We start from the raw sequence: 115,343 nt of genomic DNA on the forward strand, positions 1-115,343 counted from the left end.
ACTTCGGCGGTCCTTCAGTCCCAGGATAGCAGCCCACACGGCCAATACGGGAACGGTGATCGCAAGCGGGATATGAGTCAGCAGCACCAACAGATAAACGATGAACGCCCCTTGGGACGCAACCGCAGGGTCCCGAGGAAACTTTTTGTTCGGCGATCCGGTCGTTTCCAACAAGGCAAATTTGTGCAGTAGGTACAGCCCCAGAAAAAGGACACTGACGCTAAGGGCGGTCAGCATCAAGTTACGATGGGCCTTGATATTGCCACGCTTGACTTGCCACAGGGCAAGCAACAGCAGAATGGTTGCCAACGCGTTTAGCGAAGCCGTTGCATGCGGTAGGTTTTCGGCTAACCAGTCCATCAGGCAGCATCCTTCGCTGTTTTATTGGCCGCGATCATTTCCTGCAAATCTTTTTCCAGTCGTTTCAACGAACGCGGGTCACTCCAGCGATATAACGCTTCCATATCCCCTTCAGGATTCATCAGAATAAACCGCTCGGTATGCTGCAAGTTTGCCGAAACTTGAAACATCTCGGCCCCCACACGCTGGATGTAGATGGGGTCATCGGTCGTCAGAAACAACCATTGATCCGGATCGGCACCGAAGCGGGCGGCGTACTCACGCAGCGCCTCTGGCGTATCGTTTTCCGCGTCGACGGAAATGGACAGGAACTTGACATCTTGGCCAGCGAATTTGTCGGCCAGTTCCTTCAGCGCTTGATTTTGCTGAATGCAAATACTGGGACACTGAGTGAAAAAGAAACTGACAACGTAGGGCTGTCCTTTCAGCGATTCACTCGTGACTTCTCGGCCACTCCGTTCGGTCAACGTGAACTCTCGCACCCAATTTGCATCTTCCGGGAGATCTGGTTTCGGAGGAGCTTCGACTCGGGTTGGCTGTTCTTCATCGATGACGACTTCGATGTCACCGTCAGGACCTTTGATTGTGACCGTATGCTGCCGCTGAGATTGATTTCGCATTTGGCGGAGCGCCAGCCCAATCACCAAACCGATCACCACGATCAAAAAAATATGGACTGCCGTTCGCATTAGGCCACCAAATCTGCTTTCTTACTTCCCCGCATCAGGTACCATGCAATCGACAGCATCGCGACCATGAACAGGACGGAAACGATCCAGTTGGTTACTGAATCCGGAGCGAACCCACCTTCGGCAAAATCGACGGCGGGATACAACAAATGCCGCATTTCAGCCAATCCATAGGTCAACGGATTGGCTAACATCACCCAGCGAAGCACGGTCTGCCCCATCGCAAGCGATTCTTCGCCGGCGGCTGGTACCGGGAAAAAGGCCCCGCTCATCAACCACATCGGCATCAGACCCAACATCATGATGGCATGAAACCCTTGAGTGCTATCCATCGGCCAGGCAACAATCATTCCCAACCCGCACATCGACAGTGCCAGCACCGCTAACAGCAGCATCAACGGGAAAATTGAAAAACTGAGAGGAGCGGTTCCGAAGGCGTAAACCAAGGTAAGAAAGAAGACCGCCTGAACCCACGCGATCGCTCCGCCGCCAATCACTTTGCCTGCCAACACGGGCCACCGCCCTACCGGCGCGACAAGCACAGCCTGCATAAAACCTTCGCGGCGATCCTCGATCACCGAAATGGTCGCAAAGATCGCAGTAAAAAGGACGATCAAGGCAACGGTTCCTGGCAAGAAGAACTGGATAAAATCCTGTCCCCCTGCCCCTTCAAACGAGCCCCGCAAACCGGTTCCAAACAGGAGCCAAAAAAGCAGGGGCTGAACGACAGCTGCGGTGACGCGGTTGCGTTGTCTAAAAAAGCGAACCCATTCGCGGCGGGCAAGCATCCACGCAGCCCCCCAACCACTCGGAGAATGAACGGTTGTAGGCATCGCGGCCGTAGGATCCGTAGCGGACACGGAAGCGGTACTTGAGGGTGCAGAAGTCGTTATCGACATAGTGTTTCTTTGTTATTCCTGTGCTTCCGACGTCGACCAAAAACGGTGCCCGGTCTTGGCAATAAAGACATCTTCCAATCCAGGGCGTCCGACCGTAATCGATCGAGCCGATTCGCCTAGCAACTCCGCCAACTTGGGAACCAAGTCCGCCGGTCGGTCACTATGGATTCGGATCTGTTGTTGAACTCGTTGAACCTTCAATCCTAGTTTCTCCTGAACCAATTTCTCGGTCGCTTCAGGATCTTCGCTATGAATCGTGACCAGGCCATCCCCCATCTCGGCTTGCAGCTGATCGGGTGTTCCGTTGGCGATGATTTTGCCCTCCGCCAAAATCGCCAGCTGATCGGCTTTTTCGGCCTCTTCCAGCAGATGGGTTGTCAGAAGGATCGTCATTCCTTCAGCAGCCATCGAACGCAAGGCTTCCCAAAGGTCCAAGCGGGCCCCTGGGTCCAGGCCGGTGCTCGGTTCATCCAGCAATAGGACTCGCGGCCGATGCAACATTCCCTTTGCCAATTCGACGCGTCGTTTTAGCCCGCCCGACAGTTTTTCGCAGATCTCTTTACGACGATCGGTCAAACCCAAGGCCTGCAGGACTTCATCGCGTCGCTTCCGGAAAGCGGCTCCGGACAATCCATACAACGCCGCTTGGCAGGCAATATTTTCATCGACGGACAATTTCTTGTCCAAGCTGGGCGACTGAAAGACGATTCCAATGCGTTTGCGGACTTCGATAACGTCGCGCACCTCGGCCCCCGCGACGGTGATCTGTCCTTTTTGCAGCGGCATCAAAGTGGAAATCAAGCGAAACAGAGTGGTCTTGCCACTGCCGTTTGGCCCCAGCAATGCAAAAATCGAGCCTTGCTGAACCGTCAGATCGACTCCCTGCAGTGCGGCTCGATCACCGTAACGATGTTCCACGCCGGCAACTTGGATGACCGCGGGCGATATTTCCGATGACGGCGACGCGGGAGCATGTGTCGCCGATGATGTTGGTGAAGTCAAACCGTTCACGGGGATCGTAGGAGGGAGAGCAGACAGAAAGGAAAACGGCGGGAGGGTTTCCCACCTACACCAATGCGGCGATGACCAGGACAATCATCGCGGAGGGCAACTGAAGCAGCGAAGCAAACATCATCCGTCGAGCGGAAGCGTCCGTTTTCAGGTAGGCAAAACGTATTGAATCTCGAACCAGACCGAAAGAAACGGCAACCATCAGCAGGCTTAATCCAACCGCACTCCAGCCACTTGCTGTCATCCAGACCAAAGCGACCAGAACCGCCAATAACGCGAAAGCGCCGACAACCGACTGAGCCGCAGCGCTGCGACCGGTCGGTTCAACAACCGGCGTCATCAGAAAACCGGCTTCGCCATATTCGCGGCGATACATCCAGGCAATTGCCATGAAATGCGGATACTGCCAAGCGACCAATACCGCCACCAACAGCCAGCCACGTATCCCCAACACATCACCACCTGCGGCCGTGTAGCCGATCATCATCGGCAAGGCTCCGGAAACGGCCCCGACGGTCGTATTCCAAGAGGTCCGTGTTTTCATGGGGGTGTATATCAATACATACGTCAACCAAGTGGCGATCCCAAAGAAGGCCGGGGCGGGCCCCGAAAACCAGCTTAAGTAGGCCGTTCCCGTGATCCCCAGAACGCCGCAGTAAACGACGGCCCAAAAGAGCGTGATCCGGCCTGCAGGAAGCGGCCGCGAGCGGGTTCGCTTCATCCCGCAGTCGAGGCGACGTTCCCAAATCTGGTTCATGGTCCCCGCACTTGCCCCGACGGCAGCCGTCCCCAGGAGGGCATGCAGAAGGACCAGCGGAGAAAGCTGCCAACCGGCAGCGACAACCGCTGCGACCCCGGTGGTGACCAAAACCATGATCACAATCCGCGGCTTGGTCAGCACGATCAAATCGCGCAACAGACCTGGGTGGGCTTTTGCCACCGCTTCCTCATCGCGTGTGGCAGAGGATTCCCGCTGCAGCACAGAATCGACCCCCACAACCGAAGTGTCGGCGTTGGCGTGCAGTCGAATAGGTGGGGATGGCGCGGCCAAACTCATCGTTCCAGCGGGCTCGTCGAAATAAGTGAGCGTAATCGTGAATTGCTTAAAATCGCTAGCTACTTGTCCTGCGCAGATGCTTGATTCGAAACGTTCGCGTCGTCAACAGGACAGCCGTCGCCAAGATCAATGATCCCGTGGCAACATGGCCGCAGATGACAAACGAACCCCAAAACGATTTGGCTTGGACAAGGTATCGAGCAGGAAATCCATAGTCCTGAAACATTGGAAAACCATAATGGACCACCCAGGTTGTTAAACCCAAGGCGATCTGCACTGCCACCAATCCTACCAGAGCACCCCCGGGTCGCGACAGCGTCTTTTCGCCGCACCCCCGTAATCGGAGCCACAAAATCGCGGTTAATCCCCAAATCACGAAGGCTAGCAGGACGTGCATCGCGACCGTATGCGTGAATCCGCCCGGTGTCGCTTCCATACTGACATGCCGTAGCATCGCCCCCAGGACCAGCTGAAAATAGCAGGCGATTACCACCACTGACGCCAGCCATCCCCCACGAACCACCTTTAGGGACGATCTAGCACCATCGCTTCCAGATGCCGATCCCTCCGTTTTGGTTGGCGAATCGACTTCTGAGGGTCCGCTGCGAATCTGCGACCACCACCGACTGGTCACCACCGCCAGAACGGTAAAAAGGGCAAAAACAATCGGAGCCGTACAGCCATGGGTCATCGCCAACAGGCGATCCCCCAGCACAACCCGCATCCCGCCCAAAATTCCCTGCACAATAATCAACACCAAGCCAAGAACGGCCAGGCCTTGGACCCAGCGACGACGCTCCGTCCAGAATGCGACCGCGACCACGATGATCGCAACAAAACCGACCAGCGCCCCCAGCAATCGGTGCCCATGTTCGATAAACAGATCAAAGGGCCCTGACAACCACGTTTCCAGTGGATAGAGAAACAGGTTATCTCCGTAAGTATTTGGCCAATCGGGGACCGACATGCCAGCATCTTGAGTCGTCACCAACGATCCGACCCAGACCAGTGGCCAGACCAGTCCCAGCACCAGCAGCGTCCACCGATAGAGCCAAGGTCGATAGGAATCTTCTTGCGTCTGTATCGCCGAATCGCTCATCGCCGCGTCCTCCTGAAGACTCGCTCTGCCGCCATCGCCCCCAGCACAGCGCCTCCAGCTCCGAAAACGGCTCCGGGAATCATCCCGCCGAATCCCAACACTCGCATCGCAACCATCCCCAGCACCAAACCGCTGATCGCGCCAATCGTTCGGTAATTCTGTTCACTCATCGACTGGACTCCGGCAAGACCAGCGATTCGGAAGCAAGCGGTGCCACATCCGCCGGTGACAACGACAGCACATAATTAATCAAATCCCAAACCTGCCGTTGCGTTAAACCAACGGGCTGCGGGTGTTCCACCAATTCCATCGCGGGCATCGGCGTCCCATCGATACCGTTAACGATTCGTGTATACAGCAAGCCCGGATCGCTTCCGCCATGAAAGGCGCCCAACTGAAGATTTCGCGGCTTCGCGGGTCGCGGACGAAGCGCACCAGCGGCTCGAAAAGGAGCAATCGCATCGGTATCGGTCGGAGTGATATTGATCCGAGTGGTCCAGTCCTTCGTCCAGTCATCAAAATCTAAAGTCGCCACATCGGCTTTGCCGGCTGGTCCATGGCAACCAACACAATTCGCGGTCTGACCATGAAACAAAGCCTTTCCGCGGGCGACCGATGCATCGTGAATTTCAACCAATTCCGAATCTTCCTCCTCTGCGGTACCAACATTGCGACCAACATCTGCTGGGACTTCGGGAATCTCCAAGGCAAGCTGAGGCGCGTTGAGCCAAGCCTGAGTGATCTCCAGCAGCAATTCATCGATAGCCGCCACTTGCTGCACAAAGGCAGGATCGTCCGTCCCTTCATTTCCAGCCGCGTACAAGCGTTCCTCTGGGGGAAGCGGCTGAGAATCATAATCGAATTCTTCCGCGGCGATCTGCCATAACTGACGTTCCAGCATTCCGCGAACCGACAGATAGATCACGTAATCCACCAACGCTTCTCGATCGCTTTCGGGAAGCGAATGAAAGGTCGGCATCGCGGTCCCGGGAGCCCCACGGTGCAGCGTGGCGAGCAAGTCTTCCCGGGTTGGCGGAGTTCCACGCGGCGTCGACTTGAACTTATAGACACCCATGCGGAAATCGCGGGGATAGGGGTTCTGCAGGCCCGACGCAGGTCCACGGCCATTGCCATTCAGACCATGACAGACAGCACAGTGTTCGCGGTAGAGACCCTGGTGCTCGCCATCTTCAGTGCTGGAAACAGGCCCCGCGGATCGTTCGATTCGGTCGACCTGGACCAAGTCTTGCAGAGCGACCGGGACGATCGGTTGATCAGGCGTTCCAAACCAAGCCTGCATGATCGCCTGAATATCCGATTCCGCCTGCCCTAAATCGGCGCCGCTAACGTGTTCTTGCTTCACTTTTTCCAGGGCATTGCCGGAAAACGAGATCGGCTGCGAATCACAGCCTGGAGCAACAAACAAACAGATTGCGACAGCCATTCCAACCCAGCCGACAGCGACCAGTGAACGACAAACATTAGAAAGGGAGCCCGACATGATCACACAGATTCAAACGGAGGAAGCGACCGTTCAATTATAAGAACATGCCAAGCACAACAGAGGAACCCAGAATCGCTCAATTCACAAGGGGCGCATCGTCGCACAACGGATGAGGATTCTGGCCAATTATGGGCACCGAACGTGCAAGAACCATAGGCCCCCTCGGATCAGGGAACGGAACACGTAGCTCCGCCGACCCTCGTAGCTCCGCCAACCCGCGTAGCTCCGCCTCTCCGAGGCGGAGAGCCAGCAGGCACGAGTCTCGGAGAGACTCTGCTACGTGCCATGACGCCGCGGCAGATGGCGATACCCGGGCAGCCACTCTCGTAGCTCCGCCTCTCCGAGGCGGAGAGCCCAGCAGGCACGAGTCTCGGAGAGACTCTGCTACGTGCCATGACGCCGGGCCGGATGGCGATACCTGGGCAGCCGACCCTCGTAGCTCCGCCTCTCCGAGGCGGATGTATTCATCTCGGAGAGCCAAACCTACAGCTAAAAACTCCGTTTTTTCAGGCTAAGCGTTTTTGAAAATGCAAGAACTCGCCGAGCCTTAGACTTGCCTTCTTTGGATTGTCGACGATGTATTGGCGGTAGTAATCAAACCATTTTTCACCACGAAGCAGGTGATCGAATTGATCCACTTGCCAAAAAGAACCTTGAATTCCGAGATATCGATTTACCGCCCGACCGCTGAATCGCTTCCACTCCGTGCACTGCTTCAGGAATCTTGTCTGGCTGGCGAATCCGACCAAAAAATGAGCGTGATTGGGCATTACGACGACATCCGTCATGAAGTACCGCTCCCCGTCAAACTTTAAAAGGCTTTCCAGAACAATCTCCGCGCATTCACGATTCGCTAGATGACACGCTCCATAGCCAGAATCAAGGAAGCGGTCCCGAAGCTGAAAAAGCTTGTGATAAACGTCCGACCTGAATTTACAGGGGTGCTGGGACAATTGGACCCGCAAATCGCTATCTGGATCCAACCCTGCGCCCCGCAGGAGATCACCAATAGCCACATCCAATTGGACGAGGATTTCGGCCGGAAGTGCGTCGCCAAGCCGCCAAGTGACAAAGCACATACACCCCGGCTGCCCCCAATGCGGCAGATGCCGCTCAACGACATCCCAATCAGCAGCCGGATCGAAGAACGAAAGATCCGATTGATCCATGCCCTACCCCATAGCTCTGCGATAAATAGTTCAGCAAACGCTACGTGCCATTATACCCACCCTAATGGCGACGCATGGGCAGCGGTTTAGTCCGCAGCTCCGCCGACTCTCGTAGCTACGCCTCTCCGAGGCGGAGAGCCCAGCAAGCACGAGTCTCGGAGAGACTCTGCTACGTGCTATGACGCCGCGGCAGATGGCGATACCTGTGCAGCCACTCTCGTAGCTCCGCCTCTCCGAGGCGGAGAACCAAGCAGGCACGAGTCTCGGAGAGACTCTGCTACGTGCCATGACGCCGAAACGGATGGCGATACATGGGCAGCCACCCTCGTAGCTCCGCCTCTCCGAGGCGGAGAGCCCAGCAGGCACGAGTCTCGGAGAGACTCTGCTACGTGCCATAACGCCGCGCCGGATGGCAATACCTGAGCAGCCATCCTCGTAGCTACGCCTCTCCGAGGCGGAGAATCCAGCAGGCACGAGTCTCGGAGAGACTCTGCTACGTTGAGAACATGTGTTCAATCAACAGGCGATTAGTCGCCGTATTTGATTTGATTTGCTTTGATTTTGACGACACCCATGTCGTTCATTCCATCTTTGATATCGACATCGAAACGATTTCGTTTCCATTTGACGGTTTTGCCGTTCAAATCGACTTCGTCCAAAGCTCCATCAGCCGCTTCGACGTAGACTCGGAAATTCAGTTCTTCGTTCGGAAGATCCTTGATAACCAAGACGCCATCTTCATCGCTGACGGCGGCGAATGGGTGATCCAAAACAACCAAGCGAGACTGCATCCAAGGATGGATACTGCAGGTCACTGGAATCGGAGCTGGTTCGCTCTCCTTCAATTCAACCTCGACCTCTTGCCCCGAAGGGATCATTGGGTTCTGCGGGGTATTTTTCAGGAAGTTCATGCTGGCGTTATGGCCAACGGGATCAGGATTCGTGACTTTCAGGGTGTCTCCAACCTGAGCGATGACAATGTGTGGCTCAAAGCGGCAATTTTTGTTCGCTAGGACATGCGTCGCATTCTTGGGCGTCTGGTCTGGCAATTTACTGCCGCCACGGCCGGTGTAGACATAAACGACAACATTCTTAATCCCTTTGCTGGTTGGGTTCACAACCAAGCGTTCGTCGACCAAGCCATGTTTGCCACAAAAGGCTTCATCGCGATTAACGTTAATTGCAGTGGGGGGCGGAACCACCCCATCAAACAAAAACTGAATCTTCAAATCGCCCGCATTCAATTGACTTGCAAAACAAAGCAAAGCGGCAGACAGCAAAAATCGGCGCATCGAAAACGCTCCTAATTGAAATTACGGAGTGATGTTGGGTAGTTAGCTAGGCTCAAGTTTATTTGCCTTTGCGAAAAGACAAAACCATTCGGCACCAAACCGAATAAAAAAGCGATGGCTGAGCAGTTGGACCCCAGCCATCACCTTCAATCAAATTAGCCTAAGTAGACCGGCATGCCATCCCTGAGGTGGGTTTTAAAAGGGAAAGGCAGAATTGAAGACCGATCTGGTGGGGGGGCAAATTTATTATAGCTCATACAAAGCGAGAAACCAGCCATTATTATAGGCTTTACGGCAACTCGTGGGTCCTCCGAGCGGACAACTACCGCAGCGAGGCTCATTGGCTTACCATGCAGGTCGAAAATAATCCATTCTTACCCGCTCTGCCCCCTCTACGCCGATGCCTGCTGAATCTGCTGATAATTCCTCGATCCCCGCCACCAAGAAAGTACTGATTGTTGGGAATGGAGGACGAGAGCACGCTTTGGCATGGAAGCTAGCGCAAAGTCCACAAGTCGCCCAAGTCTTTGTTGCCCCTGGAAATGCAGGGACCGCCATCGACGCCACCAACGTTTCGATCGAAGCGAGCGATAAACCGGGCATCATTAAATTCGCCATCGAAAACGAAATCGCTTTCGTTGTCGTCGGCCCGGAAGCCCCACTTGTCGACGGTTTGGTGGACGACTTGCAAGCCGCCGGGATTCGCGCCTTCGGCCCCTCCGCCGCCGCGGCCGAACTGGAAGGGAGCAAGGTTTTCTGCAAAAACTTGCTACGAGCCTCCAACATCCCGACCGCCGAGTACCAAACCTTTCGGACCGCATCGGATGCCTCGCGTTTCATCAAAGACCGCTACCCCGATTCCGAGCAAGACGTTCCTGTTGTGGTCAAAGCGGACGGATTGGCCGCCGGCAAAGGCGTGATCGTCTGCAGCACTCGGTCCCAGGCACTCGACGCGATCAACCGGATTGCGGGCGTCCGTGAATTTGGTGAAGCAGGCGATGTCCTGATCATCGAAGAACGCTTGATGGGACAAGAAGCAAGTGTCCTGGCGATCACCGATGGCAGCACCATCATTACCCTGCCAGCGGCTCAGGATCACAAACCAGCCTACGATGGCGACCTCGGCCCCAACACCGGCGGAATGGGCGCGTTCTGCCCGACCCCACTGATCGATGCCGAAATGATGGCCCGCATCGAGCGAGACATTTTGGTTCCCGTTGTCCATGCAATGAAACGCTCACGCCGACCATTCCGTGGCATCCTGTATGCCGGTTTAATGTTGACCGCAGCAGGCCCGAAAGTCCTGGAATTCAACGTCCGCTTCGGAGACCCTGAATGCCAGCCGCTACTGATGCGAATGAAGGGCGACCTTTGCGAGATCATCGAAGCGGTTATCGACGGACGGCTTGCGGATGTGGATCCACCGGAATGGGACGAACGTCCCAGCATCTGTGTCGTCATGGCCAGCGAAGGTTACCCAAGTGCGTACGAAAAAGGCCGCGTGATTAAGGGACTGGATAAAGCCGCCGAGATGAGCGACGTCAAAGTCTTTCACGCCGGTACGCAAAACATCGGGACCACGGTCATCAACAATGGCGGCCGTGTCCTTGGAGTCACCGCGATCGGAAATTCCATCAGCGACGCAAAACTGAAAGCCTACAAAGCGGTCAAAGAAATCCGCTGGCCAGGAGCTTGGTGCCGAAAAGACATCAGCGACAAAGCGCTGTAAAGCAGCCGTTGCGATCAGTGCGGGTCGTTTCCTTCAACCGGAATCGCCCCCATGCCAGCTCTTACGTGTCGCCTTTCACGGGGGACGTGAAATTTTTGACTGACGGTTGCTGCCGTGCGGCGAAGGATCATAAGTTCCTAATTCGCTGCCGCAACGAGTTAAGATTTCGGCAGCTGTTTGTTTCCGCCGGGGCAAGCCCGGAAACGGAACTTTTTCGGAAGGCTGGGAGCGTCGCCGGAACTAATTCTAAACCAAGCGAGACGGAAGCAATCCGAGCCGATTCAGCGTCCCAATCCTCACCTAATCGTCAAAATCCGTACAACGGATAAAGAGACCGACGATCAGATCATCTTTCCCGGCTGATTTCACTCAGGGGTGAGCAATCGCAAGCAACGTTTTTGCGTCGTTCGTTGCAATATCACATTGTGATGAGTGTTTGCAAAACCGTCGCTTCACGTCCCCCTTTTGTCACCATGGCCTCTGTCGCTTCTGTCCGTCCTCGTCACGACGCTTCTGCGCGGACGCTAGGCGAGACATTGAGTGCGAAGATACACCCGTGGATGCCAAAGGATATCGCCTGGCAGCTATCGCCGCTGCAACCAGCCGATTCAGCCTATCCGAATCGGCTTACAAAACGCCAGCGTGAATTCGCCGCGGGACGATCCGTTGCCTCGGAGTTACTAAAAACCTTCGGTGTTAGCGAACGTGTTGGTGTGAATGCCGACCGCTCACCCGCGTGGCCCAAAGGTTTCGCCGGTTCGATCACCCATAGCGATCACTGGGTTTGGTGCACAGTAGCACATCGTTCTGGGTATCTGTCTGTTGGAATCGATACCGAACCGATCGTCGACGAATCGACCGCACAGCAACTTCACGAACAAATCGCGACCGAAACGGAATGGCAAATCGCCACAATTCCTTCTCTCGATCAATGCCAACGATTCACGCTCGTCTTCTCTGCCAAAGAAGCTTTTTACAAATGCTGGTATCCCATGATGGGAACCGTGCTCCATCCCAAACAAATCGAAGTTTGTCAGCTGGACGAGAACCGAATCACCATGAAACGAAACTCTGATCCGTTTCAACTGGCGATCAGGTATCTCATTTACGGCGACAACGTTTTCACCGCAACTTGGTGGCGTGAAAATTGAATAGTGCAAAAGGATCTTTAATGAATATTCAAGAACGATACTCGCTGCTTAACAACACCAAGGCTGCCACTCCTCAGTTGCATCTACATCAGTGGATTGAACAACAGTCCCAAGCAAACGCCGAAAAGACCGCTGTTGTTTGTGAACAGGACTCACAAAGCTATGCGTCATTAAGTGCATGGAGCAATCAGATTGCAGGCTGGCTTCAAACAAAGGGAGTCGGTATCGGCGACCGAGTAGGAATCTGCTGCAGGCGAGACGTCGATTTGCCCGCCACGCTGGTTGGGATCCTAAAGTCGGGCGCAAGCTACGTCCCTCTAGACCCAGAATACCCGGTGGACCGGCTGAAATTCATGGTCAAAGATGCAGACGTCAAGCATGTGCTGGGACACCAATCGCATGGTGACTTGATTGACCAATTCGATGTCGACGCAACGATGATCGATCAGCAGCGCGATGCGATTGAATCGGCTGACGTCTATACGGAAGTGCATACCGATCCACGCACCGATGTTGCCTATGTGATCTACACATCCGGTTCCACCGGAAACCCTAAAGGCGTTTTGGTGCCTCATCTGGCTGTGGTCAATATGCTGCATAGCATGATCTCCACACCTGGATTTACCGCCGACGATCGGATCCTGGCAACGACCACGTTATCGTTTGACATCTCGGTCGCAGAGATGTTTTTGCCATTGGTCACCGGTGGCAGTGTCGCAGTCGTCGATCGACAAACGGCTCGTGACTCCGAACGATTGGTTCAAGCGATTCAGAAGCATCACGTCACCTTCATGCAGGCGACGCCGGCGATGTGGCGGATGATGGTCGAAGCCGAATTCAGCGGCACCTCACAGATGAAGTTCGTGACGGCTGGCGAACCGTTACCTCGTGATCTGATCGATCCGTTACTCGAACGCTGCGGCGAATTGTGGAACCTTTACGGCCCCACCGAAACGACCGTCTATTCAACGGCTTCACGCATTCTCAATTCCACCGATCGGATTTTGATCGGTAAACCAATCGATAACACGCACAGCTATATCGTTGATGATTCGGACCAGCTTTGCGACGTCGAAACACCGGGCGAATTACTGATCGGCGGTCTTGGCGTGACGATGGGCTACCTAAACCGTGACGCGTTAAATGCGGAGAAGTTCGTCACCTGGAATGGCGAATCGGTTTTTCGAACGGGCGACCTTGCTCAGATTACCGACGATGGACAAATCGACCACCTCGGGAGAATCGATTCACAAATCAAACTAAATGGTCACCGTATCGAACTTGGCGAAATCGATGCTGCGATGGCAACCGATGCCTCGGTACGAATTGCGGCGACCGTTTTGCGCGAGGATACGCCGGGCGATGTTCGGTTAGTCGGATACGTCTTACCGGCGGACAACCAAACGCCTGATGTTGTCGCCCTGCGTGAAGAACTATCGAAGTCGCTTCCCGATTACATGGTTCCTTCATCCATTACGGTTGTTGACTCGTTTCCCTATACGCCAAGCGGAAAACTAGACCGAGGTGCCTTTCCGATGCCGGCGACAAAGCGTCCGGACATCGAAACGCCGTACATCGCCCCTAAATCCGAACAAGAAAAACAACTAGCGACGATCTGGTCGAACGTCTTGCAAATCGATCGCATTGGAACCCACGATTCGTTTTTTGATCTCGGTGGCAACTCCATTCGAGCCACCAAAGTGGTCAGCGCCGCTCGCAACCAGATGGGCATCAACGTCTCGATTGCCGAGTTCTTCGATCGTCCTACGATCGATGCGTTTCTCGCATCATCGGCAAAGTCCGAAGAACAAAAAACATTGCCAACTCCGGCAGCGTCTCGCTCACGCACAAACGCCTCAGGCCGGTTTGCGATCGTTGGGATGGCGGCTCGGATGCCAGGAGCCGAAGACGTTAACACGTTTTGGCAGAACCTAATCAACGAACGCGAATCGATCACCTTCTTCGATACGGACGAACTGGATCCTTCACTCGATCCCCGTGACACGCACTCGGAGCACTACGTTCCAGCACGCGGGATCCTTAAAGATTCCGATCATTTTGACGCTCGCTTTTTTGGCATGCCACCCCGGACGGCCGAATGGACCGACCCGCAACAACGGGTCTTGCTTGAACTGGCGTGGACCGCCCTCGAAGACGCGGGGATGGGCAACCATTCAGCAACCGCAACCGACGATGTGATCGGCATTTGGGCGGGAACGTATGCGACCAGCTACTTCATCAAAAACGTGCTTAGCAACCCCGAACGCGTTCGCGAAATCGGTGAATTCAACGCGGGGCTTAACAACGAAAAAGACTATCTTGCCACGCGAATTGCGCACAGTCTAAATCTGACGGGGCCCGCCGTCAGCGTCAGTACCGCGTGCTCCACTTCGCTGGTTGCGTTGATCGAAGCATGCAAAGCGATTGAAGGCGGACTGTGTGACGCCGCGATTGCCGGAGGAGTCTCTATTTCGCATCCACAAAACAGTGGACACCTGCACCAAACCGGCAGCATTTTTACTCCGGACGGTCATTGCCGACCGTTTGATGCTTTCGGGGCGGGAACGCTATTCAGCGATGGTGCCGGGTTGGTTGTCGTCAAACGATTGGAAGACGCCATCGAAAACAACGACCGAATATATGCCGTCATCCGTGGCTTTGGCATCAACAACGACGGGAGCGAAAAATCCAGTTTTGGTGCTCCCAGCATCCATGGACAATCCCGAGCGATCGCAATGGCACACGCCTCCGCCGACGTCCAAGCTGAAAGCATCGGCTATATCGAAGCCCATGGCACGGCGACTCCCATCGGTGACCCTATCGAAGTGACCGCGCTGCGTGAAGTGTTCGAAGCCCAAACCGAACAGAAACAATTCTGTGCCATCGGATCGGTCAAAAGCAACATCGGGCACACCGTCGCAGCCGCTGGAGTCGCGGGGTTAATCAAAACCGCTCTGTCGCTGCACCACGAATGCATTCCGGCCACCCTGCACTTTGAAAACCCGAATCCGCAAATCGATTTTGAAGACAGTCCATTTTTTGTTTGCGATCGAACGATCCAGTGGCCTCGCTCCAGCGAACCCCGCCGAGCCGGCGTCAGTGCATTTGGTGTCGGTGGCACCAACGCACATGTCATCCTTGAAGAAGCTCCAGCGGTGCACGCAGGCGAAACGCAGGAGAGAAGTGGAACGCTTCCCGTTCACCTCTTGCCGGTTTCGGCGAAAACAGAAACGGCTCTCAGCAAGTCGGCGAAACGACTTGCAACGTATCTAGAATCCGACCGCGGATCGAGCATCGAACTTGCCGATGTTGCCCACACGCTGGCTAACGGCCGAGCCCGGATGAACTGGCGAGCGTTTGTTGTTGCAGGTGATCCGCAAGATGCTTCAAAAGCCTTTTCATTGCAGAAAGCCCCCCGTTACCAACAGCAAAAATGGGACGGAGTCGAACGGGACGTCGTGTTTATGTTTCCCGGCCAAGGCGCTCAGTACCTGCGGATGGGACACGATCTTTATCAACACTGTGACGTGTTCCGAGCTTCCCTCGACCGATGCTGCGACCTGCTAACGCCATCGATCGACCGTGATCTACGGGATATCCTTTTTCCGGCTTCCGATCAACATGAATCGGCGACGGCCCTCCTTCGCGAAACGCAGTTCACCCAACCGGCCCTTTTTGCAGTTGGCTATTCATTAGCCCAAACTTGGATGAACTGGGGCATCCGTCCGACCGCGATGATGGGACACAGCATTGGCGAATTTGCGGCCGCCTGTGTCGCCGGTGTCTTTTCACTAGAGGACGCAGTGCGGCTGATCGCAAAGCGTGGCGAAATGATGCAACGTTTGCCTGGCGGCAGCATGCTGAGCGTACGTTTGCCCGGGCATACTGTCGAACCGATGTTATCGGGCGATTTGGCAATTGCCTCTTACAACGGCCCGTCACTCTGTGTCGTCGCAGGCCCGGACGATCAAGTTCAAACGCTCCAGAAAGAGCTTGAATCTAACGAAGTTGTTTGCCGTTCCTTGCAGACGTCCCACGCCTTCCATTCGCCAATGATGCAGGAGATCGTTCGTCCGTACGCCGAATTTGTCCGCACGGTGACGCTAGCCCCTCCTTCCATCCCGATTCTATCCACCGTATCAGCCGACTGGATGACGGATGAACAAGCAACCGATCCGAATTACTGGGCCGCGCACTTGCGTGAACCGGTGCAATTCTCAGGTGCAGTCACCCAGATGTGGAAAGAGGATTCCTCACGCATTTTGCTGGAACTAGGACCACGTCGAACGCTCGCCACGCTTGCCAAGCAACACGCTGACGACCCCAAAAAACAAATCGCATTGCCCAGTTTGTCGGACAACGCCGACGACCACACGGAATCGAAAGCCATGTTGTCCGCATTGGGACGAATGTGGCTAGAAGGGGTTTCGATCGACTGGAAAAACGTTCAAACCAAGGGACGAACCGTATCGTTGCCGACCTATCCGTTCGAGCGAAAACGCTACTTCATGGAACCGAATCAAGCGAAATATCGCTCGCTTCATCCAATACCGCCCTCCCCTGTCCCGGCCGATGTGTTAGCGAATTTGCCAAGCACCGAAACCGCCCCAAGCATTCCGACCAGCTTGTCCAGCCCTTCTCCCTGTTCAGCGCCGAACCTACCCATGAATCGCAAACCTGCAATCATCACCGCGATTAAAGACGTCTTCGAAAACTCCTCCGGCTTTGATCTAAACGATTTCGAGAACGACACCACGTTCTTTGAAATGGGGCTCGATTCGCTTGGATTGACTCAAACCGCAACGGCACTGCACAAAGCGTTTGGCATCGAAGTTACCTTTCGGCAATTGCTAGAAGAAACGCCTCATGTCGACGGCTTGAGCAATTTCCTAGACGAACACTTACCCCGCGATCAATTTCGCGAACAAGCCGAACCGCAACAGGATCACGCGGCCAACGTCGCAAGCTTCACCACAAACCCAATCGCCGCAGATCAGTCGGACTTAACCGGACAGATCACACTCGACAATAACACCGCTAGCGTCACGCAATCGCCCGTCAACGTCCAGACGGATCAACTTGGCCAAGTCGCAACAGGAGACATGACCTACTCGATTGTGCAGCAACAACTGCAAATCATGGCTGCCCAAATGCAATGGTTAGCTGGCACGCCCGTCTCTGTTCCGGCAACGACCACGCCGTTGGCCTCATCGACATCTCCTCAGCCGCAATCGCGGTCACCAAAAGAACCATCCAAAGATCTGACGCCTCCGCCATTCACAAATGACGCCCCTCCAAAGGCTTTTGGTGCGGCGGCTCGTGTTGCTAAAACCGATTCTGCACTGGACGCATCCCAGCAGACGGCACTTGATGAAATCATCCGGCTGCACAACCAGATGACTCCCAAGAGCAAAGCTCAGGCACAGCAGCATCGTGCTTACTTAGCCGACCCACGAACGGTTTCAGGATTCCGTCCGAACTTAAAAGAGATGACCTATCCGTTGGTCGTTGACCGCTCCAAAGGAGTTTACCTGTGGGATATCGACGGTAACGAGTACGTCGACTTTACGTGCGGATTCGGTTCCAACTTGCTGGGACATTCGCATGAGATCACGGTCAATGCGATTAACGAACAAGTCCAAAAGGATTTTTCGATCGGGCCTCAATCCCCGTTGGCTGGTGAAGTCGCGGCTCTCTTCTGTGAATTGACCGGGAATCAACGAATGGCGTTTGCCAACACCGGCAGCGAAGCGGTACTGGCCTGCACTCGGCTGGCCCGATCCGCAACCGGCCGTGATCGAATCGTGATGTTCAATGAGGATTATCACGGGATCTTGGATGAAGTGCTGGTCCGCGGCAGCAAGTCACATAAAAGCTTCCCAGCCGCACCGGGAATTCCAAAAGAACACGTCTCCAACACCCTCGTCCTCGATTACGGCACCGACGAATCGCTTCGGATCATCCAAGAGAATATCGACACGATCGCCGCCATCCTTGTAGAGCCCGTCCAAAGCCGACACCCTGAACTTCAACCTCGCGAATTCCTACACAAATTGCGAGCCCTTACCGAACACGCACCGACCGCACTTATTTTCGACGAAGTGATCTCGGGATTACGAATCGGGAAAGGGGGAGCCCAGGAGTACTTTGGCATCCGCGCGGACCTAGCGTCGTACGGCAAGGTGGTCGGTGGGGGGATGCCGATCGGCGTCGTCGCTGGCAAGGCCGAATATATGGATGGACTGGATGGCGGTTTTTGGCAATACGGGGACGACAGTCGGCCCGAGGCGGGAATGACTTATTTCGCGGGAACGTTCGTGCGACACCCACTCACGCTTGCTGCATCCAAAGCGATCCTTCAGCACATCAAAAGCGAAGGGCAACCGATGTACGACCGGCTGAATCAGTTAGGTGACTATCTAACCACAGAACTAAATAAAGTAGCGACCGAATTGAATGCTCCTTTGTTTGCCGCCAACTTTGGTTCCTTATTCAAATTGCAATTCCACGATGAACCTCTTTATAGCGAACTGCTGTTTGCAGCGATGCGACGTCGAGGCATGCACATCTGGGATCACCGACCATGTTTGTTAACGCTGGCACATACGAAATCACACGTTGACCAATTGGTTCAAGCGTTGCACGAATCGATTATCGAATGCCAACGACATGGTTTCCTGACAGGTGACGGATATCGAAAATCATCGGTATCCAGTGCCGCAGACCAACCGCCAGTCTCGGGTGCAAAACTTGGAAAAGACAAAAACAACCATCCCGGTTGGTTCATCCCCGACGCCGCCAACCCAGGTCAATTCCTGCAAGTCTAAAGTTCAGCAGGCTGGCAGCCTGTAGTAGTCTCCTCCGAACAGGCTGGCAGCCTGTGCTACCTTTTTCTCCACGACGTACGAAACGATGACTCCTGTGCTTTCTAATTTGAATTCCGTCGCCGCTACCGTTGCGTTCGTTCCGGGCACTCAACCCGAAAACCGTTACGCCACCTCGCAGGCTCAGCTGGAAGTCTGGCTGTCGGCTAAGCAAAGCGAACAAGCCAATTGCGCATACAATGAAATTAGCACGCTCGAACTTCGCGGTCCTCTAGACGTTGATCGATTGAAGCAAGCGATTGTCAAAGTCTGCGAGCGTCATGGATCGTTGCGGTCAACCGTTGGCATCGATGGCCAACACATCCTGGTCCACCCGCGTCCCCAACATGCCTTTTCGTTTGTCGATTGGTCGATAGATCCATCAAAAGATATCGCTGCGGCTCGTCGCATGGTGGTGCAAAACGAAGCGACCACACCGTTTGACCTTGTCGATGGGCCGTTGTTAAGAGCCGTTTTGCAGAAAGCGACCGATACACAGCACTGGTTAACCCTCACCGCACACCACTTGGTGATGGATGGTTGGTCGCTGGCGTTATTCTATCGCGACCTCGGATATTTTTACGACACGCTGTCGGGTATCCAGCGTGACGCTTTGGCACCGGCAAGCCAGTACGACGAATATGCGTTGCAGATGGACCAATACATGGCGTCCGATGCAGGGCAAGCCGACGAAGCCTTTTGGACAAAATGCTACCAAGGGGACATCCCCGTTCTCGAATTACCGATTGAAAAACCTCGTCCTTCCTTGCGCACCTTTACCGCGGAACGGATGGAAACCACCCTTCCCGCCACGTTGGTCGCAGCGGTTCAAAAAGTCGGCGCGAAGTCGGGATGCAGCCGATACAACACCCTACTGGCAGCGTTCACCGCGTATGTCGCCCAGATCAGTGGCTGCGACGATTTTGGGATCGGGATTCCGACCGCAGGTCAAGCCGCACTGGATCATCCCGAACTGATCGGACACTGCGTCAATACGATGCCTCTGCGAACTCAGGTCGATTCGGACACCTCCTTTCTCTCGCATATGAAACAGACTCGCAGCAGACTGCTGGATGCGTTTGAACATCAACGTTATTCCTACGGAACCCTGCTGCGGAAACTTGCCCCGGCACGCGATCCGTCGCGTCCACCGATGCTGAACGTTTCCTTCAACATCGATCCTGTCATGGATACTGCTCAGCTTGGATTCACAGGATTCGATCTGGACATCACGATCGAACCACGTCGATTTGAAAATTTTGAATGGTTCATCAACGGAGTCATTCGAAAAGACCAATCGATCGAACTGCAAGTTCAATACAACTCGGACCTGTATACCGAACGAGCGATGGAATGTTACTTCGACGGATTCCGGACATTCCTCGAAGGAGTTGCAGCCAGCCCCGACACCCGAATCAACGACCTGCCGAAAGTCAGTCTTAGGATGCGGCAGCAAGCGATCGTCGACTGGAATGCAACCGCACTCGATTACCCAATCGAAGCGACTCTACACAGTGAATTCTCACGGCAAGCAACAGCCACTCCCGACGCCGTTTGTGTGCGATTTGGCGACCAAACTTTGACGTATGCAGACGTCGATTCGCAATCCAATCGAATCGCCCGTTACCTGAAGTCGGAAGGCGTTCAAGAGGGCGATCTTGTTGGCATCTGCGTCAACCGCAGCGAGCAGATGTTGGTCAACCTAATCGCGATTTTGAAAGCGGGATGTGGCTACGTCCCACTTGACCCAGCCTACCCGTCGGACCGATTGCAATACATGTGCGATCATTCCCAACTGACGACGATCGTAACTGAACGCAGCTTGGTACCGCGAATCACTTCGTTCAACAAACCCCACCTTGCTATCGATGATGCAAGGGAAGCGATTGCAAACCTGGACGATTCGGATGTACAAACATCGGCAAATCCCAATGACACCTGCTATGTGATCTACACATCCGGTTCGACGGGCAAACCAAAAGGGGTCCAAGTCCAACACGGTGCGGTAGTGAATTTCTTGTATGCGATGCGCGAAGCCCCCGGTTTTACGCAGGACGATTCGATCCTTGCTGTGACCACCCTATCGTTTGATATTGCGGTGCTGGAACTGTACCTGCCGATCGTCTTTGGTGGATCGGTAGTGATTGCCGACACGGACACATCCAGCAATGGATCCAAACTGGCCGACGCCCTTGAAAAACATGACATCACATGGCTTCAAGCGACCCCTGCGACGTGGCGTTTGTTGATTCAAAGCGGATGGCAGGGCAAAACCAAACGGAATGGGCAGGCATTCAAGGTGCAGGCATTCAAGGTACTGTGCGGCGGTGAACCAATGCCGAATGACTTGGTCGATCCGCTGCTGAAACGGTGCGACCAGCTTTGGAACATGTATGGTCCGACCGAGACGACCGTCTGGTCGGCCGTCTACAGAATCACCGATGCTTCGTCGCCCATCTTGATCGGAAAACCGATCGGAAACACTCAAATCTATTTACTGGACCAACAGGGCCACGAAGTCTCTCCCGGATGTGAAGGCGAAGTCTACATCGGTGGTGCAGGCGTCACCCAGGGGTATCTCCACCGTCCCGATTTAACCGAAGAACGTTTTGTCGACAATCGATATCGCAATCCCTTCGTCGCCTACAACAACAATAAACTCTACCGGACCGGTGACCTGGCTCGGTACACGTTTGATGGCAACTTGCAATTCCTACGTCGCAACGACAAACAGGTGAAGGTCCGCGGATATCGGATTGAACTGGGTGAAATTGAATCCCATTTGAAATCGCATCCAGCAGTCGCCCAGTGCGTCGTGATCGTTCGCGAAGATTCACCCGGCGACGCGAAACTGGTTGCCTATGTGATTCCCAAACCGGAACAATCGGCATCTGCAATCGAACTTCGCGAACATCTTCGGATGTCGGTCCCCAACTATATGGTGCCGCAAAACTTCGTCACGCTTGATAGCATGCCGCAAACCAACAATGGGAAAATCGACTACGCGTCTCTGCCCAGCCCGAAACAGAACACGGCGTCTGACGATCTGCTCAACGCGACCGCCGAAAAACCTGAAACCGAAGCCGAAAAGCGACTTGCCGCGATTTGGCAGGAGGTTTTGGAAACCGATCAAATCGGTCGAGACGACAACTTCTTCGACATTGGAGGTCACTCGCTGTTGGTGATGAAAGTCATCGCCATCGTTGCGGAAACCACATCGATCTCCTTAAGCCCACAAGACTTCCTGACCGGAACGTTGCGGCACATGGCTTACCAATTGGAGGATGTGACCGGTGCGGCGGACACGACTGCGGACGCTTCCGTAAAGGTCGGAATGGAAACGGTCGATCCTGCCAAGCCCTCAAGTTCCGCGGAACCCAAACATCGATTGCTGCGATCCCTTAAAGGATTTTGGAACGAATAATGGAACCACGATTTATCGGCGACCCTCACTCTCAACTCCTCAGCATCCATCATCGGGCGCAAGGAGTCCACGGGAACTCAAAGCGTGCGGTGGTGATTTGCCCACCGATAGGCCAGGAATACGTTCAGACCCACTGGTCGTTACGGTTGTTTGCCAACCAACTTGCACGCAAAGGAGTCCATGTTTTACGACTGGATTACTACGGCATCGGCGATTCCGCCGGCGAGATCGAAGACGTCACATCGACCGCAGTTTGGCTTCAAAACATTGCCACGGCGATTCAGCATTTGCAAGACAACACGGGTGTCGAAACGGTCACGCTGGTCGGATTGCGACTGGGAGCGACCTTGGCGGCGCAGGTTGCCGATGACAATCCGAATGTGAACGCCGTCGTTCTTTGGGAACCGGTCGCCGATGGCCGCGAATACCTTGATGCATTACGCAGCAACCACCACGAGATGCTTGATTTGTGGGTGCGACCGATCCAGACGCCCAACGATGAATCGCGGGAAGAAATCCTCGGTACTCGTTATTCACGTGAACTCGTTCGCGAAATCGAACAGACAACCCTCGATCCTTCGTCCATCGTCCAGCCTCAATTGATCGTGCAACTGGAAAGTGATACTCGATCATTTTCACATCCGACCGATGGGATCCAGCGAGTGTTCCGAGTGGCAGATAGCGACGACTGGTCCGATTTACGTCGCCTGGAAGTCGCGTGGTTGCGGCCAACCACGATTCGCATGATCGTCGATAGTGTCGACGACATGTTTGACCGCCTGGACCGCTTCGAAGCCCTATCGCTTCCCGATTCAGGGATGCAACTTCAGGAACTGACCGCAGGAGTTCAACAATGAAAGAAACGATCTGCCGGTTTGGCCCGAATGATTCACTGCTGGGCATCTTAACCCGCCCCGACGAAGACGAATTGATTAAGGACGCCCCCGTTGCGTTGATCCTAAACGCCGGGATTGTTCATCGTGTTGGTCAGTTTCGATTGCATGTCAGCATGGCTAGGCAATTGGCCAAGCAGGGATATTCAACACTACGGATCGATCTATCGGGACTGGGGGATAGCGCCCCGCGAACCGATCGTTCCGATTCCGACAACCGTGCCGAACGGGATGTCCGCGACGCAATGGATCATCTAGAGCAAACGATCGGAGCGGAATCGTTTGTGTTGATCGGGTTATGCAGCGGCGCCTACAACGCACACAAAGTATCGATCAAAGAAGATCGCGTTACCGGAGCGGTCTTTCTGGACGGACTGGTCTTCCAAACATCGGGTTATGTTCGACGTCACAAAATCGGACGTCTTTTCCGATACCGGTTTTGGAGGAATGCCATCAAACGCCGCCTGTCTGGAAAGATGCCGGACCATAGCGAATCGGACGCAAACCAGCTTGCCGCCAGCGAGTTTTTTGATACCGGGATGAGCCGCGAAAGCGTCCGCAACGATCTGCAAACATTGCTAGACCGGAACGTGCAGATGCTGTTCATTTATACCGAGGGATACGACGACATTTGTGGTCGGGCTCAGTTCTACGAGATGTACGGTTTTCGTCCCAGCGATCAACAGCAAGTCGAATATTACGCCAACGCCGAACACACCTACCCGATCGTCGAGAACCGCGAAATCGCTTGCGTCCGCATTGCCACTTGGTTCGCGGACCGTTTCCCACGTGTCGCCGAAAATCGCCGCATCCTGCAAAACTCTAGCCTCTAAAGACAACACGATGAGTTCACTGTTATCGATTGAAACCGCCAGCGAAGCGAGCCTAAAAAAGCGAACCGCCGAATGCATTGGCCGGATTGTTTCAACGCTTTCGCCAGGACGGACCAAGATGCTGTACGAAACGCCACAAAGTACCCCCAGTGGATTCGTCGACAAAGCGATCATGGCGTTCCTTAAACGAAACGCCATCCAGAATCACCAGGAGGGCTTCTTCGAACGATTGCACAAAGACTTTTGGCAAGGGAAAGGGGGCGAGGTCTTTTCCAGTAACTGCGACAATCGTTTTAACGATCTGTTTCTCACCCGGCAGAAAGACGACATCACCGCGTTGAAAAAGACATGCCTGGAAACAAAACCGAAACACCTGGTCGAATTCGGCTGCAGTGGCGGCGCCGTCCTAAACTATCTGACTCAATCGATTGAGGGTATCGATTCGGCAACCGGCATCGAGATCAACCAAGAACAAGTGCGGCGCAATCAAACGTCTGATGAATTTGATTCACGAATCGACTTTGTTTGTGATGACGGCGGCGATTGGTTGCTCGCCAACGGGCAACCCCAAAGTCTGTTTGTATCTAATGGAGGCGTCCTGGAATATTTCCGACGCGAGCGACTGGATCAAATGTTGACTCATATTTCGCAGCAACTTGGGCCAGCCACTTTTTTTGCAATCGAACCGGTGGCGTGCGACCACGATTTCGATCAAACGAACGCATCGATTCCATTTGGCAACGAGCTTTCCTTTTCACACAACTACCCCAATCTATTTCAATCCAACGGGTTTGATGTAGTCCATCGGTCCGTCGTCGAATTTGAATCATGGAAGATGTTGGCCATCATCGCGGTTACTCGGTAACGCAATTGCTAAGCGGCCAAGCAACCTTCAATCTCGTTTCGAGAAATGAGGCAAACGCGCCGCGAGTGAGCGTGGCGGTGAAAAACCTGGCTATCCGAGCGAAAGACCTACGCCGCTTTCTGGGCACTTAGGATTCGTTTGTGCCCGGCGAGGTCTCGGATCAGATGCACGGTATCTGCCGCAAAAGCTTCGTTTGCTTTCAGAATATCGGCACAGGCGTCGGCGATCATGGGGCTTAATTCGATGATCAGAAAGCCACCTGGCTTGAGACATCTCGCTGCCTGCGGAATCAGGGCTTCGATGGTCTCGGTTCCCTTCGGCCCGCACAGCAATGCCATCTCCGGTTCTTGCTCTCGCACCCCGGGATCCAGTGCGTCGTATTCCGCCTGACTGATGTATGGTGGATTACTGCAAACCATATCCAACGAGGCATCCATCTTGATCGTCTGCAGAAGGTCTCCGTGCTGCAAAACAATTCGATCTTGCAGTTCGTATCTTTCGACATTCTCGCGTGCCACCTGCAACGCCTGCTCACTTTTATCGATAGCCGCGACGCGGGCTCTTGGCAGATTCTTTGCGATGGCGATCGCGATCGCGCCACTTCCGGTCCCCACATCGGCGATATGCAGTTTTCCTTCACCGGCGATACTCTTCGCTCGGTCGAGGGCTTCAATCACCAAGTGTTCGGTTTCGGGACGCGGGATCAGAACGCTTGGATTGACTTGGAATTTCAACGAATAGAATTCCTTGTACCCGACCAGATAGGCGACAGGAGTCCCTTCACCGCGGCGGCGCACAAGTTCACGAAAGGCGACCAAAGGCTCTTGCTCAAGTTCCGTATTGAACGCCGTGTACAGCTCGATCCGGCTGCATCCTCGGGCATCGGCAAGCAAGACTTCCGCATCAAGCCGAGCCGTATCGGAGCCCTTCTTTTTGAAAAAATCGGTTGTCCAAGTTAACAGACGCAACACGGTCCATGGCTCGGTCTTTTCCGTCTGTTCCGTTGACATCTATTACTCTTCCATTTCGCTGCGCAGTTGATCTCGGTCGTATTCGATCAATGCTTCGGTAACCGGGTAAACATCCCCAGCAATGATTTGATCCAGCTTGTACAAGGTCAAGTTAATCCGATGATCGGTCAAACGATTTTGAGGATAGTTGTAAGTTCGGATGCGCTGACTGCGGTCTCCGGACCCCACCAATCCACGTCGCTCTTCGGCTCGTTTGTTGCTTTCCTCTTCGCGTTTTTTCTCATAGACACGTGCCTTCAAAACGCGGAGGGCTTTGGCGAGATTTTTGTGCTGGCTTTTTTCGTCTTGGCACTGAACGACGATGCCCGTTTCGTGATGGGTCACGCGGATCGCTGATTCGGTTTTATTGACGTGCTGACCTCCGGGGCCGGACGCTCCGAATTTATCGACGCGGTAGTCATCCGGTTTCAGGTTGACTTCGACGTCCTCGGGCTCTGGCATGACCGCAACGGTTGCCGCCGAGGTATGGATGCGGCCTTGCGTTTCGGTTTCGGGGACTCGCTGGACTCGGTGCCCACCACTTTCGTACTGGAGATCGCGATAGACTCCGTCCCCTTCAAAGGTGACGGTGATATCCTTGAAACCGCCCATGTCGTTGATACTGGCGTCCATGATCTCGGTTCGCCAGTGTTTGTGTTCGGCGTACTTGATGTACATTTCGTACAGATCGCGAGCGAACAGCGCTGCCTCGTCTCCTCCGGTACCGGCTCGAATTTCCATCACACAGCGGGTCCGGTGACTATCCTCACCGCCGACGGTCATCGCCAGCAGTTCTTCCCACAGCTTTTCACGTTGCTTGCGAAGTTCGGCCATTTCGGTTTCGGCCATTTCCCGCTCGTCAAAGTCCTCTGCGGCTTCGGCCATTTCCTGGCAACCGAGGATTTCATCGGTCAATCGTTTGAATTCGATGTAATTGGTCACCATGCGCGTCAGGCCACCATGCTCTCGGGCAACCGCGCTCATTTTGGCCCCATCCCCTTGGACGGCAGGATCGGCCATTGCGGCTTCCAATTCTCTGTAGCGAGCGAGCTTTTCTTCCAGGGTATCGCGAATCGATTTGGACATAGTGGGCGGCCGGCCAGCGGCTATCAGTTGAGCGAAGAGAAAGGGCGGGAAGTGCAGAAGCACAGAAAAAGCCGCGACGTATTGGGATCAACCCAAAAACGTGGCGGCTTTTCGAAATCCTAGAACGGAACCAGCTATTTCTTCTTGCCTTTTTGTTGCAAGCTACCGTAGGTGCCTGCAGCAAATTTCTTCTGGAACTTATCGATTCGACCTGCCGTGTCGACGAATTTCAATTTTCCGGTGTAAAACGGATGGCACTCGCTGCAAATGTCGACCTTCAATTCGGGGCGAACGCTACGAGTTTGAAACGTATTTCCACAACCGCAGGTAACGGTCGTTTCTTGATATTTTGGGTGGATGCCAGCTTTCATGGGTCTACTTTCGGGACTAGGAGAGGGCTGGAAAATACAGCCGTCCGAGTCGGGCAATTTAGAGGGAAACGGTTCAGCATGAACAAAAATGTAGCCAGCACAATACCGGCGATGGTAGATGTTATGATAATCCCCATCAAATTAGCAAGGGCACAGCCTCTATTGATCCTCTGATTATCGACATTTCAAGGCGATTTCCGCATGTCAAACGTCCCTCCAGCGAACGATTCTCCAGAGACTCCCTATTCGCCGCCCGCTCCTGCCACCCCCACCATCCCTCCACAAGCCCCTGCCAGTGAATCGGATGCGACGGGGGGCCTGATTCCCTACAAAAATCCCAAAGGGCTGGCCGCTTATTACCTCGGAATCTGCGGCCTTTTCCCGTTGTTAGGATTCCCCTTTGGCGTCGCGGCCCTTGTGTTGGGAATTATGGGGCTGAAGGCAAGGAAGGCAAACCCGGTCATTCGCGGCCACATTCACGCCTGGATCGGCATTCTGTGCGGCCTATTTTCCATCGGACTGACGCTGTTAATCGTCGCCGGTATCGTGATCGCAGCCATTGCTGGTTAGACAGGACGGCGTTTGGAGAGAAAGGCCGGACGGCTCGCGCCGTTCCGCTAAGAATCGGGGGTGGCGGGCGCAAAATCCTAGCGGCAGGGCGCGAGCCCTCCGGCCTGCAGAATCCAGTGAAAAACGGCCGGACGGCTTGCGCCGTTCCGCTAAGAATAGGGGGTGGCTCGCGCTAAATCCTAGCGGCAGGACGCGAGCCCTCCGGCCTGCAGAATCCAACGAAAAAGGGCCGGACGGCTTGCGCCGTTCCGCTAAGAATCGAGGGTGGCTCGCGTAAAATCCTTAGCGGCAGGACGCGAGCCCTCCGGCCTGCAGAATCCAACGAAAAAGGGCCGGACGGCTTGCGCCGTTCCGCTAAGAATCGGGGATGGCTCGCGCAAAACCTTAGCGGCAGGGCGCGAGCCCTCCGGCCTGCAGAATCCAGCGAAAAAGGCCGGACGGCTCGCGCCGTACCGCTAAGAATAGAGAGTGGCTCGCGCTAAATCCTAGCGGCAGGGCGCGAGCCCTCCGGCCTGCAGAATCCAGTGAAAAAGGGCCGGACGGCTTGCGCCGTTCCGCTAAGAATAGAGAGTGGCTCGCGTAAAATCCTTACGAAAAACGTGCTACTTTGCATGGACACTGCTGGAAAACCGAGCCTTTTCGGGCTACGCGCCAAGCCTGTTTTTCGAGTACAAGCTAGAGACGTGAAAAAAGGTCACTGGCCGCAGAGGAAACGATGCACGAACGGACGCAAAAAGCAATTTGCCGACTGGCTTTTGTTGCCTGCTGCGCCATGCCTACGTTTCTTGTTTTGCTAGCGATCATCACGACCTGGACACCTTGGTATCACTCGCGTCAGCTGAGGCTGCTTGAAAGTGCATTGACGGACCAGTTAGGGCTTCGCGTCGAACTAGAAGATTTTGCTCGGCCAGCGCCCTCGGTGCTGCGTCTGTCAGGGATTGTGATCAAAGAGAATGAAACGGGTGCGGAAGTCGGCCGGATTCGGATGGCGACGTATGCGATTCTGAATGAGAAGCGAGTCCTACGCATTCATCAACCTGAACTGCAGTCGGCTCAGCTGAAACATACCTGGCAAATTGTCCACGATCGCTTCCTTTGCCAACCTGAATTGACTCGACAACCTCTAATTGTCGCCGCCGATGACCTGTCGCTGCACAGCAGTTCGGGCGGAGTCACCCTGCGGGAAGTCATCGCCCGCGTGACACCGGAAGACCAGCAGATCAAAACCGAAATTGAATTCATCCCTGCGGGCCGCGAAAGCGACATCAAAGCCCAGGTATCGATCGTCCGGAACCGCGAACTAGCGATCCCCGAAACGCGTTGGCAACTTCACACCGGCGGGGTCCCTCTCCCCTGCTCTGCTCTGGCGGACTATTTGCCAATCCTGCGAACGCTTGGCGAGGAAGCCGAATTCAACGGAGCCCTTGGCTGGAACGTTTCTTCCGAAGGCTGGAAGATCGACCTAGCGGGAGCCAATTTTGAGGGGGTCGACCTGAGCGTTTTGTTCGACGGTTTACCCCACAAACTAACCGGCCGCGCAACCCTAAAATTAGCTCACTGCAAAATCACTCCTGGAGAAATGGTCGATGTCTCCGGTTCGATCGTCGCGACGCGAGGCTACGTCGATGACAGCTTGCTACAAGCGGCTGAAACGCATTTGGGAATCCAATCATCGGTAAGCGACAATCAGGGAAGCGAATGGTATGACTTGCTGGCCTTCCGTTTTGACCTCTTCGGTTCAAAGCTTTCGATGCATGGCAGTTGCCATCATCAACGGGGATATGAATCGATGCCCGCGGGGACCATTTTGGCTCGTGGAACCAAGCCGCTAGCGGGCCGCCAGAATACGGAAGCGATCTCATCGACCAATTTGGTCGCTGCCCTTGCTCCCCATCACGCCAAGCTAGTCCCTTTTTCTTCGCAGACCGCAGCGATTGGGCATTTATTGATACCCTCCGCAGAGCCGCTACCGGACGACGTTCCCCCGCCATCACCACGGATCACGCTGCGGCCAAACTAGGCTCGCCCGCCGGGAGAGTCGAGCGATTTATAAGTTGACGGCTTGGCAGCAGCTGGCACCTGCCCAGACATCTGAGCGCCACGTCCCCTCGTCGGTTTACCCGACAGGAACGCAAGATTTGAAATTAGAGGTGGTTGCCCCCACGGTTTTCGCATCCAGTTCGGATTGCCGCTTTCAGCGGCAATCCGAACTGGATGCGTTTTCCTGGAGCCATGCGAACTAATTTCAAATCTTGGCTTCATGCCAGGCAAGCTGGCATGGGGCCTTCTCTCCCTGCCACACTCGCTACTTATTTATCGCACGACCCAAAAGGAGGGTGAAGCAAGCGTCGCACTCCGTCACTTTGACTTACAATGGGCCGTTCCCACCTGTTTAACTTTCTTGCCAGAATTTGGAAGCTTTGCAATGCGCCGTCGTGATTTGCTCTCCTTGATTTCGCTTTCCCTGCCGCCACTCCTTTTCGATTCGCCTTTTCGCAGCTTGCTGCATGCCGCCCCTGCGGCTGGTGGCGAACAAGACGCAGACGTGGTCATCATCGGCGGCGGGTTGGGCGGATGTGCAGCAGCACTCGCGGCGGCTCGCACCGGTTGCCGCGTTGTCCTGACCGAAGAGACCGATTGGCTTGGCGGGCAGGTGAGTTCCCAAGCGGTGCCGCCAGACGAGCACTATCAAATTGAAACGTCTGGCTGCACTGCCAGTTACCGCGAACTTCGCAGCGCGATCCGAGAGTACTACCGGCAGCACATGCCCCTGACCGCGGTCGCTCATGGGACGAAGAATTTAAACCCTGGCGGGGGTAGCGTCTCGCGCATTTGTCATGAACCGCGTGTCGCGGTTGCGGCCCTCTACAAACTACTTGGACCACACATTGCCAGTGGCAACCTGACCATCCTGCTAAATCATCGACCGATCGCGGCGCAAACCGACGGCGATAAAGTCCTGAACGTAACCTGCCAGAACCACTGGACCGGCGAAAAGATTGAACTGAGCGGGACCTCGTTCATCGACGCGACCGAGACCGGCGAACTGCTCCCCTTAACCGGAACGGAATACGTCACCGGTTTCGAAGCTCAGTCTGAAACCAACGAACCTCACGCACCGGCGAAGGCCCAGCCAAACAACCACCAAGCGGCCACCTGGTGCTTTCCGATTCAGTACATCGAAGGAGGTGATTTCACGATCCCCAAACCAGAACAATACGATTTCTGGCAAGCGTATGTTCCCCCGCTAAAACCGGCGTGGCCCGGAAAAATTTTCAGCTGGACCTATTCTAATCCTTCCACTTTGCAGCCACGCACCCTAGCCTTTGATCCTCAAAAAGAGGCAGCGGGTTGGTGGTTGTACCGACGGATCGCGGCGGCGAAGAACTTTCTTCCGGGCGCCTACCCGGGCAGCATCAGTTTGGTCAATTGGCCTCAGAACGATTACCTGGAAGGAAACTTCTATGACGTTCCTGGAGAGGAACAACAGAAGCATTTTCACGGCGCGAAACAGCTTAGCCTGTCGCTGATGTACTGGATGCAAACGGAAGCTCCTCGTCCCGATGGTGGAACCGGATGGAAAGGATTGCGGTTATGCCCCGAGGTGTCTGGAACGGAGGACGGGCTTGCGAAATACCCGTACATCCGCGAATCGCGGCGGATCCGAGCTCGCTTTACGGTCTTCGAGCAGCACATCAGCAAAGATGCTCGCATGCAAGAAACAGGGCTGGACGCAGACGAAGTAAAAGCGGCCGCGTTCCATGATACGGTTGGTGTGGGAAGCTATCGATTGGATTTGCATCCCAGCACCGAAGGCGACAACTATATCGACCTAGCTTCTCTGCCGTTTGAAATCCCACTGGGCGCTTTGATCCCGCAGCGAATGAAAAATCTGTATGCAGGCTGCAAGAACCTGGGGGTGACTCACCTTTCCAACGGTTGTTATCGACTTCATCCCGTGGAGTGGAACATCGGCGAATCGGCAGGAATGCTGGCGGCCCACTGCCATGAACAGAAATGCAATGGAGAAGCCATTCACTCCAGCCCAGAAAAACTGGCAGCGTTCCAGAAACGACTGGAACAAAGCGGCGTTCAGTTGCACTGGTAGGATAAACCGAAGGCGTTGCCCTGGGCTAGATTTCCGAGCCCAAGGCAAAACCCTCGATTTAAATACAGAGGCTTCCTGTTTGGCCGAAGCATGCCGGGGCTTACCTGTAGGCCGGATCGAGGAGCCATAGCGACGAAGCTACGGCAATCGACGCGTCTAGAGTTCGCCGGAGCGGTATCGCTGTCGCTCTTTGATCCGGCCTACTTAATTCCGTTGAATCTCCTTGAGACTCGGAAAGATGGCTCCAAGGATGATCACTTACCTGTAGGCCGGATCGAGGAGCCATAGCGACGAAGCTCCGGCAATCGACGCGTCTAGCGTTCGCCGGAGCGGTATCGCTGTCGCTCTTTGATCCGGCCTACTTAATTCCGTTGAATCTCCTTGAGACCTGGGAAGATGGCTCCAAGGATGATCACTTACCTGTAGGCCGGATCGAGGAGCCATAGCGACGAAGCTCCGGCAATCGACGCGTCTAGCGTTCGCCGGAGCGGTATCGCTGTCGCTCTTTGATCCGGCCTACTTAATTGCGTTAAATCTCCTTGGGACTTGGGAAGATGACTCCCAGGATGATCACTTACCTGTAGGCCGGATCGAGGAGCCATAGCGACGAAGCTCCGGCAATCGACGCGTCTAGCGTTCGCCGGAGCGGTATCGCTGTCGCTCTTTGATCCGGCCTACTTAATTCCGTTGAATCTCTTTGGGACCTGGGAAGATGGCTCCCAGGATGATCATTACAAATTGGCTTCCGCAGAAGATCCCCAACCACATCAGGGTGCCGCTGGTGAATCCGTAACTGTGCAGACCAAATCCCAGTTGGTTGGTTCCGAACCAGCTCCAGGCGGTCACGACGTTGCCGCCGATGGCCAACATTGCAAAGCCTCGTGGGCCTACCATTTTGTCCCAGCGAGCGTGCAACATCAGGGCGTTCCAAATCACGATCAACAGAGCTCCGTTCTCTTTCGGATCCCATCCCCAGAAACGTCCCCAACTGTCGTCGGCCCAAAGGCCTCCGAGCACGGTTCCGATGAAACTGAAGAGGATCCCAAAGCAGGTGACTCCGTACATCATCCGGTAAACTTCTTTACGGGAATTCGGGTCCGCTCCAAACCAGCTTTGGAAGAGATACAGGATCCCAAACAAACCAGAGACAAAGGTCGCCGAATATCCCAAGGCGACGGTGGTGACGTGGGTTCCTAGCCAGAACTGTGTATCGAGAACGGCCTGCAGAACCGGCATCGTGTCGTCGTCGCTTAATCCCTTAACTGCGATCATTAAGGTGATCGCTCCAGCGGTAGCGGCAATCAGATTACCGATCCCACGCCGACCTAAGAACTCGATCACGATCCCGTACAACACAGCCGCCCAGCCGATGAAGACGGCGGAGGAGTACAGGTTGATCACGGGCGGTCGTTCGGTGACGACAATCCGAGCAACAATCGCCAGCGTATGGATGCAAACGATGCCAATCAACATCGCCCACGCAGCCGAACGCAGCGGTTTGACATTGGCGACCAAATCGATCAACGCCAACAACAGAACAATCAGGTAGAGGATCAACGCGACTCCAGAAGGCCACGCCGCTTCCATCCAGCGTTCGACGCCCAGCTTCCAGCCTTTCTCATCCTCGGCCATTCGCGGGAAGATCAATTCCATGTGCTGATCGATCGCTGCATTAAAATCAGCTGGATCCATTTCCTGATAAGCGTTCACCATGGTCACAAATCCCTTCGTTGGATCTGCGGCTTCGGGATCACGAATTCGATCTTTGATCGATTCGAATAGGGTGTGTGAAATCGGCAGCCAACGTTTCCGATCCGGACGCGGCAAATCAACCTGTCCTTCCTGAGGAATCATCCCAGGGGAATCGACTTCGGCGATCAGTTGCATTCTCCGGCGAAGGTCTTCGAACGCCATCATCTGCAACTCCATCCGCGATTTTTCACGCGCTTCGACGGTATCGCCTTTGATCATCGATTCTGGAACTTGCATCGGTCGCGGCATCTGCATGGCAACGGCAACGACATCGTAAAGATGCAAGCGCGACGCCAATTCGACCAACTTCTTTTCCTTGAAGGACATATCGGCCGCATCTTTTTTATTAGCAGCCGTGGCCAGTTCGCGGACTCGGCTGCTGCTAGGCAACAATTCCTCTAGCGTATAAAGCTTGGATTTGCGTCGCCGTTCGATTCCGACTTCGGCCAACACTTCGGCCGCATCGATCCGAATCATCGGCAATTCGTAGATTTCATTCGAATCGGCCGCCACTTCCATCAGCCATTTCAGGGCAGGAAGTTTCTTTTCGGACATAAAGGGTTCGCGGTACTTCGTCATTTCCGACGGCGAAATTTCCTCCATCGCCGCACGCTCGATCAACTCCTGCGGCGCTTCGGTAAGCGGTACCGATTCTTTACTGCTGAGCGTTTTTAGTGCAATCCGAGCATAGGAATCGAGCGGCATCAAACGGCCACCGAACTGAACAGGGATCTCACCGGCGCGATACATATCCCGTTGTTCCTGTGCGCGTTCGGGGTTCATCGCCATCGCGACAGCCGACCAAGGGACCAATTTCATCGTCACAATCAGAACGACAAATGCGATCGCAACGCCTGCGGCCACCGGGAAGAATCCAGCCGCCCGCGATTCGCGGTCACGACGGGAGATGTAACGTCCCAAAGTCCCCGCGAAATGGAACAGCAAACCGACGCCAACAATCGAACATGCAAGGTAAGGAATCAACCAACCGGAATTCCGAACCACCTGCAATCCGGTTCGCTCTTTGCCACCGGGCATGGGAGTGTAATCTTGCTGATAAAACGTTTCGCCACGGTAACGAAGCGGGTTATTCATCCAGATCCGTTCTTTGCGATCTTCACCCGTTTCGGTATCGATCATCCGGATCACCGAGGAAAACGACTGAGCGGTGGAAGAGCCCGCGTAATCGTTCCGCCGGACATCGATTAATTTCACCCAGTAGGGTTTTGCGATACGGCGAAAACGAAGCCCCATTTCATAGGTAATACCGTCGGCGGTGACGTCTTCAAATTCGTCCGGACGATCGGTCGCAAAGAGAGATTTGCCATCGTTAATAAATTGAGTGACCAAAAAGGTTCCCAGCGAATCGCCCGAATCTTTTGCTAACAATTCGACGTAAGCCGAAGCAACATTTGGTGTGCTGGAAACGCCTCCCTCCATACGCGCTTCGACAACGGCAAGTTCTAAACCGATACCGGCGGTTGCCAGGTTCGTTTCGACTTCTGCAGGATCGACCAAGGTCGAATTGACGTAGAAGGCGGGGACCTTGATATCAAATGGGATCGCGGGATCCGAAATGACCGATCCATCTTCGAATGCGACTTGCAACTGCGATGAGGGGACCGCCACGACCTTGGTGTTTTTGGGGTCGGAGTTGTCCATGAAGGAGAGGTCGACCTTCGAAATATTGATCACCGTGTTGCTGGCTTCACCCTCGCCCAAGTTCAGTTTCTGTTCCAGTTGACGGTCTCCGTAGGCGAATTGCCCGACCATCAGGAGGGCGACGCCAAAGTGCAGGAGGACATTTCCACCTTGCTTGCCAAAGATCAGATGGCAGCCCAGCATCATCACCGCCGCGACGCCCGTCCCTTTCAGCAACTGCCATAAAATTCGCAGCCCTGGGTCTCCCAGCGTCAGGTAGCCGCTTAACATCCCGACCAGCAGGCCGCCGACGACGACCACCCCGACGATCGACGCATTGCGAATCCGGACCGAAGTCGAAGTTGCTGCGGAGGCTAACAAACCAGCCCACAGGGTCGCGACCATTGCACAGAACAGGTACCACAGCGACTGGTAAGAAAAGGGAGGTTCGCCTTGAACGCCTTCGTTACTGTTCCCGGTAAGGATGACAAGTCCCATCAGCACCAAACCGATCCCCAAAGCGATCAATCCGGCAACCAAACGAGGGCCACGAGCTCGAGCATGAAATCGCGTCACTTTGGCGGCCAAGAGATTCAGCAGCAGCAACGTCCCGATGATTTTCCCACCGGGAAAGGGAATCCAAGCGGACAGCGGAGAGTGAGGAAAAAAGACCTGGGGGATTAGATCTTCAAAGTACAGCCGAGCAATCCAGGCGGTGAAGTAACGTTGTTTTACCTGTTCCAGGTTCAACGTTTCCTGAGCCAGCGTCCCCGCCATGATCAGGACCAGTGACAGCGCAAACAAAGTTATCGTCAACTTCAAAGAACCAAGCAGTCGCAAACCGGACAGCCATGGTGCCGAATTTGACGATACAGGTGCGTGCGTATTGATCGTAGCCATGGAGAGTGCTCCTCAAGAGCATCCAAATAAATAGGAGGGTAGTCGTCAAACCCAAAAACGGATGACAACATTCATCAAGCGGAAACCGCATCAACATAAATCTCACTTCACTCCTTCTGCTTCTTCCTTCACTCCTTCACTTCTGCTTCCTCGTTCACTTCCGCCGTAACTTCTTCTTTCACTTCTTCTTTCACTTCCTCTTTCACTTCCTCTTTCACTTCCTCTTTCACTTCCTCTTTCACTTCCTCTTTCACTTCCTCTTTCACTTCCTCTTTCACTTCCTCTTTCACTTCCTCTTTCACTTCCTCTTTCACTTCCTCTTTCACTTCTTCTTTCACTTCTTCTTTCGCTTCTTCTTTCGCTTCTTCTTTCGCTTCCGCCTTCATCTGCTCCTTGTCTCCTTCACTCCTTGTCTCCCCCTCTGAGTCCTCTGCGTCTTCTAGCCGGATCGAATCCAAAACGGCTGTCATCACGTCTTTATTCTCGGTGACCAACTTCGCTGGTCCTTTCATTTTCACGAACAGCGGCAACCCTGTTTCGGATTCGACGATTGCGATATCGATCGCTTCCCCGTCCTCATCAGGGCTGGCCATGAAGAGTCGCGTAGCGGGCTGGCCGGCGACTTTTCGTTCCTCGATTGTCTCCATCGCGGCGTCGACCATTGCTTCATCGGCGGCGGCGCCGGCGACTTGTCCGACCCACATTCCGACATTGCTACGAAGTTCACCGCCGGCGCGGATCATGGTGATTTCCAGCCCTTCGTCCCCCTCACCTAATTCGAGGGTTGCCAGTCGCATCCCACCTTTGCGACCATCCTTCCAACCTTCGGGCACATCGTATTTCAGCGGGCTATCGGGTGCTGGCATCGCGACGTCTGCAGGAGGTGCCCCGGCGTGTGGATTTTCAGGTGCCTGAGCGACTGGCGGATCCGATGCGGGAGCCATCGGTGGCATTCCTCCGGCGTTGCCCATCATGGGCGGCACCATCCCTCCACTGCTCGCCCCTTCTTCGCCAACCAGATCGACCCAAAGAGGTTGTGGGTCATCACCTTCATTTTTGGGATCTAGTTTTTCAGCGCCAGCCCAGCGTTCTTCCGAAGGGGGCATTCCCATTTGGCCGCGCCAACGATTGACATTGGCAAGCATATCAGCGTCCCAATCCGCCTGACGTCCCAGACGAGTCACGGTGAAATCGAGCTGATTATCGTCGGCGAGAATTAGGATTTTGGCGTAAGGAGCAAAGGGGCCGCTACCGACAGAGACTCGTTGCCAGGAATCTGGCAGTTCAAGAATCGGTTCACCGTTCTCAAACTGAAGATCCGAAACGAACTGTCGAATTTCAGCCGCCACCGTATCGACCGCCGCTTCGGGGCCTCGGATTTTGAAAAACCAATTTGCGTTCGGTTCAGGAACGATCGCTCCCAACATGCGAACGTTTGATTCCAGCTCCGCCGGAATCTCGTTATTAATGGTGTAGACCTGAACCGATTCATGTTCACGGCACCCTGTCACCAGAGTTATCGCAGACAAACTAAAAACCAGCCAAGCAATCGATGGTAATTGATTCATGATGACGCCATTTAAATATTTGGCGTTCGTTCCGTAGAGAGCTGAATGAGGAGCAAACCGAGGCGGGCCGGGCAATATCGACGAAGACATCTGCCGGAAAGGTCGCTTGAAAACATTTATCCTCTGATTATAGACGCTTATGCACCCCAAAGCGTACCCGAGATTCGAGAAACTGCGTCTCCACGCCGCAGGTGGTCGATTGGGCAGAGAGAAAAGGCCCCATGCCAGCTTGCCTGGCATGAAGCCAAGATTTGAAATTAGTCTGCTAAAAGAGTTCCGTTTCCGGGCTTGCCCCGGCGGGCTCACAGCTGGCAGCTACTCTCTTGTGCGATCGAAACGCGGTTCTCCGCCAGGTCCGAATCGCCTAGGCGATTCGGACCTGGCGGAGAAGGATCGAGTGGGGGGAGGCATTGAGTAGAAAAACGCATCCAGTTCGGATTGCCGCTTTCAGCGGCAATCCGAACTGGATGCGGAAACCGGGGGGCAACCACCTCTAATTTCAAATCTTGCGTTCCTGTCGGGTAAACCGACGAGGGGACGTGGCGTTCGGAGAACCTCGTAAATCGCACGTGCTAGCGGAAAGGTACCGAACGCCACGGATCTGGCGGGGGGACGATGGACCGCTGCTCCGCTACGGCTGGGGTTTCCGCTGATTGATTCGTCGCCGCCCGTGTCGTTGGCAATGTGGAAGACGCTGGCGATGGAGAAGACGACGGCAAGCCGGCTGGATAACGGGGAACCAGATCTGCGGGCTGTGCAGCGATTTGCGGAGGGCTGTATCGCGCGGGAGCCTGCTGAGACGTGGCCAAACGCTGCTCTAGAACCGCAACTCGATCGGTCATGGCTCGATTCTGGACGGCCAAGCGATCGGCTCGATCTCGCTCGGTGCGATAATCGGTCAACAAACGCTCGGATTCCGCTTGGCACTCTTTGTACTTGCGATTTCCTAACAGTCCGCAACCCGTCGAACCAATACATAGCCCTGCCACCACAAGGATAGCGAGCTTACGGGTCGATTTTTGACGGGTCATTTCGGTTTGCCTCCATGCAAACGGCTCGGACTTCAATAGGTCACAAGTAGCTTTTAGGGACCTAGGCCGAACATGTCAATCAAAGCATCGGTCAGGGAGCTAACCGGCGAAGACATTTCTTGGTAACTCCACAGATTCCGCATCAAATCGGTGATCAACATCCCTCCTACGCTCATCAGAAGCAAAATCCCCAGCAAGGAGACAACGCTTAGCGTGGAGTACGGAACTTCGTAGGTTGGTCGAACCGCCACGGAGGAAGTCTGCGGTTCGGCATTGGGATCGACGCCAATTTCGTCAGCATCATCCTCAACGGCCATCGCATCGTCTTCGTAACCTTCGTCGGCGACAACTTCGTCGGCAAAAGGGTCTCCGCCATCGTCAATCGCAGCAAAACCTTCCCCAGAGAGATTCACTCCACTGCCAAAGGTCGCCGAATCTTCGACTTCGATCACTTGGGATCCGCTATCGTCATCCCCTTCGATATCGACGCCGGATGGGGAGAGCTGAAAGCCTTCGTCTTCTTGGAAATCGACCAACGATCCACTTCCCGATCCACTGCCACTGCCGCTACCGCTGCCACTTCCCGAACCTTCCAGTTCGGATCCTAGATCCAGTGCAGAGATACTGGATCCTGCCAGATCAAGAGGCTCACTTTCCAGCGACAATCCACTATCGGAAGGACTCATTAGATTGATTCCGCTGTCACCGGCGATCGAAATATCGCTGCCAGCACCGCCAAGAACCAAATCGTCATCGTCATCCGCGGAGATCACTAGGTCATCATCGTCATCGAGGGCATCATCAAAATCGAGCCCCGAACCACCCAGTCCGGAACCGCCACCGATATCGGAGCCTGCGGATCCAAGGACCGAAGGATCGCTATCCCCTTTGATCAGGCTGTCCGATGCGTCGCTTCCGCCGGTTCCCAGCAGATTCAATTCGGACAACGCGTCTTCATCATCCAGTTCAAAGGCATCGGAACCGCCGGCTGCCGAAGCAGCGGGTTCTTCAGCGAGCCCAAGTTCTAGGTCTTCGCCCAGCATATCCATGCTGCTGTCATGTTCTTCCATCGGATCGGCTTCCAGCGAGTAGTCGCTTTCCAGCTTTTTCCGGGTTTGTTTTTCTTTTGCTTCGGCCAAGTCCTGTCCGAGGCTGGGGTTGGTCGACCCTTCTTTGATGTCTTCAGCCAGGTCAATCATTCCGATCCCGCTGTCATCATCCGACTGCAGGGTCAATTCACCTGAGTCCGCGATTCGCAGTGCATCGGAGTCATCTTCATCCCCTGCGACGACTTTGACATCGCTTCCGCTGGAGACCAGATTGACGTCGCTTCCGCCGCTGCCGGGACTGGGTCGGCCTTCATCGCCAACGCCAACGCCGACGTCGCTTCCCGAGCCTTCGCCGGGGTTTTCATCGCCGCCGATAATGCTGCTTTTCCCGGACCGAATAGCCGATCCGACCTCCGATTCCGAGATCAGATCCGAAAGTCCCGCATCCAAATCACCCGATTCGATGTCCGCTGCGACGCGTTCAATTTCGGCTTCTGGGAATTTCCAGCTCGCTCCATCGCGAAAGCCTCGGATTTCTCCCTGGGAGCGGAGCTCGACCAGTTTTTCATGGGAGATTCCCAAACGCTTTGCGGCTTCATCGAGGGGCAGATAGTTCGTAGCCATGCCGGTGGCGACTCCAATTCGGAATAGACGAGTGCTGAGTCGTCGGGACGCCCTCTCTCATTTGGTCTCGCTCGCCGTTCAAATCATCCCCCTGCAATTCGCCTGAGTTCTTCAGGGAGTGGTGCAACGGTGTTGTACTGGACGGCAAAATCTTGGTTGAGAGGTCGTGACCCGGTTAAATGTATTTGTCCCGATCCATCCACATGATACACAGCCATCCATTGCTGCGTCGTATTTATCAAAGTAATTATCTGCCCACCATCCGCTGCCGGTCGTGTGAAGCCGATGCAATCACCGGCCGCAGCACTCCCTACCAACTTCGCTTCTTGCCCCATCATCGGCTGATTTCCATTGACAGGAGAACCGGCTGCCGGAGCCTGCTGACCAGGATTCGGCCCTGCATTCCCCGCATCAAAGGAGGACGTTCCTCCAAACGACTGAGGTGGTACCGCCGTTGCCGGCCCCTGCCCCGTTCCGGCTGACTGCCAACCTGGACTGAGCGAAAAGAGGACTCCCGCGACCAACAACCCCAGCCAACCTCGAGCTGATGATGACTTGTAAGCTTTGCTCATTCTAAAACCTAATCTGCGTGGTTCAACTAAAATACCTGAACTGCGCAGACAGTTTACCGGTTGTAGCTAGAAGAACCGTCGTAAACGGCCCCAAAAAGACTGCCTGCAGCGCGATCCTAGAGAATTTGGAACAAAATAAACAACCCCGAAACAGTGCAGGATTGCGGCTCTTCGCCAGCGCGTGGAATTTATAGGTGACGGTTTTGCAGCCGTTGGCGAGCCTACATGGGGCCGAGTGAACAGGTAGCCCGGAGGGCGGCAGATACTTGCCGGCGGCGCGAGCCGCCGGAGTGTGTATCGCGAAAAGGAAAGCCCAGCGGGCGACAGAACCACCCTTGTCTGGCGCCCGCTGAGGCTTTAAATCGCACGCACGGGAAGCGTGCGATCCGCCAGGGTTTCGTATCCGGGTTGAACCGATAAGGGGTTCTTTAACGATTAGGTAAAGTTTCCCGCAGGGCGGTGTCGATGAAGAAGATGAGCCAATTCATGGGCTCTATTTTCAGCCGCTTTCAACCCGCAGGTGACAGCCATCTCCTCTGCACAAACGTCCAGCCAAACGGGCCAACCCCATCCGTTGATGACGCTTGCCACCCGTTTATCGGGGGTCATCGCAGCCTGTCTGTTTTACGCGCTCGTTTACGCGGTCCCGTTTGCTCCGGCAGAACGGTACTTTTTAGGCCATCCGGTCGCGATTGCAGCCACTTTTCTATTCTGGATGGCTGCGGCTGTCCTGTTGGCGAAATGGTTTTCAATCCGCCGTGAGAATCGCTTGTCGGAACAGATTTCCGATGATGTGCTGGCGCCGTCATTGCCAAATAGCGATCTATCAAGTCATGCGCCCCTGAAATCTTCACAACGTGGCGATGTCCGCGCGATTTGTTCGGATTGGCTGAGTTCGCTGGAACAACTCCCTAGCAATGCACGCAACAGCCGCTTGGTTGTGCGTCTGCAAGAAATACTTCGTCGTCAAGTTCGTCGCGGCAACGCACGCCAACTGGCGGACGATCTTCGCGAAGTTTCCGGCCGCGATTCCGATGACGCTCACGATTCCCTTCAATTGGTCCGGATCATCGTCTGGGCAATTCCCATGCTTGGGTTTCTCGGGACCGTGATCGGGATCACTCAGACTTTGGGCGGGCTTGATTTCAGCGACGGAACCGCAGCAGTCGATCGCCTTAAGCTGGGGCTGTACGTCGCGTTTGATACGACGGCACTTGGCTTGGTCCTGTCGGTGGTCGCTATCTTCTTACAGTTCCCGGTTGAACAGGCTGAACAGCGGTTGATGTCGACCATCGATCGTCGCTCGGGCGAACTGCTGGCGATTCACCTTCCCGACCCATCGGCCGACGGAACCTCCGAGCAGATCACGGCCCTTTGCGAAGGGGTGCTGCAAGCCGTCCAACAATCGGTCGGCACCCAGGCAGAGGTCTGGCGGTCCACGATCGACGGAGCCCATCAGCACTGGCAAAGCGTGGTTGCTTCGACGGGCACCGAATTAAGCAATTCGATCGGGCAAGCGGTCGCCAACGGACTTGGTCCGGTTTTGGAAAACCATCTCACGGGACTGGATCGTCATGCGGAGAATCTAGAAAAGGTTCAGCAGCAGGGTGTGGAAGCGGTCGACAACCGCTGGCACCAATGGCAGTTGGCACTCAGCGACAACGCTCGAATCTTGTTATCCCATCAACAAACGCTGGTCCGCCAAGCAGAACTGCTTGCGGACAGTCAATCACGAGCCGCCGAACTGGTCGCTTTGCAGCAGTCGCTTGATCAGAACCTGCATTCGCTGGAAGAGGTCAATCAGCAAATTGATCAGTCGATGCAAGCGTCGGAGATGACCGACAAAATGGCGGATGCGGTTCGAATCCTCGCCAGGGCCGTTGATACCCTGACGATTCAAATGCCGACCCCAAGTTCGAACAGCGATCAATCGAACAAAGAACAAAGGCGGGCAGCATGAGCGGCCGTCGGCGCGCGACCCTCTCACCGACTTTATTCCCCTTCCTAGCCGTGCTAGTCTGCACGCTGGGGACGTTGATTCTGTTCTTGGCGTTGGTAGCCCAAAAGGCAGACGACACGGCACAGGAATCCGCGGACAAGTCTGAAGTGAATGAAGCCTTGGTGACCAAGATCCAAGATGCTCACTGGTCGCGAGATCGGTACGTCGCGATGCGGGAATCCCAAACGGAAGAGCTGCAAGAACAAACCAGTCAGCTGACCCACATCGAAGATCATCTCCGCCGCCTTCGCCAGCAACTGCACCAGTTGGAAAAAGAGAGCATGGCGGCGATCGATAACAATTTTGACATTTCCGCTGAAAACAAAAAGATCGAAGAACTAAAAACGGAAATCGCGGCGGAAAAAGAGCGCGTCAGCAAGCTTGCCGACGAAATTGGGAAACGACCGCCACGTGTGGTGATCGTTCCTCACCAAGGTCCCAACGGAACCGAGCAACGACCGATCTATGTGGAATGCACGGCGGAGGGATTGCGTCTCCAGCCGGAAGGATCTTTTATATCGCTGATGCAGCTAGAAGAAGCCCAGCGAATGGGCAATCCTTTGGATGCTGCGCTGCGAACGATTCGCTACCACTGGCAACAAATCGACCCTGAAGGGCCGACCCCTTATCCATTGTTGGTAGTCCGTCCTGACGGGATCGCCAGTTACTCAGCCGCTCGAATCGCGATGAGCAGCTGGGACGACCAATTTGGTTATGAATTGATTCCGGCAGAAATGGAATTGGCTTTTCCTCGCGGAGACGCCAGCTTGAAACAACGCGTCGACGTAGCGATTCGCGAGGCGGTCGCACGCCAACATGCAAACATGGCAAGCGCCTCGTACACACGAGCTCGCCTTTCGCAATCGGGGCGTCCGCCGCGTGTTCTTTCCGCTGCCGATTTGGCTCGCGGCGGGACTGGATCCGGTTCGGGTGCACGTTATTTCGCACGTCCCTCGACCGCTCCATCAGGCGGGCCTCCGGGAACAGGCATCGACAACAATGACATTCGCAATTTCGATTCCGCTTTGGCAGCCACCGCGGCAACGGCACCGGAAACCGGCCCCTTTGGAAACAACACGGGAAACAATGGCGCGGCCGCAGGCATAAACGGTTCGGCGATGGGCGCAGGCTCCAACCTGCCGGGCGGTTACTCCACAGGGTCGCCATCGCTCGGCGGGTCGTCGAATCCTGCAACGCTGGCGGGCGGCCCCCAAGGGGCAAATCCGGGGTCCCAGAACAGAGGATCTATCACCGAGAACCAATCATTGGGCTGGAGCGGACAACCAGGCGACCCTGGGGATGGGCAATCAGGTGATGCTCCCGACCGAAGGGCTACAGGGACCGGAGCGGTCGACGCAGACGGAGAATGGGATGGACAAAGTCTGGGGGCGTCGACCCCCGGGCAGAATGCTGTCGGTGGCACCGGCGGTTCCCAAAGAGGCTCCTCAGCATCGGGTTCCACGACCGCGCCGCCCCCCGGTGCGACCGCGGGCCAGGGATCGGCGACGGCAAAGAGCTCGACAGCGCAGGGTCCCCCGAGCAAACCGGGATCCAAAACGCAGCTGCAACGCGGAGGCAAGGACTGGGCATTACCCTCATCGGCAAGACAACCGGGAACCGAAATCGTTCGGGGATTAAGCGTGATCTGCAGCTCGGATGCATTTCTGCTGGTCTCGGATCAGAAGAACGGAACTCCGCAGCGATTTGGTTTTGAAGACGGATTTGTCGACCGAGCGGCGATGCAACTGGCGACCGCGGTCCATGATCGAGTGGACGGATGGGGTGTGGCGATTGCAGGCGGACGTTGGCAGCCGTTGCTGCGTGTCCAAGTTGAACCGAATGCTGAAACCCGTTTCCGGCAACTTCAAGTGCTACTGCAACGAAGTGGCTTGGAAATCGAAAAAAGGTAACCGCTGTGGCTGGAACTCGAAAACGTTCGAATATTGAATTAGGGCACGATGCGTTCCTTGATATCGTCGCTAACCTGGTCGGGATCCTGATCATTCTGGTGGTGATCTTGGGGACGCGGTCTCAGCAGGTAACGGAACAGTTGCAAGCGGAGTCCGAGGTCACCGAGTCGGACTTGGCTCAACTGGCGACCGCAACTTCGCGCGCCGAGGCAGCACGTTCGGCTTACTTTGCCCTGGAATCCGAACTGAAGCAAACGTCACTGGAGCTAAAAAGCCGCCAACTGGAACGGGACAACCTAAACGACCTGCTCTTAATCGCCAGCGAAAAATGGAAATCAGAGCAGGAGAAACTGGACCAAGAAAGCCGCAAAGCTTCCCAGTTGATCGCTGCACAAAGCCAACTTGAAACGGAACTGGAAAGCGTGCGAGGAACTCGCACGCAACTAGAAGCAAGCGAATCCCCCGTGGTTTCCCTGGAACACCTACCAACCCCGATGGCCAAAACGGTCTTTGGAGACGAAATCCATTTTCGCTTGAAAGACAATCGGTTGTCCGTCGTGCCACTTGACTCGCTGGTCGAAGCGATCAAACGCGACTTCACTCGCAGCATCAACGGCCAAGACGGGATCACCAATTCTCGAGTCGGTCCGATCCAAGGGTACATCGCTTCGTACGAAATGGAACGAGCCCGCAAGACGGTCTCGCAAGGGGGACGCGTGGGGATGGCAACTCAAATCCAGTTGGTCGGATTGACCGTCGAACCGATCGACGAACCGTATGGCCAGCCAATGGATAAAATCCTCGCCGGGCAATCGGTCCTGGATATCGAACTGGCCGGCCGCGTCGCATCACAGACCACGATCACCGTGTGGGTCTATCCCGACAGTTTTGCCTCGATGCGAAAGCTGAAAGAACTGCTCTACGAGCGAGGCTTCCCAACGGCCGCACGTCCACTGCCAATGGGACAGCCCATCTCGGGAAGCCCCAACGGAACAAGGTCCAGCGCCCAGTAGATCGCCGCTGACAAGAGTACCAGCCAATTCATGAAACGCAGAGAAACAGGGCGGCAACGTCCAACAAACACAATGCCGAAACGCATAGCACGTCTCCACGTCTCCACGTCTCCACGTCTCCACGTCTCCGTGTCTCCGTGTCTCCGTGTCTCCGTGTCAAACCACTCAATCGCTAATTAGCGGTCTCTTCATAAATCGGCAGATGCCGGTAGAAAACTTCTAGCGACAGCAGATTCATTGCGGTCAGATAAAGACGCCCGGCGTGGGGGCTCCAGCGATCGGGGACGTCTCCAAAGGGTTCCCAACTGCCCACCCGATCGCCTGCCTTGACCTGCGAATCGACCAAAGTTGGACTGAGTGCTTGATTCCATTTCTGCCAATGCTCGCCACCCATGTGGAACATAACCTGCGTTGCGTAGTACCAATAATAGGTATCGCGGCGAGGCACCTCGGGAGTGCCAATCGCGGGTGGCGACTGCGCCAAATAGTTGGCTCCGGAAACCATCGAGGGATGGTCACGCCGCCAGCCGCCGTACATCCGCATCAACATTCCAACCGCCGTCATCGTCCGCGTTGGCGTACGACCATGCCGCTGGGATGCATTCAAACCGGCATACGGGTTGTAGCGATAGCGGTCGGCTTGCCCCACACCTTGTTGAGCGGCCTGCAACCATTTTTCGATCCCTTCGTAGGTCTGGTCGGGAACTTGAAGCCCGGACAATTCGCCACTCTTAAGGGCCATCATCATCCATCCGCTGACACTGGTATCGCTGCTGTTGCGAGGCTGATAACGCCAACCGCCACGCGTCGGATGCTGGCTGTCGACAATGAAGTTAAGCGACTTCTGCGCGGGCAACATCAACTGGGGATCTTGAGTCATCCCGTAGGCCTCACAAAGTGCAAGCGACGCGATGGCGTGGCTGTACATCCAGACATTGCGGTTGCTTACGGAATCCTCGGGCCGAAAGAGATCCCCATCATCACGTTGGCTTTCCCTCAAGAAATTCAGTCCTTTAGCAACCGTCCCCGCATACTGATGTTTGCGATGCGTATACCCCGCTCCTTGAAACGCCAACAGGCATAACCCGGTCGCTGCGGTATCGCTGTGCAGCAAAATCTTTTCGCCTGGTTGCTGCAGCGACCAACTGCCATCTTTGTTCTGTAGTTTGGCAAGGTATTCCAACCCCAGTTCAATCGCCTCTTCCGTTTCGGGTCCGACCATTCCCGCAGGCGCTGGCGCTGCGGCACCACTGGTTCGCATCACACGGCGTTGGAACGATTCCACCGATGCGACTTGGCTACCGGCAGGTTTAATCGGGCCACCGACCTCGCGTCGCCGCATCGGTTCACGCCCCAGATCGATCGCGGCGGAATCAGGCAGGTCAGGATTCGCCCCCAAACCAACGCGTTCCGCCAAGCGGTCGCCCAGACCGGCGGGCCCCATGGGGGCTCGGATATCAAGTGGGTTCGGAGCTCCCGAGGCAGCAGCCGCCAATGCACTGGACGGCGAATCAAGTTCACGACGTGCCATTCCATTGCCAACGGCCATCTGCGGAGCGTCATCGGCCTGCCCTTGCTGAGCCGCATCTGCAGCCGCCGCGGCGATCGCACTCATGTTGGGCGGTCCAACGGGCAAGTTGGGCGAATTCGATCGACTGATCCGTGAGCGTCCAGCCGTTTGCGAAGCGACTCCACTGGAAACCTGCGGCATTCCAGACTGCGGCACCGGCTGGCCGATCGCTCCGGTAGCCGCTGCGGAGCGAGAATCGCTTTTCGACAACGCGGGTCCGGTCGCTCCGATCTCGGCAAGCGAGGGCATATTGGCAGCCGCCGACCGAGAAGTCGCGGAAGATTCAGGACTTAACTGACGGGTCGCTTCAGGCGAAAGCCGAGCAACTGAAACCGTGGGGACCGATGGAGCGGCACCGGCGGGAGGCGTCACCTTAGGCGTCCTAGCCTCACGCGGCCGCGGCTGCTCAGTGGCAGCCATCGCCAACTGAGGCATCGCGTCGGAATCTTTTCTTTGAACCTCCCGTTTGGGTGCCGTTGGCCGAGCCAAAGGTTCCGGTGTCGGCATTGTCAACGACGCCGCGGACGCCTGCGAACGGTTCACTCGCACATCCTGTCGCTGCTGAACGTTTTCAGAAACCTGCTTAGCGGGTGCCACTTCAGGCGCGTCAACGGTGATCTTCGGATCGGGAACCCGTTCGGCTTCGCGTCGCGCCAGTTTTCCTGGGTCACTCCGTGGCGACGGCATGCGTTCAGCCGCCTCCTGCCGTTCGATCATCTGCTTACGAAGTTCGTGTTCGGTCTTCGGTTGCTCGGTTGGCATCTCCAATTTGACCGAAGTTTTTTCCATCGGCGGAATCTCACGCGATTCCTCTGGCACGACGCGAGAGGCCGTTTGCACATCGACCGGCTTGGCCCAGTCGGGTTGTTTGGTGTTTTCGCTCTGCCGTTGGAAAAGATGTTCGGGGACCGTCTTTCGGACCGGGGATCGTTCTGGCTGGGTTCCAGTGAACGTATCGGGCCAGTACTGACTAAAGATCACGACGTTGACCGCCACGATCAGCAACAGCAGGTGCAGAAAGATGGCGACTAAGAAACCGATCTCGACCGACCGCTGGAACAGGCGACCGGTAATCTGCCGGAGCAAAAAAGCGGAGATAAAGAATAGGCAAGTAACAATCGCCACGTAGGTCCAGGCGTTGTACAACCACCGCGAATCGTCAAACCCTAAACGGGTCGCCGCGACGTAGATGACCAATCCCCCCAGCGCCATCAGGGCAACATCGATCGGCCACATCGCCTCCATTCGAGCGCGTGAATCCTGGGATGGATGATCCATTTAAGGCGTCCCCTCCGGTCCATCTTGAGTGGTCACCGAGTAATCGCTAACGCCGGTACGATTGCACAGGTCCATCACACTAACAACCGGCTGAAAGGGGACCTCTTTGTCGGCTCGAATCACCACCGATTGATTGGTCGGATTGTCGGCAACCGCACGCGTCAACAGCTCTTCCAACTCGGGCATTGCCATCCGTTTTCCGCCCACGTGCGTCTCCCCTTTGGCGTTGATATCGATGACAAACTCTTTCGTCTGCGTGGTCATCGGGCTAGCGCTGGTCGCACTGGGGAGGACGATGTCCAGCTTCCGTTCTTCTTCTTCGAATTCGCTGGTGACCAAAAAGAAAATCAACAACAGAAACACGACATCGATCAGCGGCGTGAGGCTGAGAGTCGATGCGGCACGCGATTTTTTTAACTCTAAAGCCATCGCGACTACCCCTGCTGTGCGGTGGTAGAGTCTTTCGCCGTACGTTTTCCATCGGCGGATCGATTACTTTTTTGTGTTCCGCCAGCGACGGGTGGAGGCGATACGTCACGGCGGATCGGGCTGATACCGGTCCGGGGATCGAACCGCATGCGTCCCGCAAACCGTTCGAAACCAGGAGCGACCGTAAACGTCAATTCTTCAATCCGATGGAACAGCCGAATCAGGCGGTTTTCCAAATACTGAGCCATAATCGCGGCGGGAATGGCGACGATCAAACCTGCCAAGGTCGTTACCAAGGCGGTATAGATTCCTTCCGACAATTGTTCGCTACGGCTGCGATCGACCGTCAACGTGGTCGATTCATGGAAGGCGACGATCATTCCCCAAACCGTTCCCAACAACCCCATCAACGGGGTCGCCGCGGCGGCCAGGTTCAGCCACCGAATCGGCCCCCCGAAATCGTCGGCTTTGCGCTGGGTTGCTTCGGTTGCAATCCGCTCGATCTCGCTAACCGGTTGCCCGGTCCGCTGGAGCATGGCGATCACAACATCAGCAGCGACGGATCGATTTTCTTGGCATGCTTTATAAGCCGCTTTCGGATCAAATTCGGTAACCGGATCGGCCAGTTGCTGCAAGCGTTTCACCAATCGACGCGGCACAACCCTTCCGCGACGCAGACTGATAAAGCGTTCCACCGAAAGGGTAACCACCAACATCGACATCACAGCGATCGGGATCATGAATTTCCCGCCGCTACCGATCAACGTCATCAAATCGATGCCGCTTGGTTTAGCATCCTGCTCCGCGCCGCCGGGAGGGACGTTATCAGCGGGATCGGGCAGAAGTAAATCTTCGATCGCCGATTCAGAAACAGGGACGTCTTGGCCCCATGCTTCCAATCCAACGCCGAACGGGCTTACCGCAAGCAGGGTCACCACGACGATAGCCGCCCAGGCAGATCCACGCCAAAGCGATGACGACGCGGATCCAGCACCTTGATCCGAGGGTTGAAAATTCAACGTCAAGAGAGGGCTCACTATTTAATGAAATGATCTAAACGGGAACGGAAGGGGGTTCCCCTTACAGACGCTGCAAGACTTCCATCCGTTCCTTGGCCTTGGCTGCCAATTCATGATCGGGATGTTTTTCGATCACAAACCCGAAGAACTCGCGAGCGTATTTGATCGCGGCGTCGCGGCGTGCCCCTTGCGTTGACTGAATCAACAATTCCGCACAACGCCCCGCTTCAAAACCACTCTTAGCTTGCCAGTTCTTGATCGCCGCTGGAGCCTTATCAGCTCCAAAACCGTACATCACACGCTGAAATTCCGGGATCGCTTTTGCCATGTCACGACGTCCAAAATAGACTTCGCCCATCATGAATCGAGAACGAGCCGCGGTTTCATCACGGTATTTACTGGCAACCTGGTTGTATAGTTTTAAAGCTTGTTCCTCATCCCCCAATTGTTGGGATGCGTAGGCCGTTTGGAAAAAGGCTTGAGGGAGGTAATTGGTATTTGGGAACCTCGATCGCAATGTATCGAACCATTCGACCGACTCCTTCCATTTCTCCAGCTGCCCCAAACTTTGGCCTCCGTGAAGGTAAACCAATTCACGAATCTGGCGTTGTTCGGGTGAATCGATAGTTTTGCTGCTTTCGTCATTCGCTTCGATTCGTTCTCGAGCCTTCTGATAGGCCTGCGAGGCCAATTCAAATTGCTCCAATTTGAACCTCGACTCTCCCGTCATCAGCAAACCATCCAAGATAAGTTTCCCTTCTGGGAAACGGGTTACCTGGTCTGCAAATACTTTTTCCGCCGCCGCAAAATCGGGTTGCCGGAACAGCGACCAACCTTGGTTATACAAACCTTTCTCGGCCAGCTCGGGATCCTTGGATAATTCGGCAGCCCGTCCAAACGCGGCGGCCGATTCTTTCCATTTCCTGGCAGCGTACTGTTGCTCGCCAATGAAGTACGAGGCCTCCGCCGCCAGCGGATTGTCAGGATCCTTTTGAATCAAATTCTCAAAAGCCTTTGCCGCTTCCGCCTCTTCCCCCGCTTCTTTCAAAGACCATGCAAGGTCATACAGAACTCGTCCTGTCGTCGGATATTGTGGGACTTCGTCCACAATCCTCTGCAGCCGCACAACGGCCTCGGCGTGACGTTCCTTTTCGATATCAATCTGAGCCAGTTCATAAAGAGCATGTCCCAGCGAAATACCTTGCGGATTTGTATCGAGAATCGCCGTCAATTGCTTTTCGGCTTCAGGCAGTTCGCTGGCTTTGCGTAACGTGATTCCATATGCCAACTGTGTCTGATTCCGGAGCGGATGCGATTCATACTCATCCAGCATCCGTTTCAACAGTGGCTTTGCCTCCGCCAGTTTGTCTTGCTGTAAGAAACACCAACCCTGATTGAAGAGTGCATACGGAATAAGTCCGGGGTCACTATCACGCTTAAGAATCTGTGCATAAGCAGCGATGGCTGCAGGAAAATCTTGCTTTCCAGCCGCCTGCTGACCGAGGCGGAAATAAGCCTGATCGGCCATCCGGTTTTTTGGATAGGTCGCGACCAATTTCTGCCAAGTCTTGACGGCCGCCTCCGCATCTTCGGCTTGAAGCTGAGCTTGCCCGAGCAGCAACATCGCTTCGCTAGCCTTTGCCCACTCCGCATCCAGCTTAAGCGATTCCTGCAAACCGCTGATCGCGTCTTGGGGGCGTTGAGCAAAAAGGTGGCTGGCTCCGACAAGGAACTGAGCTTCTGCTTTCTCAGCAGGCGCCTGCAGCGCCACCATTTGAGCCTTCGCTAGTTCGATCGCCGAATCGTACTGACCCGCCAAGTAGTGAGCCGTGATGGCTCGCAAAATCCAAACCGAGCGTTGTGGATTTTCGTCCGTTTCCTTTAACAGTGCTTCGTACGCTTTGGCCGCCTCCGCATGACTGCCGGCCAACAATTTCGCTTCCGCATCGATGTAGCGAACGTCGCTGCGGAGCGGGTCTTTTTCGTATCGCTTTAGGAATTGTCCCGAGAGATCGACCGCTTGCTGCAGACTGCCCGACTGCAAAGCCGCAAAGGCCGCGCTGTAGAGCGCCCGCGGGGCCAACGAACTGTTTGGGTCTTCGCGGTAAACCGCAGCAAACAAGTCCAATGATTCTTTGGCTTTCCCGGGCAACAAAGATACCGCTTCGGCCTGATCCAGTTTCAACGCCAACGCGTACTGACCGGCAACTCCTTTCTTGATCTGTTCGGCCGCCACTTTCTCGGCCTCTTCCGCACTCCCTTTGCGAAGTGCAATCTGAGCCAACCAGTGAGCCGCTTCGGTCGCTTCCGCTTGATTGGGTTGATTCAGAACTTCGCGAAAACGTTTGCTGGCAGCTTCGATATCGCCAGCAACGTAAGAACTTTGGGCGGAAGCCAGCACGGCTGCCGAACTGTATTTGGAATCGGGAAATTCCTTGATCAGCTGTTCATAGGTTTTCGCAGCCCCGGCCGAATCACCCGACTGAGCCAACGCAAAGGCTTGACGGAACCTTGCATAGGGAGCGTTGCTGCCACCCTGCTTGGCAGCCTCGGCAAACACGGTGACCGCCGCAGCGTTATCTTTTTGCAGTAGCAGCACGTCGCCCATCCGGACGCGGACTTCCTCAGCCAATTCAGCGTCCGATTCGGCACAACTTTCCAGCAATCCTTTATAGGCCTGCACAGCACCTGCGTAATCTTTCAATTCCTCCTGAGCCACGCCGCGAGCGTACAAAGTATCACAGCGCAGCGGACTCTCGGCCGCTTTGGGCCACTTGAGCAACTGGTCGTAAAACCGGATCGCTTGCTTCGAATCCCCGAGCGCGTAGGCAGCTTCACCACTAAAAAAGTAAGCCTGATCCAAAAAGTCACTTTTGGGATATTCTTTGCTCAGTTGCTGAAAAGTCTGAATCGTCTCTTTCAACAATTTGGGATCGCGGGCTTCCCCCGGTTCGACCCCTTGGCCGGAAGCCGCATAGAGGCACCAACCACGGTTCGCGAAGCTTTCCTCGCGCAGATCGTACTTTTTATCTGCCAACGCTTTGGCAAATGCGGCGGCGGCTGCCTTATAATCAGGCATCTCGCGTTGCATGTAGCAGACCCCCAGATAATGGGCCGCTTTGGGGGCTAAAGGATCATTAGCGTACTGGGATAAAAACTCTTCCCAAGCAGTAATTGCTAGGTCCATTGCCGCATTGGTCTGGAAATTGGCGGCATCGGCGTATTTTGCTATCGCCTCATCGCTCGATTTCTCAGCGTCCTGGGCATAGCCAAGCTGGACCGTTGCTACCAACAAGATGCCAATCAACCAGGCAAATGTACGATTGGCGGAATGCTTCCGTTTCATCACTTCCAGTTCCCCACATGTAGCGGCTTGGATAGGCCATATTGCAAAAGCTATTTGCAGTCTACCGGGCAGACCTCAAATCGAAAAGGTTTCACTTCACTCCCCCCATTCACCCAGGTCAACGCATTTAGCCCGAAGTGCCAAACAAAAGGCCGAAGAACGACCTGAATCTCAACCTGCGAATGACTCTCTGAGAGCGCAAGTACATCACTTCATCGTTCTTTTGGGAGCGCTTCTTGAAGGCGCACCGGTCGCGAGGGATCAGAGATCGATCAATGGCGGGCAGAGGCAGGGCATAGAGTGACATTACCGCTTGAAATACGAGGCGTTAGCCGAGCATTCACGGCAAAATCGCCTCGCCAAAATTCTTCCTCTCCGCCAAGCAGTTCAAGCAGGTTGCGTCACATGCCATCTACTTTCTTAGCGGAACGGCGCGGACCGTCCGGCAATCGCAGAGAAAACACAAGGAATTTGCCGGTCGATTTGCGCCGACACGCAAGAAAATCCGTCCGCAGATGCCAAAGTAAATGGCATTGAAGTAGCGTCCGCAGACGCTACTTTTAAGAAACGAAAGGCGACAATATCCGTTTCCGGATGTCTACTGATACCTTTTGTCTTCCGGATTGCCGGCGCTCATCAGGTACTGCATCAGATCATTCACCTCGGCAGGCGATAGCGCATCTAGCAATTCCTTTGGCATCTGCGAAATCGGCGAAGGATTGATCTCTTCAACCGTCTCCGCATCGACGGTTACCGGTTTTGCGTCCGGATCACTTGGATAGACAACCAATTGGCCAGTCCCTTCGGATGCGTCCTGATTGGCGACCACCAACCCGGTGACAATCTGCCCGCTGTCCAGGAGGACGACCGACGAACCATATTGATCGGAAATATCCTTGCTCGGATCAACGATCGCTTCGATGACATAACGAGTATCAAATTTATTGGGGATACTTGTCAGGTCAGGGCCGACGGTCCCCCCCAGTCCGCCCATACGATGACAGGAGGCACACTTGGCGGCAAAAAACAATGATCGACCTCGTTCGAAATTCGGTTTTCCGCGGACCGCTTGAGCCGCTTGCTGAACGTCCCAAACTTTTCCCGGCCCTTTCACCGGAGCGATCTCGAAGTCAGGTTCGGGGTCAAAGCTCTCGCCGGTAATGTCCTGCAGTGCCGTCCGTTCGGCGTTACTGCAATTGCCAAGTGCCTCGTCGCGAATTCGGGTTAGGTACCCCGGATAGCTAGCGCCACCGGAAGCCTTGGCGGCTTCATTCAAAAAGGTGAAATAGGCGCGCCGTTGCTCGAGCGTCCAACCGCTGCGAAGGGAACGCAGCATGAAGGCATACTGAATTTCTCGGGCAGGAGGCGGGTTTTTCATTAATTCTTGAATGCGTGCTCCGTAGCCTCGATTTCGAGAGGCGAGATCCGACCAGTCAGGAAAGACGGTTGGCTCTCGATCAACGATCATCGGGATCACTTTCGACACGATTCCTGGAGCACGAAGCTTGACCAGGACGCGAATCAGTTCCGTATTCACATCGTCACTGCGATGAGGCAACATCGGATCTAACTTCGCAATCACTGCGGCCTGCTCTTCTGCGGTTGGGCTTCCCAAGCGGATGAATGCCAACGCGTAGGCTCGCAGTGCCCCCAACAACTGCGAATCACTAAGCGTCTCCAAATCCAATGCGTTCAGACTTGCAAGCAACCCGGCTCGGTCGGTCTCTTCGCCCATCCGTGCCAATGCGACGGCTCCGGTAATTCGTGTTTGTGCATCGTCGCTTGTGAGGACTTGATCGCGCCAAGAATCAACAGGTTGGCTTTCGATCGCAACTCGAGCGGCATGCCGCAAGAAACGGTCTGGGGATGCCAGGAATGGCAAAGCGGCGGCAACCGCAGCAGGATCTTGCTTGCCATGAAACGCTTCCAATTGTCGGCGGCTTTCCCGAGCCGCAACCGCTTTGGGATCGGTCGCGGTCGGTGCTTCCTTGGAGGCATCGCCAACATATCGCACACGAAACAGACCGGACTTCGCCCCCCGTCCCCCGACGGTGAAGTAGAGCGAGCCATCTTTGCCAACAATCGCGTCGGTTACCGGCAACGGAGCTCCATAGACAAAAGGCTCTGCGACTCCCGTGTATCCCGCCCCCGAAGCCTCCAGATGGATCGCGTAGATCGTGCCAAAGGTCCAATCGAGCGCGTAGAGCGCGTCCTGGTACTTGGTTGGGAAATCCGTCCCTTCGCCGCTCACCACCCCGGTCGGTGATCCAGGACCAATATCCACAACCGGCGGCAAACTATCCTCGTAGTAGGCAGGCCATTTTCCGGATCCACTGCGCCAACCGTAATCGGCTCCGCTAACGACGTGACAGATTCGCGTGGGGCGGTACCAGGGAAGCCCCAAATCCCATTCCATATCGGCATCGTAGGTGAACAGATCCCCGTTGCGGTTCAAATCGATATCGTACTGATTGCGGAAACCGATCGTATGAAGCGTCTGCTGCAGCGTTTTCGGATCCAGCCGAGTCACCCAACCACCTGGCGCCAATTTGCCTCTGGCATGCCCATTGGCATCCCACATCCGAGGCAACAACAGATCTTCGTCCCAGGTGGGGACACGACTGCCGGCCAATTCGCCAAGCGGTGCGTGGTTCCCGCCATCCATATAGATCGCGTTCCCATCTTCGGTAACGACCAAACCATGATTGCCATGCTCACCACCGCCCGTTCCACCCGCGATCTGTTCAGCGGTATCTAACCGATCATCACCGTTGGCATCTGTCAGACGATAAAGATGCCCACCGTTGCGATGGAACCAAAGGGCATCAAAAGCCCAAAGCAAACCTTGAGCGGCTTTCAGAGGTTCACCGTTAAAGGAGACATCCACTTTTTCGACTTTGGGGTCGCCCTGCCCTTCGTCTGCCATGGTGATGCGGTAGAGCCCTTTGTCCTGTTGATCACACGCGTAGAGCCGCCCTTGCGGATCGACCGTCAGTGCGACCCAGCTTCCCTGTTCTTTTGGAACGGCATAGATGCGTTCGACCACAAACCCTGGCGGCGACATAATATTTTTAGCCGCCAGCGGATCGGCGGCCTGTCCGGAATCGGAGCCCGATTTGCTGTAATTCGGAATCCCCCAAGGGCCGGCTCCCAATTGTTTTTTGCTGACGCTGACCGCTTGCCAAGCGGAATCATCAAATTCAGCGGCCAGCCAGTTCGTCGGTTTCTCGCCAGTCAGTTTCCATTGACCATCGGTCACCAGTTGGAACTTCGAACCATCTTGGTTGGTAACCACCAGTTTCAAAACCAAACCGGCGACTCCCCCTTCGTTCTGTCCTTCGACAGCCAACTGATTTTTACCGACGACCAACGCCTTGGTGACGTCCAGTTCGATCGGTTTTGCCCAGTTGTCGCTTACCCCCATTTCTTTTCCGTTCAGCCATAATTTGATTTGGTTGTCGCAGGTTGCGTACAGCCGAGCGGTGCGTGCTTTTCCAGCGAGCTCAAATCCTCGACGAAACCAAACCTTTTGATTGTTTTTATGTTCAGCAGCCCAAACCCAGTGGGCGGCCGGGGCATCGGTCAGCCAAGACGAATCACTGGCAGGCGGGACCTCAAGTGCCCCTTCGTCGCTTGCTTTAGCGGGGGCCGGCTGCCCATCTTTGATCGCTTGGGCCAGCACTTGCTTGCGATCCGCATCAGTCAATTGCCGCAGCAACAGACCACGAAATTCAGCTTTCATCGCTGGCCCTGCGTGCAACTGCAAACCAATTCGGCCTTTCTGTTTTGCATCGGCAAACCGATCCGTGACATCAACCGTCGTGATTCCGTTGACCTGATGAATGACTCGGTTACCAACCGCAACGATCCGCAAATCGTTCCACTCTTGGTCGACCAAAGCCGAATCGTCGCCGACCTTGCCGACAACTTTTTTCTTCCCGTCGGGAGCGATCTGCACCTTTTGGCCTCGAGTGGCCACGATCCCGCGTCCAGTTTTTTCGCTGTACAACATTCCGAAATACTCGGCCTTTGGATGCAGGTCAGCTTGATTGCCAGCCATCACAAAGCCTGCGGCGTCGGTAACATCACTGCGGTACATGACGCCTGTGTTGTTTCCCTCGAATCGAACCTTGCAGCGAAAATCAAAATCACCGATCTCCTCTCCATTCCAAATCAGAAAAGTGTTTCCAGGCAGAGGCTTAGCGGGATCGGTTTGCCCCAAAATCGCCCCATCGACGACACTCCAAAGTTCGGGATTGCCTTCCCAACCGGCCAGACTTTTGCCGTCAAACAGGACTTCGAAAACCCCGTCTTCGGCGTTGGACGTTGAACCAAAAGCAATCGCAAAAAGAGTTAGAAACAACACCCCCATGGCTAGGGAGCGAGAAGCCTTCAAAGTCAGTGAATTCATAGGGTCTATCGAGTAGGAATGCAAAGGTGAGAACAGAATCCGTGGCACAAGCCAGCCACCGGTGCCTATTTTAACTGAACAAACGACGTGGGGTCAGTTCTCTACCGCAATCCTTTTTTAACAGCGATTGCTGTGTAAAAAACGTCATTGAGAAACGGGGGATCCCGAGCATGACGATGGCAAAACCGTCACGCTTTCAGCTTGACCACTCCCGCAGCGTCCGTGAACCAAACCGCAGGCAGAACCGTAGCAACAGAACCGACAGTAAAAATTCTCTACTTCCATTTTCCTTCGACGCGTCCAAGCGTCCTGTTCAGCAAGGATCTCTGCGTGACGACGTCATTGGTAACCGGAGGCTCAGGCTTCATTGGCTCGCATCTTGTGGAATCCCTTCTTGAGCGTGGGGATCACGTCATCGTTGTCGATGACCTGTCTACCGGAAACCTGGCCAACATCACCGGCTTTCGCGATCACCCCAAGCTGGAGTGGATCGAAGGGACTATTGAGAACAAAGAATTGGTGACTCAGGTAGTCGACCGAGCCGACGAGGTCTACCACCTGGCGGCGGCGGTCGGGGTTGCTCTGATTGCGAAACAACCGATTCAGACTATTGAGCGGAATATTTACCCGACTCAGTTGATCTTGAATCGACTTGGCGAACGGGTCAAAGAGGGTGACAAAGTACGCTGCTTCATCGCCAGCACAAGCGAAGTCTACGGCAAGAACCCCAAACCGACGTGGTCTGAAGAAGACGATTTGGTGTTCGGTTCGACCACCAAGCCTCGCTGGAGCTACGGAGCCTCGAAAGCGATCGACGAATTCCTGGCGCTGGCATTTCATCGCCAGCACAACCTGAATGTTGTCGTCGGCAGGTTCTTTAATGTTGTCGGTCCACGGCAGACGGGCGCCTACGGAATGGTCCTGCCCAGGTTTGTCGAAGCGGCCGTCGCGGGTCGTCCGATCACGGTCCACGACGATGGAAAACAGACCCGCTGCTTTGCCCACGTGCACGACGTTCGCCGCGCAATCCTGGACCTGGTCGCAACCGATGCATGTATGGGTCGAGTCTTTAACATCGGTAGCGACCAACCGATCTCGATCCTCGAACTGGCCCAACGTGTCCAAGAACGGGTCAATCCCGACTGCGGGATCACCTTCCAATCGTATGCAGACGCCTACGACAACAGCTTCGAAGACATCCGCCGCCGAGTCCCCGACCTCACCCGAATCCAAGAGGCCATCGGCTACAAACGGGACTACGATCTAAACGCCATCATCGACGCAGTCGCCGCCTACAAGCGAGCCGAAGCGTAACCTGCCCTACGTAGCCGCGTCTCTCCGAGACGTGCGATAAATAAGTTGCAAGTGTGGCAGGGAGAAAAGACTCCACGCCAGCTTGTCTGGCATGACGCCAAGATTTGAAATTAGTTTGCATCTCTAGTTTCAAATCTAGCGTCCCTGTCGGACAAGCCGACGAAGGGACGTGGGGGGGGGGCCGACGGTGCTCGCTTCCGCTGCATTCCGCTAGGAAACCTTAACTTATAAATCGCGTGCTCCCCGCGAAAGTAGCGTGGCGGTAGCGTCCCTTTGCGGAGCGACAGGCGACGCGAACGGAACTCTCGGTGTCTTAGGCGAAAAAGGAGTTTCTAACGTCTTTTGGTCCTGCAGGATTTACTGCGCACTCCCTCTAGATTCCTTCCCAAACTCGCTGCAAGGCATGGCATTTACTTGCCAACACGGTGCATCGCACCTAAAATCTACGGAAGCGTAGATTTAAGCATGACATCGTAAACAGCACTTTTTCTGTAAAGGCATGACCATGTCGACTCAAATTTCAGCGAACATTTCACCAGAGACTCGCGAGCTGCTGGAACGTTATGTGGCGACTTACGGCGTGAAAAAATCTCACTTGATCGAAACGGCTGTTTTGCATCATTTGAAAGCGTTGGACGAGATACCTGCTGACTTATTGATTCCTCCGGAAATTGAGATTTCACTGGCAAGTGGTGAGAGGCTGGTCAAGTCGATCGAGACCCCAAAACGTCCGACCAAGGCGATGCGTGAGCTATACCGTGATTAAAGTCCGTCCTCTACGGCCTGATGACCGGCGCGACGAGTTCACTAGCGGAGACATCGATTTAGATCGTTTCTTTCAAAAGTTCGCAGGACAGAACCAGTTTCGCCTGCATATTGGCACGACCTATGTCGCAGTCAATGCCGAATGCATCGTCGGGTTTGTGACCGTTTCGGCGACCTCGATCGTGATCACGGACTTACCCAAGGGGCTGCGCAACCGCTTGCCAAAGTATCCGCTGCCCGCTCTTCGGTTGGCGCGACTGGCAGTCGCCAGGAATGAGCAAGGACGAGGTATTGGCAAACTCCTTTTACGAGCAACATTCGACCTTGCCCGTGAAATGGCCAAGCGAACCGGCTGCATTGGCGTCGTGGTCGATGCGAAACCGGACGCGATTCAGTTTTACAAACGATACGGCTTCGAGTCACTCGAAGTGATTAGCGGAAAGCTGGGCGACCGACCGGCTCCACAACCGATGTTCTTGCCGCTCGGTTCGATTCCCAAACGTTAGTGGGTGGTCTTGCCGCGCACTTGCATAAATTCAATGCCTTCAAAGGTCAGATATCTTTCGGGCATGGTCACGCGAGGGTTCAATTCCTTGGTGGCTCTGTTTCGCGTTTGTCCATTACGGCCTCATCAGCACCCCTTTCTTTGGCGGCTGAATGGGGTTGGTTCATCATCGCGTTCAGAGAGTCGGCGGTTAGCTCGACGGACTCTTTATCTCCCTTTAGAACAACGATTCTGTTCTTGCCATCGACGCTGATCGTTGCTGAAGTTGAAGCGTTGGTTGGGGCGGGAGTATCCACCGCGTTGGACTCCTCGTCCGATCCCGTTCGCTTGAGGAACACCACCTTCACGAAAACGTCCAGATCTGCATCTTTAATGCTAGCCGGTCGTCCGTGTGGTTTGATTTGATCTTCACGAGCGAAACAGAGTGCAATCGAAGAGCGGCTTGCTTCGACGATTCCGTGCCACCGAGAAGGTCCGCCATCAGCAGCGCCAGCGGTTGCGTATAGGTCAATCCAGAATGGCGCCTCCTCCGGTTGAGGGAAGTTCGGTTGAATGTCGTAAGTGAATTGCAACGGTACGGTTTCATCACCCGAAGCAGCGATCATCCCACCGTTGCCAGCGAACGCCGCGATTCCCGAACGCTTCGGTTTCCCAGGGCTTGATATCTCAATCTCCCATGTCCCAGTAAGCAGATTGCCTGTCGTCGAACCACTATCGATGCCAAAATCGTGCGGCGACGACGCAAAGGGCTCCGGTGACGGTGCTGTGGCCTGTTTCTCCGCAGCTGGACCTACGGCGTTGGACTCCTTTTTGGTTTCCTGAATTACAGCAACATCCTGCGTAAGTCTCGGAATACCCAAAGCGTCCATTTTTTCAGCAAATTGCTTGGTTGGAGTTGGACGTTGGCGATCGAGCAATAGTTCGTGCAATCTGTAATCGATAATAATAAACTCTTCGGAATTCTTGTCTTGGCCTGGTGCAAACGCAAGCCAACGTTTCGCAATCTCCAGTTCTTCTAGTCCACGCTTTCCATCAATGACGAACTCTTTGGCCTCTGCAATGGTTTGGAACGACGTCACTTTTCGTTCGGTCAAACGGTCTACACGATTTAGCATCTTTTCGAATTCCTTCTCTTCCAGAGGCGAATGGGCCAGAAAAAATGCCTTTGAGCGTTCCTCTCTTTCGGGCTTCTCAATACCACCTTTCATTGGGAAATAGGTATTGATGATTGTTGGAATACCCTTCCTTGGAGCCGAGTGCGAGAACTGCTGAGCGTTGTAACCGGAAAGAATCACACCACGCACATCCGCATCTGGATCCACATTCCAATTCCAATTTGCGACGCTATAACAATTTAGGACGATCACCATTGGCTTGCCTGTTGATTTCACGAACACCTCAATCGGTTGATGATTGACAGGCCCATAGCACCCAACAACATGAACTTGTGTGTCGATGGGCAAGTCTTCGAGAGAATCGAAGTTGATCGAGTTTTCATTGGCCGCTGGTTTCACCGGGGTTGCCGCCAATTCGACGCTCGACAGGCTCAACTTGACACGTTCTTCCCCACGGCGTTTTAGCGAAACGAGACCTTTGTCAACGACGACACCATCAAACTCTCCGTCGATCTCCACAAAGTAGTTTCCAGCAGCAATCTGAACGGATTCGGTGCCTTTGTTTACGGTTAGTACCTCCACGACATCGTCACCCTGCATAATCCGAATTGGCACGTCGTCCGCATCGGACTCGATCGTCAGCGTCCCCTTGTTCATTTCCAGGACGACCAGAAATCCCGCAAACAACAACGAGAATGCAGCGAATCCAATGTAGAACCAATGTCTCCAAACTTTTCTGCCAGAACCGCCGCTTAGGGCCAATGGAAGCCGTTGAGTCAACGGCTCTACACGTTTTGGTAGCGGTGTCGCCGTGGGATGCTGCACATGAGCAAGGCAATCCTCCAGCAACTCGGCGACTTGTTCGGCCGAGCCAAAGCGACCTTCTCGCGATTTGGAAAGCAGTTTCATCACGATGCTTTCTAGCCAATCGGGGATATCGGGATTGAGTTGGCGTATCGGACGCGCCGTGTCGTCGGTGATGCGACGGAGGACGGCGTAGCTGGTTTCGGCGCGGAATGGTGGATGACCGGTACACAGGGCATACAACACACAGCCGAGACCGAACAAATCGCTCCGTCCGTCGATTGCATCGCCCCGTACTTGCTCGGGCGACATGTAGTGCGGGGTGCCAGGATGAAAACCGCTGCGTGTCAAACAGGCATCGTCTTCGGCACGGGCCAAACCGAAATCGGTTAGCAAGGCTCGTTCGACACCTTCATCGAGCAGGATGTTCGATGGTTTGACATCGCGATGAATCAACCCTTGAGCGTGTGCGGCGGCGAGCCCTTTGGCGGTCTGCATCCCGATACGGAGAATCTCGCCGACTTCCAAGGGGCCGTTTCGGTCGAGCGTTTCTTGAAGCGATCCGCCAGCAACGTATTGCATCACTAGAAAGGGCGGATCGTTTTCCGATTCGACGTTGTAAATTGGGACAACATGGTCGTCGACCACGCCCGCTGCCGAACGAGCCTCGCGAGCAAACCGGTTCCTGGCCGATCCGCTCTCCGCCAAATAGGGAGCCAGCAATTTCACCGCCACCGGACGATTCAGTTCCGTATCGTACGCTTTGAAGACGACCCCCATGCCGCCACTTCCGATCAGTCGTTCCACGTCATAGCGACCGATCCGGCCGAGCAATTCGGGATGCGATGGTGGCGCGAGCAGCGCCTTGGCCACCGACTCGCTCCAAGCAACCGGGCGGCGATTCAAGGGGAATGCCAACTCATCGGCTTTGGCACTGCCCGTAGCGGGCTCATGACTGCTCGTCAGTACCTCCTGGGCTTCTTGCCACAGGCCCGATTCGGCTGCCATCTGTTCCAAACGGACTTGGCACGCCGTGCAAGAATCAACGTGCTGAAGTGCCGATTGGTAACCGTGACTCGATTCGTCCTCTCTCAGCAGGCTGTATAGCCCAGCGTCGTTGCACGCATTTTCACTGACAATCATTTTGTTACCTCGTATTGTTTGACAACTTCCTGCAGTCGATTCATGACTCGTGATCGGCTGACGTACACGGTGCCCACGGTGACTCTGAGTCGCTTCGCCACATCGGCAACGGTTTCGCCTTCGACGTGGGTCATCCAGAATGCGGACCAGGTTGCTTCAGCCACTTGGTCTCGCACCTGAGCCGCCGCCCAACGAAAGACCTCGCGGCGATATTCCAAATCAAACTGGCCAGAAATATCCGCTGCCGGTGACTCAACATCGGCCAACATGCCTGCCGCGTCGTCGCCGCCAGCCGCCAGCGACCGGGTGCCACGGCGGGTGAGAAGGTTCAAGGCTGCATTCCGAGCAATCGCTAGTAACCAAGTACGAAACCCACCACGATCGGGACGTTCAAGCCAATCAGAGACCGAGCGGGCGATCGCCGAGAAAACTTCCTGGACCAAATCATCCGCATCGGCGGGCTGCATCCCCTGGGCAACCGCCAAGCGGCGAATCAACGGAGCATAGATCGCGACCGCTTCGTCCCAAGCCACCACATCCGCCGCGTCGGGCAGACGCAGAATCAAGCTAGCTCGAGTTTCAAGTGGACTAGGAAGCATGCAAACGTGCCTGAGGAATGAAAAACGACGACCATTTAACAGGAAGACACAGCCGTTTGCCGTTTATTGCACGCTCGGTTAAAAAAACTTTCGTTTTCACGAATCGCTTCGCAGTTCCCAACGACTTTTCAAAATCGGCCAGCAAACCGTTCGACGTCGCTGAAAGTGGGCGGCCACATCGTTCGACCTTCCTACTTTTCGAGCGGCGAAGCCGCTTATTGTTGAACAATTGCCTCTATTGATTATTACATGGGCAGGACTGCTGCTGAAACCACCGCCTAGCGACGGTAACTACATGCGTCAGAACGTAGGCCTAGTGATAGTGGAATCGCATTTGCGTTTGGACTTCTAGTAGATGATGCGGGGCAGGACGTTTTAATGCATTGTTCAACGCTTGCAGCATCGCCGCTGCGGCGGGCAACGAATCTCCTACCGCTTCGATTGCTTCGATAGCTTCATCATAAAAATGCTGGTCATCGAAACAACAATAAGCTGCCGTTCCTACACAGGCGGTTAACAACTGCATCGTTACGCCTCGATGGCGCGCCGCCAAGGTTACTAACGCGAGGTCAAACCATTTCGATGCGGCTTGCGTTTCCTTGACGTTCCACAAAATGCAAGCTCGATAGAAAGCGATCTCCGGCCACGGTTCGCCCTCCCCCATCGTCCAGTCTTCGCGAGATGCGACATACCGATCCGTCGCATCACGCAGCAACGGATCCGAGCCATAGGCTGTCATGGCGCGAAGGATTAAACGATGACGATAACGGTCCTGCCTGCGGTCGTGATCTTCAATCAGACTGGTCACCAAATCATCTGGATTGCCTACCGCTTCTTGCAGTTTCTCATACCAATCATCCGCCTGTTGATCGAGCGCATTATGAGCTCGATAGCCGGCCGGAATTTCTCGCCATGAGCCCAAACTGGGGAGCGCTTTTGCGGCCGCATCCATCAGCGTTATCGCTTGTGCCAACCGGCCTTCCGCTTCTTCGTGAAATCCGCCTGCCGCCAAGAATCGTCCCAACGTCGTCAGGACTTTGGCACGTAAGAACCGAGGCAAAAAAGGGAAGCGTTCATCGTGAGCCCAATCTTCGGCGATCAAAATGGCTTGGTCAAATTCCAGCCGATCGGCCGCAACCCCGGCCAGATGAAGGTCACACTCCACCGCCAGATCCGGGACATCCTCCAGCGCCTCATCACGAATCGATTCATACTGTGCAATCAATTCAGTGACGCGGTATGGATCGCCATCGTAGTTCGCACTCTGAAATTGCACGGCTGTGGAAAGCAGGCGAGCCCGGACGCCCTGTTGCTCGGGGGTGATCGACACAATCCGCTGAACGACATCGACCGCTTTTTCCAGCTTGCGCAAATCGCGGCTCCGGTGCTGATAACGGCGATCGAGCGTTTCCAATAAGCGGAGCTGCAAATCCCTGCGATCGCTCAACCGACGACGGACATCTTCGACCAACAGGTCGCCCATCCGAGTCTTTTGCAACTGAACCGCCAGATCCAAGAAACTTTCGACATCCCCGTTTTCTTCAAGATGCTCAAGCCTTTTCAGCCGCTCTACCAGGTCCATTGTAAGGGGCACGTAACCGGGCAGTTCCTTGAAGTTCGCAACCTCACCAAGAGCACGATTGTTCTTGGTGCTTTCCCGAGCTAAGTAAGCCAACTGATCGGCATACGCGATGTAGCTATCGATTCGATCCAAGTCGTACCAGGAAACTTCTTGAATGTCATACCTAGCGAAGCGTTGATTCCCGCGCAGCAACCCTTGAAAGAAATCGGTCTGGTCATAGCCATGCGGATGTCGCGAATCGTGGTCCATCCAAATTTTTAGGCTTGCCGGTTTCCCATCGACCGGCAACAACCAGCCAAGCACAATCTGAATGCTTGCCTGCAGCAGATCATCGTAGTGTTGGCTCGCCTGGCCCGACCGATCATCCAAGCGAATCGGCATGATAAAAGGCAATGCCTGCGGGCAGCGAAACAACTGCTCCAAAATCCCATACGCGGCGAGCGAGGCGTAGCGGTGATCCTTGGCACGTGGCAAACGGTCAAAGTCAGGTTCGCTGCCTTGCCAGACGACCCCGGCGATCACTCCTTCGCTGCCATGTTTGCCTTTTTGAGGCCAAGTTTCATCAATGCAGATCAAGAACGAATCGGAATCCCGCCCCCAATCGGTCGCACTAGGCATTTCCAAGCGAGCCCGTTCCAAACGTTGCTGGGCAATTCGAACCTGCTTGATCCCCTTTGTTGTTTTCTGACGGGCAGGCGAGGAACCGGACGAACCGACAGAACCGGCGCCCCCGCTGGACGTTTTTGCGATGCCCGCATACGGCGCCGGTCGACGATGCAAATAGTTCGCTTCAAAGATCGGGATCAAGATCTTGGGAACTTGCTGGCTGCTCAGTAGCGAGCGAACACGCTGCAACGATTTCTCATGAGCCTTGAAATACGGGTTTAGCAGTTTGCCCATTTCGCCTTGAGCAACCTGCAAGGCATTCGCTTGACTGCCGGTCGGTATCCAGGATTGCAATGGTCCGCAAGCCAAACCTTGGCGTTCCAGGTCGTCCAAAACGACCTTCAGATGCGGATCCAACTTGCTGGAGCGACCGCTCTTGATGAACCGGGGCGCCAGTCGCTGCCAAGCTTTCCACCAACGCGGCGATTGTTTACTCATCTTCGACACCTCTATGACATTTCCTCCTCAACGGCAAGCAAGGAAACGTCTTGACCGCAGAACCGAACCACCCCGTACAACGCGGCTGCCCCGATAACCATTCCAATCCAAGGAGACATCCCCATGGCGGCGGGCAACGTCCCGGCCCCCACAGCGACTCCTCCCGCTAGCAGAGAATAAGGCATTTGAGTCCTCACATGTTGTACGTGGTCACATCCACAGGCTCGACTCGAAAGGACCGTGGTATCGGAGATCGGTGAACAATGATCCCCCATAATCGAACCGGCGAGAACCGCTCCGGTTGCAGCCAGTACCGAGGCATTCACTTCGGCCCCACCGGAGACTTGAAATCCTAATTGGACAGCCAGCGGAGTCAGCAGCGCCATCGTCCCCCAGCTGGTCCCCGTCGAAAAAGCGACCAGCGCGGCGACCAAAAAAACGACCGTCGGCAGCGCCCACTCAGCCAATCGATCACTGATCTGGTTTTTCAAATAACCGCCCGCATCCAGATGCCCTTCGTCCGCCATCGCCGAGAGCGCCCAGGCCAACCACAACACAAACATTGCCGGCATGATCTGCCATGCCCCACGGAGGATTCCGATCCCCAACGTACGCAATCCGGCAAAAGTGAAATCAGCCATCCAGCCCAACAGGACGGCCGCCAACAACCCCGTCGCCCCACCAATAACCAATGCGTTGTAGGAATCGGCGTTCCCGATAATCAGCCCCCAACCTTCGACGCCCGGCGGAATCCGATCCCCCGATTCAAGCAGAGTTGCAGTCCCGGTTTGATACAACGACCATCCCACAGCAAACACGCAGAGGACTACCGGCAAAACTGCGGATATCCATTGCCATCCCCGCGCAGGCGGCAGAATGGCATCCGAATCGGGCTGGTCATTCGACGCATTTTCACCCGCCGGAATGCCTCGAACCGCTTCCCGTTCTGCGGCCAGCATCGGCCCAAAATCACGCCCTGTCCGAGCGATCACCAAAACAAGAATCAACGCAAAAACAGGATAAAAGCGATAAGCAATCGACTGCAAGAAAAGCGAAAAGGCCGTCACGTCGACCCCTTCGGGAATCCCTTCGCCGATCAAACTGATCTCGGTTGCAACCCATGTACTGACAACAGCCAAACCGGCCACCGGAGCGGCTGTCGAATCGACCAGATAGGCCAGCTTCGCCCGCGAGATTCGCAATTTGTCACTCACACGTCGCATCGTCCCGCCCAGCAGCAACGTGTTGGCATAGTCATCGAAAAAGATCGCCAATCCCATTCCAGCGATCAAAGACTGCCCACCTTTCCGACCACGGATCCGAGCCGCCAAAGTCTGCATGACCGCGCGCATCGATTGGCTGGCTTCCAAGACTCCGGTCATTCCACCTAGCAAGAGGCTAAAGACCAGCACTCGAATGTGATCAAAATCGAACACCGAAAAATAGAGGTGGCTTCCCAGGTACCCTAGCGAACGCAGCGGAAACGAACCGCGGAACGCTTCGGGCAGCATGCTTCCTTCGCCAAACGGTTCCGGTGAAACCGGCAATCGCCACGCCAGCAACAGGGCCCCAACCACCACCGCAATCCCTAGCGAGGCCAACACTCGTCGCGTGATGATCGCCAAGAGAATGGCGATGGCCGATGGCAGCAGACTAAGAATTCCAAACGTCACGAGAGGCCATTCAATCGAATTAGTGCAGAGGAATCAGCGATTCAGAAACCAAAAGCGAGCCACACAGCCCGCGATCGCGCTATTCAGCGTCGCATCGCCGCCATGCAATTTGGCAACCCGATAGACCCTGCACAACCCCAGCCCTAAGCCTCGACCGGCTTCGCGGCCGCTGTAATAAGGATCAAACGCATGACGCCGCGATTCTTCGGACAGACCGGGACCACTATCGGACACGCGGACCCAGACCTTGCCATCACGTTCGCCCCAGTCGACGAGGATCTGCCCGCCGGTGCCAATCGCTTCGACCGAATTTCGCAAGAGAGCCGCCACCGCATCATGGATCATCGCACGATCTGCCTGACACTGAATGCCTGGCGCCGGTTCGACCGACAAACGAATCGAAAGGGATGCACACGTATCTTGATACGACTGCACGACCTCCGAGACGACGCTTCCCAAATCGATCTTTTCGACACTGGGCTGCGGCGGATGTGCATAGAACATGACATCGGAAATCATCTCGTGAGCACGCATCGCCTGGTCGACGACTCGCTGCAAAGAGGCTTTGCGTTTGTCATCCGGTTCCGTCGACTTCAACTGTTCGCTTCGCGTCACAATGTTCGCAAGCGGATTGTTGATCTCGTGAGTCAGTCCATACGCAAACTGTTTCAACGAAGCCAATTTCTCATCGTGCAGAACCGTTCCGAAATGACTCCGCGTTCGCTCCTCACGCAACACCAACCCAGCAAGTCGATCCAGGGCAAGAGGCTGCGGTTCGTATCGGGGAAGCGGGCAAGAGGCATCCGCTTGCTTAAGATCCTCTGCATCCCCATCCTGGTGTGAATTGCCTGCGGTCGATTGCAATTGCGGCCAATAGGCTTGCCAACCGACCGGCGCGGGCGGCCCGGTTTGCTGCAACCACCGAGGTGCCGTCAGCAACCACTGGGAAACCGGTCTCTGCCGGCACTCCGCTGCTAGTTCTTGCCACTCCCGACGCATCGAAGCGGAGACTTCGGGGGCTGCTAAGAATCGATCGGGCTGTTGAAACCAGACCGGCAATCGAGCGGTCATCCAAGTCGCCAGACGATCCAGACCTAAACGGTCCGGGGGACGTTTACTGGCTCCGTCACAGCTCCGCAGCAATCCATAGATCAGGAAAGCCGGATCGCGCTGCAATAAATCGCGTATCGACGCCACGTGCTGCACGCGCGAAGCATGATCTGCAAGCTGACTTGCATCCATTAAAACGGCCGCCAACGTATTGGCAGTCGCCCCATCTAGCGGCAACCACCAGCGATGTTGTCCCCACCGCAAACACGGTAGTAACTCCATCACCGGGTCTCCTTGCTGTTTATTAAACGTAGCTTAACTTGGGATCGTGCGTTCGAGGTCAACCAATTCACATGCACGAATGATCAAATCATCAATCGCGAACGGTTTTTGCATAAAATCGTCGGCTCCAGCTTCTTTGAGCGATGCGACTTTATCCTGCTCAACCATCCCTGAAATACAAAGAATCTTAACTTGATCAAGGGCGGTGTCACTACGGACACGCTGGCACACTTCCTTACCGTTGATGTCGGGAAGCATGACGTCCAAGACGACTAGGTCGGGGCGAAATTCACGGACGCCCATCCCTGCATCAAAACCGTTGTTGGCGGTCCGGATATCGAATCGTTTGTCCCGCTCGAAGCCGTCCGAAATCAAATCGACCAAATCTTGATCGTCGTCCACGATCAGGACTTTTTTCTTCCCACTCTGCAGTGCATCGGTCGGAATTCCGTTCTCTTTCATAAAGCTGAACAGATGATCGCGTGGAATCCGCCGGAATTTGCTTCCAGGAACGCGAAATCCTCGAAGTGAACCGTTATCGAAACAGCGAATGATTGTTTGCTGGCTAACCTTGCAAATTTTCGCAGCTTCGCCCGTCGTAAAGACCGTCTTAGTGGTCATGGCAGAATTTATCCTCCCTGTGAGCGGCTTGCTTGTCCATTAACGTAACTCCCTTTAGCAAATTTCCGTTTCCCCGCACTACCACAATTCCGTGATAAACTGCGCTGAAACCGTAGGCGACAAGAACCCCCGCTCCTGCCTCAACCACCAAAATTGCCAAGCTGGCGGAATTATACCTAAACCACACCTTGGGTCAATATTGAAATTTACGCCACAACTCGTTGACACCAAAGCACTTAAGGACACACACGGTGTTTCTGACGGCAAAATAGGCAATTTTTACCGACCCCCAATTCGAGCGGAAGAGAGAACGCCAAGTTGATGGCGATACTAAAATGGCACTTCCCATCGGCTTGGTTAGATGAGCTGCGAAGCAAACTTTCGTAGCGGAATCGGCCCCATGCCAGCTTGCCTGGCATGAAGCAAAGATTTGAAGTTAGATCACATGCCTTAAATAGCTCACTCTCCGGTTCGGCTTGCCGCTGAAAGCGGCAAGCCGAACCGGTGGGAAGACGTGAGGATGACCTCTGCTAATTTCAAATCTTTCGTTCCTGTCGGATAAACCGACAAGGGGACGCTGTGCCAGGGCGTTTCGTTAATCAATGTTGGTTGCGTCTTCCGGGGCGAGCGCATGGGAAGCAAACAATCCGTCACGAATGCGACCGACCTCCCCCGAGGTGGAGAATTCAGCAAGCACGAGTCTCGGAGAGACTCTACTACGTGCCGTTTACATACGACCGATTTGCAGCTTCCCAAGCGGAATCAGCCCCATGCCAGCTTGCCTGGCATGGAGCAAAGATTTGAAGTTAGATCACATGTCTTAAATAGCTCACCCTCCGGTTCGGCTTGCCGCTGCTAATTTCAAATCTTCCGTTCCTGTCGGATAAACCGACAAGGGGACGCTGTGCCAGGGCGTTTCATTAATCAATGTTGGTTGCGTCTTCCGGGGCGAGCGCATGGGAAGCAAACAATCCGTCACGAATGCAACCGACGTCCCCCGCTAAGAAATGGGGATCGCGATATCGCAATCCGCTTCGCGATTAAACATCCCCTACTGGCTTTGATTTTGGTTTTCGATTTTCCAAATGAGCCATCAACAGCGCGATATCGGCCGGAGTGATTCCGCTGATCCGCCGAGCCTGAGCCAACGTGACCGGCTGGACCTTTGCCAGTTTTTGTTTGGCTTCATTTCGCAAAGGTTTAATCGATTCGAAATCAAACGCGGGGGGAATTTTGCGTTCGGCCAAGCGATGCTGCTTCGCCACATCTTCTTGCTGGCGGACAATATACCCTGCGTACTTAACGTCGTATTCAACCTGCTGAGCCGCTTCGGCGGGGATCGTGGCCAGTTCCGGTACATGCGACACGATCTGCTCCCACGTGACTTCAGGTCGTTTCAGATACCTGTCCGCGGGAGCTTTTTCAATGCGGCCCGCCTGCAACAGCTCCATACCGCGGGCAATATCGGACAACTTTTGATTCAAGCGATCCATTCGCGGCTGATCGGTCAGGCCGATCGAATGTGCCATCGGAGTTAGGCGTCTATCCGCGTTGTCTTGGCGAAGCAACAACCGATATTCCGCTCGACTGGTAAACATCCGATAGGGTTCATCGGTGCCGGACGTTACCAGGTCATCGATCAGAACGCCGATATAGGCTTCATCGCGTTGCGGCAGGAATAGAGGTTTTCCAGCAACCTGTAAGGCAGCGTTTGCTCCAGCAACCAACCCCTGTCCGGCCGCCTCTTCATAACCGGTCGTTCCATTGATTTGGCCCGCAAGAAAGAGCCCGGCAACTTTCTTCGATTCCAAGTGGGGCCAGAGTTGCGTGGGGGGCGAAAAATCGTATTCCACGGCATACCCATACCGCATGATTTGGGCATTTTCCAAACCGGGAATCTGCTTCATGATCTGATCTTGAACGTCCCGCGGCAGGCTGGTTGAAATCCCGTTCACGTAAATTTCGTGCGTCCGTCGTCCCTCGGGCTCGAGAAATAACTGGTGCTTATCTTTATCCGCAAAGCGAACGACCTTGTCTTCGATCGAAGGGCAGTACCGCGGTCCCTGAGAATCGATTTGCCCGCTGTACATAGGCGCTCGATGCAGGTTTGCGCGGATCAGATCATGGACCTTTTCATTTGTATAGGTGACGAAACAATCCATCTGCGGCGTCGGCAGCTGATCGGTCAGGAACGAAAACGGCTGCGGTTGATCATCACCGGGCTGGCGTTCGGTTTGGCTCCAGTCGATCGTCCTACCGTTCAAGCGTGGCGGGGTTCCTGTTTTGAAACGTTCCAGTTCCAATCCCAGATCACGAAGGGCTCCGCTAATTCCGCTGGTGGTCCCCTCCCCTGCGCGGCCTCCTGCGACCTGTTCTTCCCCGGTATGCATGATCGCTTTGAGGAAGGTGCCGGTCGTCAGCACAACCGTCGGCGCCTGGTATGTAACGCCCCCACGCACGTGCACGCCTCGGATCCGCGTTCCTTCGCTGGTCTGTTCGGTCCACAGCCCTTCGACGGTCTCTTGCAGCAGATCCAAATTCGGTTGGGATTCCACCAACCATTTGATTTCGTTTTGGTAGGCCTTTTTATCGGCCTGGGCGCGAGGGCTGTGCATCGCCGGCCCTTTGCGACAATTCAGCAGACGAAACTGAATTCCGGTCGCATCGATCGCTTTGCCCATCAACCCGCCAAGCGCGTCGACTTCACGGACAATCTGGCCCTTAGCCACTCCTCCGATCGCTGGGTTGCAACTCATCTGACCGACAGTGTCGATATTGGTGGTCAAAAGTGCGGTCCGGGCGCCCAAACGGGCGGACGCTGCCGCCGCCTCGGTACCAGCATGCCCTGCCCCGATCACGATCACGTCATAGTGCAGAACCGAAGAAGTCTTCAAAAAAACACCTATCAATCAAACGAAAAACGAAGGCTAAGCAACCACAAAAGGGGATGCACGCAACCCCCATAAAAAACCCCAACTATCAAACAATAAGTCTCAAGCCGGATAACCGTTCCTGCCGATGAAGACCGATGGATGGCCGCGACTCCATTTGGGACGATTCCTGCTGGAGTCGCAGGAGTGATTGTAGCCGGCAACACGCCTACAAAAAATCCTCCCGTCACTCTTCCTCAAGAGAACCAGCGCCGCGGAGGCGTTCGCCCCAATCATGCGAAAACACCTACGAGCCCTACTGATCGCGACCATCTGCTCGGTTCCCGTCGCAGCTCAGGCCCAGTATGGACAATCGCAGTACGGGCAATCGCAACCGGGACAAGTACCCTACACGCCCGAAGCAAACGCGGCCGCTCAAAACACCAATTTCGCTGCGCACGTGCCCCGGCCCAGTGGCCAGCCAACGCGCCCCCAAACTTCCGGTACCCAGCAAACGGAAGCACGAGGCATTTTCCTAAACGTTCCTCAGTTCGATATCCCATTCTCCGTCGCTTCGGTCGGAACGCAACCGCAAGAAGTCCAATTATATTTGTCGCGGGACGCTGGGGCGCGATGGGAATTGTTCGCACGGCAACCAGCCAACAGCCGGAATTTTCCCTTCACCGCCCCAGAAGATGGGGATTACTGGTTTGCCACGCGGACCATTGACGTCAGTGGTGCAGCGCACCCAGCGGGCCCCGTCCAGCCTCAACTGCGGGTGACGGTCGATACCGAAAATCCGAACTTGGAAGCACGTGCCGACGCCGACGGGAACGGCCAGGTCATCGTGGACTACCGGATCACCGACGTCGCTCCGGAAGCGAAAAGCCTTCGCGTTGAATACATGACCGATTCCGTCCGTCAATGGATGGCCGTCGATTCGGCTTCGCAGCCCGTGAACGAAGAGAAGCAAGGCGTTTCGGAAGGGCGATTGGTTTGGGTCCCCGAATCGGACTGGCGACATGTTTATATTCGCCTGATCGTTCGCGACCGGGCGGGCAATCAAACGGTCTTGACCCGTCAAGTCGAAAAACCGCGAATGGCTCGCCAAGAAATTCCTGCCAAACTGGCTAGTTCGCCACTCTTGCCGCCGCCACCGTTGCCCGATAACCAGCCACCGGTATACGCCAACCCGGCCGCCATCGAAGCGATAGCGGCAAGCCAGCGAAGCAACGGACCGCTGACCGGACATCCGCAGCGGTCAAACATGGCGCAGCAACCCTTCAATCCGGTCTACAACCCGCCGGCGCCGCGGCAACCAGTAGCCCAACAGGTTCAGCAGGCACCTGCCGCAGCGGCTCCAGCGACGCCAAATTGGCCCACTCCGTCAGCCTTTTCGCAGGCCGCCCCCGGCGCTGCCAACTTGCCAGCGACCGCAGCAAATGGGCAGGGAAACCCAACCCCGCCAGCTAGAGAAAATCGCTGGTCACCACCGGCAACGCAGTACGTTGCGCAAACCCCTTCCTCCCATACCATTCGTGGCATGGAAGGACCGTTGGCCAACAGTAATCCACAAACGACCAACGCCTATCCAACTTCCCACGACGCTCAAATTCCCACGGCAAACAATCCTTCGATGGAACGCAGCAGCGCTCCACCGGAATTTGGGCTGAATCCCCCGCTGTCGACTCGAACCAATCCAGAATCGACGCCAGCGGACGCCGGAACGCCAGCGAACTCAGAACCGCCAGCTCCGCGGACGCCCCAAGACGCACTGCGTCCCCTGGCGGTTGAAACGAGTGAGAATTCACGAACGCAACTCACAGCCTCGGGGCAGCGGACTTCGGCGTCGAACACTGAAATGGTTCCCACCCCGCCCGCCACCGCCGACACCTACACATCGGCCCCATCCCGCAGCACCCCAGCCACTTCCGCAAACGCGGACAACGAACCGACCGATACGGTCCAAAGCCAACGACCAGCATTGCAGTTTACGCAGTCGATCTCCGTCGATGACATGTTGGCGTCCGGTGCGGCGATCCGGCAGAGCGATACGCGTACGTTCAGCTTGGACTACGAAGTCGAATCGATTGGCCGCCAAGGTGTCGAGACCGTTGAACTGTGGGCAACCAAAGATGTTGGCAGATCCTGGACGCGATGGGACGCCGATCCGGACGGGCAAAGTCCATTTGACATTATCACCGGTGGAGACGGGGTTTACGGATTCCGAATCGTAGTCATCGGGCGAAACGGGCTGGCCAGCCCACGCCCACAGGCAGGAGAAGACGCGGACATCTTTGTCCTTGTCGACACCACCAAGCCTACGGTCCGAATCACCGGGGCTCGCTATGGCGAACAAGATGACACGGGAAAACTGCTGATCACCTACCAGTGCGAAGATTCCCAAAACAACCTGGCCCGACGCCCGGTAACCCTGAAATTTTCCGAAACCCCTCAGGGTCCGTGGACCACGATCGCAACCGGGCTGGAAAACGATGGCTTTTACGCTTGGCCCGCAGACCCAGAACTTCCCAGCAAGATCTACCTACGCGTCGAAGCGACCGACCGAGCCGAAAACGTCGGTCACGATACGCTCGACCAGCCGATCGCTGTGGAAGGGCTTGCCCCGCGAGCAAGAATTCGCGGATTCCAACCGGTGCACGAAGAGTCAGCGGAAGTTCCAGCGGCACGCTTCCGCTAAAGCGGTTTCTTCACGGGGTTTCCAAAACCCCGCGGCAGCCAAAATTCTGCCCCACCGCGTCACGGACTGCGGTATCGATCGGAAGCGAAGGGCGACAATCCCTAAATCAACAAGCCGGTCAGCGAGGGATCGCGTCCAGTCCTTACGGTTGCTCGCTTGCGAGTTTTGAAGTTGCGATATTTGGATGCATTCCCCTCTGCCTTTGTGTCGACCCTGCCTTTGTGTCGACCCTTCGGGCCTTACGTTAGCACGTTTTCCCATTCCGGGGGCTTCACCCCCGGCAGAGATTGTGTCGACCCTCCGGGCCTGGAAAGTACGGGAGCTGTTCGCTCTCCTGGAATAAGCCCCGTCAATGTCATCGCAGCATGGAGGGAAACATCTTGGGTTGATAATTCGTTACCAATAGATCCCGCGTCCCCAGGGGCTCGCGTTTGAACGAGGTGACGGAGAATCACTAGTCCTTCGACGTCATCGTGATGTCGTGTTCCAAGGCGTCCGCAGCCACTGTGATCCGCAGCACCGAAGCTCGGTTGTATTTGCCCGGGATGGTTTCCTTTCGATCAATATCTAAGCCACGCTCTACCTCTTCGGCGGTTGGATTTTCTTTCCGCACTTCTTGAGGGGACGTCACCTGGACGGCCAACTCGCCTGGCGAAACCTCTGCGGTGTACTCACCGTCGATGATTTCGCCGCCACTGGTCGTCCCTTGGCCGCTGACCGGCATGAAACTGATCGTGCCAGAGTTGACCGGTTCTCCATCCATCGTGACCTTCCCCGAAATGTCAAGCATTCCATTATCAGGCGTGCATCCGGAAAGCACAAAAACGCAGATCGACAGCAAAAGCAAGGAAATACGAGGCAGCAACATCACAACATCCATTCAGGTAAATACCAAAACAAGGGGACCGCTCATCGCACAAAGGAGGTGGCGAAAACCCGATGGTTCTCGGCGGCAGAAAGCGCGTGCTATTCCGCCGTACCACATCTTCTTTGATGAACCGTCCCCGAAGAAAATCAAGCAACCGATAATTAGAGCGAACTGACTTCGCCACCCTGTGCGGTCGAAGCATCACGCCAAGTCTGCAGGTTGATCGTTTCGGAAACGAAACGGACCGAACCATCAGCCAAAGCCGACTGCACACCACCAGGATGGAGACTCATCGAAGCAAAGGTCGCCGAGCGCCAGTTGTCTCCACCGTTGTGGCAAGGGATTCGCCGCGGGCTGAAATCAGCCGGATCCCAACATCGCCGTCCCCCGTCAACCGAGGCCGACGTATTGGGCGACAGGTAGGTCGTAAACCCAGCACCAGAAGTGTAAATCGTCGCGGCATACATCCCTTGCCAACCGGTTGCATTCTGGTTGATAGGGACCTCGCTGAGCAGCAAAGTATTGCTCAAACCATCCGTAATGATCGAAAAGTTATGGGCTGCGTTTACCTTAAATGGAGCTCCACCAAAGTTGTAGGTCCAGACTCCATCCCAGTTATTGGGGTTTTCTTGACCGTAATTGGTATTCCCCATATTCACCGCGTAACTACCACGCTGATGATTCCAAGTCGGCGAGGCATTCGATTCCCCCAATACCATATTCTCCGAGGGGCACGACATCATATCCAGCTGCGTCGAACGATAGAGAGGCGAATTCCCGCCATTAACGCGCACATTGAAGTCGATCGTATCGTATAGCGCCTGCTGCTCGACAAACGGCAAAACCCGAGCTACCCAGGAGTGAGTGTCCAGGTTCACACCGTAATAATCGAAACCAACCGAAGGAAGGGCTAGGTTGGTGTCGTGGTAATTGTGCATCGCCAAAGCAATCTGCTTCAGATTGTTGCCACAGGACATCCGCCGAGCCGCTTCACGAGCCGCTTGTACGGCGGGCAAAAGCAGCCCGACCAGAACCCCGATGATCGCAATCACAACGAGTAATTCGACCAGCGTGAACGCCGCTCGATCCCGATTCAAATGAGAACGCATATTCAATTAAACTCCCAAAAAATAACAAAGACAAAAATTCTCAGCCTGATACTCTCCCTCAACAAAGGTGAGAGCCTAAGCCACCAAAAGAAGCGAACAGGACCAATCGGCACCCACCCGCTAAAACAGCGCAGAACGCACCATTAGAGCCCTCACACCGTGACGCTCAGGCCCATTCATTGTAATTGTCATTCCATAACCAGCCATGAGATCCAGCGTTTTTTTATTGAGATATATTGTCATCATCCGCAACATCCTCAAAAACGTGATATCCGCGACAGAGGGCTTTACGCGGGTGGGGATTGATTCAACCCCCATTCAGATCGGCGACGGGACACCGCGATGATGAAGATCGCGACCGGCCCACCCGCTAAAGATGCGGCTTCCCTTCGTGTCTGGCGGGGACCGAACGGGGAAAGAACCATGGCTTCTTTGGAGCCTTCATCGAATTCCCGATGACTGGGCAGCCGCGACAAGAATGGCCATACTCTATAGAGATTCATCCTCTTTAAACTGACGTGTCCACAATGGCGACCCTTCACGCTTTTGATCTCCTTGCGAAAGTCAACGCGGACACCGGAACGCTTCCTGACGAAGTGACGGAAACGTTGCCGGAAGTGATCCTTCTTGTTGGAAGCGATTCGACTCTCCGCACTTGGTGCCGCCCGCTGCTTACCGGCGATGCAGACATCACCGAGGCCGAAGGTGAATCGGCGATGTGGCCCGATTTGCGAGACGATCTTTCGACCGCGTCACTCTTCGCATTCGGCGAACGTCGCTCCGTCGTGATTCGTGGCGGAGACGCTTTTGTGAAACGCTACCGAGCGGAACTGGAGACCTATGCCGCCGAACCAAGCTCGGCCGGCCGCTTGGTAATGGAACTGGATACGCTCGCTTCCAATACTCGGCTGTACAAAGCGGCCTCAAAGAAGGGATGGATCATCGAGTGCAAACCTCCCGTCATCAAAGCGGGGCGTTCGACGCGGCCGGACGTACAACGCTTGCGCACGTTCTTGATGGAATTCGTGGCACCTCGACATCGCTGTCAAATCAACCAAAGCGCGACCGACCGCTTGATCGAACTGATCGGGGATGATGTCGGCCTGCTTGATACCGAAATTGCCAAACTGGCCGTCCACCTACCGGTCAACGGTAAAATTAACGAAGCCCTGGTCATCGACATTGTCGCAGGCTGGAAGGGCAAAACGATGTGGGACATCATCGAAGCCGCCGCATCCGGAAACACCGCAGAAGCGCTCCAGCATGTCGATCGTTTACTGACCAGCGGACAACGACCGATCGCCTTGCTTCCACAACTTGCCTGGTCGCTGCGACGTCTGGGAATGGCGACCGCCGCCGTCGATGCGGCCGAACAGCAGGGCCGAAAAATCAGCCTGACCGAGGCCTTTAAAACATCCGGCTTCCGAGGCTCGCCGCAAGACATGCAACAGGCCGAACGACAATTAAAGCAAATAGGACGGCATCGAGGGCGACAAATCCTTCCCTGGCTGCTGGAAGCCGACCTCCGGCTGAAGGGAAGCCACAGCGTCGAAGGACGAGACCGCTGGGTCCTGGAAGAACTGTTCTTAAAATTTGCTCGCGAAGCAAACTAATACATGGCCTGACGACGGCAATCGCGGGAAGGATACCAACCCGTGCGAACCGCCGTCTGGCGACCACAGATACGTTCGCCAAACGCGTGGCACCATGCGGCGACGGCTTGGTTTCGTTTTCGTTATACTTGGAGCCTCCATCCTGCATCTGCCCAACCTAGGTCCTCACCAATGCCGACTCATGCAATTGGCTACCTACTAAGCCTGCTGACCTGCCTGCTACTTCCTGCCAAACTTTTTGCGGATTCTCCACAGGCGGCAACAACCCAAATTGGCGACATTCAGTTCACGGTCGCTCCGGGTTTAAAAATCGAAAAGGTTTCGACGGACGATCTAACCACCTGGCCAATCGTGATCGACTGGGACCGCGAGGGAAACCTTGTCATCGCCGAATCAGGAGGAGTCAGTAAACCGATCGCGGAGCATAACGCACTTGGCTTGCACAAGATCATCCGCTTAAAAGACGTGGACGGCGACGGCCAATTCGATACTCGTCAAATCGTCGCGGACAACATGCCGTTTCCCGAAGGTGTGTTATGCCTGGGCGACGACATCCTGGTCGCGGCCCCACCGCAAATCTGGCGACTATCGGACAAAGATGGCGATGGCGTTTGCGAAGAACGCAGCATCTGGTTTGACGGCAAAACACTCACCGGATGCGCAAACGATTTGCATGGCCCATTCCTTGGTCCCGATGGCTGGGTTTATTGGTGCAAGGCCGCGTTTGCTGAACAAGAACATGAACTACTCGATGGGCGGACCTTCACGTCATCGGCTTCCCATATCTATCGCAGAAAGCTGTCGGGTGGACCTGTCGAAGCGATTTTCACCGGCGGTATGGACAATGTGGTCGAAGTCGCTTTTCTACCCAACGGGGACTCGTTCTTCACAAGTACCTTCCTCGAATATCCTCATGACGGACTGCGGGACGGAATCGCCCACGCGGTCTTTGGTGGTTTGTACGGGAAACAAAATGCGGTCCTCGCTGGACATGCACGAACCGGAGGGCTGATGCCGATCCTGTCGCAGCTTGGACCTGCTGCCCCCAGCGGACTCGCAACCTTAACAACCAACCAGCTGTTTCCTAACGACACTTCTGCAACTCCACAGCCAACCCTTGTAGCGGCATTATTCAACCTCCAAAAAGTAACCGCTCATCAGCTCTCGCCTTTGGGTGCCAGTTACCGTTCCAAAGATATCGACCTGGTGGTTGCCGACCGAGTCGACTTCCATCCGACGGATGTCCTAGAGGACAGCGATGGCAGTTTGCTGATCGTCGACACCGGCGGCTGGTATGGGCTCTGCTGCCCCACATCACGAATCGACCAAACGACAGCAACCGGAGGCATTTACCGTCTCTCACCAGCGGGTGATGCTCCCGCACAGTCTGCGAAACAAATAGCCGATCGCTCGCCGATCGACTGGGCCAAGCAATCCGCCGGCGATCTAGTGCAGCTTAGCTTTGACGGTCAACCTTGGGTTCGACGTGAAGCGAATCGCAACCTATCGCAAAACCCCTCCAGCGAAGCGATCGATGCTTTTGCCACCATCCTCAATGATTCGAACAGTCCGCTAACCCAACGTCAGTCGGCCGCTTGGTCTCTCTGCCAACTAGGCACTCCGCAAGCCCTTGACGTCCTAAGCAAACAGATCGCTGCCGACGATCCTTCGCTACAACAGATCGCATGCCATGCGGTCGGCCTGCATCGATACCAACCGGCAACGACCGCTTTGCTTCAACAACTGAAAACAGAAAGCGAAATCGATCCAATCGAAGACCAAGCGTCCGTCATTCGCTCCCTTGCCGAAGCCCTCGGGCACGTTGGCGATTCAGCCGCACAGTCTCAACTTCTTGTCACGCTAGACAAATCCGCAAACGACCGATTTCTTGAACACGCATTGATCCATGCGATGCTGGAAATTGAACGGCGAAGCGAAGCCGGCAACCTGCTTCAACAGGCCACAAGCGATGCCCAGTATCGTGCGGCTCTTTTTGTGGTGGCTCAAACGGCCGCTGCAAATGCATTGCACCCCGACACTTTCTTTACCGCTTTTACTCGCAACGACAAACGCCTGCATTCGACGGCCGCCTCATTCCTGGCCGAGCATCCCGAATGGGCAAGCCAATCAACCGACTCGCTAGACAAACTATTTGCCAGCCTAGCGACAACGGATGCAGAACCCACACGCAACCAATTGGCCGAAACCCTTCAAGAAATCTTGGGAGCCTGGAAATATGAAGCCAGCCTTCAAGCGTGGGTACAAGAAAAACTGTTGTCATCAGAGAGCCTTTCTCCCTTCCAAGCGACCTTCTTGGCGACCTCGATCGCCTCGTTCTCTCCTCCCACTCTGCCCGACGGATGGGTTCCCGCACTTTCCCAATGGCTGACCGCAGCCTCCCCTGAAATCCGGCAAGCGTTGATCGCCAACCTGACCAAAATCAAAGTTTCTAGCGGCCCCTCCGCAACCCTTGCCAAGACCATTGAATCATTGGCAAATGACACCGACCAAGAAGCGGACAGACTTACCCTCCTTTCGGCGATGCCGCCCAACAGCCTGCTCCAGTCCCAAGATCTGGAATCGCAGGTCGTGAGTGCATTCTTAAGCGACGATGAACGTCAGAACCTTCTGGCAGCGGCGGTGATCGCACGTCTCCGATTGTCGCCGTCCAACACCGAAAGGCTGACCGACCACCTGCACTCGATCCCTTCCAGCCAATTGAGCGCTGTGATTGAAACCATTCACCGCAGTGGCAACGACGCGGCCAAGCAGAAGACTCTGGAAACCATCGCCAGCGTGCCAGCGGCTCGAGGCCTTCCCGATACTTTCCTGGTTAACCTATATCGTTCCGCCTCCCCCGAACTGCGTGAACAAGCCAGCAAGACCGCCAACGAACTGAAGCGACCACCTGCCGACATCGAAACCGCGGTCCGCGACCAAATGAAAAAACTAAAACCGGGCGATGCCATCAAAGGCTTGCAAGTCTTTCGGAGCAGCAAAGCCGGTTGCAGCAGCTGCCACCGAATCGGCTATGTTGGCAAAGAACTAGGCCCCGATCTATCGCGAATCGGCGGCAGCCGAACCGCCGAAGCGATCCTGACGGCAATCTTGTTCCCCAGCGCTCGGCTTGAGCAAAGCTACCACACAACCCAAGTCCTAACCGTCGACGGCCAGCTTCACAGCGGATTGGTGCAACATTCGACGGCTCAGGAAATCAAGCTGCAGATCGACGCCCAGAAAACCGTGACCATTCCTCGGGATGAAATCGAAGAAACCCAACCGGGAAAAGTCTCGATCATGCCTGCAGGAATTGGCGAGCAATTGACGATTGAGGAATTATCGGATCTGATGACGTTCCTGAAATCGACCCAATAGGACCACAACCCTACTCATTGCGACGCTTCCTTGATGCCAACTTTGATCCACGCGTACAGCACCCTGCGTCAGTTACCAACCGCTAGTTTCGACTGCCTTTCCTCTGAATACCAAGACCACACGGACCCTTTGCTGAGGCAAGAACTTCACCGTCTGCAGCAGGAATTGACTGAAGACGATCCGCAGGCGATGACGGCGACGCGGTACGCGATCCTTCGCCATCTAGAGCGAACGGAACATCACGCATGCTTTTCCGTCGACTCGGCCGAAGATGCCGCGTTGACGGAATGGGCCTGGGAAAGCAACGCGATCTTGCGATACCCCGACAATTCGTATCGAGACCCTGCCGGCAAGCGATTGCTGGATTCGGCGACCGGAAACCCCGACCCCACCGCTCAGCTCCCCTTCCCTGCCGATGCCCGACAACGCAAGTCACAGACCGAACTGCTGCTCCGCAATCGGCTGATCGACGTTCCTGCAGAGCTTCCACCGATCGCGAGCGAACGCGAAGTTCAATTTAGAGATCCCACCCAGGTGGCGCGTCGAGCTTTAGCGATCTTCATCGTCGCGGTCCGAGCGGAATCGCTTGCCACCGGTCAACCGATTTCAGTCGAAAATCTCCGCAGCAAAGCTCCCGAGGCCTTTGTCGCACTCAGCCCCCAAGAGTCCGCGTTCTTAGCAGAATCAACGCCCAGCCAACAAAGCGTGGTCAATGCAGCGTGGCGTTACGAATCGCTCTTTGCATTGCAATGGGCGCTTGGCATGCATGCGGAACTTCCCTTTGCCGACACGATTTGCGACGTACCAACCGTCGCTCAGATCATGTTACAGATCCCGCACGGCGACTGGATCGAAACGGCTCGGTTACGTCCAACCACCGAAATTCTCGACGCGATCGACTTCAACCAAAGACTACTGTGGGCGGCTCGAGAAGCCAACAACAACAGCCAACCGGCTCCAGCAGCGATCGATGGCGGGGTGATCAGCGAACGACAACACGCCTTCAACTGGTTGATTCAATTCGAAGAAGCCGACTGGGACGACGTCGACATCCCGTCGTTTTAGTGCCGCCTTTCAGTGACGCATACCGGCCTGCCCACGCTCTGGCGAGCGTAGCGACGGCACTACCGTCGCTACCTTGAAGCCAGGCAAACTGGCACGAAGCCGATTAGTAAGCCTTGGCAAAGATCCCTTGTTTCGCTGCCGGTTTGCCGGTCAAGAAACATTTTCCTGGCTGATCATTATTGACCTGCGGGATGCAGCGGATCGTTACCTTCAACTCTTTCAGCAGCGGTTCCAGATCCTTTTCCTCCGCGAAGTAGCAATACGCGAATCCACCGTGAGGTTCCGGTGAATCTTCATTCTTCGGCGTGAAATAGGCTCGGAAATCGGCTTCGTTATCGATCTTGCATGAATTGTCTTCACGATGCTTTAAAGCGCGATCGAACAGTTCCTGCTGGATATCGGCAAGCAAATCCCCGATCGATTCCACCAATTCTTCGCGGCCAAGGGGAACCGATTTCCCTGTGTCACGACGCGAAACGAAGGCAGCTTGTTTAGCGATATCTTTGGGTCCGACTTCGACGCGAATCGGGACGCCTCGCTTGACGTGGTACCATTTCTTTTCGCCACCACGCATATCGCGATCGTCGATATCGACGCGAATCGGAGCGCCCGCCATCGTCTGAGACTGCAGTTCCTTCTTCAGGTCATGGACATATTCTAGAACGTAGTCGCGTTGTTGCTCGTCACGGTAGATCGGCAACAAGACAACTTGCGTCGGTGCCAATCGCGGCGGCAGGACCAAGCCATCGTCGTCGCTGTGGGTCATGATCAGGGCACCGATCAAGCGAGTCGAAACGCCCCAGCTGGTTGTCCAGGCGTACTGCAGATCGCCGTCGTGATCTTGAAACTGAATCTGCTGAGCCTTCGAGAAGTTCTGTCCCAAAAAGTGACTCGTACCAGCCTGCAAAGCTTTGCGATCCTGCATCATCGCTTCGATCGAAAGCGTGTCGACGGCTCCAGGAAATCGCTCCGCCGCGGTTTTTGATCCACGGATCACCGGCATCGCCATCCAGCCCTCAGCGAACTCCGCATAGACATCTACCATCATCTGAGTCTCTTCGATCGCTTCTTCAGCCGTGGCATGGACGGTATGCCCTTCCTGCCAGAGAAACTCTGCGGTCCGCAGGAACAAGCGAGTCCGCATTTCCCAGCGGAGGACGTTGGCCCATTGGTTGATTTTGATCGGCAGGTCACGCCAGCTTTGAACCCACTTTGCGTAGCTGGCTCCAATAATCGTTTCGCTGGTAGGGCGAATGATCAAAGGCTCTTCCAGCGGTCCTGCCGGACGCAAGCCTCCGTTTGGATCGGGTTCCAGTCGATGGTGAGTCACCACGGCACATTCCTTGGCGAACCCTTCGACGTGCTCGGCTTCTTTTTCCAAAAAGCTCATCGGAATGAGAAGCGGGAAATAGGCGTTCTGATGGCCGGTTTCCTTGAACTTGTCATCGAGTGCACGCTGCATATTTTCCCAGAGCATGTACCCCCAGGGTTTGATCACCATACAGCCGCGCACCGGCGAGGCTTCTGCCATGTCCGCCGCCTTAATGACCTGCTGATACCATTCGGGGTAATCTTCAGACCGAGTCGGGGAGATCGCGTTTTGAGGTGCCTTAGCCATGCCGTTATCGTAGCGCAAGGGGGAAGAAATGGGGGGGAATACAACAGCCAAAAAATGCCCACAGCGTCGCAGGGGGCCGAATTGTACCGGCCGATCCGCCCTCTGGGGCGAGGATTTGCCTTTTCAGTTCATCCTGCGAGAATAGAGGGAATTACAATCGATGCAAGGACTGTTCGGCGAAGAACCGTGCGACAACCAGAAACCTCAACGATTTCCTTGCTTTTTCGCTACTGTAAACCTCCCATCTCCAAGCGTTTCAAGGCCTCACAATGCCCCGTTTTGCACCGACTTTGCTTATTCCGGCCCTGATCGCGGCGGCGTTCAGCTGCCAATCGACCGCCTCGGCCCAAATCGTGCAGATTGGGCCCGCCGGTGGAGTCGGCATTCGAGCTCCATTTGTCAGCGTCGACGTAGGCCGCTTTGGTGGTACGCGCGTGCGAGCTCCGTTCACAGCGGTCGACACCGCAGGTTACCCGTACGGTCCACGCCGCCTTCGCCGATCCGCTGTCGTGGCGCCAGGAGTCACCGTGGTTCGCCCGCCAATCATTAGCGTCCGGGGGCAAACAATCGTCGATATCGCACCTTCGCCGCGGCAACCGCCAGAGGATTACCGGCCGCAGCCACAAGCAGACGGTGAAGAGACCTACTCGCTCACAGAGGACCAGCTCTTTTTAGAACTGGAAATCGCAACTTCGGCTTTGCAAAATGCACTCCAAGCAGAGCCGGAAGGTGAAGGCTGGATCCAGTACCTTCAACCGGCTCAGATAGCCGATCTAGCGATCGCCGGGAAAACAGCCAGCCTTGAAGCGTTGCTGCGGAACTATTTGGGCACCGAACGCAATCGCGACTTTGCCTGGGTCGCAAACGCCCCCGGATTTTCGGCGACTCGCGACCTGATCGAAGAAATCATCCTTCGCCAAACGCAAGCGGGCAACGTTACCGTCGCTCGACCTCGTTCCGCACCTCCCGCCCAAACCGCCCCCACTCCGGTACAACCAACGCGAGAAGCGATCGAAAAAAGCAAGGACATGAAACCCGAACTGGAAAGCCTCCCCGCACCCCAGCCCAACGCCAGCCAACCGCAATACGACGCATAAAATCCCGCAGCCAAGAAAAAAGTAGGCCGGATCAAGGAGCGAAGCGACGCAGCTCCGGCGCCAGAAAAGTAGGCCGGACCAAGGAGCGAAGCGACGCAGCTCCGGCAATCCCAAACCACCAAAAAGCGATTCGACAAATCCCACTCACGGACCTAATCCGACTCGCCGTTACATCTATTCCCCCCAATCATCCTCGACGCCGCCAGGAGCTGTTCCGCCCCAATCGATATCGTATTGCCCCAACCTTACGAACCGATGGAACGACGACCACTGCCAATCACGAACTCGATCGACCAGTTTGTGCTTTCGAGGGTTCCAGTGAACGTAATCCGCACACCTTTCGAGATCTGCTTCATCACGAACGGTGTGTTCCCAGTATCGTGGCTGCCAAATCCCTCGTTCGCCACGCTTTCTTTGTGATTCGGTCACCACCGGCTCGGGCAACTCAGCTTCAAGCCATTGATCCGTAAACTTCGCCTTAATTTGTTTCATTCGCAGCGAGTAGCGATCATCGCCGGATGGCAATTGCATAATGAGATGCCAATGATCGGGCAACAATACGTTCGCCACAAGCAAAAAGGGGTGCCGCTTCCTTACCGACGTGAGGGAATTACGAAGGAACTCACGACCATCATCGGTAGTCAGAATCGGCCGGCGACCATACGTAACCACGGTGAAGAAAAACGTCCCCCCGGGCACAAAGTACCGCCGATAATCAGACATCGCCCCTCCAGCTTCTTTGCACGAACCGCGTAGTTGCCCAGCCGGAGCTGCGTCGCTTCGCTCCTTGATCCGGCCTACTTTTCTTGTGACACCGATTAGTAGGCCGGATCAAGGAGCGAAGCGACGCAGCTCCGGCAATCCCAAACCACCAAAAAGCGATTCGACAAATCCCACTCACAGACCTATACCCGACTCGCCGTTACATCTATTCCCCCCAATCATCCTCGACGCCGCCAGGAGCTGTTCCGCCCCAATCGATATCGTATTGCCCCAACCTTACGAACCGATGGAACGACGACCACTGCCAATCACGAACTCGATCGACCAGTTTGTGCTTTCGAGGGTTCCAGTGAACGTAATCCGCACACCTTTCGAGATCTGCTTCATCACGAACAGTGTGTTCCCAATATCGTGGCTGCCAAATTCCTCGTTCGCCACGCTTTCCTTGTGATTCGGTCACCACCGGCTCGGGCAACCCAGCTTCAAGCCATTGATCCGTAAACTTCGCCTTAATTTGTTTCATTCGCAGTGAGTAGCGATCATCGCCGGATGGCAATTGCATAATGAGATGCCAATGATCGGGCAACAATACGTTCGCCACAAGCAAAAAGGGGTGCCGCTTCCTTACCGACGTGAGGGAATTACGAAGGAACTCACGACCATCATCGGTAGTCAGAATCGGCCGGCGACCATACGTAACCACGGTGAAGAAAAACGTCCCCCCGGGCACAAAGTATCGCCGATAATCAGACATCGCCCCTCCAGCTTCTTTGCACGAACCGCGTAGTTGCCCAGCCGGAGCTGCGTCGCTTCGCTCCTTGATCCGGCCTACTTATTCTGTGCCGGCGTATATCGCTGCTGCCCAGCCGGAGCTGCGTCGCTTCGCTCCTTGATCCGGCCTACTATTCTACTATTCGGCGCGGGGATTAGGCGTGTGGGGAACTTGGTGGCGGTGAAGATAACATCTGATGGATAACGTGTCCCTCGACATTGGTTAAACGCCGCTGCACTCCGTTGTGCTCGAACGTTAAGCGTTCATGATCCAGCCCCAACAGATGCAGGATCGTTGCGTTTAGATCGTACAACGGATGAATGTCCTCGACCGCTTTACGCCCCAGTTCATCCGTCACGCCGTGACTGACACCTCTCTGGACTCCGGCTCCCGTCATCCAACAGGTAAATCCATCCGGATTGTGGTCGCGTCCCTGGGCACCCTTTTGGAACATTGGCATTCGTCCGAATTCGGTACACCAGACGATCAACGTATCCTCCAGCATCCCACGAGATTTCATGTCGCGAATCATTGCGGCGACCGGTTGGTCGAGAATGGCTGAGTGCCTGTCGTACTGCTCTTTCAGTTTGCTATGCCCATCCCAGTTCAATTCGCCGCCGCTTGCATAAGCACCATTAAACAGCTGCACAAAACGCACCCCTTGCTCGATCAGCCGCCGGGCAAGAATACAATTTTTCGCAAAGGCAGCCTTGGTCGGATTGGACGTGTCGTCCGCTCCGTATGCCCGTAAAGTCGCCGCGGTTTCGGTACTTAGATCACTGATCTCCGGGACACTTAATTGCATCCGGGCGGCCAGTTCATAACTTGCGATCCTTGCCGCCAGCATCCCTTCGGTTGGATTCTGTTCTAGGTGGCGTTGATTCAGTTGTTTAAGCAATTGCCGCGAAGCGAGATTGCTCTCCCGCGAGATCCCAGCGGGTGTCGACAAGTGCCGAATCGGATTCTTGGAACTAAATGGCGTCCCTTGGAACTCGGCGGGCAGAAATCCTGAACCCCAATTATTGACACTCGCCTGAGGGACTCCACGGGGATCGGGAATCGCGACAAATGCGGGCAGATTTTGATTCTCGCTCCCCAAGGCGTAGGTGATCCAGCTGCCATTGCTAGGAAAGCCATCTTCGACAAAACCGGTCGAAAGGAAATTCTCCGCCGGCCCATGCGTATTCGATTTGCTTGTCAGCGAATGCACAAACGCAAACTCATCTGTCAATTCAGCCAGATGCGGCAGCATGTCGGAAACCATTTTCCCGGTTTCCCCACGAGGCCGAAAAGCGTACTGCGGCCTCGCCAGTTCCCCCGCGGGTCCCTGGAACGTGACCGCGGGCCCCCCCTTCAAAGGCTTGCCATCCTGCTTGATTAATTCGGGTTTGTAATCCCACGTTTCCAGTTGGCTGACCGCACCTGCACAAAACACCACAATGACATTTTTGGCCGCCGCCGGGTAATGCGACGGTCGCGGCGCATAGGGCTGGGACGGATCAATGATTGGTTGATCGCCCGCTCGCCCCTGTTTTTGCAACAAGCTGGCTAATGCGATCGATCCGATCCCTGTAGTGGAATCGTTTAGAAAGCGGCGACGATTATAAGAAAATGGATTCATTACGGGATAAACAAAAACTCGTTCGTGTTGAACAAGGTCCGGCAAAGAGTTGACAAGGAATGGGATTCGACGACGGGCAATGCAATTGCGATTTCTTCTTCACTCGGATTTCTACCCAAAGCTAATTCAAAGGCTCGTGCGATCTGCGTTTCCGGATCGTCACCAACTTCCGTTTCAATCCGACTGGCGAACGCGTTCGCTTCGTCCATCGTGAACCGACTGTTAAACAGATTGAGGGCTTGAATGGGCGTCGTAGACTGAGGCCGTTTGGCGGCACTTTGCCCTGCGTCGGGGCAATCGAAGGCTCCAAACACAGCCTCCCGCTCCATCCGAATTTTGTGGGCATAAATCATTCGCCGGAGCCCGTCTCCTTGGAACGATTCGATCGGAGGAAACCCACTCAGGCCTCCACGCGATTTGAACAGATCAAAACCGGGACCTCCCGTTTCCAAATTCAAGCGGCCACTGATCGCCAACATTGAATCACGAATCGCTTCGGCTTCCATACGACGGGTGGGAAAACGCCACCACCAACGCGTCTCGGCATCGATACGCTGCGAATCGATCGAAATTTGGCTGGACTGACGATAGGTTTGCGAAAGGACCATCAATCGGTGCATGTGCTTAACCGACCATCCCGACCGAATAAATTCCCCCGCCAACCAGTCGAGCAGTTCTGGATGCGTGGGGGCGGCACCACTGCGACCGAAATCACTTGGCGTCGAAACCAATCCATTGCCGAAGTGCCACTGCCAAATTCGGTTCCCCATGACTCGGGCGGTCAGTGGATTGTCGGGACTAGCGATCCAGTCGGCCAATTTCTGACGACGAAGTTGATCCGGAGCGTCCATTGGCAACGACACATCTCCCAAGGCAGCCAGCACCGCAGGAGGGACTTCCTCGGCGGGCTGCTCAGGATCGCCCCGTGAAAGCCGATAGGTTGGCTCGGGAGTTCCAAAGATTCCGGCGAAGACTTTGGGGACCTTGTTCAGATTTGCGATTTTCGCTTCCAAGACTTGCTGATCTTCACGCAGCGCCTTCGATTTCTGGATCTGTGCTTCCGTCCAACCGGCCACCACTTCCATCGAATCGCTCTCGCCGCCAACCTCCAGCGTGTAAACCGTCGGCAACCGGTCCTTCAACTTTCCCTCGCGGTCGCGGCTCCAGACAACACGTTCAACACTCATCGCTTTAGGCAGTTCAATCTGAACCCAACCGCGACCTTTGGTATCGGACATCCAACTGTGGCTGTTCCCATACACTCCGTCATTCAAATGAACCAATTTGTGCGATCCGGATTCACGACTTCCCGAAGCCGTCGCAATCGCTCCGTTCGACGACAGGGCGACATTCTTCTCGGAATCCTCACTGCCGTAAATTTCGAACTCATCGAGACACGGTTCGATCAGCCCAAGCGAAGGATGTAGGTTTGCGTCGTGGATCGTGAAGCGGACAAACCGGACCGGATCGGATTCAACAACCAATTCATTGCGAACGGGATCGGTTTCCGGTAGTCCACTCTGTTCATGAAAGGCTTTCAACGCCTGCTTGGCCTTGGCCAACTGCGGCACCAAAGCTTCTCTTTCTTTTTGAATCTGAAGATTCTGATCGGTCTGAATCGGCCTGCTTCCGTATTTGACGCCGCTAAAGAAAGCCTGCATCGTGTAATAATCGCGCTGCGAGATCGCGTCAAATTTATGATCATGACAGCGAGCACAGCCGACGCTCAAACCGAGAAACGCTTCCCCTGTGTTGATGATGATTTCGGCAAGTTCGTCCTGCCTAGCCAACCGTTTTGAAATATCGTCTTTACCAATTTGCCCTGGCAGCAATGCGGCTGCGGTTACCAGAAAACCGGTGGCGGCATCGTTCTGTGATTGGTCCCCGGTTAATTGCTGGCGAACAAACTGATCGTACGGAAGGTCTTCATTAAATGCTTGGATGACATAATCGCGGTAGGGCCAAGCATCAGGACGAGGTGTATTGACTTCAAATCCATGCGTATCGGCATAGCGGACCACGTCCAACCAATGCTGTGCCCAGTGTTCGCCATATCGAGGCGAAGCAAGCAAACGCTCGACAACTCGCTCGAAAGCTTCCGTCGAATCATCCGCTTCAAACGCAGCCAATTGCTCAGGCGTCGGAGGCAAGCCCGTGAGATCCAAACTGACTCGGCGAAGCCAATTTGCACGACTTGCAGGAGCCGAAGCCTGCAAGCCATGCTGCTCTAATTGAATGCGAATGAACTGGTCAATCGATCCGTTGGGATCATAGGACAACGGCTTAAAAGACCAATGGTCGGTGCGATCTTCCAGCGTCGCGGAATCGACTCCGTCCGGCCAATCAGCCCCTTGTTCGATCCATGACCGGATCAGGTCGATTTCGGCTTTCTTCAACCCCGGCCCCGAAGGTGGCATCCGGGTGTCTTCGTCTTCACTCGCGATCAGTTCGAGCAGCGGGCTATCGTCGCTCTCACCGGGGACAAGGCTGGGGCCGTAACCGTCGCCCCCGCCAAACGCTTCCGATTTAATGTCTAACCGCAAACCGCTTTTTTGCTTCTCCGCTCCATGACAGCGATAGCAGTGCTGTTCCAGCAGCGGCTGGATGTCGCGAACAAAATCAACCTTCTCGGCCGAAACGCAATTTCCGGCTAAGAAAACCGTACTGGCAATCAGTATCCAACAAAATCGCATCAATGTTCCCTAAATCTCATACGGTCGGTTTACGATGGACTGCGGATCAGTCGACGAATGGTTTCCCTATCCGCTGAAGCCTTATCGAACGAATGGATGCAATCCGCGCGGCTTTGCGGCGTCCTAGAACCTGAGGGAGGCTCCGCTAAATGCTGGTGAGGTATCTGGATGGCGTGAAATCTTATTGTACTACAAACCCGATACGTCCGTGCGGGGCAAATCACTCCCGACCGGTACCGGCAATCCGGAAACGGGCATCGCTCCGGCGTGCAAAATCGCCTGTTTGCCGCGAACCGTTAAATCACTGATAAAGCGAAACTGATCGCGCATATCGAAGGGATAAGCCTTGATTTTGTAGTGCGTTCCCCATGGCTCCTCTTCAAGCATGACCGCAACCGGTTTGTCGAATTCCAGATAGCAACTGGTCATGGCAACCATCCGCAGGCCCTGCCGGACTTGAACCGCATCGTGATCCGGCCGCACATAGAAATCCGCAACGCACATTAAAGTTTGTGCACCATCGTTGGAATTTTTAATATTACTGGTCCAGAAATTATCGTTGGGGATGGTGACAATGTCATCCGATGGCGTTCGAATCCTCAGTGCCCGCATCCCTACCGTAACGATTTCGCCGTAGTCGCCTTCAATTTCAACCCAGTCACCAGGTCGATAGGGTCGTTCAAAAACCGCGACGACCCCCGCGATCAAACTGCTGGCGTAATCTTTAAATGCGAAACCGATGGCAACACTGGTTGCCCCGGCGACGACAAAAAAGTTCTGCACACTAACGTCAAAGACTAGCGGGACAATCGCAATCGTCGCACTGACCAACAGGATCAATCGAGTGATTGGCACCGCCCCCAACAGGTACATCCGCAGCTGACTAGGGCCTCGTTCCGCGACAAACGGGACAGCCCGCTGAATAAACACAATCGCTGCCCAGGTTCCGACAACGATCAGTACGATTTCGACGAAGGGGATATCTTGGATGTCGTTAAAAAAGCGAGAGAACTTTGCTTGCCCTTCACGCAGTGCGTCTCCTGCAGACTTGCCCGCTTTGGACATATTGCCAGCGGTCATTTCTGCAGATCCGGCAGCGTTGGCGATCCCGTTGAATGCATAAAAAATCATCGTTTACAAATCCCCTTTCGGAAAACCGCGGCTGATCAAAATCCTCCGCACGGTCGGGTAGGCGGCATCGCTACAGCACAGATAACCGTTCCGGCGCCGCACGATTCCCAGGGCATCCAAAACCGACAAAACCTCCATTTCATGACCAGCAGGAAGCACCATCCGGAGCGTCTCCTTGCTCAATGCACCATGGATCAATAACGCGTGCAAGATCAAAGCGGCATCGCGCTGATAACGTCCCGGCAGTGCGAACTCTTCCGGATCGGCCACCCATAGCGTATTGCGATCGGAACCCTCAGGGAGTTCCGGACGATCTTCTTGACGTTCATCCGTTTCCGTACTTTTCTGACGCCGGAGGCAACGCCGCCATTGGCTCCACGCGACCCATGGGATTCCCAAACTGCTTGCTGACAACCGCCGAAAGTAGTCTCCGCAGCCCGACCGTTCTTCCAGCGACAGCAATGTTTCCCCGGTTTGAACGGACCTAAAAAGATCATCGCTGCTCTCGGTCTGCTTGACCAGATCAAGGAACCACTGCAGCAAACGATCGGCTGCGAAGGCTTGCAGGGCAAGAGGATTCCGCAAGATGGAATCAGCCCGCATCGCTTTGCACAAAAAACGCCAGCCCCAGGCGTTGCAGCCAATCAGGACCGGCCGGGCAACTTGCTCCACTCGATCGAGCAATCGCACTAAACAGTCGATTCCATTCTCGTGACGCAGGAACCACTCCTCTAAAGCAGGAATCACCAACAACCCCTCCCCTTCTATTTCCAGCGGAAAGGGATCTTGTCGGTCAAGCAATAGACGTTCGCGGTCCGGGGGGTGCAAAACGGCATGCCCTTCGGCTTCCGCCCAACCCTGCAAAACCGATCGATTCTCACTCGGCGGCAACACGATCAATCGCGTGGTCGTCGATTCGCCGTTTTGAAAATCATAGGTTCGATACCATTCGCTTAGGTCTTGCCAGTACGGCATGCAGTTCTGCTGCCCTGACACGGATCCCATCCGTTCGGCTTTTGCATATTCCAACGCTGCAGAGTCAATCACGGGGCTGCGGCCATCATCATCGAACAACTGCTTCCCCATCGACCACCAATGCCTCACCGTGTCATCTGTCGGCATTGGCGGAGGCCGAAAATCGGCTAGCGGAATTAGCGGCTGTATCAATTCGTCGGCTTGTTTGGAATCCACACCCAAGACCTTTCACTCGATGGACGGCAACGTTCGCCTAATAGTATTGGTCTCCGGGAATACCTACGACCTGAAAAAGAGGCCTCAAACCGCGATAAATCAACAAGTTCGCCCTCCTAATGATCTGAAAAAGCTCTCCGAACGCCCAAACGGTGGACGGCGACGGAGAATCCGCGTTGAAGTCTCAATCGTTGATCTGATCGACCGCGAACGCTTCGATCTCGAAGGGGTTGTTGCGGTAGTAATCCCGCCCACGACAGGCAACGTACAGCGACGCCAAAAGATATGCGGGTCCCATGAAGGGCCCCCAACGCTCGAACTGCCGCACATGAACGCGTTCATGAGCCCTGGTCAATTCCAACAAGACGGGGGTCTGCGCCAAAACCGTATGCCCCAGCGTTACCGCCGCGGCGCGAGGAGGCAAACGCATTAGAAACGCCGCGACTCGGGGGCCATGGATTTCGATCACGCCATCGACGATCTTCATCTCTCCCCGCAACAGAATCCCCAGCAGCAGCCCGCCCAACGTGTAAGGCGCAGCCCATAACCGGGCAAGCCAGCGAACGATTTTGGTGACCGAAGAAGACATCCGCCCATTGTACCGTCCGAACGCCAATCGGATCGCAGACCAGTTTATAAACGGACGGTTTTCGCTCCCTTTGACACCTCAAAATACCCAGACGCCAGGCCCTTTCAGCCGTTAAGTTGAAAGAGCCCGACGTTGGGCAATTGCGGTACAGCCGAATAGGAGTTGGCTAAACGGCTTGAGCAACATCCATGTGTTTGGCCAGTCGTTTACGGGCAACGTGCAAACGTCGCTTGATCGTACCGACCGGAGCATCGAAGGCTTCGCTCATTTCAATCAACGACTGACCATTCATGTAAAACGCCTGCAGCGTCTGCCGGTCCATGATTCCCAACTGATCGACGGCCGCACGCACTCCCGCCGCTTCTTCACGATGCAGCGCGACATCATCGGGCGTTCCGATCGCGAAGCAAGTCGCTTCCAAAGTCTCTGGATCGCAAGCGTGCGTAGGAGGTCGTCGGGTCAGCCGATTGATCGCCATCCGGTGAACAATCCGCCGCAACCAACCACCAAACGCTTCGGGAACACGGAGTTGACCGATTTTCTCCATCGCTTGGATAAAGACATCCTGAGCCAATTCTTCCGCTTCGTCCGCGTTCCGCACCCGTCGTAGCGCAAGGGCTACGATTCCTGGCCGGTATCGCTGAAACAGCTCACCAAACGCCAACCGGTCACCCTCTTGGGCCGAGCGGACCAATTCAACAACCGTCATCGCCTGCAGTTCTTCCGTCAAAGTCATAGTCACTGTCATTTTCAAATTCCTTCATCGCACCCCGCGCGCTTGACGTGCCAGCGGTCGATTCGACCCGCATGGACATACGAAAGCACCGGAATATTGCCAGGAGATCTTTTCAGCGACCGCATTGATCGTTTGAACGGCTGCCTTCTCCCCCGAGCCATAGCTCATTCAGGATGAAGCGCAACGAAGTCCACGAAATCACGAGAACTGAAAAACAAGGGGAGTCGTTCCTACAAAGTTCGAAACCGAACTTTTCTGGAACCGAGTTAGGCACTTACCATTGCTAGCGATAATCTGTCGCTGCGTTTGCCTAGCCATGACCTGCCGCGTTCTAAGCGACAGGGCATCGGATCGCTGCCTGTTGGCAGCATCCCCATATATGTCTGTCGATGCTGGAGGTGAAACGCATTGGCGATATCACGAGCGACAGCCGATTTCGTGCACTCAACTTGAGCGACGACAAAACGGATAGCGGCAGCGATAAATCGTTGAATACGCATTTCGGTTCCTCCCCGCGCTTCAGATGCACGGACAGAGCGATGAAAGAAGTTATTCCAGGCGACCGACGGCCGCCTGCTCTACTGGATTCTAACCGCAGCCTTCCCGAATGCAAAACTGCAAAAAACGGAAGATTCCGACAATGGTTAAAATGCCAGCAGGTGACTCTATAGACGAAAACGGCACAAACGGGTTCGCGGAAAAAACAAAAAAAGTGAAATTTCGGGAAAAAGAGCGACAGGACATCTGAACGCATAGAGCGTATGAAGCCGCAAAACGTGCAAGATCCGGGCGTCTGGCAGTCAGGCTAGCCACGGCGATTCGTCAGCGAAACAGCCTGAACCGGCCGCCCACTCCATCAGTCCCTTTGCCTAATCCGGCTTGTTGATCCTAGTGAGTGTCGCTTTTCGCTCGGGAGGTGCGATTTATAAATGACAGGTTTGGACTTCGCTGCGCCGATGGAATCCCACTCCGCGACGTAAGTTTTGAAGTTGCGATTTTTAGCGTTGGTTATTTTGCTTCCTCCGGGCTGGTCCCCAAAAGGTACAACCAATGTTGACCGCCTAAACGCGCTGGCACAGCGTCCCCTGGTCGGTTTGTCCGACAGGAACGAAAGATTTGAAATTAGCAGCGGTCACCCTGATCTAACTTCAAATCTTTGCTTCATGCCAGGCAAGCTGGCATGGGGCCGACTCCGTTTGGCTACCGGAAGATCGACCACTTATAAATCGCACGCCCCCGCGAAAGAACGCTCCCTCGAAGCTACTTTCGCGGTGCCAAAGGCGACAATCTTTCTCCGCTTTCGATTAAATCAACAAGCCGGCTTGCCAGACGACCGACGCCGTCTGGAAACCGACAAAGACATTATCAAAAACATCACACTCCCCCGGAATATCTTGACTTGTGTTGGCGAAGCGATCGCATCAGCTTTCCCATTCCCCTAGACGAGCCGTCAGCCGTTTGATGTGCTTTTTCTGTTTCTCAATCATGGTCAAACCGACCAGAATCAGAATCCCACTACCAATCCCGAAGGCCCACCACGGCCAGGTTCGATCGAGTGCCGCTTGAGCATGCCAGACCATACTTAACACTCCGACCAGAATAAAAAACGTCCCCAAGTACAAGAACGACCGGACTCGCAGCAACACTCCACAAAGGACTCCAAGCATCGCTAACACGACCAAAAAGATAGGTCCCCAAATCGTCTGCCCAATTTCTTGCAACAACATGTCAGCGGTACTACTGACGTAAATCACCAACATCGCGCTATACCGGATGCCCGCTAAGAGTGCCGGTTTCAACCGTTTGCGTTCCAGATGGGCTGCCATCAAAACACAGATCGCTGGCGGGATAAGCCACAACTGTGGATGTTCCCAGAACCCCCAAAATTCGGATTGCGTCAGACCGACCCACAACGCCGCGTTTCCCAGCAGGACGCCAAGAATCTTGGGCCATCGCTGGTCCGGCCAAATAATCGACACGCCGATATAGTAGATCCCAGCGACCGCTAACAGCACGGCATAGTCAACCTGTCCGCCAATATATAACCATTCCGAATTCGCCCCTCCTACCCAATACCCAACCGCTGGGACCAGTGGCAGCAGTAGCGATGACTGACGCAGCGTGCCCGCCAAAAGCGTATCCTTGCGGCGCCGAGCCCATTCGACGATCGCCACGCTGAAAAATGCCAAGCCCATGACAACAAAGGGCCAATAGGCACGCAGCCCGATCGTGGCCAAGGGACTCTTGCAAAGATAGAGGTGCAGCCAAGTCAAGAAACCGATGATTTGCGCCGCGTAAATCGCAGCCCGACGAACCTCAGGACTAAGGATAGGCAAGACGCTTCGATCCTCTGGGTCATTTCGGCGAAGCGCAAGCAAGCTGACAGCCACACAAGTTGCCGCCAACAAACCGGCAATCCCCAAAACCAATGCCCTTGGCAAGGATTCGACGGAACCATCGTCCCGAGCCATCAGTTCCAAACCGAACATGGCGACCAAAGCGATAACGGCGACGGTCAATCCTGCGCCCGCACCAACTCGCAACGGACGCTTCCAATCGCCATCGGCCAGTCCCATCGTTCGAGGTACAAGCCAACCGAAAAGAGGCAGCAAAGCGATCCCCACGACCAACATCCGCATAACCACCACCAATTCGCGAAAAGCACTTTGATGAGGAATAGCGATCGCAAGCAACAGGAACGCCCCGACAAACAGCAGCACCGTCGCGGTTCGCAACCAAGCATAGCGAACCCCTGTTGCGATCGTTGCTAACGCCCATCCCGCCAAGAAGACCGCTGCGATCGCAAAGTAACGTGTCATCGGATGCGGTTCTTCCCACGCCGCATAGGTTGCAAACAAGAACAGTCCGCCAGCGGTCATCACGATCACGCGGTTGATTCGGAGGTTTGCGTTTTGATCCTCGGTTGCGTTCCAGCCCAGCCCCCAAATCATCAGCTGCTTGCGTAAGATTTGGCGAAGGGGCCAAGCCCAGCAAAACAGTGCCAAGGTAAATCCTACGGCCAATGGCGGCAGCGCCAGCCGACGCTCCGCCGACAAAGCGGGCTGCACTGCGTCTGCGATCAAGACAATACTTGCCATCATCAGCAGGAAGGCCCCTTCCACCTGCAATGGCCTGCCGATCCGCAATACCGTCGACACGGCAATCAAACTGGTCCCCAGCACGGCAACCCCCGCGATTCCCCACGCTACCTCCGTGGCCGGCATATCGGCAAACTGAGCCAACACCACTCCGACAAGCGAGAACACGGCCAGGATTAATCCGACGGGCTCCGAAGCAACGTATTGATTCGGAAGTGGACGCGAAACGCTCAAGCGAGCAAGCAACAAAGTCCCTGCAGTCCAGACAAACACCAGCAACAAGGCTTGCGTGGTCCCATCGGCATACCATCCACAATACAAACAACCCGCCAGCACTCCCGCACAACCCGACAATTGCCCAACCCCGTACGACAATCGCTTTGCCGCCCCGGCAGCATTGGAAAACAGCGTTGCTAAACTGCCCGTCTGGTGAAGCACCACGCAGCCGACCAAACCAAACATCATCCCCATGTCATCATTGGGCATAAGACTCCACGCGACTCCGGCGACGACGCCTCCCTTCAGAACCGCTGCCCACCAATCTTGGATTCGTTTTGAATCCCAGTGGACCATCACCGCATCGCATACGGCCGACAGACTAAAGCCCCCTAACAACCAAATTTTCGCGTCCGCGGCTCCCACCCATCCACGGCCGATCGCCAACGCAATGACAGGCGACCACAGCAGAATCACAAGATTGCTTGCGTTAATGCCCAGCCCGCACGTTCGCTTCCCAAGCCAACGACCTAACAAGAGCGCCGCCCCGACGAAACTGACGTTCGCGATCGAGACGTTTTGTCCCGCAGAAAACGGCTCAAACCAAACCCACGGAATACAGATCACCGCAAATGCAACCGCCAGAATAAATGCAGCAGTGGTCAGACCTTGAACAGGTAACGGCCAAGCACCTTCATATTTGGTAGCGAGCTGAAGATTTCCCGTGTCTGGGGTGGACGGCTGTGACACCTCACGAAGCGAGTGCCTTTCTATCTGGCGAACCAATCCGGAAATCACCGCCAACCGCTGTAGCGCGACAGCAAGCAAGATTCCCCAACCGATGACCGCCCACTGCTGCCAACCGTCATCCAACCAAAGGACTGCGGTCAGATAAGCAACAAAGGGAACAAGAACGGCCGCCCAAGCCCCCATGATCTCTTTTCGCAGCACGACTGAAGCGATTGAAAAACCGAGTATCGCGACCACACCCCAACCGACAAGCACTGCGATGGTATTCGATCCATCGGAAGAAACTTGATCGCCAAACCAAGGCAGATGGTTTATCAACAGCAGACAGGTGAAAGCCGTTACAACCAATCCACCCCAGATCGTGCCTTGAGAGACAAACGCTTTCCAGACCGGTTCTCTCGACATTTGCTTGCGACTGGAAAAATCATTTCGCTGCGTGCAAGCGATCCACCAGGCAACCGTTAGCAACACACTCGTCAATACAATAAGGGCGGAACCGATCCACAGCAGACGGTCGGGTCGGTCGGCAAAAGCCCATCCAAACCACCAAGTCATCCCCGCAAAAAACGACCAAGCCAGCAGGCTAATCCACTTTTGCCGCTGGGCAGAGACAAGCAGGCAATAGGAGACTACCCACGCACTAACAATCGCCATTGCCACAGCGGGAAGCAACGGAATCTCATTCAGCATGACAAGCGAATACTCGCCTGCTCCGGATTCGGCAAGGACCAACCGCACGACTGCCAGGATGCCTAAGACACCAATCGCCAGAAAAGCGATTCCCCCACAAATAATGTCGGGCGTCCACTCGCGAAATCCTCCGCTAAGTCGCAGCGGAAAGACTTTTCGGACCGTTCCTCTGAGGAGGTTCCAAACGAGTCCATACGCGGCCAGTGCACCGATCCACCACCATGCGGCGTCTCCGTCGACAATCGCGTCTAGACCAATCAAGCGATCGGGCAGCAACCGAGCCATCGTAAAACCGATCGCCAACAAACAGGTCAGTTGCCCGATTCGCAACATCCACAATCGATAGCGCCGAACCGTCATGTCTAGCGGTTGACGATGAGCATCGTGAGGTCGTTTGTTTATGACAACCGAAGCCATGATGGCGATCAGGCCGATCACTCCCAACACGCCAACCGCCGATGGCCAGGACCGGTCAAGACTGGCGAACGACCAACCAAGCCAAGCACAGGCAACGGCCAACACAACGGCACTTACCAACCAAAAAGCTCCGGCGACTGCCAAACTGAACGACCAGGATGTCCGCTTCAAACTTGGAACCACGGGTAAGTTCGCAAGTGCTGCAGGACGCCCTTGTCCGGTATCGACGGATACGCAACGCGACAACAACAGCAACCCAACCCCATACAGCGTCGCCAACCAAAGCGCTTCATCCGTCAGCAAGAACCACCACAGCGTAGACAATCGTCCCCAAGGCTGATCTCCCATCCACCAGGGAAACAAGAGCATTGCCGAAGCGCCAACCGCCATCGCTGCAACGCCTAGCAATGCGTCAATTCGCAAACGGAAAGCCATCAGCACGGCCGGAACCGCAATCAGCACTCCCCATGCAAGCAACCACCGTGGCTGTCCCAAGACTGCGGGAAATATTCCGGCCAGCAGCAGCATCGATGTCAATGCAATCGCCACCCCTGCAAAGGCTTGCCACTTCCGCGTCGACCGCCGCAACCGCCACCCCATTCCACAACCAGCCAAGCCAAGCGGCGTTATGGCAACCGCAATCAAAACAAACGTGGTTGCCGTGCGGGGAACCTGCAACACCAAGAACCCGACTAAGACCAACATTGCGTACAACCCGACGCCAAACACCAGCAGAAGATTCCAACCGGCGACAGGACGAACGATCTGTAGAAATTCTCCACGACGCGAGCGACGTCCAGCCAACATCACGATCGCCAATGCGACCAAACTTGAAACACCAATCAATCCCCAGCATGCATTCATCCCAAACTGACGCAACAGTGCAGGAACCGCTGGCAGCACCATGGTTGGCGCCCCAATCGCAACCATCCACCACACGGTGTTGTGTTGTCGGACCAACGCTTTGCCCGCCAACCACAAGGCGACCAAATAACAGATTGCTCCGACAAAAACAAAACCAAGGGTTGCCGGATCGCCCAGACGCACCGGGGTCTCTCCTGCACTGGCAACGGCCATCCCCGTCACCACACTCAAGGGGATCAACAAAGATGCGATCGTCAATACGGCTCGGCTGGTTTGTCGCAGACGCCAGCGTTTCAGCGTGTATAGCCCGGCTCCCTCAATTGCCAGCGTGCCCCCCAAGAAAACGAGCGAAGGAAGTAACCGATGGGTTTCGGTCAATGGGCTCCAAAGGCTGATCACCAGTCCTATCGAGCAAAACACAATCAATAGTCCGGCGATCAATTCGCCCCAGCGAATGTTATGGGCCACCAAGAAGTGGCTGAGTATTTCGGCGAAGGCTCGCCGCGCCGGCGGAGGAGGCACGCGATCGACCTGCGCTGCCCCGGCGACCAAACCTGCTTCGACCACAGGAACGGCAGCCACTGGCGGTTCCTCTTGATCAAGAGGATGAACGCCTGCGGGGTACTGATTGGCTGGGCTGGGACGGAGAGGGATCGGACTGGTAGCAGCAAACGGTTTGTCTGCAGAGGATGCCGGTTGGTCTTGGACAAGCGAAGCGGAGATCGGGCTGTCGGGAAAGACCAGACTCGCCTGTTCGCGTCCCAGGTCATGCAGTCGATCCGATTCGGCGGCATCCAAACGTCCCCGTTCGGTTAGCGCATCGACCACTCGCTTATAACCGAAAAGATCCCGTTGCTGAGCGACTCGAGGGTCCGCAGCCTCTACCGGGCGTTCCACTATAGAGGCAGAACTACCGAATAATCCACGCAGTACGAATGCGACGGATATCCAGATTACATGGCCAACCAGCGTGACCACCAGCAAGATAACGGCGAAGACAATCAGATAAGTCATGCAAAGCTCAGCCAGCAAACGAGATAGGTACCTATCTATAGAGAGCCTACCGTTTAAATGGCTACGCGTAAAAAAAGCAGATTCCGCCCGTTAACCCGGAATTCATGCCTGCTTATCACGAAACCAGTGCTTAAATCGCCCCTCCTAAGCCCCATGCCCCGGCCTTTCCTCGCGTGAGTTCAGCGTTCCGCGCGGCATCGGTATACGCAAGTATCTCCTACACGTCCGTTTTCTAGCTGAATAATCCTGTCACGGCGTGACCCTTCACCATCTCTCTTGGTTGATTCAAATGGTTGTAGACCATGGTTTCAGGATCGATCCCAAAATTATGGTAGATCGTCGCTAACAATTCGCCGGGATGGACGGGATCTTCCAAGGGTGCACTGGCCGTTTTGTCACTTTTGCCGTGCACGTACCCGCGGCGGATGCCAGCTCCTGCCATCAGCGCGGTGTAGCAATAAGGCCAATGATCACGACCATCGTCACTATTGTTGTTTCCACTGGTGCTGACGCCACGTTGAGGGCTCCGGCCAAATTCACCGACTGCAACCACCAGGGTCTCTTCCAGCATTCCTCGTTCATCAAGATCTTCGATCAAAGCGGACAATCCCGAATCGAGCATCGGCGCCGATTGGTCTTTCATCCGTTTGCTCAACCCCGTGTGATGATCCCATGAATGATTATCACTGTTGGCAACCTTCGGCCAAATCACTTCTACGACTCGGGTTCCCGCTTCCACCAAACGTCTTGCCAACAAACAGCTTTGCCCGAAAGTGTTCTTGCCATATTTTTCTCGCGTCGTGTCGGATTCCTCAGACAACGCAAACGCATCGCGTGCTCGTCCTGAAACAATCAGCGAAAGTGCACGGTCGTAGTACTCGTCCAGTTCAAACGACTCGACCGCTTTATTGATGTCGGGCATTTGCTGATTCAGCAAATCCCGCAAGCGAGCACGACGTTGCAGACGAACGCTGAAAACCTCGGGACGCAACTTGAGGTCATCGATCTTGATCCGGGACATCTTCTCCATGTCCATGTCGTCGCCCGCGGGATAAAGCGTGTACGGATCGTACGCTTTGCCAAGGAATCCTGCGGTCCCTCCTTTGCCGATCACATTTGATTCTTGCAACGGCCGTGGCAGCATGACAAATGGCAGCATCGGTTCTTCGACGGGACGCATGCGAATCAGGTTGCTACCAAAATTCGGAAAGTCTTTCGGGCTTGGCGGTTCCAATTGCCCCGACGGACTGACTTTATCGGTCGTGTAACCGGTCATCATTTGATAGATCGCGGCCGTATGGTTAAACAAGCCATTGGGGGTGTACGACATCGACCGGATCGTTGTGTAACGATCGTTCATCTGAGCCAATTTAGGCAGGTTTTCGGTGAATTTAATCCCGGGCAATTTGGTGCTGATCGGTGAAAAGACACTCTTCATATTGTCTGGCAGATTTTCCTTCGGATCCCACAAATCCAATTGGCTGGGCCCTCCCTGCAAATAGACCATGATGATGCTTTTCGCTTTTCCCCATCCCGGCCCGCCATTGATGTTTGCCTTGGCGGCCTGAGCTTGCATTCTTAGCATCGATCCCAATGATACGCCCAGCATTCCACCACCGCCGATTCGCAGAATATCACGGCGTGAGGGAGTCAGATGGGGATCACACAAATCTCGAGTGACCGCGGAACCTTTGATAGACAACATGTTTCGATTCCTTGCTTAGCGGTTAAACAAAAATGCGGGACTATTGATCAGCGCCCAGGTTAAATCTTCCGCAACGGTCAAACGAAGATTTTTCAGTTGCGTTTGGCTTTGCTGGACATCCAGTCGCAGTTGAACCAAACGCAGATCGTCTGGTGTTTCGGTTTGCAAAACCTGCAATCGTTGCTTCAACGCGACCACCTGCGAATCTTCGGGAACGACGGCCTTCGCAACGCCAAGGGCTGCCTGAGCCTTCTGCAGGGTGTCATCCGACTTGCTGTAATACTGCGTCAGAGTTGCCAACTGTGACTCCGTTCGTTGTGCCTGAGGAGTCATGGCAACTGCGGAAAGCGATTCCGGCAGTCCCAGCGGGATATCACCGGGATCCCCGGTCGCACTCAAACGGAACTGAGCCAAACGATGATCGACCGCATTGTGGAATTGGTGGATCGTGAATGTCAGCAGAGTTCCTTCGGGGTTTTCGATCGGCTGTTCCGTCTGCATCGTCGCCCAGTGCACGGTTCCTCCACGCGGATGGACGGCCCAGCCACCTTGGTCATTTGTTTTCCCGTCCAGCATTGCTGCAGGCGAAAACCCACCCTGCGAAAAGTCCGCGTTTGATTTCACCAACTTGACCGGCTTTGCTTCAGCCGGCTTCCCCAGTGGAGCTGCCGTCACCTGGAATTCAGTGACCACAAAATTACCGTTGTCCGGAAATCCTGGCCCACCACCTTTGAGTCCAGGAATCGGCAATGCTTCCAGCCGAAAACCTGTAATCTTTGGCAAATGCGAACGGACCGTAATCGTGTAGGTCCCCTTCTCTTTCGGCCCTTCGGCAAGAATGGATCGATCCGACTGAGGCCGCAGAACCGCTTTGTTTGAAGCCGCCAAGGTCGCCGGTCGAAGCGGCATCCAATCGGTCGCCGTCGATTGTTCTTTAATCCAAGCGGCGATTCGATCACTCGTAGCGGCCTGCACTTCTTCTAACGATTTTGTCGCAACCGCAATCCGCTGCTCACGCGCTTTCTCCAGCTGAGCTCTCTGGTCTTGAATCGCGACGGTCCGCTCCTTGATCTGTTTTTCGACATCGGCAATCGCGGCAAGCCTTTGTTTTTCTCGCGTCTCGCGTTCCCCGACCCACCACGCTTCCGTTTCAGCTAGCTTGGCAGTTAGTTGTTCGTGGTCTGTCTGCACTTCCTCACAAATCATCTGGAAGGCCGCTAGTTCATTAACGTTTGGCATCCGTCCCAAAATTCTCAGAAACAGCTCTTCGGTCAATGCTTCGTCCTCGGGCAAATCTTTTACCAAAGTCGCCAAGTCATTGTTCACATCCGAAATCGCGTGTCCGACCGTTGGCCCACTAACAAGAGCCATCACCGGCCCAAGTTGCAAATCGGTGGAACGTTCGCACTCGCAAGCACTTTCGCGAACCGGCCGGCCTAGGTTTGCTAAAAAGCCATCCGGCAATTGGACGCCGGAATCAGGTAACGCGGACGCACGTGTTCCTTTGGGGACTCCAGGAATCTGAGTTTCCGCTCCGGTAACTTTATGAACCGCATCGAACAAGACCTCCGCAGGCAAACGTCGCGGAGTCGCGTGAGCGTAATTCTGTGAATCGTCATCGTTCCACGAATTCGTTTTCACCGATAGTTGATAGGTCCGACTGGTGCAGATCTCCCGCATCAGCTTCCGCGTATCGTAGCCATTGGCAATCATCTGCTCGGTCAAGTATTGCAGCAATTCCGGATTGGAAGCGGGGTTGCCCGCTCGAATATCGTCAACCGGTTCAATCACGCCGACACCGGTCAAATATCCCCAAACACGATTGACATAGCTGCGGGTGAAATACTGATTATCCGAGGAAACCATCCAAGCGGCCAATCGCTGGCGATCCGTGGAGGCATCTTCCGCTTTGTATTCGGTTTCGTAAGGGAAGACCGCTTCGGTCGGATTTCCGGTCCGGCCGTGCAAGACCTTACCATTGGCGTTCTCAAAGACCTCTTCGTAAAGCGGTTTTGCACCCTCCACGGCGGTCCCGCCAACCTTGCGGTCCTTGCTTATCGGATCGGCTTTTAGGCCTACGCCCCGAAAGAAAGCGGCCGTTTGGTAGTACTGATCTTGGGTCCATTTTTCAAATGGATGATCGTGGCATTTATTGCAGTTAAAGCGAATCCCTAAAAACAACTGAGTCGTATTTTCGAGGATCGCTTCCGGTTCCCGGAGGATCTTGTAGTACGCCGCTGCAGGATTTTCGTGATTGGATCCTGAAGCCGTCAGAATCTGTTTAGCGAATTGATCGTACGGTCGATTTTCATCGACAGCGGTTCGAATCCAATCGCGGAAACTGGCTGCCCCTTCGACGCCCAAGAATTTTCGATTGACCTGCAACAGGTCCGCCCACTTGTTGGTCCAGTAATCCACATAGGCGGGACTACCAATCAATTCATCAACAATCGCTTCACGTTTTTCACGCGTCGGTCGTTCATCACTCAAGAAGGCGCGAACCTGATCGGACGTCGGCGGCAACCCGGTAAGGTCCAGCGTCACGCGGCGAAGGTATTCAGCATCGGTACAGAGCTCGCTTGGCTGTAGTTTTAAACGTTCCCATTTGGTTGCCACCAAATCATCGATCTTTCCCCATGATTCAGGTTGCTTCCATTCAAAACCGTCACGTTCTCCCATGACGGTTAGGGTGGTTGCCGCATACGCACCTTCATAGCGAGCCAAGATGGGGGCTTCCCCGCGACGCAGCGAAGTTAGCAATGCCTTCCCGGCAGAAGTTGCGATTTCCGTATTGCCACTTTCAATGAACGCTTCGCGGGTCACATCCCGTGTGGTTCCATCGGTGTAAAAAGCAACCACACGCATCTGCTGGCTGGCCCCAATTTTTTCCACAACCGGTTTCGTTGGCGATAGTTCAATCCGCTCGATTCGCGGACCTTCCAAATCCAAGTTTGCCCCGTCGGCGATCCAGCGTCGCAGCACGGTGTGGTAAGGATCCCCAACGGACATCAAAACGCCCCCTTGGTGAGGCACTACCCCCAGCGGTTTCTGAAGCATCAAACTGACATCTGCGGAAACCGAATTTAAGCGTCGTCCCATCAGGTCATCAGCGAGCGCGCGAATATCAAACAACGGATCGTAACCGCGAAGCGATAAACGAAAACCATTCTTTCCTTTCTGAGCTCCGTGACAGGTTCCGGAATTACACCCCAACCGTGAGAGCGTGGGTGCGACATCGCGAACGAAATCATAACTTTCCGAGGAATCAAGATTCGACGTGGTCACATCGATTTCACTGGTCAGATCCCCCAGAGAAACGGTCAGTTTTCCGGTCCCATGGGAAACAGGACGCATCAGACCCTGAGCATCCACCGCTACAAAATCGGGCAATGAAAGCTGACAACTACGAGTGACATCGACTCGCTCGCCGGCCTTCGTTTCGGCGGTCACCAACAACTGATTGTAAGCCAACGATCCATCAAGCGTGATTTTGTCGGGCGTCAGATGCAGCCGAACCACGTCCTTCAGATCGATGCCGCTGGATTCGATATTGGCATCAGAAAATTCGGTCGTCGCTTTTTCCGCAGCGGCATCCGCCGCCCATTTGGCCACATCAAAACCGGTGTCGGGTGCGACCTGATCAACCGGGGTCAACGGAGCGGGTTCCCACGTCGCTTCGACCGCTCCATCGCCCGTCGATAGAATCCGCACCTTTCCATCGGCACTGGCGACGCCCAATCGATTTTGCGGGTCAAATGCAACCGCAAAAACCGCTGCATCGGGAATCGCAAGCTTGGCAACCTCAGCGACTTCCTGTGACTGGAAACCTTGCAACTTCTTTTTTTCGTCAGCGGTTCGGCTGGCCACGCGTTTCGCTTGGATCGCCTTTATTTCCGCTGGCAAGTCGCTATTCAACTCATACTGCCAAATGCGAACTTCACTGACTCCGTCCACGGTCGCCGCCGCGGCCAAGCGGGTTCCATCGGGGCTGATATCGACACTGAAAATTCGTCCCGGCATGTTTGGCAAGCGACGGATCAGGTTGGCATCGTCGCCGATCTTTCTCGCTGTCTGACGAAAGACACGGTAGATTTTTGGAGCCCCATCGGCTCCACCGACCAAGATTTCGTCTCGGCTGGGGTGTCGATCAATCGCATTGATCCCTCCAGCCAATGCACCGGGCGTGATCGAAGTCACGTTATCAACGAACCGCTCGGTAGCCACTTCAGTCAGTTTGACCGTCATGTCACGGCCGACCGACATCAGGTGGGAACCATCCAGCGAATAAACCGTATCACGCACCCAATCTTCATGAGCACTCTGATAGAGGACTTGTTTCCCGGTCACTGCGTCGATCGCACGGATCGAAGTATCGGCACACGCGAAAGCCAATTGACTCCCGTCGGGCGACCAACTAACTCCGGTCAGGGTATCGAATGTTACTGGAACCGAAAGCTGCAGTGCCTGAGTCGCAACGTCCCAGACCTGTAATTCTCCCTGCAAAGCGGGTGAACCAGCTGCGACCGCCAGACGCTTGCCATCGGGAGAGAACGCGACGGCATTGATCCGTTCACTCATCCCAATCAGGCGTCCCACACGTTCTCCGTTTTGCGAATTCACCAAGAGGACTTCATGAAACCCAGCGATTGCGCAGAGATCCTCGGTGGGAGAGAAATCCAACGAAGTGATCGCAGGCGGGCGACTGTAAAGCGGCGGGTTGTCCGCATCGTATGCCGGTACCGCAGCGACGCGGTCGTCGACGGCTCCATCCAAAATCCATTGTCGGATTTGAGCGATTTCGATCTCTGACAGCGGAGCGGATTCGCCGCGAGGCATTTCCGCGTGCCCATCGACTGGCGTGATCAGTTCGATCAAGTGGCTCTCGTCGGGTTTGCCCACAACGATCGCTGGCGATTCGCTCTCACCACCAATCAAAAGAGCCGCAAAATCGGTCATTTGGTAATCACCAAGCTGCTTAGCGCCCTGATGACAACCGTAGCAGTGAGCTCGAAAAATCGGCTCGATCGTTGACGAGAAACTCGGCTTGCTTGGCTCGGCGGCAGTCGAGACTTCTTCAGCTTGGACAGGCAACGCGATCCAGCCTGCCAGCAACAAGGCTGCCAAGACACCAATCCCATTCAAACCGGACTGGCTGCTTCCTCCAGCAACACTTCTTCCAAACTTTTGGAACAACCACGACATAACGTCAATCTCCACTTGGCCAAGCAATATCGATTTGCGTTGAATCGATTTGCGTTGACCAAACATTGGTGGGTAGGCGGGAGGGGAGGCGAAGGAGGAATGCAGCCATTTAACTAAGGTACATTCAGCGGCCCCAAAGCGAGCTTAACGAGCAGTTCGGCGAGCGTCAACTAAAATTGACACAAAACAAACCGCCTTCACGGCGTTACAATGACCGCCGATTCCTTCATTCCTTTACTTCCACGAGTCCCATCCATGCCCCGATTGGCTGCCTTTCCGAAAGCTTTCATGCAGGCCCTCTGCAAAGACGGATCAATGACGGTTTCTGAGTGGATTGAATTGGCCGCGACCTTAGAAATCGATGGTCTTGAGTGGTACGCAGGTTTTCTGGAAATGGAAGATCGCTCCAACTGGGTCCGGTTCAGCAAACAGGTCGAAAGCCATGGGATGGTGATCCCGATGCTCTGCTGCTCGCCCGATTTCACTCACCCCGACCCCGCGTTTCGCCGGGCTCAAGTGCTGCGGCAACAGCACTGGATCGAAATGGCCGAGGCACTGGGGGCTAGCTATTGCCGAGTCCTCAGCGGTCAACGACGGCCGGAATTGAGCATCGCACAAGGGGTCCAGTTTGCCGTCGAATCGATCGAAGCCTGCCTGCCGTTTGCCGAGGAACGCGGAATCACACTGATTATCGAAAATCACTACAAAGACGATTTCTGGGAATATCCCGAATTTGCACAGCAGATGGACGTTTTCTGCCAAATCGTCGATGCCATCGACGACCCCAATTTCGGAGTCAACTATGACCCCAGCAATACGTACCTAGCTGGCGAAGACCCTCTTGAACTCCTTCGCCGTGTTTCCGATCGAGTCGTCACGATGCATGCGAGCGATCGATACCTGATCGAAGGGACGATGGAAGACCTTCGCCGAGAGGAAACCGGCGCTGTCGGCTACGCCAAACGCCTTCGTCACGGTGAAATTGGCAAAGGCCTAAACGACTATGACGCCATCTTTAGTGAATTGGTCAGCAAAGGATTCGACGGCTGGATCAGCATCGAAGATGGAGTCGACGGGATGGAACAATTGGCTCGCAGCGTTGCGTTTCTAAAAAAGAAAATCCAAGAGCACTGGGGATAGCCGGCCCCCGTTCCCCGATATCGCCTCGCTTTTAATATCAGGCATCGCGCGGCAGGCGGGCTCTTGGTCGTGAAGCGTTGTCGTTTTTGTTGCGGACGCTTTAAGCTGCCTGGCCGCCAAGTTTCGCTTGCAGCAAGCGTTCCATTTCCGGGTTTTTCCTAACGGAAACAATAACGTCCTTTTTGCTTGCCCGTAGGCCTCGCCAATTCAACGCGAGGCACTTCACCTATTTATTATAAGTCTCAGATGTCACTTCGATTTGAGACAGGACGGTCCACCCCTTCACAACGGGCAATTCATTAGCAAACCGAATGGCAGGACGATCTTGCCAGGGATCGCGAATTCCGATTGCTAACGAATAGGATCCAGGAGGCACGTCAAAAGCGATTCGGTCGGCCTCTTTAAACTTGCCGGGTTTCCAGGTACGAATATCCCAACGAACCTGCTGCGATTGCACCAATGCCCCTGAAGCATCCAACAGCGCCAACTCAACAGACCAAGGGTAATAAAATGGCGCGACCCCAAGATTCTGACCGCTTATTGAATATTGGGCAGGCTGCTTCGCTTGGACGGTAGCGGGATGAGCCGCTTCATCGATTTGAAATTCGTAGCCCATCTTGCGAACGAGTTCCTGGCTTCGTTGCCGAAAGACGTCACTTTTCGTTCGATCCAACGCCGGGCAATACGGACCGACCCAGGTGAAGTGCGACCGATCTAGCATGGCAAGAGTCCTATCAAAATCGGTTCCCAACCATTGCTTGGCTTTCCCCGGAACCATCTCGCCGCCGATCACAGCCTGCTCCCAATTGGTTGTCCGTCCGGAGGCACGAAGCCCCGCGAGGAAACTCCAATCTTTGCCATTGTCCGTATCTTCGGGGAACATATCATCGTGAAACCCAATCCAATCCTGATCTCCGGCGAATCCACTTGCATTGCGAACCATCAAAGACTTGTCAGGAAACGCCTTCCGAAACGCTTGAATAACTTTCTGCTCGGTCTGCTTTGACGCGTACATTTTTTCGCGAGGCCAAGTATGCCACTCTCCCCAGAATCCGAGCATACCGACTTGCAGAAAAGCGACTCGAGGATTTTTGTTGTAGCGATCCCCAAGAGCCGCAATGAATTGCTCCATCGCGGCAACCATACGAGGGTCGTCGTAGTCCGGAGACAAACCACCCCCGTGATCCGTATAGGGTGCTTCTTTGACACCCGCTTTCCGCACCCAATCAGGAAGGCCTGAAGGCAACGAAGGGTAATCGATATAGATACGGAAAAGGATGTGTTTGCCTTTAGCCGCCGCGACTTCCCACTTCTTTTCCCACTCGGCAAACCGAAACTGCCCTTGCTCCGGTTCCAGTTCACGCCAGGAGACATACTGAAACACCATCGAGTATGGCTGATGAATGTCACCGGCATTCGTGTAGGGGCACCAGCCCTTCAGCGGATTATCCAGAGGCCCCGCCTGCGGTCGAGGCCGAACAACAACCTCCTCCGCACAAACCGAGGAGCCCGCAAAAAGCAAAACGAGCATCGCGCAAACAACACACCCACCGCAAGCAAAGCATCGCATCATTTCCCCCAAACCTTTACCAGCAAAAAGCACAACCAACAACCAACAACCAACAACCAACAACCAACAACCAACAACCAACAACCAACAACCAACCGCCAACCGCCACTCCGCCACTCCTTCACTCCTTCACTCCTTCACTCCTTCACTCCTTCACTCCGTGTCTCCGTGTCTCCGTGTCTCCGTGTCTCCAATCCAAGCCAACTACCTAAGCGACTGCAAATAGGCAACCAAATCAGCCAACTGCTTAGGCGTCAAATTATCAACAATCCCCTTCGGCATCATCGAAAGCTCACGCTTGATTCGCTCTTCAATATCGTCTTGCAATATTTCCACAGAAACGCCATTGTCCTGACGGATGGTAACCGTTTCGGCACTCTCTAAGACAACAAAACCGGTCTGCAAACTTCCGTCGGTCAACAGGAATGCCCAGGTATCAAAACCTTGAGCCAGCTTCTTGCTCGGCTGGACGATGGATTCGATCAATTCGGTTTTGCTGTATCGCTTGCCGATATCGACCAAGTGCGGGCCCTTCGGCTGTTGACCATTGGCAAACGTATGGCAATTGATACAGGACTGAGTCGTAAAGAAGACTTTCCCTGCCGCGGCATCACCCTGCACTGCCAACGTTTTCTTCAGGACATCGGCATAGGCTTGGTTCCCAATTTGATTTGGATCATTTGGGTCGACCGGAGGCAACTTGATCGCCTGTTCTTCTTCCCGCATCTCCTGCACGTTTTCACCTACCGAATCTAGCACGACAAGATGCCGCTTCAATTGTTCCTGCAGATGATCGACCATCGACTGGGGCGCCGATGCCAAGGCTTCTCGAATAGCATCTTCAATCCGCTTGGATTGCTGCCATGTTTGCCGCGAGTAGTACGGTCCCGTCGTATCGGGCCGTGTTCCCCACCAGCCTTTTTCAAAAGGCCCTTCTTCATGATACAAACGGATCAAAGCCGTCCATGCATCCCTTCGTTTCTGCAGATCGGAAGTCTGACTTAGATGCGCAAATAAACCGTCCACCACTTCGGCCTTGTGCATTCCTCGCAGCGCCCATAACGCCCCATCGTGGTACGGACCGTCTAGCCCTTCCAGGCAAACATCCACCGCTTGCAGTCGCACCAATGCGGCGGCCGCCAAGTGAGGCAGCACACGCTCGGGCCGTGCGGCGCGCCAATCACCTGCTTCGGCGGCCTGCTGCGATTCGTCTTCGTCGGTTAATTCCAACAGACGCTTAGAAGCCTGTTGCCAGAGCGGCGTCAGCGACTGTTTCCGCTCAGGACTGGCGAATTCATAGATTCGACCGATGGCGACGATCGCGGCTGCCTGGACTTGAGGATCGGCATCCCTTAGCGCGGCCAAGATCGGTTCAACGGGAGCTAACGATGCAGACGGTTGACGGTCGGTTAAGGCACGAACGACCGCTGCCCGTAAAACGTCCAACTTCAAAAGCGGCAATAAATGGGGCTGAGCAATCGCAGGTTCCAACTGCCCCAGCGTCATCACTGCAGCGACTTGCCCGTATAAAGTCGCTTGCTCGTTAGTTGCCAACGCGACCAGCCCGGGAAGCATCGCCGCTTGATCGTTTTCAGCGCGGCGCAACCATTCTCGCTGAGCGGTAAAACGCCACGCAGCACTGGGATGATCAAGATGGCCAATCAATTCGGCAGCCGACAACGCGTGGACGTCCGGCATGGCAACCGGCTGGTAACCGGTTGGCACCAGCTGAGCCACAAAGCCGACGTTTGAATCACTAAAACTGTAACCACCATTCTTCCAACTGCTAATGTACATCCGGCCAGACGGATCGACGTCGATGTCGGTCGGCCGCGGAAGGCTTGCAAACGTGTCTTGCTGAGGCCCAAACGTTGCCCCCTGAGCCGCAAGGTTATGCGAGTAGACTTTGCTCCGCCCCCAGTCGCAGGTCAGCAATAGATCATTGTGCCCTACAGGCCAACGAGCATCCTGAAAGAACATCGTCCCGCAACCGCTTCCACCGCCGTAGTCGCCCAGCGGCGGCATCGCTTCTTCGGTGAAGTTTATGTAAAGCGACGGATAGCCGTAGTTCGCTGTCTGCATGATATGAGAAACACGCACATCCCAGCCGCCACCATCATTTGTGTTATCACGGGTGAACAGGTTCATCAGAGGATCGATCGAAACATCCAAGATATTTCGCAGCCCCCAAGCGAAAATTTCCATCCCCGAACCATCGGGGCGAATACGGACGACCCCACCACCGCGCCGACT

At 55.0% G+C, this 115,343-nt stretch carries 69 protein-coding genes (2 of these 69 cut by a window edge); 22 read left to right on the plus strand and 47 right to left on the minus strand.

What is annotated here, in order from left to right:
* From FF011L_RS23230 to FF011L_RS23270, 10 genes are all read right to left on the minus strand, one after another.
* Positions 1–360 carry the 5' portion of a DUF420 domain-containing protein gene (locus FF011L_RS23230; RefSeq protein ID WP_246109586.1) on the minus strand. It extends 108 nt beyond the left edge of the window, so 360 of the gene's 468 nt are visible here — the first part of the coding sequence; it begins with the start codon at positions 358–360; its stop codon lies beyond the left edge, outside the window.
* Complete coding sequence (locus FF011L_RS23235; RefSeq protein ID WP_145354338.1) at positions 360–1,049, minus strand: SCO family protein; 690 nt, start codon at positions 1,047–1,049, stop codon at positions 360–362. The genes FF011L_RS23230 and FF011L_RS23235 overlap by 1 nt, the downstream gene beginning before the upstream one ends.
* Entirely contained in the window at positions 1,049–1,909 is an 861-nt protein-coding gene (locus FF011L_RS23240) for an ABC transporter permease (protein WP_246109587.1), read from the minus strand. Before FF011L_RS23240 ends, FF011L_RS23235 begins: the two co-directional genes overlap by 1 nt.
* Positions 1,910–1,960: 51 nt before the next feature.
* Positions 1,961–2,959, minus strand: a complete 999-nt coding sequence (locus FF011L_RS23245; RefSeq protein ID WP_246109588.1) for an ABC transporter ATP-binding protein — start codon at positions 2,957–2,959, stop codon at positions 1,961–1,963.
* 55 nt (positions 2,960–3,014) lie between these two features.
* Positions 3,015–4,016, minus strand: a complete 1,002-nt coding sequence (locus FF011L_RS23250; RefSeq protein ID WP_145354339.1) for a protoheme IX farnesyltransferase — start codon at positions 4,014–4,016, stop codon at positions 3,015–3,017.
* Positions 4,017–4,071: 55 nt separating this feature from the next.
* Positions 4,072–5,115 (minus strand): COX15/CtaA family protein, encoded by a 1,044-nt coding sequence (locus FF011L_RS23255; protein WP_145354340.1) that lies wholly within the window; start codon positions 5,113–5,115, stop codon positions 4,072–4,074.
* Positions 5,112–5,285 carry a hypothetical protein gene (locus FF011L_RS26575; RefSeq protein WP_218932836.1) on the minus strand — a complete coding sequence of 58 codons (174 nt, stop codon included), beginning with the start codon at positions 5,283–5,285 and terminating at the stop codon, positions 5,112–5,114. Before FF011L_RS26575 ends, FF011L_RS23255 begins: the two co-directional genes overlap by 4 nt.
* Positions 5,282–6,616 (minus strand): cytochrome c, encoded by a 1,335-nt coding sequence (locus FF011L_RS23260; protein WP_145354341.1) that lies wholly within the window; start codon positions 6,614–6,616, stop codon positions 5,282–5,284. The genes FF011L_RS26575 and FF011L_RS23260 overlap by 4 nt, the downstream gene beginning before the upstream one ends.
* Positions 6,617–7,125: 509 nt before the next feature.
* Positions 7,126–7,788, minus strand: a complete 663-nt coding sequence (locus FF011L_RS23265; protein WP_145354342.1) for a hypothetical protein — start codon at positions 7,786–7,788, stop codon at positions 7,126–7,128.
* A 527-nt stretch (positions 7,789–8,315) separates the two neighbouring features.
* On the minus strand, positions 8,316–9,080 hold the full coding sequence (locus tag FF011L_RS23270; protein ID WP_145354343.1) for a cupredoxin domain-containing protein: 765 nt from the start codon (positions 9,078–9,080) through the stop codon (positions 8,316–8,318).
* A 400-nt stretch (positions 9,081–9,480) separates the two neighbouring features.
* On the opposite strand from FF011L_RS23270, the gene purD reads away from it, so the two are divergent.
* From purD to FF011L_RS23305, 7 genes are all read left to right on the plus strand, one after another.
* Positions 9,481–10,809 carry a phosphoribosylamine--glycine ligase gene (gene purD, locus FF011L_RS23275; protein ID WP_145354344.1) on the plus strand — a complete coding sequence of 443 codons (1,329 nt, stop codon included), beginning with the start codon at positions 9,481–9,483 and terminating at the stop codon, positions 10,807–10,809.
* A 560-nt stretch (positions 10,810–11,369) separates the two neighbouring features.
* Entirely contained in the window at positions 11,370–11,960 is a 591-nt protein-coding gene (locus FF011L_RS23280) for a 4'-phosphopantetheinyl transferase family protein (RefSeq protein WP_218932837.1), read from the plus strand.
* 20 nt (positions 11,961–11,980) lie between these two features.
* On the plus strand, positions 11,981–18,787 hold the full coding sequence (locus FF011L_RS23285; protein ID WP_145354346.1) for a polyketide synthase: 6,807 nt from the start codon (positions 11,981–11,983) through the stop codon (positions 18,785–18,787).
* Positions 18,788–18,872: 85 nt separating this feature from the next.
* Positions 18,873–22,247: a non-ribosomal peptide synthetase gene (locus FF011L_RS23290; RefSeq protein ID WP_145354347.1), complete on the plus strand. Its 3,375-nt coding sequence runs from the start codon at positions 18,873–18,875 to the stop codon at positions 22,245–22,247.
* Positions 22,247–23,104: an alpha/beta fold hydrolase gene (locus FF011L_RS23295; protein ID WP_145354348.1), complete on the plus strand. Its 858-nt coding sequence runs from the start codon at positions 22,247–22,249 to the stop codon at positions 23,102–23,104. Before FF011L_RS23290 ends, FF011L_RS23295 begins: the two co-directional genes overlap by 1 nt.
* Positions 23,101–23,973, plus strand: coding sequence for an alpha/beta fold hydrolase (locus tag FF011L_RS23300; protein ID WP_145354349.1), 873 nt, complete (start codon positions 23,101–23,103; stop codon positions 23,971–23,973). Before FF011L_RS23295 ends, FF011L_RS23300 begins: the two co-directional genes overlap by 4 nt.
* A gap of 10 nt (positions 23,974–23,983) precedes the next feature.
* A complete protein-coding gene (locus FF011L_RS23305) occupies positions 23,984–24,838 on the plus strand; it encodes a methyltransferase domain-containing protein (protein WP_145354350.1) in 855 nt (284 codons plus the stop codon).
* 107 nt (positions 24,839–24,945) lie between these two features.
* Here FF011L_RS23305 and prmC read toward each other — a convergent pair whose 3' ends face one another.
* The 3 genes from prmC to rpmE all read right to left on the minus strand — a co-directional run bounded on the left by prmC (position 24,946) and on the right by rpmE (position 27,305).
* A complete protein-coding gene (prmC, locus tag FF011L_RS23310) occupies positions 24,946–25,848 on the minus strand; it encodes a peptide chain release factor N(5)-glutamine methyltransferase (protein WP_145354351.1) in 903 nt (300 codons plus the stop codon).
* A gap of 3 nt (positions 25,849–25,851) precedes the next feature.
* Positions 25,852–26,934, minus strand: coding sequence for a peptide chain release factor 1 (prfA, locus tag FF011L_RS23315; protein ID WP_145354352.1), 1,083 nt, complete (start codon positions 26,932–26,934; stop codon positions 25,852–25,854).
* A gap of 134 nt (positions 26,935–27,068) precedes the next feature.
* A complete protein-coding gene (rpmE, locus tag FF011L_RS23320) occupies positions 27,069–27,305 on the minus strand; it encodes a 50S ribosomal protein L31 (RefSeq protein ID WP_145354353.1) in 237 nt (78 codons plus the stop codon).
* Positions 27,306–27,506: 201 nt separating this feature from the next.
* Here rpmE and FF011L_RS23325 point away from each other — a divergent pair, with 201 nt between their 5' ends.
* From FF011L_RS23325 to FF011L_RS23335, 3 genes are all read left to right on the plus strand, one after another.
* Positions 27,507–27,875, plus strand: a complete 369-nt coding sequence (locus FF011L_RS23325; RefSeq protein WP_145354354.1) for a DUF4190 domain-containing protein — start codon at positions 27,507–27,509, stop codon at positions 27,873–27,875.
* A 772-nt stretch (positions 27,876–28,647) separates the two neighbouring features.
* Positions 28,648–29,895, plus strand: coding sequence for a hypothetical protein (locus tag FF011L_RS23330; RefSeq protein WP_145354355.1), 1,248 nt, complete (start codon positions 28,648–28,650; stop codon positions 29,893–29,895).
* A gap of 405 nt (positions 29,896–30,300) precedes the next feature.
* Entirely contained in the window at positions 30,301–31,983 is a 1,683-nt protein-coding gene (locus tag FF011L_RS23335) for an FAD-dependent oxidoreductase (RefSeq protein ID WP_145354356.1), read from the plus strand.
* Positions 31,984–32,661: 678 nt separating this feature from the next.
* Here FF011L_RS23335 and ccsA read toward each other — a convergent pair.
* From ccsA to FF011L_RS23360, 5 genes are all read right to left on the minus strand, one after another.
* Positions 32,662–36,276: a cytochrome c biogenesis protein gene (gene ccsA / locus FF011L_RS23340; protein WP_145354357.1), complete on the minus strand. Its 3,615-nt coding sequence runs from the start codon at positions 36,274–36,276 to the stop codon at positions 32,662–32,664.
* A 128-nt stretch (positions 36,277–36,404) separates the two neighbouring features.
* Entirely contained in the window at positions 36,405–37,844 is a 1,440-nt protein-coding gene (locus tag FF011L_RS23345; protein WP_145354358.1) for a hypothetical protein, read from the minus strand.
* A gap of 572 nt (positions 37,845–38,416) precedes the next feature.
* Positions 38,417–38,875: a hypothetical protein gene (locus tag FF011L_RS23350; RefSeq protein WP_145354359.1), complete on the minus strand. Its 459-nt coding sequence runs from the start codon at positions 38,873–38,875 to the stop codon at positions 38,417–38,419.
* Positions 38,876–38,928: 53 nt separating this feature from the next.
* Positions 38,929–40,548: a helix-turn-helix domain-containing protein gene (locus tag FF011L_RS23355; protein WP_145354360.1), complete on the minus strand. Its 1,620-nt coding sequence runs from the start codon at positions 40,546–40,548 to the stop codon at positions 38,929–38,931.
* An 83-nt stretch (positions 40,549–40,631) separates the two neighbouring features.
* Positions 40,632–41,120 carry a hypothetical protein gene (locus FF011L_RS23360; protein WP_145354361.1) on the minus strand — a complete coding sequence of 163 codons (489 nt, stop codon included), beginning with the start codon at positions 41,118–41,120 and terminating at the stop codon, positions 40,632–40,634.
* 520 nt (positions 41,121–41,640) lie between these two features.
* Between FF011L_RS23360 and FF011L_RS23365 the strand changes: the two genes are divergently transcribed.
* Genes FF011L_RS23365 through FF011L_RS23375 form a run of 3 tightly spaced genes read left to right on the plus strand, consistent with a single transcriptional unit; the run spans position 41,641 to position 46,042 of the window.
* Positions 41,641–43,080 carry a MotA/TolQ/ExbB proton channel family protein gene (locus FF011L_RS23365; RefSeq protein WP_218932838.1) on the plus strand — a complete coding sequence of 480 codons (1,440 nt, stop codon included), beginning with the start codon at positions 41,641–41,643 and terminating at the stop codon, positions 43,078–43,080.
* Positions 43,081–43,130: 50 nt separating this feature from the next.
* Positions 43,131–45,029: a hypothetical protein gene (locus FF011L_RS23370; protein WP_218932839.1), complete on the plus strand. Its 1,899-nt coding sequence runs from the start codon at positions 43,131–43,133 to the stop codon at positions 45,027–45,029.
* Positions 45,030–45,034: 5 nt separating this feature from the next.
* A complete protein-coding gene (locus tag FF011L_RS23375) occupies positions 45,035–46,042 on the plus strand; it encodes a hypothetical protein (protein ID WP_145354364.1) in 1,008 nt (335 codons plus the stop codon).
* A gap of 172 nt (positions 46,043–46,214) precedes the next feature.
* On the opposite strand, the gene FF011L_RS23380 is transcribed toward FF011L_RS23375, so the two are convergent.
* The 5 genes from FF011L_RS23380 to FF011L_RS23400 form a co-directional block, all read right to left on the minus strand.
* Positions 46,215–48,890, minus strand: a complete 2,676-nt coding sequence (locus FF011L_RS23380) for a prenyltransferase/squalene oxidase repeat-containing protein (RefSeq protein WP_246109589.1) — start codon at positions 48,888–48,890, stop codon at positions 46,215–46,217.
* On the minus strand, positions 48,891–49,319 hold the full coding sequence (locus tag FF011L_RS23385; protein ID WP_145354365.1) for an ExbD/TolR family protein: 429 nt from the start codon (positions 49,317–49,319) through the stop codon (positions 48,891–48,893).
* A gap of 5 nt (positions 49,320–49,324) precedes the next feature.
* A complete protein-coding gene (locus FF011L_RS23390; protein ID WP_246109590.1) occupies positions 49,325–50,344 on the minus strand; it encodes a MotA/TolQ/ExbB proton channel family protein in 1,020 nt (339 codons plus the stop codon).
* A 55-nt stretch (positions 50,345–50,399) separates the two neighbouring features.
* Positions 50,400–53,684 carry a tetratricopeptide repeat protein gene (locus FF011L_RS23395; RefSeq protein ID WP_145354366.1) on the minus strand — a complete coding sequence of 1,095 codons (3,285 nt, stop codon included), beginning with the start codon at positions 53,682–53,684 and terminating at the stop codon, positions 50,400–50,402.
* 598 nt (positions 53,685–54,282) lie between these two features.
* Positions 54,283–58,095, minus strand: a complete 3,813-nt coding sequence (locus FF011L_RS23400) for a family 16 glycoside hydrolase (RefSeq protein WP_145354367.1) — start codon at positions 58,093–58,095, stop codon at positions 54,283–54,285.
* A gap of 330 nt (positions 58,096–58,425) precedes the next feature.
* On the opposite strand from FF011L_RS23400, the gene FF011L_RS23405 reads away from it, so the two are divergent.
* The 3 genes from FF011L_RS23405 (at position 58,426) to FF011L_RS23415 (ending at position 60,680) form a co-directional block, all read left to right on the plus strand.
* Positions 58,426–59,409, plus strand: coding sequence for an NAD-dependent epimerase/dehydratase family protein (locus tag FF011L_RS23405; protein ID WP_145354368.1), 984 nt, complete (start codon positions 58,426–58,428; stop codon positions 59,407–59,409).
* A 505-nt stretch (positions 59,410–59,914) separates the two neighbouring features.
* Positions 59,915–60,175, plus strand: a complete 261-nt coding sequence (locus tag FF011L_RS23410; RefSeq protein ID WP_145354369.1) for a hypothetical protein — start codon at positions 59,915–59,917, stop codon at positions 60,173–60,175.
* Entirely contained in the window at positions 60,168–60,680 is a 513-nt protein-coding gene (locus FF011L_RS23415) for a GNAT family N-acetyltransferase (protein ID WP_145354370.1), read from the plus strand. Before FF011L_RS23410 ends, FF011L_RS23415 begins: the two co-directional genes overlap by 8 nt.
* A 79-nt stretch (positions 60,681–60,759) precedes the next feature.
* Here the strand turns inward: FF011L_RS23415 and FF011L_RS23420 are convergent, their stop codons facing one another.
* From FF011L_RS23420 to mnmG, 7 genes are all read right to left on the minus strand, one after another.
* Positions 60,760–63,741 carry a serine/threonine-protein kinase gene (locus FF011L_RS23420; RefSeq protein WP_218932840.1) on the minus strand — a complete coding sequence of 994 codons (2,982 nt, stop codon included), beginning with the start codon at positions 63,739–63,741 and terminating at the stop codon, positions 60,760–60,762.
* Positions 63,738–64,340 carry an RNA polymerase sigma factor gene (locus FF011L_RS23425; protein WP_145354371.1) on the minus strand — a complete coding sequence of 201 codons (603 nt, stop codon included), beginning with the start codon at positions 64,338–64,340 and terminating at the stop codon, positions 63,738–63,740. The genes FF011L_RS23420 and FF011L_RS23425 overlap by 4 nt, the downstream gene beginning before the upstream one ends.
* 313 nt (positions 64,341–64,653) lie before the next feature.
* Positions 64,654–67,026 carry a hypothetical protein gene (locus FF011L_RS23430; RefSeq protein ID WP_145354372.1) on the minus strand — a complete coding sequence of 791 codons (2,373 nt, stop codon included), beginning with the start codon at positions 67,024–67,026 and terminating at the stop codon, positions 64,654–64,656.
* An 11-nt stretch (positions 67,027–67,037) separates the two neighbouring features.
* Complete coding sequence (locus FF011L_RS23435) at positions 67,038–68,699, minus strand: Na+/H+ antiporter NhaC family protein (RefSeq protein ID WP_145354373.1); 1,662 nt, start codon at positions 68,697–68,699, stop codon at positions 67,038–67,040.
* Between the two features lie 33 nt (positions 68,700–68,732).
* Positions 68,733–70,031, minus strand: a complete 1,299-nt coding sequence (locus FF011L_RS23440) for a sensor histidine kinase (RefSeq protein ID WP_145354374.1) — start codon at positions 70,029–70,031, stop codon at positions 68,733–68,735.
* Between the two features lie 33 nt (positions 70,032–70,064).
* Complete coding sequence (locus FF011L_RS23445; protein WP_218932841.1) at positions 70,065–70,652, minus strand: response regulator; 588 nt, start codon at positions 70,650–70,652, stop codon at positions 70,065–70,067.
* Positions 70,653–71,692: 1,040 nt separating this feature from the next.
* A complete protein-coding gene (mnmG, locus tag FF011L_RS23450; protein WP_246109591.1) occupies positions 71,693–73,546 on the minus strand; it encodes a tRNA uridine-5-carboxymethylaminomethyl(34) synthesis enzyme MnmG in 1,854 nt (617 codons plus the stop codon).
* A gap of 271 nt (positions 73,547–73,817) precedes the next feature.
* Between mnmG and FF011L_RS23455 the strand changes: the two genes are divergently transcribed.
* Positions 73,818–76,223, plus strand: coding sequence for a hypothetical protein (locus FF011L_RS23455; protein WP_145354377.1), 2,406 nt, complete (start codon positions 73,818–73,820; stop codon positions 76,221–76,223).
* Between the two features lie 454 nt (positions 76,224–76,677).
* Here FF011L_RS23455 and FF011L_RS23460 read toward each other — a convergent pair whose 3' ends face one another.
* Positions 76,678–77,091: a hypothetical protein gene (locus FF011L_RS23460; RefSeq protein ID WP_145354378.1), complete on the minus strand. Its 414-nt coding sequence runs from the start codon at positions 77,089–77,091 to the stop codon at positions 76,678–76,680.
* Between the two features lie 161 nt (positions 77,092–77,252).
* On the minus strand, positions 77,253–78,200 hold the full coding sequence (locus tag FF011L_RS23465; protein ID WP_145354379.1) for a DUF1559 domain-containing protein: 948 nt from the start codon (positions 78,198–78,200) through the stop codon (positions 77,253–77,255).
* Between the two features lie 527 nt (positions 78,201–78,727).
* Here FF011L_RS23465 and holA point away from each other — a divergent pair.
* From holA to FF011L_RS23480, 3 genes are all read left to right on the plus strand, one after another.
* On the plus strand, positions 78,728–79,813 hold the full coding sequence (gene holA / locus FF011L_RS23470; protein ID WP_145354380.1) for a DNA polymerase III subunit delta: 1,086 nt from the start codon (positions 78,728–78,730) through the stop codon (positions 79,811–79,813).
* 171 nt (positions 79,814–79,984) lie between these two features.
* A complete protein-coding gene (locus FF011L_RS23475) occupies positions 79,985–83,188 on the plus strand; it encodes a DUF7133 domain-containing protein (protein WP_145354381.1) in 3,204 nt (1,067 codons plus the stop codon).
* A 33-nt stretch (positions 83,189–83,221) separates the two neighbouring features.
* Positions 83,222–84,253: a DUF4272 domain-containing protein gene (locus FF011L_RS23480; protein ID WP_145354382.1), complete on the plus strand. Its 1,032-nt coding sequence runs from the start codon at positions 83,222–83,224 to the stop codon at positions 84,251–84,253.
* A gap of 103 nt (positions 84,254–84,356) precedes the next feature.
* Here the strand turns inward: FF011L_RS23480 and proS are convergent, their stop codons facing one another.
* Positions 84,357–85,871, minus strand: coding sequence for a proline--tRNA ligase (gene proS / locus FF011L_RS23485; protein WP_145354383.1), 1,515 nt, complete (start codon positions 85,869–85,871; stop codon positions 84,357–84,359).
* 269 nt (positions 85,872–86,140) lie between these two features.
* Between proS and FF011L_RS23490 the strand changes: the two genes are divergently transcribed.
* Positions 86,141–86,968 carry a hypothetical protein gene (locus FF011L_RS23490; RefSeq protein ID WP_145354384.1) on the plus strand — a complete coding sequence of 276 codons (828 nt, stop codon included), beginning with the start codon at positions 86,141–86,143 and terminating at the stop codon, positions 86,966–86,968.
* A 174-nt stretch (positions 86,969–87,142) separates the two neighbouring features.
* On the opposite strand, the gene FF011L_RS23495 is transcribed toward FF011L_RS23490, so the two are convergent.
* From FF011L_RS23495 to FF011L_RS23550, 12 genes are all read right to left on the minus strand, one after another.
* Positions 87,143–87,691 (minus strand): REP-associated tyrosine transposase, encoded by a 549-nt coding sequence (locus tag FF011L_RS23495; protein ID WP_145354385.1) that lies wholly within the window; start codon positions 87,689–87,691, stop codon positions 87,143–87,145.
* A gap of 205 nt (positions 87,692–87,896) precedes the next feature.
* Positions 87,897–88,445 carry an REP-associated tyrosine transposase gene (locus tag FF011L_RS23500; protein ID WP_145354386.1) on the minus strand — a complete coding sequence of 183 codons (549 nt, stop codon included), beginning with the start codon at positions 88,443–88,445 and terminating at the stop codon, positions 87,897–87,899.
* 172 nt (positions 88,446–88,617) lie between these two features.
* Positions 88,618–90,084, minus strand: a complete 1,467-nt coding sequence (locus tag FF011L_RS23505; protein ID WP_145354387.1) for a DUF1501 domain-containing protein — start codon at positions 90,082–90,084, stop codon at positions 88,618–88,620.
* A complete protein-coding gene (locus FF011L_RS23510; protein WP_145354388.1) occupies positions 90,084–92,777 on the minus strand; it encodes a PSD1 and planctomycete cytochrome C domain-containing protein in 2,694 nt (897 codons plus the stop codon). Before FF011L_RS23510 ends, FF011L_RS23505 begins: the two co-directional genes overlap by 1 nt.
* A 189-nt stretch (positions 92,778–92,966) precedes the next feature.
* The gene (locus FF011L_RS23515) at positions 92,967–93,908 is read right to left on the minus strand and encodes a mechanosensitive ion channel family protein (protein WP_145354389.1); all 942 of its coding nucleotides are present in this window, start codon (positions 93,906–93,908) and stop codon (positions 92,967–92,969) included.
* 3 nt (positions 93,909–93,911) lie between these two features.
* Complete coding sequence (locus tag FF011L_RS26580) at positions 93,912–95,099, minus strand: hypothetical protein (RefSeq protein ID WP_218932842.1); 1,188 nt, start codon at positions 95,097–95,099, stop codon at positions 93,912–93,914.
* Between the two features lie 184 nt (positions 95,100–95,283).
* Positions 95,284–95,688, minus strand: a complete 405-nt coding sequence (locus FF011L_RS23525; protein ID WP_145354390.1) for a hypothetical protein — start codon at positions 95,686–95,688, stop codon at positions 95,284–95,286.
* Positions 95,689–95,854: 166 nt separating this feature from the next.
* Positions 95,855–96,436, minus strand: a complete 582-nt coding sequence (locus tag FF011L_RS23530; protein WP_145354391.1) for an RNA polymerase sigma factor — start codon at positions 96,434–96,436, stop codon at positions 95,855–95,857.
* A 254-nt stretch (positions 96,437–96,690) separates the two neighbouring features.
* Positions 96,691–96,924 carry a hypothetical protein gene (locus FF011L_RS23535; RefSeq protein WP_145354392.1) on the minus strand — a complete coding sequence of 78 codons (234 nt, stop codon included), beginning with the start codon at positions 96,922–96,924 and terminating at the stop codon, positions 96,691–96,693.
* Positions 96,925–97,845: 921 nt separating this feature from the next.
* Entirely contained in the window at positions 97,846–103,473 is a 5,628-nt protein-coding gene (locus FF011L_RS23540) for a DUF2339 domain-containing protein (protein ID WP_145354393.1), read from the minus strand.
* A 232-nt stretch (positions 103,474–103,705) separates the two neighbouring features.
* The gene (locus FF011L_RS23545; protein WP_145354394.1) at positions 103,706–105,178 is read right to left on the minus strand and encodes a DUF1501 domain-containing protein; all 1,473 of its coding nucleotides are present in this window, start codon (positions 105,176–105,178) and stop codon (positions 103,706–103,708) included.
* 15 nt (positions 105,179–105,193) lie between these two features.
* Positions 105,194–110,446, minus strand: a complete 5,253-nt coding sequence (locus tag FF011L_RS23550; protein ID WP_246109592.1) for a DUF1549 domain-containing protein — start codon at positions 110,444–110,446, stop codon at positions 105,194–105,196.
* A 189-nt stretch (positions 110,447–110,635) separates the two neighbouring features.
* On the opposite strand from FF011L_RS23550, the gene FF011L_RS23555 reads away from it, so the two are divergent.
* Entirely contained in the window at positions 110,636–111,520 is an 885-nt protein-coding gene (locus FF011L_RS23555) for a sugar phosphate isomerase/epimerase family protein (protein ID WP_145354395.1), read from the plus strand.
* 226 nt (positions 111,521–111,746) lie between these two features.
* Here the strand turns inward: FF011L_RS23555 and FF011L_RS23560 are convergent, their stop codons facing one another.
* A complete protein-coding gene (locus FF011L_RS23560) occupies positions 111,747–113,207 on the minus strand; it encodes a DUF4832 domain-containing protein (protein WP_218932843.1) in 1,461 nt (486 codons plus the stop codon).
* Positions 113,208–113,294: 87 nt separating this feature from the next.
* Positions 113,295–115,343, minus strand: the 3' portion of a protein-coding gene (locus FF011L_RS23565; protein ID WP_145354397.1) for a PVC-type heme-binding CxxCH protein. The gene runs 1,044 nt beyond the window's last position; 2,049 of the gene's 3,093 nt are visible here — the last part of the coding sequence; its start codon lies beyond the right edge, outside the window; its stop codon occupies positions 113,295–113,297.

The sequence above is a fragment of the Roseimaritima multifibrata genome, from assembly GCF_007741495.1.
GTDB lineage: Bacteria > Planctomycetota > Planctomycetia > Pirellulales > Pirellulaceae > Roseimaritima > Roseimaritima multifibrata.

Excerpts from the sequence above, each read along its gene's own strand:
- FF011L_RS23490 (WP_145354384.1), top strand. The coding sequence starts at position 86,141 with ATGCCCCGTTTTGCACCGACTTTGCTTATTCCGGCCCTGATCGCGGCG.
- FF011L_RS23325 (WP_145354354.1), top strand. The coding sequence starts at position 27,507 with ATGTCAAACGTCCCTCCAGCGAACGATTCTCCAGAGACTCCCTATTCG.
- FF011L_RS23355 (WP_145354360.1), bottom strand. The coding sequence starts at position 40,548 with ATGGCTACGAACTATCTGCCCCTCGATGAAGCCGCAAAGCGTTTGGGA.
- holA (WP_145354380.1), top strand. The coding sequence starts at position 78,728 with ATGGCGACCCTTCACGCTTTTGATCTCCTTGCGAAAGTCAACGCGGAC.
- FF011L_RS23335 (WP_145354356.1), top strand. The coding sequence starts at position 30,301 with ATGCGCCGTCGTGATTTGCTCTCCTTGATTTCGCTTTCCCTGCCGCCA.
- FF011L_RS23420 (WP_218932840.1), bottom strand. The coding sequence starts at position 63,741 with ATGATTGTCAGTGAAAATGCGTGCAACGACGCTGGGCTATACAGCCTG.
- ccsA (WP_145354357.1), bottom strand. The coding sequence starts at position 36,276 with ATGGCTACGATCAATACGCACGCACCTGTATCGTCAAATTCGGCACCA.
- FF011L_RS23525 (WP_145354390.1), bottom strand. The coding sequence starts at position 95,688 with ATGTCTTCTTCGGTCACCAAAATCGTTCGCTGGCTTGCCCGGTTATGG.
- FF011L_RS23530 (WP_145354391.1), bottom strand. The coding sequence starts at position 96,436 with ATGACAGTGACTATGACTTTGACGGAAGAACTGCAGGCGATGACGGTT.
- FF011L_RS23255 (WP_145354340.1), bottom strand. The coding sequence starts at position 5,115 with ATGAGCGATTCGGCGATACAGACGCAAGAAGATTCCTATCGACCTTGG.
- FF011L_RS23550 (WP_246109592.1), bottom strand. The coding sequence starts at position 110,446 with ATGTTTGGTCAACGCAAATCGATTCAACGCAAATCGATATTGCTTGGC.
- purD (WP_145354344.1), top strand. The coding sequence starts at position 9,481 with ATGCCTGCTGAATCTGCTGATAATTCCTCGATCCCCGCCACCAAGAAA.
- FF011L_RS26575 (WP_218932836.1), bottom strand. The coding sequence starts at position 5,285 with ATGAGTGAACAGAATTACCGAACGATTGGCGCGATCAGCGGTTTGGTG.
- FF011L_RS23555 (WP_145354395.1), top strand. The coding sequence starts at position 110,636 with ATGCCCCGATTGGCTGCCTTTCCGAAAGCTTTCATGCAGGCCCTCTGC.
- FF011L_RS23395 (WP_145354366.1), bottom strand. The coding sequence starts at position 53,684 with ATGAAACGGAAGCATTCCGCCAATCGTACATTTGCCTGGTTGATTGGC.
- FF011L_RS23385 (WP_145354365.1), bottom strand. The coding sequence starts at position 49,319 with ATGGCTTTAGAGTTAAAAAAATCGCGTGCCGCATCGACTCTCAGCCTC.
- FF011L_RS23515 (WP_145354389.1), bottom strand. The coding sequence starts at position 93,908 with ATGATTTTTTATGCATTCAACGGGATCGCCAACGCTGCCGGATCTGCA.
- FF011L_RS23465 (WP_145354379.1), bottom strand. The coding sequence starts at position 78,200 with ATGCGTTCTCATTTGAATCGGGATCGAGCGGCGTTCACGCTGGTCGAA.
- FF011L_RS23360 (WP_145354361.1), bottom strand. The coding sequence starts at position 41,120 with ATGAGCAAAGCTTACAAGTCATCATCAGCTCGAGGTTGGCTGGGGTTG.
- FF011L_RS23495 (WP_145354385.1), bottom strand. The coding sequence starts at position 87,691 with ATGTCTGATTATCGGCGGTACTTTGTGCCCGGGGGGACGTTTTTCTTC.
- FF011L_RS23350 (WP_145354359.1), bottom strand. The coding sequence starts at position 38,875 with ATGACCCGTCAAAAATCGACCCGTAAGCTCGCTATCCTTGTGGTGGCA.
- FF011L_RS23505 (WP_145354387.1), bottom strand. The coding sequence starts at position 90,084 with ATGAATCCATTTTCTTATAATCGTCGCCGCTTTCTAAACGATTCCACT.
- proS (WP_145354383.1), bottom strand. The coding sequence starts at position 85,871 with ATGGCTAAGGCACCTCAAAACGCGATCTCCCCGACTCGGTCTGAAGAT.
- rpmE (WP_145354353.1), bottom strand. The coding sequence starts at position 27,305 with ATGAAAGCTGGCATCCACCCAAAATATCAAGAAACGACCGTTACCTGC.
- FF011L_RS23295 (WP_145354348.1), top strand. The coding sequence starts at position 22,247 with ATGGAACCACGATTTATCGGCGACCCTCACTCTCAACTCCTCAGCATC.
- FF011L_RS23265 (WP_145354342.1), bottom strand. The coding sequence starts at position 7,788 with ATGGATCAATCGGATCTTTCGTTCTTCGATCCGGCTGCTGATTGGGAT.
- FF011L_RS23460 (WP_145354378.1), bottom strand. The coding sequence starts at position 77,091 with ATGTTGCTGCCTCGTATTTCCTTGCTTTTGCTGTCGATCTGCGTTTTT.
- FF011L_RS23260 (WP_145354341.1), bottom strand. The coding sequence starts at position 6,616 with ATGTCGGGCTCCCTTTCTAATGTTTGTCGTTCACTGGTCGCTGTCGGC.
- FF011L_RS23235 (WP_145354338.1), bottom strand. The coding sequence starts at position 1,049 with ATGCGAACGGCAGTCCATATTTTTTTGATCGTGGTGATCGGTTTGGTG.
- FF011L_RS23540 (WP_145354393.1), bottom strand. The coding sequence starts at position 103,473 with ATGACTTATCTGATTGTCTTCGCCGTTATCTTGCTGGTGGTCACGCTG.
- FF011L_RS23480 (WP_145354382.1), top strand. The coding sequence starts at position 83,222 with ATGCCAACTTTGATCCACGCGTACAGCACCCTGCGTCAGTTACCAACC.
- prmC (WP_145354351.1), bottom strand. The coding sequence starts at position 25,848 with ATGTCAACGGAACAGACGGAAAAGACCGAGCCATGGACCGTGTTGCGT.
- FF011L_RS23455 (WP_145354377.1), top strand. The coding sequence starts at position 73,818 with ATGCGAAAACACCTACGAGCCCTACTGATCGCGACCATCTGCTCGGTT.
- FF011L_RS23345 (WP_145354358.1), bottom strand. The coding sequence starts at position 37,844 with ATGAATCAATTACCATCGATTGCTTGGCTGGTTTTTAGTTTGTCTGCG.
- FF011L_RS23330 (WP_145354355.1), top strand. The coding sequence starts at position 28,648 with ATGCCTACGTTTCTTGTTTTGCTAGCGATCATCACGACCTGGACACCT.
- prfA (WP_145354352.1), bottom strand. The coding sequence starts at position 26,934 with ATGTCCAAATCGATTCGCGATACCCTGGAAGAAAAGCTCGCTCGCTAC.
- FF011L_RS23445 (WP_218932841.1), bottom strand. The coding sequence starts at position 70,652 with ATGACCACTAAGACGGTCTTTACGACGGGCGAAGCTGCGAAAATTTGC.
- FF011L_RS23380 (WP_246109589.1), bottom strand. The coding sequence starts at position 48,890 with ATGGATCATCCATCCCAGGATTCACGCGCTCGAATGGAGGCGATGTGG.
- FF011L_RS23500 (WP_145354386.1), bottom strand. The coding sequence starts at position 88,445 with ATGTCTGATTATCGGCGATACTTTGTGCCCGGGGGGACGTTTTTCTTC.
- FF011L_RS23285 (WP_145354346.1), top strand. The coding sequence starts at position 11,981 with ATGAATATTCAAGAACGATACTCGCTGCTTAACAACACCAAGGCTGCC.
- FF011L_RS23305 (WP_145354350.1), top strand. The coding sequence starts at position 23,984 with ATGAGTTCACTGTTATCGATTGAAACCGCCAGCGAAGCGAGCCTAAAA.
- FF011L_RS23270 (WP_145354343.1), bottom strand. The coding sequence starts at position 9,080 with ATGCGCCGATTTTTGCTGTCTGCCGCTTTGCTTTGTTTTGCAAGTCAA.
- FF011L_RS23510 (WP_145354388.1), bottom strand. The coding sequence starts at position 92,777 with ATGCGATTTTGTTGGATACTGATTGCCAGTACGGTTTTCTTAGCCGGA.
- FF011L_RS23425 (WP_145354371.1), bottom strand. The coding sequence starts at position 64,340 with ATGCTTCCTAGTCCACTTGAAACTCGAGCTAGCTTGATTCTGCGTCTG.
- FF011L_RS23535 (WP_145354392.1), bottom strand. The coding sequence starts at position 96,924 with ATGCGTATTCAACGATTTATCGCTGCCGCTATCCGTTTTGTCGTCGCT.
- FF011L_RS23440 (WP_145354374.1), bottom strand. The coding sequence starts at position 70,031 with ATGGAGTTACTACCGTGTTTGCGGTGGGGACAACATCGCTGGTGGTTG.
- FF011L_RS23410 (WP_145354369.1), top strand. The coding sequence starts at position 59,915 with ATGTCGACTCAAATTTCAGCGAACATTTCACCAGAGACTCGCGAGCTG.
- FF011L_RS23290 (WP_145354347.1), top strand. The coding sequence starts at position 18,873 with ATGACTCCTGTGCTTTCTAATTTGAATTCCGTCGCCGCTACCGTTGCG.
- FF011L_RS23400 (WP_145354367.1), bottom strand. The coding sequence starts at position 58,095 with ATGAATTCACTGACTTTGAAGGCTTCTCGCTCCCTAGCCATGGGGGTG.
- FF011L_RS23300 (WP_145354349.1), top strand. The coding sequence starts at position 23,101 with ATGAAAGAAACGATCTGCCGGTTTGGCCCGAATGATTCACTGCTGGGC.
- FF011L_RS23545 (WP_145354394.1), bottom strand. The coding sequence starts at position 105,178 with ATGTTGTCTATCAAAGGTTCCGCGGTCACTCGAGATTTGTGTGATCCC.
- FF011L_RS23250 (WP_145354339.1), bottom strand. The coding sequence starts at position 4,016 with ATGAGTTTGGCCGCGCCATCCCCACCTATTCGACTGCACGCCAACGCC.
- FF011L_RS23430 (WP_145354372.1), bottom strand. The coding sequence starts at position 67,026 with ATGAGTAAACAATCGCCGCGTTGGTGGAAAGCTTGGCAGCGACTGGCG.
- FF011L_RS23280 (WP_218932837.1), top strand. The coding sequence starts at position 11,370 with ATGCCAAAGGATATCGCCTGGCAGCTATCGCCGCTGCAACCAGCCGAT.
- FF011L_RS23475 (WP_145354381.1), top strand. The coding sequence starts at position 79,985 with ATGCCGACTCATGCAATTGGCTACCTACTAAGCCTGCTGACCTGCCTG.